At 72.7% G+C, this 112,070-nt stretch carries 105 protein-coding genes, 2 tRNA genes and 1 pseudogene (2 of these 108 running past the window's edge); 73 read left to right on the forward strand and 35 right to left on the reverse strand.

Annotated features, from left to right (window positions below; all coding sequences use genetic code 11):
* On the reverse strand, positions 1-497 hold the 5' end (the start) of the coding sequence (locus ACZDYF_RS03955; protein WP_475053668.1) for an Mrp/NBP35 family ATP-binding protein. The gene continues 697 nt to the left of window position 1, outside the view; only the first 497 of its 1,194 coding nucleotides appear in the window; it begins with the start codon at positions 495-497; the stop codon falls past the left edge of the window.
* Between the two features lie 34 nt (positions 498-531).
* On the opposite strand from ACZDYF_RS03955, the gene ACZDYF_RS03960 reads away from it, so the two are divergent.
* On the forward strand, positions 532-1,329 hold the full coding sequence (locus tag ACZDYF_RS03960; RefSeq protein WP_475053670.1) for a maleylpyruvate isomerase N-terminal domain-containing protein: 798 nt from the start codon (positions 532-534) through the stop codon (positions 1,327-1,329).
* 63 nt (positions 1,330-1,392) lie between these two features.
* Here the strand turns inward: ACZDYF_RS03960 and ACZDYF_RS03965 are convergent, their stop codons facing one another.
* Positions 1,393-2,055, reverse strand: a complete 663-nt coding sequence (locus ACZDYF_RS03965) for a DUF1003 domain-containing protein (RefSeq protein ID WP_191789391.1) — start codon at positions 2,053-2,055, stop codon at positions 1,393-1,395.
* Positions 2,048-3,370, reverse strand: coding sequence for a magnesium transporter MgtE N-terminal domain-containing protein (locus ACZDYF_RS03970; RefSeq protein ID WP_377679044.1), 1,323 nt, complete (start codon positions 3,368-3,370; stop codon positions 2,048-2,050). The genes ACZDYF_RS03965 and ACZDYF_RS03970 overlap by 8 nt, the downstream gene beginning before the upstream one ends.
* A gap of 251 nt (positions 3,371-3,621) precedes the next feature.
* On the opposite strand from ACZDYF_RS03970, the gene ACZDYF_RS03975 reads away from it, so the two are divergent.
* The 6 genes from ACZDYF_RS03975 to ACZDYF_RS04000 all read left to right on the forward strand — a co-directional run bounded on the left by ACZDYF_RS03975 (position 3,622) and on the right by ACZDYF_RS04000 (position 9,238).
* Entirely contained in the window at positions 3,622-4,521 is a 900-nt protein-coding gene (locus ACZDYF_RS03975; RefSeq protein ID WP_475053679.1) for a DeoR/GlpR family DNA-binding transcription regulator, read from the forward strand.
* A 59-nt stretch (positions 4,522-4,580) separates the two neighbouring features.
* Positions 4,581-5,477 carry an SIS domain-containing protein gene (locus ACZDYF_RS03980; RefSeq protein WP_191789388.1) on the forward strand — a complete coding sequence of 299 codons (897 nt, stop codon included), beginning with the start codon at positions 4,581-4,583 and terminating at the stop codon, positions 5,475-5,477.
* Complete coding sequence (locus ACZDYF_RS03985; RefSeq protein WP_475053685.1) at positions 5,474-6,490, forward strand: ROK family protein; 1,017 nt, start codon at positions 5,474-5,476, stop codon at positions 6,488-6,490. Before ACZDYF_RS03980 ends, ACZDYF_RS03985 begins: the two co-directional genes overlap by 4 nt.
* Positions 6,487-7,464, forward strand: coding sequence for a 1-phosphofructokinase family hexose kinase (locus ACZDYF_RS03990; RefSeq protein WP_475053690.1), 978 nt, complete (start codon positions 6,487-6,489; stop codon positions 7,462-7,464). The genes ACZDYF_RS03985 and ACZDYF_RS03990 overlap by 4 nt, the downstream gene beginning before the upstream one ends.
* Positions 7,465-8,301 (forward strand): class II fructose-bisphosphate aldolase, encoded by an 837-nt coding sequence (locus tag ACZDYF_RS03995; RefSeq protein WP_475053695.1) that lies wholly within the window; start codon positions 7,465-7,467, stop codon positions 8,299-8,301.
* A 67-nt stretch (positions 8,302-8,368) separates the two neighbouring features.
* A complete protein-coding gene (locus ACZDYF_RS04000; RefSeq protein WP_191789384.1) occupies positions 8,369-9,238 on the forward strand; it encodes a YflT domain-containing protein in 870 nt (289 codons plus the stop codon).
* A 1-nt stretch (position 9,239) separates the two neighbouring features.
* Here the strand turns inward: ACZDYF_RS04000 and ACZDYF_RS04005 are convergent, their stop codons facing one another.
* The 3 genes from ACZDYF_RS04005 to ACZDYF_RS04015 all read right to left on the reverse strand — a co-directional run bounded on the left by ACZDYF_RS04005 (position 9,240) and on the right by ACZDYF_RS04015 (position 12,163).
* Positions 9,240-10,232 (reverse strand): TetR/AcrR family transcriptional regulator, encoded by a 993-nt coding sequence (locus ACZDYF_RS04005; RefSeq protein ID WP_475053703.1) that lies wholly within the window; start codon positions 10,230-10,232, stop codon positions 9,240-9,242.
* A gap of 81 nt (positions 10,233-10,313) precedes the next feature.
* Positions 10,314-11,159, reverse strand: coding sequence for an ABC transporter permease (locus tag ACZDYF_RS04010; protein WP_475053709.1), 846 nt, complete (start codon positions 11,157-11,159; stop codon positions 10,314-10,316).
* Positions 11,156-12,163 (reverse strand): ATP-binding cassette domain-containing protein, encoded by a 1,008-nt coding sequence (locus tag ACZDYF_RS04015; RefSeq protein ID WP_475053712.1) that lies wholly within the window; start codon positions 12,161-12,163, stop codon positions 11,156-11,158. The genes ACZDYF_RS04010 and ACZDYF_RS04015 overlap by 4 nt, the downstream gene beginning before the upstream one ends.
* A 127-nt stretch (positions 12,164-12,290) precedes the next feature.
* On the opposite strand from ACZDYF_RS04015, the gene ACZDYF_RS04020 reads away from it, so the two are divergent.
* Positions 12,291-13,040, forward strand: a complete 750-nt coding sequence (locus tag ACZDYF_RS04020) for a class I SAM-dependent methyltransferase (RefSeq protein WP_475053718.1) — start codon at positions 12,291-12,293, stop codon at positions 13,038-13,040.
* Between the two features lie 129 nt (positions 13,041-13,169).
* Here ACZDYF_RS04020 and ACZDYF_RS04025 read toward each other — a convergent pair whose 3' ends face one another.
* Positions 13,170-14,711, reverse strand: a complete 1,542-nt coding sequence (locus ACZDYF_RS04025) for an aminopeptidase P family protein (RefSeq protein ID WP_400274581.1) — start codon at positions 14,709-14,711, stop codon at positions 13,170-13,172.
* A 97-nt stretch (positions 14,712-14,808) separates the two neighbouring features.
* Positions 14,809-15,714, reverse strand: coding sequence for an alpha/beta fold hydrolase (locus ACZDYF_RS04030; protein WP_475053727.1), 906 nt, complete (start codon positions 15,712-15,714; stop codon positions 14,809-14,811).
* 243 nt (positions 15,715-15,957) lie between these two features.
* Between ACZDYF_RS04030 and ACZDYF_RS04035 the strand changes: the two are divergent.
* The 7 genes and pseudogenes from ACZDYF_RS04035 to ACZDYF_RS04065 all read left to right on the forward strand — a co-directional run bounded on the left by ACZDYF_RS04035 (position 15,958) and on the right by ACZDYF_RS04065 (position 23,196).
* Positions 15,958-16,945 (forward strand): annotated as a pseudogene (locus ACZDYF_RS04035) (aldo/keto reductase).
* Between the two features lie 107 nt (positions 16,946-17,052).
* A complete protein-coding gene (locus tag ACZDYF_RS04040; protein WP_475053732.1) occupies positions 17,053-17,892 on the forward strand; it encodes a PHP domain-containing protein in 840 nt (279 codons plus the stop codon).
* Between the two features lie 19 nt (positions 17,893-17,911).
* Positions 17,912-18,538 carry a MarC family protein gene (locus ACZDYF_RS04045; RefSeq protein ID WP_191789373.1) on the forward strand — a complete coding sequence of 209 codons (627 nt, stop codon included), beginning with the start codon at positions 17,912-17,914 and terminating at the stop codon, positions 18,536-18,538.
* A gap of 207 nt (positions 18,539-18,745) precedes the next feature.
* Positions 18,746-19,687, forward strand: coding sequence for a hypothetical protein (locus tag ACZDYF_RS04050; protein ID WP_475053734.1), 942 nt, complete (start codon positions 18,746-18,748; stop codon positions 19,685-19,687).
* Between the two features lie 471 nt (positions 19,688-20,158).
* Positions 20,159-20,335 carry a DUF2283 domain-containing protein gene (locus ACZDYF_RS04055; protein WP_475053736.1) on the forward strand — a complete coding sequence of 59 codons (177 nt, stop codon included), beginning with the start codon at positions 20,159-20,161 and terminating at the stop codon, positions 20,333-20,335.
* Positions 20,336-20,929: 594 nt separating this feature from the next.
* Entirely contained in the window at positions 20,930-21,193 is a 264-nt protein-coding gene (locus ACZDYF_RS04060; RefSeq protein ID WP_475053739.1) for a hypothetical protein, read from the forward strand.
* Between the two features lie 221 nt (positions 21,194-21,414).
* Complete coding sequence (locus ACZDYF_RS04065) at positions 21,415-23,196, forward strand: beta-N-acetylhexosaminidase (RefSeq protein ID WP_475053742.1); 1,782 nt, start codon at positions 21,415-21,417, stop codon at positions 23,194-23,196.
* 12 nt (positions 23,197-23,208) lie between these two features.
* Here ACZDYF_RS04065 and ACZDYF_RS04070 read toward each other — a convergent pair whose 3' ends face one another.
* Positions 23,209-23,691, reverse strand: coding sequence for a VOC family protein (locus ACZDYF_RS04070; RefSeq protein WP_204808160.1), 483 nt, complete (start codon positions 23,689-23,691; stop codon positions 23,209-23,211).
* A gap of 117 nt (positions 23,692-23,808) precedes the next feature.
* Positions 23,809-25,527, reverse strand: coding sequence for a DEAD/DEAH box helicase (locus ACZDYF_RS04075; protein WP_475053745.1), 1,719 nt, complete (start codon positions 25,525-25,527; stop codon positions 23,809-23,811).
* A gap of 418 nt (positions 25,528-25,945) precedes the next feature.
* On the opposite strand from ACZDYF_RS04075, the gene ACZDYF_RS04080 reads away from it, so the two are divergent.
* The 6 genes from ACZDYF_RS04080 to ACZDYF_RS04105 all read left to right on the forward strand — a co-directional run bounded on the left by ACZDYF_RS04080 (position 25,946) and on the right by ACZDYF_RS04105 (position 31,387).
* On the forward strand, positions 25,946-26,683 hold the full coding sequence (locus ACZDYF_RS04080) for a ferritin-like fold-containing protein (protein WP_204808162.1): 738 nt from the start codon (positions 25,946-25,948) through the stop codon (positions 26,681-26,683).
* A 400-nt stretch (positions 26,684-27,083) separates the two neighbouring features.
* A complete protein-coding gene (locus ACZDYF_RS04085) occupies positions 27,084-27,737 on the forward strand; it encodes a PAS and ANTAR domain-containing protein (protein WP_475053748.1) in 654 nt (217 codons plus the stop codon).
* 352 nt (positions 27,738-28,089) lie between these two features.
* Positions 28,090-28,836 carry a YqjF family protein gene (locus ACZDYF_RS04090; RefSeq protein WP_475053752.1) on the forward strand — a complete coding sequence of 249 codons (747 nt, stop codon included), beginning with the start codon at positions 28,090-28,092 and terminating at the stop codon, positions 28,834-28,836.
* Positions 28,837-29,101: 265 nt separating this feature from the next.
* On the forward strand, positions 29,102-30,166 hold the full coding sequence (locus ACZDYF_RS04095; RefSeq protein ID WP_475053755.1) for an iron-containing redox enzyme family protein: 1,065 nt from the start codon (positions 29,102-29,104) through the stop codon (positions 30,164-30,166).
* The gene (locus tag ACZDYF_RS04100) at positions 30,163-31,179 is read left to right on the forward strand and encodes a glycosyltransferase family 2 protein (RefSeq protein WP_475053759.1); all 1,017 of its coding nucleotides are present in this window, start codon (positions 30,163-30,165) and stop codon (positions 31,177-31,179) included. The genes ACZDYF_RS04095 and ACZDYF_RS04100 overlap by 4 nt, the downstream gene beginning before the upstream one ends.
* Complete coding sequence (locus ACZDYF_RS04105; RefSeq protein WP_475053762.1) at positions 31,169-31,387, forward strand: CDGSH iron-sulfur domain-containing protein; 219 nt, start codon at positions 31,169-31,171, stop codon at positions 31,385-31,387. The genes ACZDYF_RS04100 and ACZDYF_RS04105 overlap by 11 nt, the downstream gene beginning before the upstream one ends.
* A 33-nt stretch (positions 31,388-31,420) precedes the next feature.
* Here the strand turns inward: ACZDYF_RS04105 and ctaD are convergent, their stop codons facing one another.
* Entirely contained in the window at positions 31,421-33,220 is a 1,800-nt protein-coding gene (gene ctaD / locus ACZDYF_RS04110; RefSeq protein ID WP_475053766.1) for an aa3-type cytochrome oxidase subunit I, read from the reverse strand.
* A gap of 814 nt (positions 33,221-34,034) precedes the next feature.
* On the opposite strand from ctaD, the gene ACZDYF_RS04115 reads away from it, so the two are divergent.
* The 4 genes from ACZDYF_RS04115 (at position 34,035) to ACZDYF_RS04130 (ending at position 36,748) form a co-directional block, all read left to right on the forward strand.
* On the forward strand, positions 34,035-34,622 hold the full coding sequence (locus ACZDYF_RS04115; RefSeq protein ID WP_475053769.1) for a hypothetical protein: 588 nt from the start codon (positions 34,035-34,037) through the stop codon (positions 34,620-34,622).
* Positions 34,606-35,085: a phage holin family protein gene (locus ACZDYF_RS04120; RefSeq protein WP_475053771.1), complete on the forward strand. Its 480-nt coding sequence runs from the start codon at positions 34,606-34,608 to the stop codon at positions 35,083-35,085. Before ACZDYF_RS04115 ends, ACZDYF_RS04120 begins: the two co-directional genes overlap by 17 nt.
* Positions 35,082-35,669 carry a DUF3618 domain-containing protein gene (locus ACZDYF_RS04125; protein WP_475053774.1) on the forward strand — a complete coding sequence of 196 codons (588 nt, stop codon included), beginning with the start codon at positions 35,082-35,084 and terminating at the stop codon, positions 35,667-35,669. The genes ACZDYF_RS04120 and ACZDYF_RS04125 overlap by 4 nt, the downstream gene beginning before the upstream one ends.
* A gap of 119 nt (positions 35,670-35,788) precedes the next feature.
* A complete protein-coding gene (locus ACZDYF_RS04130; protein ID WP_475053776.1) occupies positions 35,789-36,748 on the forward strand; it encodes a manganese catalase family protein in 960 nt (319 codons plus the stop codon).
* A gap of 291 nt (positions 36,749-37,039) precedes the next feature.
* On the opposite strand, the gene ACZDYF_RS04135 is transcribed toward ACZDYF_RS04130, so the two are convergent.
* The gene (locus ACZDYF_RS04135) at positions 37,040-37,264 is read right to left on the reverse strand and encodes a DUF3107 domain-containing protein (protein ID WP_030150741.1); all 225 of its coding nucleotides are present in this window, start codon (positions 37,262-37,264) and stop codon (positions 37,040-37,042) included.
* 136 nt (positions 37,265-37,400) lie between these two features.
* Complete coding sequence (locus ACZDYF_RS04140) at positions 37,401-38,057, reverse strand: TetR/AcrR family transcriptional regulator (RefSeq protein WP_191789368.1); 657 nt, start codon at positions 38,055-38,057, stop codon at positions 37,401-37,403.
* Positions 38,058-38,306: 249 nt separating this feature from the next.
* Here ACZDYF_RS04140 and ACZDYF_RS04145 point away from each other — a divergent pair, with 249 nt between their 5' ends.
* The 5 genes from ACZDYF_RS04145 (at position 38,307) to ACZDYF_RS04165 (ending at position 47,683) form a co-directional block, all read left to right on the forward strand.
* On the forward strand, positions 38,307-39,191 hold the full coding sequence (locus ACZDYF_RS04145; protein WP_204808167.1) for a DUF3152 domain-containing protein: 885 nt from the start codon (positions 38,307-38,309) through the stop codon (positions 39,189-39,191).
* Between the two features lie 69 nt (positions 39,192-39,260).
* Positions 39,261-42,746: an ATP-dependent helicase gene (locus tag ACZDYF_RS04150; protein WP_475054599.1), complete on the forward strand. Its 3,486-nt coding sequence runs from the start codon at positions 39,261-39,263 to the stop codon at positions 42,744-42,746.
* The gene (locus ACZDYF_RS04155) at positions 42,743-46,336 is read left to right on the forward strand and encodes a UvrD-helicase domain-containing protein (protein WP_475053779.1); all 3,594 of its coding nucleotides are present in this window, start codon (positions 42,743-42,745) and stop codon (positions 46,334-46,336) included. The genes ACZDYF_RS04150 and ACZDYF_RS04155 overlap by 4 nt, the downstream gene beginning before the upstream one ends.
* Before the next feature lie 49 nt (positions 46,337-46,385).
* A complete protein-coding gene (locus ACZDYF_RS04160) occupies positions 46,386-46,880 on the forward strand; it encodes a DUF7660 family protein (RefSeq protein ID WP_475053781.1) in 495 nt (164 codons plus the stop codon).
* Positions 46,881-47,203: 323 nt separating this feature from the next.
* On the forward strand, positions 47,204-47,683 hold the full coding sequence (locus ACZDYF_RS04165; RefSeq protein ID WP_475053787.1) for a hypothetical protein: 480 nt from the start codon (positions 47,204-47,206) through the stop codon (positions 47,681-47,683).
* A gap of 62 nt (positions 47,684-47,745) precedes the next feature.
* Here ACZDYF_RS04165 and ACZDYF_RS04170 read toward each other — a convergent pair whose 3' ends face one another.
* Positions 47,746-47,880 (reverse strand): GyrI-like domain-containing protein, encoded by a 135-nt coding sequence (locus tag ACZDYF_RS04170; RefSeq protein ID WP_475053790.1) that lies wholly within the window; start codon positions 47,878-47,880, stop codon positions 47,746-47,748.
* Positions 47,881-48,142: 262 nt separating this feature from the next.
* Here ACZDYF_RS04170 and ACZDYF_RS04175 point away from each other — a divergent pair, with 262 nt between their 5' ends.
* Positions 48,143-48,820 (forward strand): hypothetical protein, encoded by a 678-nt coding sequence (locus ACZDYF_RS04175; RefSeq protein ID WP_475053792.1) that lies wholly within the window; start codon positions 48,143-48,145, stop codon positions 48,818-48,820.
* Positions 48,821-49,007: 187 nt separating this feature from the next.
* Here the strand turns inward: ACZDYF_RS04175 and ACZDYF_RS04180 are convergent, their stop codons facing one another.
* Positions 49,008-49,931: a phosphotransferase gene (locus tag ACZDYF_RS04180; RefSeq protein ID WP_475053795.1), complete on the reverse strand. Its 924-nt coding sequence runs from the start codon at positions 49,929-49,931 to the stop codon at positions 49,008-49,010.
* Between the two features lie 109 nt (positions 49,932-50,040).
* Between ACZDYF_RS04180 and nudC the strand changes: the two genes are divergently transcribed.
* Together nudC and ACZDYF_RS04190 are read left to right on the forward strand one after the other, a co-directional pair.
* The gene (nudC, locus tag ACZDYF_RS04185) at positions 50,041-51,075 is read left to right on the forward strand and encodes an NAD(+) diphosphatase (protein ID WP_475053797.1); all 1,035 of its coding nucleotides are present in this window, start codon (positions 50,041-50,043) and stop codon (positions 51,073-51,075) included.
* A gap of 93 nt (positions 51,076-51,168) precedes the next feature.
* On the forward strand, positions 51,169-52,212 hold the full coding sequence (locus ACZDYF_RS04190) for a DUF2776 family protein (protein WP_475053799.1): 1,044 nt from the start codon (positions 51,169-51,171) through the stop codon (positions 52,210-52,212).
* Positions 52,213-52,356: 144 nt separating this feature from the next.
* Here the strand turns inward: ACZDYF_RS04190 and ACZDYF_RS04195 are convergent, their stop codons facing one another.
* Positions 52,357-52,623, reverse strand: a complete 267-nt coding sequence (locus ACZDYF_RS04195; protein WP_138825247.1) for a mycoredoxin — start codon at positions 52,621-52,623, stop codon at positions 52,357-52,359.
* 199 nt (positions 52,624-52,822) lie between these two features.
* On the opposite strand from ACZDYF_RS04195, the gene ACZDYF_RS04200 reads away from it, so the two are divergent.
* Both ACZDYF_RS04200 and ACZDYF_RS04205 read left to right on the forward strand, forming a co-directional pair.
* Complete coding sequence (locus ACZDYF_RS04200; RefSeq protein ID WP_475053802.1) at positions 52,823-54,844, forward strand: ATP-dependent DNA helicase UvrD2; 2,022 nt, start codon at positions 52,823-52,825, stop codon at positions 54,842-54,844.
* 465 nt (positions 54,845-55,309) lie between these two features.
* Positions 55,310-55,744 (forward strand): WhiB family transcriptional regulator, encoded by a 435-nt coding sequence (locus ACZDYF_RS04205; RefSeq protein WP_204808177.1) that lies wholly within the window; start codon positions 55,310-55,312, stop codon positions 55,742-55,744.
* On the opposite strand, the gene ACZDYF_RS04210 is transcribed toward ACZDYF_RS04205, so the two are convergent.
* Complete coding sequence (locus tag ACZDYF_RS04210) at positions 55,730-56,821, reverse strand: ThiF family adenylyltransferase (RefSeq protein WP_475053804.1); 1,092 nt, start codon at positions 56,819-56,821, stop codon at positions 55,730-55,732. The two genes, ACZDYF_RS04205 and ACZDYF_RS04210, sit on opposite strands and share 15 nt — an antisense overlap.
* 190 nt (positions 56,822-57,011) lie before the next feature.
* Here ACZDYF_RS04210 and ACZDYF_RS04215 point away from each other — a divergent pair, with 190 nt between their 5' ends.
* A complete protein-coding gene (locus tag ACZDYF_RS04215; RefSeq protein WP_475053807.1) occupies positions 57,012-57,737 on the forward strand; it encodes a YgjP-like metallopeptidase domain-containing protein in 726 nt (241 codons plus the stop codon).
* 15 nt (positions 57,738-57,752) lie between these two features.
* Here the strand turns inward: ACZDYF_RS04215 and ACZDYF_RS04220 are convergent, their stop codons facing one another.
* A complete protein-coding gene (locus tag ACZDYF_RS04220) occupies positions 57,753-59,240 on the reverse strand; it encodes a zinc-dependent metalloprotease (protein ID WP_475053810.1) in 1,488 nt (495 codons plus the stop codon).
* 70 nt (positions 59,241-59,310) lie between these two features.
* Here ACZDYF_RS04220 and ACZDYF_RS04225 point away from each other — a divergent pair, with 70 nt between their 5' ends.
* Positions 59,311-60,432 carry a Rossmann-fold NAD(P)-binding domain-containing protein gene (locus ACZDYF_RS04225; RefSeq protein WP_475053814.1) on the forward strand — a complete coding sequence of 374 codons (1,122 nt, stop codon included), beginning with the start codon at positions 59,311-59,313 and terminating at the stop codon, positions 60,430-60,432.
* Between the two features lie 82 nt (positions 60,433-60,514).
* Positions 60,515-61,648 (forward strand): YlbL family protein, encoded by a 1,134-nt coding sequence (locus ACZDYF_RS04230; protein WP_475053817.1) that lies wholly within the window; start codon positions 60,515-60,517, stop codon positions 61,646-61,648.
* 189 nt (positions 61,649-61,837) lie between these two features.
* Here ACZDYF_RS04230 and ACZDYF_RS04235 read toward each other — a convergent pair whose 3' ends face one another.
* Positions 61,838-62,467, reverse strand: a complete 630-nt coding sequence (locus ACZDYF_RS04235; protein ID WP_400274593.1) for a PPA1309 family protein — start codon at positions 62,465-62,467, stop codon at positions 61,838-61,840.
* Between the two features lie 227 nt (positions 62,468-62,694).
* Here ACZDYF_RS04235 and ACZDYF_RS04240 point away from each other — a divergent pair, with 227 nt between their 5' ends.
* The 4 genes from ACZDYF_RS04240 (at position 62,695) to ACZDYF_RS04255 (ending at position 67,375) form a co-directional block, all read left to right on the forward strand.
* Complete coding sequence (locus ACZDYF_RS04240) at positions 62,695-65,703, forward strand: UPF0182 family membrane protein (RefSeq protein WP_475053821.1); 3,009 nt, start codon at positions 62,695-62,697, stop codon at positions 65,701-65,703.
* Between the two features lie 196 nt (positions 65,704-65,899).
* Positions 65,900-67,000: an aldose epimerase family protein gene (locus ACZDYF_RS04245; protein WP_475053828.1), complete on the forward strand. Its 1,101-nt coding sequence runs from the start codon at positions 65,900-65,902 to the stop codon at positions 66,998-67,000.
* A gap of 61 nt (positions 67,001-67,061) precedes the next feature.
* Positions 67,062-67,135 (forward strand) — tRNA-Met (locus ACZDYF_RS04250).
* A 166-nt stretch (positions 67,136-67,301) separates the two neighbouring features.
* Positions 67,302-67,375 (forward strand) — tRNA-Met (locus ACZDYF_RS04255).
* Between the two features lie 82 nt (positions 67,376-67,457).
* On the opposite strand, the gene ACZDYF_RS04260 is transcribed toward ACZDYF_RS04255, so the two are convergent.
* Entirely contained in the window at positions 67,458-68,174 is a 717-nt protein-coding gene (locus ACZDYF_RS04260; protein ID WP_475053830.1) for an NADPH-dependent F420 reductase, read from the reverse strand.
* Between the two features lie 18 nt (positions 68,175-68,192).
* Here ACZDYF_RS04260 and ACZDYF_RS04265 point away from each other — a divergent pair, with 18 nt between their 5' ends.
* The 8 genes from ACZDYF_RS04265 (at position 68,193) to ACZDYF_RS04300 (ending at position 74,105) form a co-directional block, all read left to right on the forward strand.
* Complete coding sequence (locus tag ACZDYF_RS04265; protein ID WP_191789353.1) at positions 68,193-68,687, forward strand: MarR family winged helix-turn-helix transcriptional regulator; 495 nt, start codon at positions 68,193-68,195, stop codon at positions 68,685-68,687.
* 175 nt (positions 68,688-68,862) lie between these two features.
* Positions 68,863-69,717 (forward strand): ABC transporter substrate-binding protein, encoded by an 855-nt coding sequence (locus ACZDYF_RS04270; RefSeq protein WP_475053834.1) that lies wholly within the window; start codon positions 68,863-68,865, stop codon positions 69,715-69,717.
* A gap of 1 nt (position 69,718) precedes the next feature.
* Entirely contained in the window at positions 69,719-70,657 is a 939-nt protein-coding gene (locus tag ACZDYF_RS04275) for an amino acid ABC transporter permease (RefSeq protein ID WP_475053837.1), read from the forward strand.
* The gene (locus tag ACZDYF_RS04280; protein WP_191789350.1) at positions 70,654-71,385 is read left to right on the forward strand and encodes an amino acid ABC transporter ATP-binding protein; all 732 of its coding nucleotides are present in this window, start codon (positions 70,654-70,656) and stop codon (positions 71,383-71,385) included. The genes ACZDYF_RS04275 and ACZDYF_RS04280 overlap by 4 nt, the downstream gene beginning before the upstream one ends.
* A 92-nt stretch (positions 71,386-71,477) precedes the next feature.
* Positions 71,478-71,963 (forward strand): dsRBD fold-containing protein, encoded by a 486-nt coding sequence (locus ACZDYF_RS04285; RefSeq protein ID WP_191789349.1) that lies wholly within the window; start codon positions 71,478-71,480, stop codon positions 71,961-71,963.
* Positions 71,964-72,076: 113 nt separating this feature from the next.
* Positions 72,077-73,216, forward strand: coding sequence for a DUF2235 domain-containing protein (locus ACZDYF_RS04290; RefSeq protein ID WP_475053841.1), 1,140 nt, complete (start codon positions 72,077-72,079; stop codon positions 73,214-73,216).
* Positions 73,213-73,497, forward strand: coding sequence for an acylphosphatase (locus ACZDYF_RS04295; protein ID WP_204808194.1), 285 nt, complete (start codon positions 73,213-73,215; stop codon positions 73,495-73,497). Before ACZDYF_RS04290 ends, ACZDYF_RS04295 begins: the two co-directional genes overlap by 4 nt.
* 11 nt (positions 73,498-73,508) lie before the next feature.
* Positions 73,509-74,105: a DsbA family protein gene (locus ACZDYF_RS04300; RefSeq protein WP_191789347.1), complete on the forward strand. Its 597-nt coding sequence runs from the start codon at positions 73,509-73,511 to the stop codon at positions 74,103-74,105.
* Here the strand turns inward: ACZDYF_RS04300 and ACZDYF_RS04305 are convergent.
* On the reverse strand, positions 74,093-75,733 hold the full coding sequence (locus tag ACZDYF_RS04305; RefSeq protein ID WP_475053845.1) for an MFS transporter: 1,641 nt from the start codon (positions 75,731-75,733) through the stop codon (positions 74,093-74,095). The genes ACZDYF_RS04300 and ACZDYF_RS04305 overlap by 13 nt on opposite strands.
* A 123-nt stretch (positions 75,734-75,856) precedes the next feature.
* The gene (gene nhaA, locus ACZDYF_RS04310) at positions 75,857-77,305 is read right to left on the reverse strand and encodes a Na+/H+ antiporter NhaA (protein WP_204808196.1); all 1,449 of its coding nucleotides are present in this window, start codon (positions 77,303-77,305) and stop codon (positions 75,857-75,859) included.
* Positions 77,306-77,436: 131 nt separating this feature from the next.
* Between nhaA and ACZDYF_RS04315 the strand changes: the two genes are divergently transcribed.
* On the forward strand, positions 77,437-78,786 hold the full coding sequence (locus ACZDYF_RS04315) for a molybdopterin molybdotransferase MoeA (protein WP_475053851.1): 1,350 nt from the start codon (positions 77,437-77,439) through the stop codon (positions 78,784-78,786).
* Positions 78,787-78,815: 29 nt separating this feature from the next.
* On the forward strand, positions 78,816-79,268 hold the full coding sequence (locus ACZDYF_RS04320) for a molybdenum cofactor biosynthesis protein MoaE (RefSeq protein WP_475053854.1): 453 nt from the start codon (positions 78,816-78,818) through the stop codon (positions 79,266-79,268).
* Between the two features lie 18 nt (positions 79,269-79,286).
* On the opposite strand, the gene ACZDYF_RS04325 is transcribed toward ACZDYF_RS04320, so the two are convergent.
* The 3 genes from ACZDYF_RS04325 to ACZDYF_RS04335 form a co-directional block, all read right to left on the reverse strand.
* Positions 79,287-79,523 (reverse strand): hypothetical protein, encoded by a 237-nt coding sequence (locus ACZDYF_RS04325; protein WP_475053857.1) that lies wholly within the window; start codon positions 79,521-79,523, stop codon positions 79,287-79,289.
* Positions 79,524-79,642: 119 nt separating this feature from the next.
* Positions 79,643-80,821 (reverse strand): GTP 3',8-cyclase MoaA, encoded by a 1,179-nt coding sequence (gene moaA, locus ACZDYF_RS04330; RefSeq protein WP_475053859.1) that lies wholly within the window; start codon positions 80,819-80,821, stop codon positions 79,643-79,645.
* Positions 80,822-80,890: 69 nt separating this feature from the next.
* Complete coding sequence (locus tag ACZDYF_RS04335; RefSeq protein WP_475053861.1) at positions 80,891-81,301, reverse strand: winged helix-turn-helix transcriptional regulator; 411 nt, start codon at positions 81,299-81,301, stop codon at positions 80,891-80,893.
* Between the two features lie 127 nt (positions 81,302-81,428).
* On the opposite strand from ACZDYF_RS04335, the gene ACZDYF_RS04340 reads away from it, so the two are divergent.
* Together ACZDYF_RS04340 and ACZDYF_RS04345 are read left to right on the forward strand one after the other, a co-directional pair.
* Complete coding sequence (locus tag ACZDYF_RS04340; RefSeq protein ID WP_475053865.1) at positions 81,429-82,310, forward strand: SDR family oxidoreductase; 882 nt, start codon at positions 81,429-81,431, stop codon at positions 82,308-82,310.
* Between the two features lie 186 nt (positions 82,311-82,496).
* Complete coding sequence (locus ACZDYF_RS04345) at positions 82,497-83,465, forward strand: VOC family protein (protein ID WP_475053869.1); 969 nt, start codon at positions 82,497-82,499, stop codon at positions 83,463-83,465.
* Between the two features lie 73 nt (positions 83,466-83,538).
* Here the strand turns inward: ACZDYF_RS04345 and ACZDYF_RS04350 are convergent, their stop codons facing one another.
* The 3 genes from ACZDYF_RS04350 to ACZDYF_RS04360 form a co-directional block, all read right to left on the reverse strand.
* Positions 83,539-84,138 carry a DUF4203 domain-containing protein gene (locus ACZDYF_RS04350; protein ID WP_191789339.1) on the reverse strand — a complete coding sequence of 200 codons (600 nt, stop codon included), beginning with the start codon at positions 84,136-84,138 and terminating at the stop codon, positions 83,539-83,541.
* 24 nt (positions 84,139-84,162) lie between these two features.
* Complete coding sequence (locus tag ACZDYF_RS04355; protein ID WP_191789338.1) at positions 84,163-84,558, reverse strand: universal stress protein; 396 nt, start codon at positions 84,556-84,558, stop codon at positions 84,163-84,165.
* Positions 84,559-84,719: 161 nt separating this feature from the next.
* Positions 84,720-85,550 (reverse strand): IclR family transcriptional regulator, encoded by an 831-nt coding sequence (locus ACZDYF_RS04360; RefSeq protein WP_475053875.1) that lies wholly within the window; start codon positions 85,548-85,550, stop codon positions 84,720-84,722.
* Positions 85,551-85,623: 73 nt separating this feature from the next.
* Here ACZDYF_RS04360 and eda point away from each other — a divergent pair, with 73 nt between their 5' ends.
* From eda to ACZDYF_RS04425, 13 genes are all read left to right on the forward strand, one after another.
* Complete coding sequence (eda, locus tag ACZDYF_RS04365; protein WP_475053878.1) at positions 85,624-86,322, forward strand: bifunctional 4-hydroxy-2-oxoglutarate aldolase/2-dehydro-3-deoxy-phosphogluconate aldolase; 699 nt, start codon at positions 85,624-85,626, stop codon at positions 86,320-86,322.
* Between the two features lie 6 nt (positions 86,323-86,328).
* Positions 86,329-87,444 carry a sugar kinase gene (locus tag ACZDYF_RS04370; protein WP_475053884.1) on the forward strand — a complete coding sequence of 372 codons (1,116 nt, stop codon included), beginning with the start codon at positions 86,329-86,331 and terminating at the stop codon, positions 87,442-87,444.
* A gap of 240 nt (positions 87,445-87,684) precedes the next feature.
* A complete protein-coding gene (locus ACZDYF_RS04375; RefSeq protein WP_138825193.1) occupies positions 87,685-88,053 on the forward strand; it encodes a hypothetical protein in 369 nt (122 codons plus the stop codon).
* A gap of 109 nt (positions 88,054-88,162) precedes the next feature.
* A complete protein-coding gene (locus ACZDYF_RS04380; protein ID WP_475053888.1) occupies positions 88,163-88,366 on the forward strand; it encodes a hypothetical protein in 204 nt (67 codons plus the stop codon).
* On the forward strand, positions 88,363-88,455 hold the full coding sequence (locus tag ACZDYF_RS04385; RefSeq protein ID WP_129429396.1) for a potassium-transporting ATPase subunit F: 93 nt from the start codon (positions 88,363-88,365) through the stop codon (positions 88,453-88,455). The genes ACZDYF_RS04380 and ACZDYF_RS04385 overlap by 4 nt, the downstream gene beginning before the upstream one ends.
* An 89-nt stretch (positions 88,456-88,544) precedes the next feature.
* Positions 88,545-90,200, forward strand: coding sequence for a potassium-transporting ATPase subunit KdpA (gene kdpA, locus ACZDYF_RS04390; RefSeq protein ID WP_475054601.1), 1,656 nt, complete (start codon positions 88,545-88,547; stop codon positions 90,198-90,200).
* Between the two features lie 152 nt (positions 90,201-90,352).
* Positions 90,353-92,575 (forward strand): potassium-transporting ATPase subunit KdpB, encoded by a 2,223-nt coding sequence (gene kdpB / locus ACZDYF_RS04395; RefSeq protein ID WP_475053893.1) that lies wholly within the window; start codon positions 90,353-90,355, stop codon positions 92,573-92,575.
* A gap of 1 nt (position 92,576) precedes the next feature.
* Complete coding sequence (gene kdpC / locus ACZDYF_RS04400) at positions 92,577-93,299, forward strand: potassium-transporting ATPase subunit KdpC (protein WP_475053896.1); 723 nt, start codon at positions 92,577-92,579, stop codon at positions 93,297-93,299.
* Between the two features lie 138 nt (positions 93,300-93,437).
* Positions 93,438-96,101 carry a DUF4118 domain-containing protein gene (locus tag ACZDYF_RS04405; RefSeq protein ID WP_475054603.1) on the forward strand — a complete coding sequence of 888 codons (2,664 nt, stop codon included), beginning with the start codon at positions 93,438-93,440 and terminating at the stop codon, positions 96,099-96,101.
* Positions 96,098-96,787 (forward strand): response regulator, encoded by a 690-nt coding sequence (locus ACZDYF_RS04410; RefSeq protein ID WP_475053901.1) that lies wholly within the window; start codon positions 96,098-96,100, stop codon positions 96,785-96,787. Before ACZDYF_RS04405 ends, ACZDYF_RS04410 begins: the two co-directional genes overlap by 4 nt.
* A 111-nt stretch (positions 96,788-96,898) precedes the next feature.
* Positions 96,899-97,336, forward strand: a complete 438-nt coding sequence (locus ACZDYF_RS04415; protein WP_191796382.1) for a TFIIB-type zinc ribbon-containing protein — start codon at positions 96,899-96,901, stop codon at positions 97,334-97,336.
* Between the two features lie 106 nt (positions 97,337-97,442).
* Complete coding sequence (locus tag ACZDYF_RS04420) at positions 97,443-98,213, forward strand: SDR family NAD(P)-dependent oxidoreductase (protein WP_475053907.1); 771 nt, start codon at positions 97,443-97,445, stop codon at positions 98,211-98,213.
* A gap of 113 nt (positions 98,214-98,326) precedes the next feature.
* On the forward strand, positions 98,327-99,295 hold the full coding sequence (locus ACZDYF_RS04425) for a bile acid:sodium symporter family protein (RefSeq protein WP_475053912.1): 969 nt from the start codon (positions 98,327-98,329) through the stop codon (positions 99,293-99,295).
* A 52-nt stretch (positions 99,296-99,347) separates the two neighbouring features.
* Here ACZDYF_RS04425 and ACZDYF_RS04430 read toward each other — a convergent pair whose 3' ends face one another.
* Complete coding sequence (locus ACZDYF_RS04430; RefSeq protein WP_475053918.1) at positions 99,348-99,719, reverse strand: DoxX family protein; 372 nt, start codon at positions 99,717-99,719, stop codon at positions 99,348-99,350.
* A gap of 163 nt (positions 99,720-99,882) precedes the next feature.
* On the opposite strand from ACZDYF_RS04430, the gene ACZDYF_RS04435 reads away from it, so the two are divergent.
* On the forward strand, positions 99,883-100,320 hold the full coding sequence (locus ACZDYF_RS04435; protein ID WP_475053921.1) for a winged helix-turn-helix transcriptional regulator: 438 nt from the start codon (positions 99,883-99,885) through the stop codon (positions 100,318-100,320).
* Positions 100,321-100,438: 118 nt separating this feature from the next.
* On the forward strand, positions 100,439-100,723 hold the full coding sequence (locus ACZDYF_RS04440) for a DUF3175 domain-containing protein (protein ID WP_475053927.1): 285 nt from the start codon (positions 100,439-100,441) through the stop codon (positions 100,721-100,723).
* Between the two features lie 7 nt (positions 100,724-100,730).
* Here the strand turns inward: ACZDYF_RS04440 and ACZDYF_RS04445 are convergent, their stop codons facing one another.
* Positions 100,731-101,180: a SufE family protein gene (locus ACZDYF_RS04445; protein ID WP_475053929.1), complete on the reverse strand. Its 450-nt coding sequence runs from the start codon at positions 101,178-101,180 to the stop codon at positions 100,731-100,733.
* A gap of 206 nt (positions 101,181-101,386) precedes the next feature.
* On the opposite strand from ACZDYF_RS04445, the gene ACZDYF_RS04450 reads away from it, so the two are divergent.
* Entirely contained in the window at positions 101,387-102,715 is a 1,329-nt protein-coding gene (locus ACZDYF_RS04450) for a DUF1254 domain-containing protein (protein ID WP_475053933.1), read from the forward strand.
* Between the two features lie 106 nt (positions 102,716-102,821).
* Here ACZDYF_RS04450 and ACZDYF_RS04455 read toward each other — a convergent pair whose 3' ends face one another.
* The 3 genes from ACZDYF_RS04455 to ACZDYF_RS04465 form a co-directional block, all read right to left on the reverse strand.
* On the reverse strand, positions 102,822-103,730 hold the full coding sequence (locus ACZDYF_RS04455; protein ID WP_191789326.1) for a sulfurtransferase: 909 nt from the start codon (positions 103,728-103,730) through the stop codon (positions 102,822-102,824).
* 220 nt (positions 103,731-103,950) lie between these two features.
* Positions 103,951-104,451: a Cys-tRNA(Pro) deacylase gene (gene ybaK, locus ACZDYF_RS04460; protein ID WP_475053939.1), complete on the reverse strand. Its 501-nt coding sequence runs from the start codon at positions 104,449-104,451 to the stop codon at positions 103,951-103,953.
* Between the two features lie 15 nt (positions 104,452-104,466).
* Positions 104,467-105,195, reverse strand: a complete 729-nt coding sequence (locus tag ACZDYF_RS04465; protein WP_475053944.1) for a VIT1/CCC1 transporter family protein — start codon at positions 105,193-105,195, stop codon at positions 104,467-104,469.
* A 219-nt stretch (positions 105,196-105,414) separates the two neighbouring features.
* On the opposite strand from ACZDYF_RS04465, the gene ACZDYF_RS04470 reads away from it, so the two are divergent.
* Entirely contained in the window at positions 105,415-106,365 is a 951-nt protein-coding gene (locus ACZDYF_RS04470) for an Acg family FMN-binding oxidoreductase (protein WP_475053947.1), read from the forward strand.
* Positions 106,366-106,371: 6 nt separating this feature from the next.
* Here the strand turns inward: ACZDYF_RS04470 and ACZDYF_RS04475 are convergent, their stop codons facing one another.
* Positions 106,372-109,026: a DEAD/DEAH box helicase gene (locus ACZDYF_RS04475; protein WP_475053951.1), complete on the reverse strand. Its 2,655-nt coding sequence runs from the start codon at positions 109,024-109,026 to the stop codon at positions 106,372-106,374.
* A gap of 98 nt (positions 109,027-109,124) precedes the next feature.
* On the opposite strand from ACZDYF_RS04475, the gene ACZDYF_RS04480 reads away from it, so the two are divergent.
* Positions 109,125-109,721, forward strand: coding sequence for a YdeI/OmpD-associated family protein (locus tag ACZDYF_RS04480; protein ID WP_475053954.1), 597 nt, complete (start codon positions 109,125-109,127; stop codon positions 109,719-109,721).
* Positions 109,722-109,803: 82 nt separating this feature from the next.
* Entirely contained in the window at positions 109,804-111,255 is a 1,452-nt protein-coding gene (locus ACZDYF_RS04485) for an alanine/glycine:cation symporter family protein (RefSeq protein WP_475053957.1), read from the forward strand.
* Positions 111,256-111,316: 61 nt separating this feature from the next.
* Here ACZDYF_RS04485 and ACZDYF_RS04490 read toward each other — a convergent pair whose 3' ends face one another.
* Positions 111,317-112,070, reverse strand: partial view of a phosphotransferase gene (locus ACZDYF_RS04490; protein ID WP_475053960.1) — the 3' portion only. 56 nt of this gene lie beyond the right edge of the window; 754 of the gene's 810 nt are visible here — the last part of the coding sequence; the start codon falls outside the window, past its right edge; it ends in the stop codon at positions 111,317-111,319.

Raw genomic sequence — 112,070 nt, forward strand, 5'->3', positions numbered from 1 at the left:
CTGAGCCCGTCCGCGGCCAGGGCGACCGCGAGGTTCGCGGTCACCGAGGACTTGCCGACGCCACCCTTGCCCGACGCGATCGCGTACACCTTGGTCAGCGAGCCGGGCTTGGCGAAGGGGATCTCGGGCTCGCCCACGCCTCCGCGCAGCATGGTGCGCAGCTCGGTGCGCTGCTCGGCGCTCATGACGCCGAGGTCGACGCTCACCTCGCCCACGCCCGGCACGGTCTGCGCCGCGGCCGTGACGTCCTTGACGAGGGTCGACTTCATGGGGCAGCCCGCCACGGTCAGGTCGACGCCGACGACGACGCGCGCGCCGCCTGCCGCAGTGCCGTCCCCGGGCGCGGCGCCCTCGGCGCCCCCCGTCACCTCGACCGACCGGACCATCCCGAGCTCGGTGATGGGGCGCCGGATCTCCGGGTCCATCACCTGGGTCAGAGCCGTCCGGACGAGATCCTCGAGAACGTCGGTCGTGGGTGTTGCAGAGCCGCCAGCCATGGCCCCATCCTAAGCGGCCCGCTAGCGTTCGAGGATGGACGCCCTGGCCTCGATCGCGCGTGACTCGGCTCTCTTCCTCGACGCGGTGCGCGCCGCGCCGCCCGGGGCGCGCGTCCCGGCCTGCCCAGAGTGGGGAGTCGCGGACCTGACGTACCACCTGGCCGAGGTGCAGTCCTTCTGGAGCGCCGTCGTCGGGCCGGCAGCGGGTGAGGGCCTCGACGCCGACGACGTCGCTCCCCTCGCGCGTCCGGCGCACGACTCTGCGCTGCCCGACCTCGCCGCGACAGCCACCGCGCGCCTGCTCGCGGCCCTCGCGGGCCGCGACCCGTCCGAGCCCTGCTGGTCCTGGCACGACGCGGGGCGCACCGTGGGGTGGGTGTCCCGGCGCCAGGCCCACGAGGCCCTCGTGCACCGGGTCGACGCCGAGCAGACCGCGGGCCGCGACGTCACGGGCGCGGACCCGCAGGTAGCGGCCGACGGGGTCGACGAGGTCCTGCGCGTCCTGGTCGACGGCATCCCCGCCTGGGGGACGTTCACGCCCGACGGGAGCACGGTCTCGGTCGCGGTCGACGGGCCGGGGGAGACGCCGCGGTCGTGGGAGCTCGCGTTCGGGCGGCTCACGGGGGTCGGCCCCGAGTCGGGCACGGCGTACGACCTCGACTCGGCGCAGCTCGTGGACCTGCCCGGGTCCACGACGGCCCAGGTCTCGGGCCCGGCGTGGGCGCTGGACCTGTGGCTGTGGGGCCGGGCCGACCGGCAGGGGCTGACGGTCCACGGCGACCCGGCGCTCGTGGACCGGCTGCGCTCCGTCGCGAACGAGGGGATGCAGTAGCCACCGCCTGACCGCGCGAGGCGCTGGAGCGGGCCCGGACCGCCCAGGACCGCCCGACCCGCCCTACTGCTCGGTCGTGGTGTCCGGCCCGCGGCGTCCGGTGGTCGCGCGGCGCCCGTCGCGGTTCGCGCCGCGGCCGGACGTCGAACGTGGCAGCGGGGAGTCGAGCCCGCCCCGGCCGGACGCGCCCGTCGAGCCCGCCGAGCCTGTCGTCGAGCGGCCGACGTCGGCGGCCTCCGCGGCGCGCTCCGACTCCTTCTCGTCGAGCTCCTCGAGCAGGTTGCGGATCTCGGAGCGCACGAAGTCGCGCGTCGCGACCTCGTTGAGCGCGATGCGCAGCGCGGCCATCTCGCGCGCGAGGTACTCGGTGTCGGCGAGGTTGCGCTCGCCGCGCTGGCGGTCCTGCTCGGCGCTCACGCGGTCGCGGTCCGTCTGGCGGTTCTGCGCGAGCAGGATGAGCGGGGCCGAGTACGACGCCTGGAGCGAGAGCATGAGCGTCAGGGCCGTGAAGCCCAGGGCCGCGGAGTCGAAGCGCAGCGACTCGGGTCCCCACGTGTTGAAGCCCAGCCACAGGAGGCAGAACACGGTCATGTAGAGCAGGAACCGCGGGGTGCCCATGAACCGGGCGATGCCCTCGGAGATCTTGCCGAACGCGTCCTGCTCGACGCGGACGCGCGGCAGGAGGGTGCGGCGCGCGGCCTTGGGCGTGTCGAGGCGCTCAGCCACGGAGACCTCCTCGGCGGATCGGGAAGGCGGAGGACGCGGGGGTCTGCGTGCCGAGGCTCGACTCGTCCGCGTCGTCGTCCGTCTCGCGCCAGTCGTCGGGCAGCATGTGGTCGAGCACGTCGTCGACGCTGATGGCGCCCAGCAGGCGCTTCTCGTCGTCGAGCACGGGCAGGGCCAGCAGGTCGTACGCCGCGAGCAGGCGCGTGACGCGCCCGAGCGGCGCGTCGGGGCGCACCCACTCGATGTCGGAGTCGAGCACCGACCCGACCGACACGTGCGGGGGCTCGCGCAGGAGCTTCTGGAAGTGCACGACGCCCAGGAAGCGCCCGGTGGGCGTCTCGAGCGGGGGGCGCACGACGAACACGAGCGCGGCGAGCGCGGGCGGCAGGTCCTGCCGGCGGATCTGCGCGAGGGCCGTGGCGATCGTGGTCTCGGGTCCGAGGACCACGGGCTCGGTCGTCATGAGACCGCCCGCGGTGTCCTCGTCGTACGCGAGGAGCCGGCGCACGTCGCGTGCCTCCTCGGGTTCCATGAGCTCGAGGAGCTCGGCCGCCTGCTCCTGGGGGAGCTCGTGCAGGAGGTCGGCGGCGTCGTCTGGCTGCATGGCCTCCAGGACGTCGGCCGCACGGTCGGTGTCGAGGCCCGAGAGAATCGCGACCTGGTCGTCCTCGGGGAGCTCCTCGAGGACGTCGGCGAGGCGCTCGTTGTCGAGGGCCGTGGCGACCTCGAGGCGGCGCGTGTCGCCGAGGTCGTGCAGGACGTCGGCGAGGTCGGCGGGCTTGAGGTCGTCGTAGGCCGCGAGCAGGCGGGCGGCGCCCTGGGTCTCGGGCGTCCCGGCGAGGCCAGTGACCGCGCCGATCTCGACGACGAACGCGTCGCCGCGCCGCCGGATCCCCAGCGCGTTGGGGGACGTGTGACGGCGCACGAAGAGCTGATTGACGAGCCAGTCGCCCGTGCGCTGCTTCTCGATCGAGAGATCCTCGACCGTCGCGGACCCCGAGCCGTCGACGAACTGCACGGTCCGGTCGAGCAGCTCGCTCACCGCGAGGGTCTCCATGGCGCGCTGCTCGAAGCGGCGCATGTTGACCAGGCCGGTGCTGATGACCTGTCCCGCGTCGATGCTCGTGACGCGGGTCAGGGGCAGGAAGACGCGTCGTCGACCGGGCACCTCGACCACGAGGCCGACGGCGCGCGGGGCCCCTTTGGGGCGGAGGAGGACGACGACGTCACGCACGCGTCCGACCTGGTCACCGAGGGGGTCGAACACCGCCGTACCGGCCAGGCGCGCGACGAAGACGCGGGTAGTTGCACTCACGTCGCAAGACTACGCACCGCGCGGTGCGGTGGCGCCTCGACGGTCCGGCGACCTGGAGGAGAGGAGGTGCCGACCCTGTGCCGACCGTGTGCCGAGCGGCCCCGGCGGTGGCGGCGTGCTGGACGCCCGCCACGATGTCTGCTTGAATCTGACAGGAACGGACCTCAATCCGTCAGAATCAGTCACGCGGGTTCATCAGGTGGTCCGGCTCACAGCGCAGGCGCCGCAGCCCCCGAGGCAGGGAGAGACGCATGGCACGCCACGAAGACCCGACCGTCGGCGACGCACCAGGCGGGCTCAGCAAGTCCGTCAGGTGGGAACGCATGCTCGCGCTGCTCGCCGACCGGCAGCGGCTGTCCGTGACCGAGGTGTCCGAGCAGTTCGGCATCTCCGAGTCGACGGTGCGCCGCGACTTCGACCAGATGGCCGACCGGCGCCTCGCGCACCGCACCCACGGCGGGGTGGTCGCGGCGTCCGTCGCCTACGGCCTGCCCGGTCGCTACGGCCAGCAGGTCGACGACCGCCAGCTCGTGGCCGAGGCCGCCGCGCGGCTCGTCGCGCAGCGCCACACCGGCCAGCCCGTCGTCGGCTTCAACGGCGGGCGCACCACGACGCTCGTCGCGAAGATGCTCGGCGAGATCTCCGACCAGGCCTCCGAGCAGGCGGCTCGGCACGGCGAGCACGTCTACACGGTCGTCACGAGCGCGCTCAACATCGCGACCGACCTCGTCCTGCGTCCCCAGGTGCGGACCGTGTGCCTGGGCGGCACCGCGCGCGCGCAGTCCTACGAGCTCACCGGACCTCTCGCCGTGACGATGGCCCGGAGCCTGTGGCTCGACGTGCTCGTCGTCGGGATGGTCGGCATCGACGAGCACGCCGGGCTCACGTGCGCCGACCCCGACGAGGCCGGTGTCACGACCGCTCTGGTCGAGCACTCGCGCGCCGTGGTCGCCGTCGGGACCTCGGACAAGCTCGGGGTCCGCTCGTTCGCGCAGATCTGCGACCTGTCCGCCGTCACCACGCTCGTCACCGACGCGGGCGCGACCGAGGAGCAGCTCGCCCCCCTGCGGGACGCAGGGGTCGAGGTCGTCGTCGTCCCGACGGCACCTCCCGCCCCTCCCAGCGTCCCGTCCACGACGTCCGCACCATGACGGACTCCGGGCGTGCGCGGTCCGCGCACCCGGTGGCCCCACCAGAAGGGTTCGACACCATGAGCACCTCCCACGTCAGCACCGAGATCGCGAGCCAGCCCGAGGTCTGGCGCGAGGCGGCACGCCTCGCGGCCGAGCGCGCCGCGGTCCTCCCGCAGCCGGGCGAGCGCGTCGCGATCGTCGGCTGCGGCACGTCCTGGTTCGTCGCGCAGGCCTACGCGGCCCGCCGCGAGGAGCTGGGCCAGGGCGTCACCGACGCGTTCGCGGGCAGCGAGTACCCGGTGGGCCGCGACTACGACCGGGTCGTGGCGATCACGCGCTCCGGGACCACGACCGAGATCCTGCACCTCCTCGACGTGCTCGGCGGCAGGCAGCGCACCCTGGCGATCGTGGGTGACCCGACCTCGCCCGGTGCGGGCGCCGCGGACGACGTGGTCGTGATGCCCTTCGCCGACGAGCAGTCCGTGGTCCAGACCCGGTTCGCGACGGCCGCGCTCACGCTCCTGCGTGCCGGACTCGGAGACGACGTCGAGGCGCTCGCGGCAGCGGCCGAGGACGTCGTGGGATGGCAGGTCCCCGAGGAGGTCCTGGCCCGCACCCAGTTCACGTTCCTGGGGCGCGGCATGGCTGTGGGGCTCGCGAACGAGGCGGGGCTCAAGATGCGCGAGGCGTCGCTCGCCTGGGCCGAGGCGTACCCGGCCATGGACTACCGCCACGGTCCCATCAGCATCTCGGACGAGACGAGCGCGGTCATCCTGCTCGGCGCCGAGGTCCCGGGGCTGGTCGAGGACGTCGAGCGCACGGGAGCCCTCGTGGTCCGCTTCGACGAGGACGCGCAGCTCACGCTCGTGCGCTGCCAGCTCCTCGCGGTCGCGAACGCCGAGCGCAAGGGCCTGGACCCCGACGCCCCGCGCCACCTGACGCGCTCGATCATCCTGGAGGACGTCGCATCATGAGGCCCGGGGAGGAGCGGCCCGCCGTCCCCGCCCCGGAGCCCGCGGCGGGGACGGCGGGGCTCCGTCCGGCGGTGATCGCGCTCGACGTCGGCGGGACGGACATCAAGTCGGCGCTGGTCGCGCGTGGTGCGGGTCCGGGCGAACCCGACGAGATCCTCCTCGAGCGCGTGGCACCTACGCGCGCCGCGCAGGGGCCCGAGGCCTCGGTCGCCGCGGTCCTGGCGGCGGTCGAGGCGCTGCGTGCCGCGGTCCCGGCGGGCTACCACGTGCGGGGCGTGGGCCTCGCGGTGCCCGGCGTCGTCGACGAGGACGCCGGCGTCGTGCTGAACGCGGAGAACCTCGACTGGGTGGACCTGCCGCTTCGGCAGGTCGTCGCGGACGCGACGGGACTGCCCGTGGGGTTCGGCCACGACGTGCGTGCGGGCGGCCTCGCGGAGGCCCGTCTCGGCGCGGGCCGCGGCGAGCCCGACCACGCGTACGTGTCGGTCGGTACGGGCATCGCCGCGGCGATCGTGCTGCGCGGCGAGGTCTACGCCGGGCGCGGCTTCGCGGGCGAGCTGGGCCACGGGGGAGTGCGCGGCGGGACGCCGTGCCCCTGCGGCGGCAGCGGGTGCGCCGAGACCTACGCGTCGGCCGCGGGCATGGCGCGCAGCTACCGGGAGCGCACGGGCGCCTCTGCTCTCGAGGTGCCCGGCTCGGCCGAGGTCCTGGCCCGGGCGACGGCGGGCGACGCCGTGGCCCGCGAGGTGTGGGACCGCGCGGTCGACCGGCTCGGCGAGCTCGTCGCCGCGATGGTCCGCGTCCTGGCCCTCCCGGTCGTCGTGGTCGGCGGTGGGCTCGTGCGCGCGGGCGACGACCTCATAGTCCCCCTCGACGCCGCGGTGCGGTCCTACCTGACCATCCACCCGGCCCCGCGACTGGTCCCGGCCGTGCTGGGCTCGGCCGCCGGCACGTACGGCGCGACGGTCCTCGCGTGGGACGCGGTGGCCACGAGCGACCTGGAGCCGATGTGAGCGCCGACCAGCAGGTCCGGGTGCTGTGCCTCACGCCGAACCCGGCCTGGGACGTGACCTACGGCGTCGACCGCCTGGACCCGGGCGAGGCGCTGCGGGTCCGTTCGGTCGCGGCCCGTGCGGGCGGCAAGGGCGTCAACGTCGCCCGCGTCGTGCGGGCGCTGGGCGGCGAATCGGTCGCGGTCGCCCCCGTGGGCGGGCTCCTCGGGCCTGCGTTCGCGGCGGACCTCGAGGCCGCGGGACAGCCCGCGTCGCTCGTGTCCGTCGCGGGGGCGCTGCGGCAGGCGGTCGCGGTGGTCCCGGAGCACGCGGGGCCCGACGACGGCGGTCACCCCACGGTCCTCAACGAACCCGGGGCGCCGCTCACCGCGCAGGAGTGGGCGCTGTTCGTGCGCACCGCGGTCGAGCTCGTGGGGGACGGGACGGTCGTCACGATCTCCGGCTCGCTGCCCGCGGACACGACGCAGGACAGGTTCACCGACCTGGTGCGGTCGCTGCGCGCGGCCGGCTGCCCGGTCCACGTCGACGCCTCGGGACCGGGCCTGCTGTGGGCCGCACGGGCGGGCGCCGACCTCCTCAAGCCCAACCGGGCCGAGCTCGCGGAGGCGACCGGTGAGACCGGCCTCGCCGAGGGCGTGGCTGCGCTGCAAGGGCTGGGGGCGCGCGACGTCGTCGTGACCGACGGCGAGAAGGGCCTCGCGGCGTTCGAGCCCGGGTCCACGACCCCGGCGGCCCGCGCACGGCTCGACGTCCCCGTGCAGGGCAACCCGACGGGCGCGGGCGACGCGGCCATGGCGGCGCTCGCGGTGAGCGTCGGACGGCCCTGGGTCGAGCGACTGGCCCTGACCGTCGCCACGTCGGCCGCAGCCGTGCTGCAGCCGGTCGCGGGCGAGGTCGCCCCCGAGGACGTGCGCCGTCTCGGCGCCCGCGTCCTCACCGAGAACCTGATCGACACCAGAACCACGGAGGACTGAATGCCGCTCGTCACCGCCCACCAGCTCGTCGACCCGGCCCGCGCCGAGAGCCGCGGGGTCGGAGCCTTCAACGTGATCCAGGTCGAGCACGCCGAGGCCTTCGTCGCCGCGGCCGCCCGCGCGGGCACGGGCGTCGTCCTGCAGATCAGCCAGAACGCCGCGAAGTACCACGGCGGACTCGAGCCGATCGCCCTCGCGACGCTCGCGATCGCCCGCGCGTCGAGCGCACCCGTCGTGGTCCACCTGGACCACGCCGAGGACCGTGCCCTCGTGAGCGAGGCCGTCCGTCTGGGGTTCACCTCGATCATGTACGACGGGTCCGCGCTCGACTACGAGCAGAACGTCGAGGCCACGGCCGAGGTCGTGCGCGAGGCGCACGCCCGCGGGGTCTTCGTCGAGGCCGAGCTGGGGAAGGTCGGGGGCAAGGACGGCGTGCATGCCCCCGGGGTGCGCACCGACCCTGCGGAGGCCGTCGCGTTCGTCGCGGCGACCGGGGTCGACGCGCTCGCGGTCGCGGTCGGCTCGTCGCACGCCATGACGGACCGGACGGCGTCGCTCGACTTCGAGCGGATCGCCGAGCTGCGCGCCGCCGTCCCCGTCCCCCTGGTGCTGCACGGCTCGTCGGGGGTCGCCGACCACGACCTGACGCGCGCGGTCAAGGAGGGCATGACGAAGATCAACGTCTCGACGCACCTCAACAACACGCTCACGCAGGCGCTGCGGGCCTACCTCGACGAGCACCCGACCGTCGTCGACCCCCGCAAGTACCTGGGTGCGGGCCGCGACGCGATGCGGGACGAGGTCGTACGCCTGCTGGCCGTGCTCGACGCGGTCTGAGCACTCCGGCCGTCCCCCCAGAGCGAACCCCCTCGCCTCACGCCCACATGTACGGGAGACTGGGCAGATGAGCATGACTCGTCCCAATTCCGCGCCCAAGGTCCCGACGCCGCCGAGCGGGGAGCAGATCGCGTCCTACGCGACCTACCTCGAGGCGCAGAAGGCCGTCGACTACCTCTCCGACAACAAGTTCGCCGTCGAGTACGTGACCATCGTCGGCACCGACCTGCGCATGGTCGAGCGGGTCATGGGCCGTCTCACGTACGGGCGGGTGGCGCTCGCGGGCCTCGCGTCCGGTGCGTGGTTCGGCCTGTTCGTGGGTCTGCTGCTGTACATGTTCAACAGCGGGGGCGGGCTGATGCTCGCGGCGATCGGTCTGGGTGCGGGCTTCGGCCTGCTGTTCTCGGTCCTGTCGTACTCGCTCACGGGCGGCAAGCGTGACTTCACGTCGTCGAGCCAGATCGTCGCGTCGTCGTACTCGTTGCTGTGCCTCGCGGAGCGGGCGGGCGACGCGCGTCGCCTCCTGTCCCAGATGCCCGACGGCGCCGCGGCCGTCGCGCGTCAGGTCCCGCCGGTCGCGGGCCAGACGGGACAGCCCGCGCAGCCGGGCCACTGGGGCCAGCCGGGCCAGGCGCCCGGTCAGCACCAGGGGCAGCCCGGTCAGCCGTGGGGTGCGCAGCAGCCGCAGGCGCCCGCTCCGGTCGTGAGCCCGGTCCAGCCGACCGACGCACCGGCCCAGCCCGCACCGCCGGTCCGGACGCCCGACCCGCGCTGGACCACGCCGTCGGGGGCGCCCCGCTACGGTGCGATGCGCAGCGACGTGACACCGCCCGCCCCGGCCGACGGTGCACCTGTCGAGGGGAAGGGCGCGTCGGCCACCGACGCCCAGGCTGCGGCCGACGGCGCGACCGACGAGACGTCGTCGGGCACGCGCTAGGTCAGCGCGCCACCCGCTCGGCAGCGGACTTCGCCGCGTCGCGCTCGCGCTTGCGCGCCTCCTTGAGCCGCTTCTCGGCCTCTCGGACCGCCTTCTCCGCCTCGCGGCGCGCCTTGGACGCCTCCTTGACCTGGGGGTCGCGCGCGTAGGCCTCGGCTGCGGCGCGCTCCTGCGACGAGGGGAGGGGGGAGTCCGCGCGCTCGGCGGGCGAGCGGTCGATGTAGACCCCGATCCCGTCGAGCACGCGCTCGAGGCCGAACACGACGTCGTCGACCCCGTCGTCCTCGCTCAGGTACGCCCCCGACGCCACGACGGGGTGCAGGAACGGGAAGCGCTCGGGCGTCACGAGCTCGGAGAAGACCTCGGCGTACGCGGCACCGGTCACGTCCCGGCCGCCAGGTGTCTGCCGGGCGCCGCGCAGCTCGCGCTGGATCCGGGCCGCGCTCTGCGCGTAGCTCGTGACGAGCATGATCATCGCGAGCTTGTCCTCGTCCGTGAGCGAGGTCCCGTGCATCGCGCGCAGGCCCAGGTCCACGAAGCGCAGGTTGTTGGGCGTGAGCGGCACGCCCTGGACCGCGACGTCGAGGAACCACGGGTGGGCCTCGTAGACCGCGAGCGTCGCGAGCGCGAACTCGCGCAGGCCGCGCCGCCACGTGGGCTCGTCGCCGTCGGGGATGCGCCCCTCCATGACCGCGTCGACCTCGGCCCGGGCGCCCGAGGGGAGATCGATGTCGATCGCCTGCTCCTGCATGAGGAGCAGCAGGTCGTCCTTGCTCGTGACGTAGCGGTACAGCGACATGGTCGTGTACCCCAGGGCCGTCGCGAGCTTGCTCATCGAGAGCGCCCCGAGCCCCTCGGCGTCGGCGATCTCGATGGCCTGCTCGACGATCCGTTCGATGCTCAGCTCGCGGCGCGGGCCGCGCTGCGGGTTCTCGGCCACGCCCCACGCCAGGGCGATGGCGTGGGGCAGGCCGGGATCGGTGGTGTCCGTCATGGGTACATCATCGCGGGTCCGGTCGGGGACGTGTCGGGACGGGCCGCGGCGACCGTGTCGCTCGTCCGCTCAGGTCCGCGCTCAGTGCGCCGTCCGGCGGCGGTACAGGACCGAGGCCAGGGCGCACGAGACCGCGAACATCCCGACGAGCCACGCGATCGCGGGCACGAGGCTCCCCGCGGCCGAGGTGCCCGAGAGCAGCGCGCGCAACGTCTCGATGATGGGCGTGAACGGCTGGTGCATCGCGAAGCCGTGCAACCACGTGGGCATGGTCTCGACCGCGACGAACCCGCTCGACAGGTACGGCACGAACAGGAAGAACATGTTGAAGCTCGCTGCGGCGTCCACGCTCAGGACCAGGCCCGCGAGGCAGCTCAGCCAGGTGAACGCCAGGACCATGAGCGCGAGGTAGCCCGCGACACCCACCCAGCCGCCCAGGTCCGCGCCGGGGGTGAAGCCGAGCGCGACCGCGACGAGCAGGACGAGGGTCGCCGAGACGAGGTTGCGGACCGTGCTGGCCAGCACGTGGGCCCACAGGACCGACGGGCCGAAGATCGGCAGGGTCTTGAAGCGGTTGATCGTGCCGCTCGTCATGTCCTGCGCGACCGAGAGGGCGGCCGTCGCCGAGCCGAAGCCCAGGCACAGGACCAGGATCCCGGGCACGACGTAGTCGACGTAGCTGCCGTCGTCCTCGATCGCGCCGCCGAACACGACGACGAACACGAGCATGATCAGGACGGGCAGCATGAGGGCCGTGACCAGGCCGTCGACGCTGCGCAGCGTGCGGCGCAGCTCGCGGCCGGTCATGGCCGAGACGTCGCGCAGCGCGGCCGCGGGGGAGTGCCGGGTGCTGCGGGCGGTGCTCGCCGCCCGGCGGCCGGGGGTGGGGCGCGTGGCCCGTGCGGTCTCTGGGGCGGTGGTGCTCATCGGGTGCCTGCCTTCGTCGGTGCGGGTGCCTGCTGGTCGGCCGGGCCGGGGGCTGCGGACGGGCTCGCGGCCCGCGACGCCCGCGATCCCGTGAGGGCGAGGAAGACGTCGTCGAGCGAGGGCTTGACCACGCTGACGCCCGTCACGGGGATGCCGCGTTCGTCGGCCAGCGCGAGGACGTCACGGACCGTGCGGAGGGGGTCGGTCGTGGGCACCATGGCCGCGAGGTCCTTGGGGTCGGTCCCGGAGATCTCGAGCCCGAGGTCCTGGACGGCCGCGAGGGCGCGCGTGTCCTCGACGTCGACCCGCACGTGCTGGCCCGGGACGAGGGCCTTGAGCTCGCTCGCGGTGCCGCGGGCCACGATCCGCCCGCCGTCGAGGACTGCGATGGTGTCGGCGAGGCGGTCGGCCTCCTCGAGGTACTGGGTCGTGAGGAGGACCGTGATGCCGTCGGCGGCGAGCTCGCGGACCACGTCCCACAGCTCGGTGCGGGACTGCGGGTCGAGGCCGGTGGTCGGCTCGTCGAGGACCAGGACCTGAGGGTCCGCGACGAGGCTGATCGCCAGGTCGAGGCGGCGGCGCATGCCGCCCGAGTAGGTCTCGACGCGGCGCCGTGCGGCGTCGGTCAGGTCGAAGCGGTCGAGCAGCTCGGCCGTGCGGGCCGCCACGACGGCGCGGGGCAGGTGTGCGAGCGTGGCCATCATCGCGAGGTTCTCCTCGCCCGTCTGGAACCCGTCGACCGAGGCGTACTGGCCGGTCAGCGCGATGACCTCGCGGACCCTCGCGGCCTGGCGGACGACGTCGTGCCCCGCGATGCTCGCGGTCCCTGCGTCCGGTCGGACGAGGGTCGTGAGGATGTTGACGGCGGTGGTCTTGCCCGCGCCGTTGGGTCCGAGCAGCGCGTAGATCTCGCCGCGCCGGACGGTCAGGTCCACGCCCTGCAGGACGGCGTGGGATCCGTAGGCCTTGGTGAGGCCCCGGACGTCGATCATGGGTTCGGGCATCGCTACCTCCGTGTGCGTCGCAGACTGTGTGTACTCCCTACACTGTGTAGACCATACGCACTGTGTGTGGCGTACACAAGAGGGGAAATCTCGTGACCGCCCACGAGGCGCCCGTTAGCGTGGTCGCATGCACACCGCCACGCACCAGGCCGAGTTCCGTGAGGCCCGCCTCGTCGAGGTCTACGACGCCCAGAACACCTGGGGTCCGGACGACGACTACTTCCTCGCCCGCGCGACCGAGGGACCGGGCCCGCGCGTGCTCGACCTCGGGTGCGGCACAGGACGGCTGACCGTGGCGCTGGCGGCCGCAGGGCACCGCGTGACGGGCATCGACCCCGCCGGCGCGTCGCTCGACGCAGCCCGGCGCCGACCCGGTGCCGACGCCGTGACCTGGGTCCACGGGACGTCCTCCGACGCGCCCGCAGGCGCGTTCGACGTCGCCCTCATGACGAGCCACGTCGCCCAGTTCTTCGTCGCCGACGACGAGTGGGCGGGCGTCCTCGCGGACGTCCGCGCGGCCCTCGTCCCCGGCGGGATCCTCGTGTTCGACACCCGCGACCCTCGCGACCGTGCGTGGGAGACGTGGCACACGCCCGACGAGCGCGACCCGGTCGTCCTGAGCGACGGGCGCGTCGTCCAGACCTGGTGCGAGATCACGGGCGAGCGCGACGGCGTCGTCGACTTCACGCTCGGCTACGAGATGCCCGAGGGGGACGAGCTCTTGTCCACCGCGACGCTCCGGTTCCGCCCCGAGGGCGAGGTGCGCCGGAACGTCGAGGCGGCGGGGTTCGCCGTCGAGCAGGTCTTCGGCGGGTGGGCGTGCGAACCCGTGGGAGAAGGAGCGGGCGAGCTGCTCGTCGTGGCGCGCGCCGTCTGACCCCGCGCGCTCCGTCTGACCCGCGGGTACGACGAAGGCGGCTGCCCCGAGGAGTGCCCTCGGGGTCGCCGCCTTCGTCGTGCTGCGGTCGTGCTGGTGCGTCGTCGGCCGGGCCGCGACGCGTCGTGCTCAGTCGCGCAGCGACGCCATCCAGGCCTCGATGTCCTCGGGGCGGCGGGGGAGCGCTGCCGAGAGGTTCTCGTTGCCGTCGTGCGTGATCAGGACGTCGTCCTCGATACGGACGCCGATCCCGCGGTACTCCTCGGGGACCGTGAGGTCGTCGCTCTTGAAGTACAGGCCGGGCTCGATCGTGAAGACCATGCCGGGCTCCAGGACGCCGTCGACGTACAGGTCGCGGCGCGCCTGCGCGCAGTCGTGGACGTCGAGGCCCAGGTGGTGGCTCGTGCCGTGCACCATCCAGCGGCGGTGGAACTGGCCCTCGGGCGCGAGGGACTCCTCGGCCGTCGCGGGCAGCAGGCCCCACTCGGCGAGGCGCTCGGCGATGACCTCCATCGCAGCGGCGTGGATGTCGCGGAAGCGGGCCCCCGGGACGGCGACCGCGAAGGCCGCGTCGGCGGCGTCGAGCACCGCGGTGTAGATGCGGCGCTGGACGTCGGTGTAGGTGCCGTCGACGGGAAGGGTGCGCGTGACGTCGGCCGTGTAGAGCGAGTCGACCTCGACGCCCGCGTCGAGCAGCACGAGCTCGCCCGCGCGGACCTGGCCGTCGTTGCGGATCCAGTGCAGCGTCGTGGCGTGCTCGCCCGCGGCCGCGATGGTCTCGTACCCGACCGTGTTCCCCTCGAGGCGGGCGTGCGCGTCGAACGTCGTCTCGATGACGCGCTCGCCGCGGCGGTGCTCGGTCGCGCGGGCAAGGTTGCGCACGACCTCGGCGAAGCCCTCGATCGTCGCGTCGACGGCCTCGCGCATGTGCGCGATCTCGAGCGTGTCCTTGACGAGGCGCAGCTCCGAGGCGGCCTCGACGAGCGTGGCGTCCGCCGCGGCGTCGTCGGTCTGGCCGTTCTCGAGGCGGATGGCCTCGACCAAGGCCTCGATGTTCTCGTCGGCCCCGGTGACGACCAGCAGGACGACGTGCTCGCCCACGTCCTTGGCGAGCGCGTCGCGCAGCTCGTCGATGTGCGCGGCCTCGATGCCCGTCACGGTGGTGACGTCGTCGAGGCTCGGGCGGGCGCCGACCCAGAACTCGCCGTAGCGCGAGTCGGCGTAGAACTCCTGGGTGTCGCGCGCCGCGAGGGGGCGCACGTACAGGACGGCGTGGTGGTTCGAGCCGTCGTCGCCCGTGCCGGGCTCGACCGGGTGCAGGACGAGGACCGCGTCGGGCTCCTGGTCGGTGCCGAAGCCCGTGAGGTGCGCGAACGCCGAGTGCGGGCGGAACCGGTAGTCGGTGTCGTTCGAGCGGACCTTGAGCGGCCCGGCGGGGATCACGAGGCGCGCGCCGGGGAAGCCCGCGGAGAGCTCGGCGCGGCGGGCTGCGGTGTACGGCGCGGCGACGCCGGGCACGACGTCGCTGCTCGCGCGCGGCGCCCAGCCGCTCGTGATGAACGCCTTGAAGGCCTCGGAGTCGGGCCGGTGCGACCGGTTGTCGTTCCGGGCGGCGATCTCCTGCTCGGACTCCGCGGCTGGCGCGCTGACAGGGGTGGTGTCGTTGCTCATGGGTACCAGTCTCCCATCGGTGTCGGGGAAGGGGCGTGCGGCCCGACGGCGGCGCTCGGCCTCGGGCGCCGGCTGCGGCGGGCGGGTCGTCGCCCGGTCAGGCGGCCGCGCCGACGAGCGCCTGCTCGCGCGCGGGGGACCAACGGCTCGTGAGATCGCCGAGCGCTCGGGTCAGCGCGGCGTTGAAGGCGTCGGGGGCGTCCAGGTTCACGTCGTGGCCGGCCCGCGGCACTACCACGAGCGCGGTGCCCGGGGCCGTGTCGAGGTAGCGCTTCTCGTCGAGACGCAGGTGGTCGCGCTGCCCGTTGATGAGCCACACCGGAACCTTCGCGGCGCGCAGGTCCGCGCGCGAGGAGCGGCCCGCGAGCTCGTGCAGCACGTCGGTCACGACCTGCCACGCGGGCCGGCCGGGGAGCCGCGGGTCCGCGAACGAACCTGCACCCGTGAGCTGTGCCGTGGCTCGCGCACCGCCGGGCAGCGAGCGCCCTGCGCGCAGCACGTCCTGCACCCGCCCCAGGGCGCGGCGGGTCGCGCTGCCCGCGGCGTCCACGAGGGCGGCGGCCTCGCGGAACAGGGCGACGGGCTTGCCGCGCGGGTCGGCGCTGCACGCGCACGCCACGACGCCGGCCAGCCGCTCGGGGTGGCTCGCCGCGTACGCGAGCGATGTGTAGCCGCCGAGCGACATGCCCACCACGACGACCGGGACGTCGGCGGGGAAGGACGCGACGGCGTCGTCCAGGATCTCGAAGGCCCGCGCGAGCGTGAACCGCTCGCCGCTGCGCTCGCCGTGCCCCGGCAGGTCCACCGCGATCGCGAGGTGGCCCGCGTCGCGCACGTGGGCGAGCTGACGGCCCCAGATCGTGTTCGACGTGCGCACCCCGTGCACGAACACGACGGCGGCAGGGGTCCCCGCCGCGGACGCCTGCGCGAGGCTCGGGAGGAGGTCGATCGACGGGGCGGACGGGACGGCGGTGGCCCGGAGGACGGGCTGGCTCTTACGCATCTCTTCGGATGCTGCCAGCGCGACCTGGGAGCACTGCGAAAGCCCGGCGCTGCTCACGTGAACGTCCTGTGCGGGCCTTGGGGACGGTAGCCCCCACGGGTGCCGTGCCCGAGGAAGGTACTGCTGGACCCTGCCTGCGGCGGGTCGCCGGACGTAGCGTCGGCTGTGGGACGTCGACGAAGCGGCGCGCGTGAGGCGCCGCCCGTCGCAACCGCGACCGGCACGACATCACAGGAGGCGCACATGGAGACACGGACGCTCGGACGAGGGCTCGAGGTCTCGGCCCTCGGGCTGGGCTGCATGGGCATGAGCCAGAGCTACGGACCCAACCCGGGAGACCGCGCCGAGATGATCGCGGTGCTGCGCGGGGCGGTCGAGCGCGGTGTCACGTTCTTCGACACCGCCGAGGTGTACGGCCCGTACGTCAACGAGGAGCTCGTGGGCGAGGCACTCGAACCGCTGCGTGACCAGGTGGTCCTCGCGACGAAGTTCGGCTTCGACATCCGCGACGGGAGGTCGGTCGGTGTGGACAGCCGCCCCGAGCAGATCCGTCGCGTCGCGGACGCGTCGCTCCGGCGGCTGCGTACCGACCGGATCGACCTGTTCTACCAGCACCGCGTCGACCCGGAGGTGCCCATCGAGGAGGTCGCGGGCACGGTGGCCGAGCTCGTCGCCGAGGGCAAGGTAGCCCACTTCGGACTCTCCGAGGCCGGCGCCGGCACCATCCGCCGCGCCCACGCCGTCCATCCCGTGACCGCGCTGCAGAGCGAGTACTCGCTGTGGACCCGGGAGATTCGAGCACGAGATCCTGCCGGCCCTCGACGAGCTCGGCATCTCGCTCGTGCCGTTCAGCCCGCTCGGCAAGGGCTTCCTCACGGGCACCGTGAACGCCTCGACCGAGTTCACCCCGGGGGACGTCCGCACCCTCATCCCGCGCTTCACCGAGGAGAACCGGGCCGCGAACCAGGCGCTCGTCGACCTCGTCACCGAGGTCGCGGCAGTCCACCGGGCGACGCCCGCCCAGGTCGCCCTCGCCTGGCTGCTCGCCCAGCGCCCGGACCTCGTCCCGATCCCGGGCACCCGGAGGCTGTCCCGCATCGAGGAGAACCTCGGTGCGACCACGCTCGACCTCTCCGCGGCCGACCTCTCGTCCCTCGGGGAGGCGGCGGCCCGCCTCGGCGTCGCCGGCGCCCGCTACAACGAGGCCATGCAGAAGATGACCGGTCTCTGACCCGTGGCGCCCTCTCACCCCGCCCGGGCGAGAGGGCGCGTGCGGTGAGCGGCGCCGTCGGGCCTGCCTCGGCGGGCCGCGCCCCGCGCCCTCACTATCCTGAGACGGTGCGCATCGACCTCCACACCCACTCCACGGCGTCCGACGGGACCGATGCTCCGGCCCACGTCGTGGCGGACGCAGCCGCCGCAGGGCTCGACGTCGTCGCCCTGACCGACCACGACACGACCGCCGGCTGGGCCGACGCCGCCGAGTCCGCCCAGCAGCACGGCATCGCCCTGGTGCGTGGCGCGGAGATCTCGGCCCGCGCGGGACACGTCTCCGTGCACCTCCTGAGCTACCTGCACGACCCCACCCACCCCGACCTGCTGGCCGAGACCGAGCGGACGCGCGAGGACCGCGTCTCGCGCGCCCGGCGCATGGTCGAGCGGATCGGCGAGGACTACCCGCTCACGTGGGAAGATGTCCTGTCGCAGACGCAGGAGGGGACCACGATCGGGCGGCCGCACATCGCGGACGCCCTGGTGGCCACGGGCCACGTCAGCGACCGCTCGGCGGCATTCGCCACGATCCTGCACCCCGGCACCGGCTACTACGTGCCGCACTACGCACCCGACGTCCTGGACGCCGTGCGCGCAGTGCGCGCGGCGGGCGGCGTGCCCGTCTTCGCCCACCCGGGCGCCGACGGACGAGGACGCGTGGTGCCGGACCTGGTCATCGAGCAGATGGCCGACGCAGGACTGCTGGGGCTCGAGGTGCACCACCGCGACCACAGCACACAGCAGGTTGCCCGCCTCGAGGACATCGCCCACACCCTGGGCCTCCTCGTGACGGGTTCGAGCGACTACCACGGGGCCGGCAAACCGAACCGGCTCGGCGAGAACACGACAGCACCACGAGTGCTGGAGACGATCGAGGAGCTAGGCACGTTGGACGTGATCCGATGACGGCGCGGGCGGTGGTGTCGTGAACGACATCATGGACCTGCGCCTCTTCACCGAGGTGTTCATCACGCTGTTCGTGATCATGGACCCTCCCGGGACGGTCCCCATCTTCCTGGGACTGACCAGCGCCATGGGCGCCAAGCAACGCAACCAGGCCGCCCGGACGGCGATCCTCGTCGCGTTCGGCGTGATCGTGTCGTTCGCGGTCTTCGGCCAGCAGATCCTCAACTACATGGGCATCTCGCTCCCGGCGCTCAAGGCGTCCGGCGGCCTCCTGCTCCTGCTGGTCGCGATGGAGCTGCTGACGGGCAAGATGGAGGAGCCGACGCCGTCGGGCAACAAGGGCGTCAACGTCGCCCTGGTCCCGCTCGGCACGCCGCTCCTGGCCGGGCCCGGCGCGATCGTCGCGACCATGGTCTTCGTCCAGCGCGCCGACGGGTCCGCCGCGGACTGGGTCGCGATCGCGGCCGGCGTCGTCGCCGTGCACCTCACGCTGTTCCTGGCGATGCGCTTCGCGAACGTCATCCACCGCGTCCTGGGCGACTCGGGCACGATCCTCGTGACCCGCATCGCGGGCCTGCTGCTCGCGGCGATCGCGGTGCAGCTCGTCGCGGACGCCGTCACGGCGTTCGTGCAGATGGCGAACTAGCCGCCTCTCGTCGGCACGCCCGCGAGACCACCCGGTCTCGCGGGCGTCGTCATGCCCGACGACGTCGCTCCCCGGGGTGTGCGGGCGCTGCGGACCCGCGTGGGGGTCGTGGGGTGTCTGGGGGTAATGTCCCCTCTCACGTCGGCGAGCGCGCCGGGTCGGGGCGGGTTCGTCGGGTTGCCCGCCCGGTGGAGGGGGGACAGGAACATGGACGACGACGTCGTGGGAGCGGCTGACGAGGCGGCCGCCTGGCTCGACGCCTGGGGCGATCGGACCGACTACGAGGCGATGGGCGTCCCGGAGCTTGCGCGGGCCTATGTCGAGCACCTCGTCGACCTGAGAGGTGACCGGGCCGCGCGGCTGAGAGCCCTGGACGCCATCGGCGTGCACGACGAGGTGTTCTCACGGCTGGAGCGTGCCACGGACCCGATCGTCCTCATCGACGCGATCGTCCAGCAGGACCTGGCCGTCAAGGACGTCTACAGCATCGGCGCCGGGGTCATGGAGGACTTCCTCCAGTGGCGGCCCGAGTGCTGGGAGATGGTCGCCGACCGGTGCACCAGCAACTCGGTCTGGGCGCGGGCGGTGTCCGGCGTGTGGCTCCACGACACGATCCGAGAACAGCTGCCGCCTCGGCTCCGCGAGCTGATCCCCTCAGTGTTCGAGCCCGTGGAGGAGTCCCGCCGGAGCCGCCGAGCCCGCGAGAAGGCCGAGCGCAAGGCGCGCACCCGCAAGAGCTGGAACGGACGGACGGCGCCCCGGGGGCTTCGGGGCGCCGGGCCGGGTGCGGCCGACCTCGACCTGCTCCTTGCCGCGCTCCACCGGCTCGACTCGACCTTCGCCGACCCGTCGCCGCTCGGAGCCACGGATGACGACGCGGCGTGGGCCGATCTGCTCCTCACGACAGTGACCGACGGCCTGGGAGACGCCACGATCACGCAGAGCGCGTCAGCCGACGCTCTCGACCTCTGCGCGGAACTGCTCGACCGCACCGGATCGACACCGCTCTCGCCTGAGGCAGAGCAAGCCGTCCGAGAGGTGGCGACAGGCGTGCGCCGACTCGCGGAGCGCTCGGCGCACGCGGAGGAGGGGCCGGCCGGGTCGTCGGACAGGACACGCGAGCGGGATCCGGGGCGAGAGGGTTCATGAGGTGACGACGTGATCGGCGACGTGGTCGGTGAGTTCCTCGGCGGCCTGGTCGGAGGCTCGATCGGCGACCTGTTCGGTGACTGGCGGGGACGACGTCGGCGGGCCGAGCGCGAGCGCCGGGCCCGGGAACAGGGCAGGGTGCACGCCTCGGTCAGGGTGGTCCACGGGACGGTCCCAGGTCTCGGCCGAAGGTGGTGGACGAGGACCTGGGGTGTACGACCAGGAGCACTGACGTGTCGTGCGGTAGTCCTCGTGGTCGACGCGATCGACCCGGACCACCGTCGGCCGACCTTCCGTGAGTCGTGGGGCGCCACTCGCGGAGCGCGCATCTACGCGGCGAGGTCCGGTGTGGCCCGAGTCGAGCTCGCAGACACCGAAGGGCAGGGGGAGTGGATGCTCGACACGCTCGCGCGATTCCACCTGCGTGAAGGACGAGACATGGAGGAGACATGATCGAGATCGACCCAGAAGGTGGACGCGGCGTACATCACGCTGCAGCCCATCGCTGAAGGGGCCGCGGTGCGGCAGATCGTCGTGGAGGACGCGCGACTGTCGGGGGAAGTCGTCCTCGACCTCGACGTGGACGGGCGCCTGCTGGGAATCGAGCTCATCGGCTACCAGAGCTTGCTGGACGGCGCAGGTGACTGATCTGACGAGGCTGTCGGTCCGACCGGGCGGTCGGAGCGGAGCACACGCCGGGAAGGCGGGGCTGCCGGTTCGCCGGATGCGTCCTGTGAGACCAGTATGAACAAAATGATCGTAACGTCAGATATGTGACATAGCCTCCCCTCACTCGAACCGGCTTCCAGCCAGTGAGAGGGCCTGCCCGCAGGGGGCGTGGTCTGGGGTGGCTTCCGGGGTGTGCCGGAGCCTCGGCGTGTGGAGCACTGGCCGTGGCCTTTCTCGTGTCCTTTTCCGGAGTGCCCGGTGCGTGGCGGGCGGGTGTTGCGACCACAGCCGGGCTCGAGATCACCAGCCACACAGAGGGTGTCACCTCGGTGGTCTTCACCTCGCCTCGCTGGTCCGCGGGCAGCTGACGACGTGGTTCGGGGGTCGATCGGCGGTGACCTGGCGTCGAGATCACGGGCGACGTCACCGTGGGTGTCGCGAAGCGCGGGGACGCGATGTCCCGACCGCCCGTCGAGACGCCGGGCATCGTTGGTCCTGGCCGACTAGCGGCTGGTCACATCCGACGATTGATGACAGGAGACATGCGTGAGGTATCGCGTCTACAGCTGCTTGGTGACGGTGATCACCACCAACCGCGCCGAGGCGAACGTTCTCCCGGCCGGTGCGGCGGTGTTCACGACATCCCGCGCCGGGGCGCGCCGCCTCATGCACGCATCTGGCCTGCGCGGAAAGCCACAGGCCGGGTGGCCTTTCGAGCTGGCGATCCAGCACCCGGGCGTCGTGGTGTGGCAAACCGTGGACCAGGCGGAACGATCGCCTGACGAGTGGAACGTCGGGATCACGGTGGCGGAGTACATCGCGAGAGGGGGCATATGAAGGCGCCTTCTTCGAGGGGTTTCGCCGGGTCGAGGCGTCGCTCGCCTCCGTCCAGATCTGGGACCCGGCCTCTCGTCCGCCGGCCATCATGGGACCGATTCCACCGGATTCGTTACCTCATCGAGACGGCTGACCCACGCCGCGGAACCAGCGCACGCACCTAGGCTGGACGGCAGGGGAGGGCGTGGCCTTCTTCGATCCTGAGTTACGAAGGAGTGCTGATGAACTCGCCACGTCGCCGTCGACCGATCGCCCTCACCGCGGCGATCGTCGCCACGATCCTCACCGCGACGCTGCTCACGGCCTGCACGACCGAAGAGAGCACGGTCCCGTCGCTCGGCCTGGGACTCGTCCCCGTGCCGAGCGACGTGAGCGTCGACGGGGGCGAGGGCTTCGCCCTCACCGCGGAGTCGACGATCGCCCTGGTCACCCCCGAGGTCTGGGCGCCCGAGGTCTACGGCGTGGGCGAGGAGCTCGCCGAGTACCTGGGCGCCGCGACGGGCTTCGAGCTGCCGCTGGGCCCGGCTGTCGATGGGGCGGCGGGCGAGATCCGGCTCGAGCTCGTCCCGGATACCGAGGTCGCCTGGGACCGGGACGGCCTGCTCGACGACCCGGCGGTCGAGGCGTACGAGCTCACGGTCGACGACGACCAGGTCGTCCTGAGGGCGGCCGCGCCCCCCGGCCTGTTCCGCGGTGTCCAGACGCTGCGCCAGCTCTTCCCGCCGGAGATCGAGTCGACCACCGTCCAGGACGCCCCCGCAGGCGGCTGGACCGCCCCGGCCGTCACGATCACCGACGAGCCCCGCTTCGCCTACCGTGGCGCGATGCTCGACGTAGCCCGCCGCTTCTACCCGGTCGAGTCCGTCAAGCGCTTCATCGACCACGCCTCGACCTACAAGCTCAACGCTCTGCATCTGCACCTCACGGACGACCAGGGGTGGCGCATCGCCGTCGACGCCCTGCCCGAGCTCACCGAGATCGGCTCCACGACGCAGGAGTGGTGGGAGCCGGGCAGCGGCGAGGGCGAACGCTGGTACTACACCGCCGAGGAGTACGCGGAGATCGTCGCGTACGCGGGCGAGAAGTTCATGACGGTCGTCCCCGAGATCGACGGCCCCGGCCACACGCTCGCGGCCCAGGCGTCGCTCGGCTCGCTGACGTGCGACGGCGTCCCCACGGCGCAGTACTGGGGCCCCGAGGTCAACAACCCCGTGGTCTGCTCGAGCGAGGAGAACATGGGCAACGTCCGGGCCTTCCTCCAGACCGTCCTCGCGTCCGTCGCGGGGCAGAACCCCGGAGCGTACCTGCACCTGGGCGGCGACGAGGCCCCCAGCCCGCCCGGCTGGTACGAGAACTACGCCGAGGCCGCGAACGAGATCGCGACCGGCCACGGCAAGACCGTGATCGGCTGGCACCAGTGGGGTGCTGCCGAGGCGCTGCCGCCGGGCACGCTCATCCAGTACTGGGGCGTGGGGGAGCGGCTGCGCCCGGTCATCGGCGGGGAGGCGACGAACGCCGACCTGGTCGACGTGCAGGACGCCCTCGACCAGGGCGCGCGGCTCATCATGTCCCCGGCGGACCGCACCTACCTCGACATGAAGTACGACCAGGACACCCCGTACGGCCTGGAGTGGGCCGCGCAGATCACGCTCGAGGAGGCGTACGGCTGGGACCCCGCGACCGAGCTCACCTCGCCGGACGGGAAGAGTGTCCTGGCCGACGAGTCCGACATGGCCGGTGTCGAGGTGCTGCTGTGGTCCGACCGCTCCTACCCGGACAGCCTCATGAAGACCCCCGAGAGCCTCGACGAGTTCGTGCCCGTCGACCAGTACGCCGACTTCATGCTCTTCCCGCGACTGCCCGCGACGGCCGAGGTCGCGTGGTCCGACCAGTCCGACCGCAGCTACCCGGACTTCCGCGACCGGCTCGTCCAGGTGTCCCCACGCTGGACCGCGGCGGGCATCGGGTGGAACGAGGTCGCGGACGTCGACTGGACCCCGTGAGGCGACCCGGCCCTACCAGGCCCCGGGGTCGGGTTCCGGCGCGACGAAGGTGACCCGTCCGTCGTCGGACACCACGAGGCCCGGGTTGTGCGCGACCTCCCAGCGGAATCCGTCCGGGTCCGCGAAGTACCCCGAGTACCCACCCCACACGCGCACCTGCGCGTGCACGACGACGGAGCCTCCTGCGGCGAGCGCGCTCGCCAGGACGTCGTCCACCTCCGCGGGGGAACCGACGTTGTGCGCGAGCGCGACGGGTACGACGTGCCCCGGCGAATGCTCAGGGGAGTGGTGGGCCTCGTGGACGCCAGGACCGGCCTCTTCGAGGAGGTCGGCGCGGCGCCACAGCGAGAGCAGCAGGCCGTGGCCGACCTGGAGGAACACGACCTCGCCCGGTACCTCGTTGACCGGCTCCCAGCCCAGGCCGTCGACGTAGAAGGCGCGCGCCCGGGCGACGTCGCGCACCCCCAGGGTGATCAGACTGACGCGAGGTTCCATGGACCCACGCTAGACCCCGCCTGCGGGACGTGCCCCGACGAGGTCCCCGGACACGACGGCGGGCCGCCGCTCCGTGGAGCGACGGCCCGCCGTCAGGTCAGGCCGAGCGGTCGAGCATCACTCGGTCGGAGCCGGCGTCCCTGCCGTCCCGGCACCCGACGCGCCGCCGTGCGTGCGGCGGCGGTTGCGCTGACGACGCGGACGTGAGGGAGCGCCCTCGGCCGAGGCGCCCGCAGCCGGAGCCTCGGTGCGCGGAGCCTGAACAGCGTCGGTGGAACCCGTGGACGAGTAGCGCTGTGCACCCTCGCCGGCGCGACCACCCTCGCGGCCGCCGGAACGCGAGCCGCTGCGCTCGCTGTCGCGGCCCCCCGAACGCCCGGCGTCGCGCGAGCCCGAACGGCCCGCGTCGCGGCCTGCGTCACGGCCGCCGCGCGACGGTGCACCGCCACGCTTGCCGGTCTCGCCCAGGTCCTCGAGCTTCTCGGCGTCCAGGCCCGCGCGGGTCTGCGCGGACTTGGGCAGGCGGCCCTTGGTGCCTTCGGGGATGTTGAGGTCCGTGTACAGGTGGGGGGACGTCGAGTACGTCTCGACGGGCTCCGGGATGTTCAGGTCCAGGGCCTTGTTGATGAGCGACCAGCGGGGCACGTCGTCCCAGTCGACGAACGTGACGGCCGTGCCCTTGTTGCCCGCGCGGCCGGTACGGCCCGTGCGGTGCAGGTAGGTCTTCTCGTCCTCGGGGCACTGGTAGTTCACGACGTGCGTGACGTCGTCGACGTCGATGCCGCGGGCTGCGACGTCGGTCGCGACGAGCACGTCGATCTTGCCCGAGCGGAATGCGCGCAGCGCCTGCTCGCGGGCGCCCTGGCCCAGGTCGCCGTGGATCGCGCCCGACGCGAAGCCGCGGTCCGCGAGCTCGTCGGCCACCTTGGCGGCCGTGCGCTTGGTGCGCGCGAACACGATCGTCAGACCGCGGCCCTCGGACTGGAGGATGCGCGCGAGGACCTCGACCTTGTCGAGCGCGTGCGCGCGGTAGACGACCTGCTTGATGTTCTTGACGGTCTGGCCGCCGTCGTCCGGGTCGTTGGCCCGGATGTGCGTCGGCTGCGTCATGTAGCGGCGCGCCATCGACACGACCGCGCCCGGCATGGTCGCCGAGAACAGCATCGTGTGGCGGGCCGCGGGCGTGCGCGAGAGGAGCTTCTCGACGTCAGGCAGGAAGCCCAGGTCGAGCATCTCGTCGGCCTCGTCGAGCACGACGCAGCGAGCGCGCGTGAGGTTGAGGTGCCCCTGGTTCATGAGGTCGATCATGCGACCCGGGGTACCGACGACGACCTCGACGCCCGCGTTGAGCGTCGCGATCTGCGGCTCGTAAGCACGGCCGCCGTAGAGCTGGATGATGCGGACGCTGCGCTTGGCCGACGCGGCCTCGAGGTCGCCGGCGACCTGGACGGCGAGCTCACGCGTCGGGACGATGACGAGCGCCTGCGGCTTGCCCGGGGCGGGGAGCTGGTCGAAGCCCTCCTCGCCCGGAGCGACGACGCGGTGCAGCAGCGGCACGCCGAAGCCGAGCGTCTTGCCTGTGCCGGTCTTGGCCTGGCCGATGATGTCGTGGCCCGACATCGCGACCGGCAGCGTCATGGCCTGGATGGGGAACGGGTGGGTGATGCCGGCGTCGGCCAGCGCCTCGACGATCTCCGGGCGGACGCCGAAGTCCGCGAAGGAGACGTCCTTGGCCTGGACGCTCGACGACAGCGTGCCCTGGACGTCGTCGGCAGGGGTCTCGACTGAGGGGAGGTCGAGCTCGGTGGGCTCGACGGGAGTTTCGGTGGTGGTCACTGGTGCCTCGTGGTTCTGATGTCTGGCGCGAGGCGCCGCACGTGCGTGATCGACCCGACGGTTCGGCGGGTCCACGATGCTCCGGGAAGTCCCAGGCAGGTACGGTCTCTCGCGCCTAGTGGCCGGCAGCCGATCGTGGGTATTCGCCGCGAGGACGTCGTCGGGGGTCGTCGGCCGTGAGGCGCGAACCCCGGTTCCGCCCGCGCGCACCGACCGAGGTCGGCGTCGTGCAGTGTCGTTCGCAAGTCTTTCGGCACGGGGTGGGGCTCAGGAGCACCCACCGGGGCCGGGGATTCGGACGACCGGGCAACCGATGTACCCACCCATAGTATCGGACTGCTCCCGCTGGACCCGTCATCACCCGTGTTGTCACGTTTCATGTCGCGGCCGGTGGTGGGCGCTCGACTATTCTGGCCGGATGAGCGAGCCCCAGCACCACGACCTGTCCGACGGTACGGCCAGGCTCGCGACCGACCGCGACGTGATCGGGCTCCTGGGCCTGATCGCCTACACCGAGCTCGCGACGTTCGGACGGCTGGCGGCCGACGCGGCGAACGCGCCGACCCTCGCGCAGCGCCACCAGCTCTCGCGGCACGCGGGCAAGATGCTCGCGCGGCACGAGCGGGTCCTGGAGCGCATCGCGGACCTGGGCGGTGACCCCGAGGCCGAGATGGGAGCCTTCGACGGCATCTTCGACGACTTCGAGAGCCGCACCCCGTCGAGCACCTGGTGGGAGGGCGTCCTCAAGGGGTACGTCGGGCACGGTGTGGCCGACGACTTCTGCCGCCTCGCCGCGGACGGGCTGGACGACGAGTCGCGCGACCTGGTCCTGGAGATCCTCTCGGACGGCGTCGACTCGGAGCGCTCGGCCACCGTCATCGCCGACGCCGCTGCCGCCGACCCCGTGCTCGCGTCCCGCCTCGCACTGTGGGGACGTCGCCTCGTGGGCGAGGCCCTGGGGCTCGTGCAGACGCTGCTCTCCGAGCGTGAGGGCCTGGGCCGGCTCCTCGCGGACGGCGCGGGACACCGCACCGAGGCGGGCACGCCCGGGGCTGCCGACGTGACCGGTACCGCCGCCGACCGGCAGGCCTGGGTGTTCTCCCAGCTCACGGCGGAGCACACGCGCCGGATGGGGCGGTTGGGCCTCGCGGCCTGAGCGGGAAACCCGGCCCGGGGCGTGTCCCCCCCTCGGAATGACGTGCGGCGGCGGAGTTGAGGATCAGCCAGCTCGGGTCCTTGACCTGCGGCGGGGCCGTCCCGGGACATGACGGCGCCCGCGCACACGACGGTCGCGATCGGGCATGACGTGGCGGGCCACGAGTTCAACTGACCGCGCGAGGTGCGTGGCGGGCGCCGTTTCGTGGATCGCCGCCCCACCCCGTCATGGGCCGTGCCGCGGCGTGCAGATGCCGGCTCTTCCCCCGGAGGGGGAGGAGGGGACTTGCCACTCAAAAGCCACCTGCCCTGTCGGTGTGGGGGTTTCGAGCGTACGGTCGAGGGGCGCGACCGAGTCAGGCAGCCGGCTCACCAGTCCTTTCTCTGAGGAGCCGTTCGGTATGGCGATCGAGAATCATGCAGGGCGTGTCCCTGTGGAGCATGTCGGCAACACGGCCCTTCGACTCACCGGGCAATGGCGGTACGAGCTGGCCACCGGGCGGTGGTGGTGGTCCGAGGAGACGTACCGCATCCACGGGTTCGAGCCGCACGAAGTAGTGCCGACCACCGCACTGGTCCTGGCGCACAAGCACCCGGCGGACCGCGAACGGTTTCGCGAGGTGTTCGAGACAGCGAAGCGCTCGGGCGTCCCGTTCCACAGCGTGCACCGCATCATGGATGCCCGCGGTCACGAGCGGATCGTGACCCTGGTCGGGCAAGGTCGTCTGGACCCCGACGCCGGTGGGGTGATCGAGCTCATGGGCTATTTCGTCGACACCACCGCCCCCGTCGCCCAGCGCGCCGAGGACCTGGCTGGTCAGCACATCCGGGCCGCGGCGTCGCACCGGGGGACGATCGAGCAGGCCAAGGGCATCTTGACCGTGACCCACGGGCTGACCATCGACGAGGCCTTCCAGCTGCTGCGGGGAACCTCGAACCAGCACAACGTGCCCGTGCGTGATCTAGCGGCGCGTCTGGTGACTCTGGGGCGGATCCTGCCGGTTGACGAGCACCGCCGGGACGCCGTGGACGAGTTCCTGCGCAATCCCGCCTAGGCCCCGTCGGCGTGTTCAGCATCGAGACGCCTGCCGAGCGGGCCGAGGTCATCGGGCCGGGCGCGCCGCTGGTCGTCCGGTACAGCGGAGGCCCGGAAACCGATGCGGCCGAGATCGGCTCGGTGACGAGAGCGGGTGCACGCTACGTGGCCCACCACGCCATCTTGCCGAGGGCGATCGCCATGCCTGGGTGCTCGCCGGTGCGATCGTCGGGCATGTCCTCGACTCGCCCACTGCATCTCTCTCGACTCGCACGCGATGCGTCGAGGGGACGGAGAGCACGGTCACGCGCGGGCGGGGTGCGTGCGAGCATTCTGGAACGTGCTGTGGACGAGCATGGAAGAGGTGCGCGATGAGCGGTCCGAGGCCGCAGAACACCATCCGGTTGCCCGTGAACGCCCAGCGCTGGTCCGCACTGACGTTCCTGCACTGGCCGGTCGCGCCCGCCGTGATCCAGGAACGGTTGCCGCGCGGACTGCACGTACAGACGTACGAGGGTGCCGCGTGGATCGGGCTGACCCCCTTCTTGATGCAGGACCTGCGCGTTCCGCCGCTGCCCGCGGTCCCCGGCTGGTCGACGTTCCCCGAGGTCAACCTGCGGACCTATGTCCGTCACGACGCCGGCACCGACGGGCTGTGGTTCCTCGGCCTGTGGTCCACACGTCGAGCGATGAATGCCGCGATGCGCACCATCGGGCTGCCCTATCACCGCACCGAGGCGACCATCCGGCCTGTGGGGGGTGGGCGCCTGTCCTACGACGCCCGCCCCGCCCGCCGCGCCATACCCCTGCGGCTGCGGGCGGCCGTCCACGCCGGAGAGCCGGTCCGCGGACCGACGGAGCTGGAGGGGAGGCTGACCGGCCGGTGGAACGCCTACACGGTCCGAGCCGGGCACGTGTGGCGGGTCCCGGTGACCCATCAGCCATGGCCCTTGCGGCGGGCCAGCCTTGACCACCTCGACACGGACGTCTTCGAGGTGATGGGCCTGCCGACTCCACAGGTCGAGCCGCTCGTGCACGTCTCGCCAGGCGTCGACACCGTGATCGGGCTACCTCGACCCGCGGCCTGCGACGTCACGGCCCCCAGCGAAGCCGCCTGAGTTCGCGGGGTGCCGTCGCGAGAGCGCGCACGACCCGTGTGCGCTCGCTCCTCGTCGCGAGGGAGGGCACCGGTTCCTGTCCTGCCAGTGGTCGCGCTTTCGGTTAGCGTGAAGGCGGGGTCGAGCCGAGGCGCCGTCGAACCACCGATGCATCCGGGCGCGCCCGCTCATGAGCGGTGTGCGCGTGCCTGCACCGGATGCGCCACAGGAGAACCATGATGACCACGACCAGCGCTGACGTCTGCTGCCACCTGGGGCTTGCGTCATGACCGCCATCGAGTCGCGGGGCGTCGACAGCGGACGTCTGCACGTCCCGGCCGCGCGCGGCCCTATAGGTGAGCAGCTGATCGAGACGCTCCGCCAGCCCCCGGACGCCACGGACGCCTCGGCCTTGCGCCAGACGGTCCGCGATCGACTTCGGGTGGCAGGTGGGTACGCCACGCAGGACGAGGACCTGCAGCACACGCTCCTGTGCCTGTACGAGCTGCACTACCGAGGGCTCGTGGGCGTGGACGACCGGTGGGAGTGGCACCCAGGCCTCCTGGCTGCGCGCGGGGTGCTGGAGGACCACTTCGAGGCCGACCTCCGTGCCCGGATCACGACCCCCGAGCTCGACCGCAGCGATGCCCGGTCGGTGGCCGAGGCCTTGTTCGCCATGACCGCCGACGATGGTGGCCCGAGCCTGTCGCGCTTCGCGGCGAAGAAGGCTACCGAGGAACAGCTGCGCGAGCTTCTTGTCCTTCGGTCGGTCTACCAGCTCAAGGAGGCCGATCCGCACACCTGGGCGATCCCGCGGCTCCGCGGGGCACCGAAGGCGGCACTCGTGGAGATCCAGGCCGACGAGTACGGCGACGGCCGCCCCGAGCGTATGCACTCCGCACTCTTCGCCCAGGCGATGCGCGGCCTGGGGCTGGACGACACGTACGGTGCCTACGTCGACCTCGTCCCGGCGTCGACGCTTGCCTCGCTGAACATGATGTCGATGTTCGGGCTGCACCGTCGGCTGCGTGGGGCGATCGTCGGTCACCTCGCCGCCTTCGAGATGACCTCGTCCATCCCCAACAAGCTGTACGGCAACGGGTTCCGCCGGTTGGGGCACGGTCCCACCACCACCCGGTACTTCGACGAGCATGTCGAGGCTGACGCGGTCCACGAACAGATCGCGGGTCGTGACCTGGCCGGACGCCTCGCCGCCCAGGAACCTGCTCTCCTGCCCGACATCCTCTTCGGAGCCGCTGCCTGCCTGGCGGTCGACGGCTGGGCCGGTGGGAACACCCTGGACGCCTGGGAGCACCAGGCCTCCGCACTGCGTTCCCCGGGCCCCGCATGACCACGCCTGCCGTGCCTGCCGCCGAGGCCGTCTACCTCCTTCCTCTGCGCTGGGACCAGCCCGACACTGGTGAGCTCACCAGCTATCTGGAGCGCCTCGTCAACTGGGTCGACGTTGTCGTGATCGACGGATCACCCCCCGACGTCTTCACCGCCCACCACGCCCGATGGTCCGGCTATCTCACCCACCGGGCGCCCCGTCCGGTAGATCCCGGCGAGAACGGCGAGGCCGTGGGTGTGGTCGACGGGCTGCGCGCCACCATCGCGCCGCGGGTCGTCATCGCCGATGACGACGTGCGCTACGACCAGCCAGGCCTCGAGCGTGTGGTGCACCTGCTCGACGACGTAGACCTGGTCCGTCCACAGAACTTCTTCCGGCCCCTGCCCTGGCACGCCCGCTGGGACACCGCCCGGATGCTGATCAACCGGGCCACCGGCGGCGACTATCCCGGCACGTTGGCCCTGCGGCGCCAGGTGCTGCCCCGCGGGTACGACACGCACGTCCTGTTCGAGAACCTCGAGCTCATCCGCACTGCGCGCGCTGCAGGAGGGCGAGAACTGCGCGCCCACGACCTGTTCGTGGAACGTCACCCACCCTCGACCACCCGCTTCTTCTCGCAACGCGTCCGCCAGGCCTACGACAGCCAGGCTCAGCCCCTCCGGCTGGTGATCGAGCTCGCGCTGCTCCCGGTGATCATCTGGGCCACGCGGCGGCCACGACGCCTGGTCGCGCTGGCGGCCGCCACTGTGCTCATCGCTGAACGCGGGCGACGGAGGACCGGGAGCACCGCACGGTTCGCGTGGCTGTGCAGCGCACTTGCCCCGGCCTGGGTCGTGGAACGGGCTGCGTGCTCATGGGCGGCGCTGGCGTACCGGGCAGCTGGCGGGATCGGATATGCGGGAACACGGCTGCGGACAGCAGCCCACTCAGAGCGATGGATCCGAACGCACGTACTCGCCGGACTCACCCCCCTGGCGCCCGTCCCAGCAGGACAGGAGAGCCATGCGCGATGAGCCCACGCCGGACGGCGAGGCGCTGCTGGTCACGCTGTGCCCCGACGGGCCCCTCCTCGTTCGCGGCCGACCGACCATCGTCGATGCGGACGGCAACCCGATCGAACCCAGACGGGGCACCGTGGCCCTCTGCCGCTGCGGCGCGTCCGCGATCAAGCCGTTCTGTGACGGAACCCACAAGGTCAACGGATTCCGCTCCGACGACTAGACGCGGATGTCATCTTGCACCGCGCGTCCCGCGTCACGGATTCTCGTCGCGGACGTCGGTGGTGGTCGAGTCCTGCCCAGGCTGGGTCGTGTGGCGCCTGGCACGTGCCTGGGACACCTCTCCTCGGCGGTCTGCGTCGCCGTAGACCTGGGCGAGCGGCCCCGGATCGGGGGCGACCTCTTCCATGGCCACGACCTCGGGGTGGTGCAGGTCGAACGCCGGGGCCTCGGAGCGGATGCGGGGAAGCGACGTGAAGTTGTGCCGCGGGGGTGGGCAGGGGGTGGCCCACTCGAGGGAGCGTCCGTAGCCCCAGGGGTCGTCCACGGTGACCTTGGGCGCGTTGCGCCAGGTCGTGTAGACGTTCCAGAGGAACGGCAGGGTCGAGGCGGCGAGCAGGAAGGCACCGATGGTCGAGACCTGGTGCATCCATGTGAAGCCCTCCTCCGGCATGTAGTCCGCGTACCGGCGGGGCATACCGGCCACGCCCAGCCAGTGGTGGATCAGGAAGGTGGCGTGGAAGCCGATGAAGAGCATCCAGAAGTGGATCTTGCCGAGCTTCTCGTCGAGCATCTTGCCGGTGAACTTGGGCCACCAGAAGTAGAAGCCGGCGAACATCGCGAACACGACGGTGCCGAAGACCACGTAGTGGAAGTGCGCCACGACGAAGTAGGAGTCGGTGACGTGCCAGTCCATCGCGGGACTGGACAGGATGATCCCCGTGAGGCCACCGAAGAGGAAGGTCACGAGGAAGCCGATCGACCAGAGCATGGGCGTCTCGAACGTGAGCCTGCCCCGCCACATGGTGCCGATCCAGTTGAAGAACTTCACACCGGTCGGGACCGCGATGAGCATGGTCATGAACGCGAAGAACGGCAGCAGCACGGCGCCGGTCGCGTACATGTGGTGCGCCCACACGGTCATCGACAGCGCGGCGATCGCGATGGTCGCGAACACGATGCCTTTGTACCCGAACAGGGGCTTACGGCTGAACACCGGCAGGATCTCCGAGACGATGCCGAAGAACGGCAGCGCGATGATGTAGACCTCGGGGTGACCGAAGAACCAGAAGAGGTGCTGCCACAGCAGCGCCCCACCGTTCTCGGGGTTGTAGATCTGCGCTCCCAGGCGGCGGTCCGCCGCCAGACCGAAGAGCGCCGCCGCGAGAACCGGGAAGGCCATCAGGACCAGCAGGCTCGTGACGAGCGTGTTCCAGGTGAACACGGGCATGCGGAACATCGTCATGCCCGGAGCTCGCATCGTGACGATCGTCGTCACGAAGTTGACGGCCCCCAGGATGGTGCCGAAGCCGGCCATCGCGAGGCCCAGGACCCACAGGTCGCCCCCGGGTCCCGGGGTGAAAGTCGCTGCCGACAACGGTGCGTAGGCGAACCAGCCGAAGGATGCGGCTCCCTGAGGAGTGAGGAACCCGGCTGAGGCGATGAGCCCGCCGAACAGGAAGAGCCAGAACGAGAGCATGTTCAGTCGCGGGAACGCGACGTCGGGTGCACCGATCTGCAGCGGCATGATCGCATTGGCAAACCCAGCGAACAGAGGGGTGGCGAACAGCAGCATCATGATCGTGCCGTGCATCGTGAAGAGCTGGTTGTACTGCTCTTTGCTCTGCACGATCTGGATGCCGGGCTCGAAGAGCTCGGCACGGATCACGAGGGCCATGAGGCCACCGATGCAGAAGAAGATGAACGACGCGACCAGGTACATGTACCCGATCGTCTTGTGATCGGTCGATGTCACCCACGACACGACGGCCCGCAGTGCTGAGCGGCGGGGGGCAGGACGTGTGGGTGTGTGCCGTGCGGTTGCCGTGCTGACCATTGCCGGGACCTCCGGGCGACGTCGCGCTACATCGCGCGGCCGAGCGATCGGCTCGCTTCTTGGGCCTCATCCGACGGTAGCGCAACCTGCGGAACCACGGGTCGGCGGGTGACCACGAGGACCGGCGGAGACGACGATGCGGGCCGCCGTCCTCGAGGCTGGCCTGCCCGCGCCGCCATCGACCAAGGGTCCCGGAGCCGTACCGGGGACCGGCGCCGATGGTCGTTCAGATGGTGAGTGGCCCCAAGCAGGGCGAGCGTGAGGCATGCGAGGGCCGCGGCTCTCGACCGGTGGTGCCGGGGTCTCATGAAGCGGGAACCGGCACCACCTGCCCCCGGGACCGATCCGTGGCCCAGCTCGCCACAGCCTGTTCGCCGAGGCTGGGCCCGTCAAGCACACCTGCCGACTTGGATGAGGGGTGCGCCCCAGTGGCGAGCGGCGCCGATGAGCCTATCGTCAGGACAGGTCAAGAAAGTGGCCGCACCGGGAGCCTTGCCGACGCACCGGGCCGCCAGACCTGTTCCCGTGGTTGGTGGCCGACAAGACTCACCCCCTCACCGCATCCTTGCCGAGCTCTGTCTCGGTATCGGTCGATGAGGAGATCCCATGGGAGAAGTCCATGAGCGAGAGCCAATTCCCCAACCGGACGCCATCGGGCGTCAGCGTCCCCGCCACGCACCAGAGCACCCCCGAAGCAGAGCCACACCAGGGTGAGACGAGCCCGGGTCTCCAGGATCGGGCGAAGGACACCGCATCCCAGGCCGCGCACTCGCTCGGAGACATCGCACACGATGCTCGAGAAAAGGCGTCCGACGTGGCCGGAACAGCCACGAAGCAGGTCAGGAGCCTCGCGGACCAGGCCCGGTCCGAGCTCGACGCGCAGGCCCAGTCCCAGCAGAAGCGAGCCGCGGAGGGTCTGCGTGCGCTGAGCACCGAGCTCTCGGGCATGGCAAGCAACAGCCAGGACCCGGGGTATGCCACGGACCTCGTCCAGCAGGCCTCCCGGACGACCGATCGCGTCGCGACCTGGCTGGACGATCGAGACCCCGGCTCGGTCGTCCGGGAGGTCAAGGACTTCGCGCGCCGCCGCCCCGGGCTGTTCATCGCCCTCGCCGCGGGGGCAGGCATCCTGGTCGGCCGCCTCGCGCGGGGGATCAAGGACGCCCCGCCGTCTGAGCGGACACCGACCGAGGACACCCAGGGCCCCTCGGCAGACACTCGGGGACCCTCGACGTCCGGCACGCCGTCGGCGGCGCCGACGGACGACCTCACCGGGGCCCACAGCGCTGGCTGGGCACCCGAGGAGAGCCCCCTGAGCAACGGGACCTCGGGATCTTCACCGACCTACGCCGCATCCGAGCCTGTCGCGAAGCATGGTGAGACCGATGTCGAACGCCTCTGACCCTGGAACCTGGGCGCCGGCGCCTGACGTGCCGGGTCCTGACGGTCGGCATCGCGATGAGACCACCCCTCCTGCGGGGGCACAGGCAAGTGTCGGCGAGCTCTTCGCCGAGGTCACACGGGATATCTCGACCCTGCTGCGCCAGGAGGTCGAGCTCGCCAAGGCCGAGGCCACAGCATCGGCCCGACGGGCTGGCAAGGGCGCCGGGATGCTCGCCGGGGCAGGGGTCGCCGGCCACATGGTCCTGGTCTTCTTGTCCATCGCGTCGTGGTGGGCGCTGGGCACCCAGATCGGCAACGGATGGTCCGCACTGGTCGTGGCCGCCATCTGGGCGGTCGTCGCTGCCGTCCTCGCCCTCGTCGGCCGGTCCGAGATGAAGAAGGTCACCGGCCTTCCCGAGACCGTCGACTCCGTGAAGAAGATCCCCCATGCACTGCAAGGACACGAGGAGAAGAACTCATGAGCACCGACCCGGAACAGCTCAGGAACGAGATCGAGCAGACCCGCACCGACCTGAGCAACGACGTGGACGCGCTCGGCGACAAGGTCAACCCCACGCACATCGCCCGCCGGCAGACCGACCGCGTCCGACGCTCGTTCACCTCTGTCAAGGACAAGGTGATGGGGGCCTCTGACACGGCAGTGCACTCGACGACCGGCGCGGCGGCCTCGGTGGCCGACGGTGCCCGCGGGGCTGTCGGAACGGCCTCGGACGGCGTGTCGTCAGCGGCCTCGTCCGTGCGCGACCGGGCCGAGGGCAACCCGCTGGCCGTGGGCCTCGTGGCGTTCGGGGTGGGGCTCGTGGTCGCGAGCCTGCTGCCCTCCAGCCAGACCGAGCAACGCGCGGCCGGCCGCGTCCAGGACGCCGCCGCTCCGCTCGTCGACGATGCCAAGGAAGCAGCGAGCACCCTCGCGGAGAACCTCAAGGAGCCCGCGCAGGAGGGCGCGCACGCAGTCCAGGAAGCGGCCAAGGACGCAGCAGGTGCAGTGGCCGAGGAAGGCAAGGCGGCAGCAGCCGACGTCCGTTCAACCGCGCGCGACGACTGAGCACTCCAAGAAGTCAGGGCGCCGACGGCGCACTGCGCTCCACAAGCCCCCGAGAGGTCGATCGACCCCGTCCGGGCGCACGGTGGAGGTCCACATCGGTTTCACCGAGGAGGCACGAGATGTATCTGCACGTGCAGCGACTGATCAACGACATCGTGGCCGACGAGCCGGACCCTGCGGCGGCGAACGCGCTCCAGGAAGGGTTGGGAGGGCAGTTCGGGGAGATGCGCACGATGATGCAGTACCTCTTCCAGAGCATCAACTTCCGTGGTCCGACGGGCAAGCCCTACCGGGACCTGTTGCAGGGGATAGGGACCGAGGAGATCAGCCACGTCGAGCTGATCGGCACGACCATCGCCCGCCTGCTCGACGGTTCGCCCCGGTACAACGGGAAGAAGACCGACCCGCTGGACACACCCGGTGCCCGGGGCAAGACTCCGCTGGACCTGGCCCTGGGCGAGGGGAACATCCACCACTACCTCGTCGCCTCGCAGGGTGCCCTGCCGGTGGACGCGGCGGGCAACCCGTGGAGCGGGAGCTACGTCTACAACTCGGGGAACCTGGTGCTGGACCTGCTGTACAACCTGATGCTCGAGTCGACCGGGCGCCTGCAGAAGTGTCGGATCTACGAGATGACGGACAACAAGACGGCGCGCTCGACGATCGCGTACCTGATCGTGCGCGACCAGGCGCACGAGAACGCGTACGCCAAGGCACTGGAGACCCTGGGCGTGGACTGGGGCAAGGTCCTGCCGATCCCCAAGACGAACGCGGAGAAGTTCCCCGAGGTCAAGAAGCTCGTCGACCTGGGGCTGCAGTCCAAGCAGTACACGTTCGACCTCGAGGGTGCCTCGGAGGCCGGGCGCATCTTCCAGGGCATGTCGCCCTCCAACGACGGGACCGAGCTCGACGGGACCGAACAGGCACCCCCGGGGGTTCCCTCGACCATCGCCGTGGAGCGCCCCGAGGAGTTCTCCCCGGGGCTCGACCCCGAGCTGCTGGCCCTCATCCAGGCCACCGCAGACCTCGAGATGGCCGAAGCGGCCGACCCCCTGTTCGCCCCGACCAGCAAGGCCTAGCGCGTAGCGCCAGGCTGGCGTCGGGCGACGTCGTCGCGACGTCGCCCGACGCCAGCGGCGCAGGGCCTGCGAGCGAGCAGACTCTCAGAGGGGAGCGCGGAGCGACGTCAGTGACGTGCGGATGTGTCGGCAGTCTGGTTCCGGGTGGCCCTGCGTCCACCAGCAGCCGAGGGTGCAGTTGGTGCCGCAGCGGTGATGACGAACCACGCATCGATCGGGGACGACGAGGGCGGGGCCCCGGCTGTGCCAGCCGGGCCCCGCCCGTGTCCTGCACGCGTCGTCCGCGAGTCGTCAGAGCGAGCCGAAGCCCACCCGACGCTGCTCCTCGGTGCCGATCTCGACGTAGCCGATCGACGCCGTCGGGACGATGACGCGGCGTCCGCGCGAGTCGAGCAGCTCGAGGGCCGGACCGCCGGCCAGAGCGGCGGAGACGGCGGCGGCCACGGCCTCCGTGGTCTCCTCCGTCTCGATCACGAGCTCGCGGGCCAAGTTCTGCACACCGATGGTGACTTCCACGTGATTCTCCTTCGCGAGCGTCGCCTGCGGGTGATCCCGCCGGCCACTGGTCGACAACTCCTCCGATACTAACGAGATTCCCGGACGCCCCGGGCGCTCCCGCGCTGGTGGAGGCGGGTGAGGGGCCCGACCGGTGTCAGCGGTCGCGGCGCAGCATCCCGTGGACCCCGCGCCACGCGAGCGCGGGCACGAGCCGGGTGAGCTCCTCGCTCGTCACGTCGGTGCCGGCGCGCGCGGCCTCGCCCGCGGCGTTGCGCGCGATCGCGGTGCACGTGCGCGCGACGACGAGCGCCTCGTGCTCGGTGAGCGACGTCAGGCGGCCGAGGACGCGGGCGAACTCGCGGGCGTTGACCTCGTCGGGCTCGAGCACGCGGGCGCGGACGCCGGGGTCGCGCATGACGTCGGACTCGAACAGGAGACCCGCGGACGGGCCGGCGGTCCGCGCGTAGTCGACGTACGCCCGCACGATGGCCTCGATCACGGCGAGCCCGTCCACGGCGAGCGCGTCGACGTCGGTGGGGGAGGTGCCCGGTGGTGCGGACCGGAACGGTGCGAGGACGGTGCGGACCGAGTCCACGAGCGCCACGCCCTGCTGGTCGACGAGCGCGAGGTACAGGTCGAGCTTGGAGGGGAAGTGCCGGTAGAGGACGGGCTTGCTGACCCCGGCGCCGTCGGCGATGTCGTCCATCGTGATGTGGTGGTAGCCGTGGTCGGAGAACAGGCGTTCGGCGATCGTGAGCAGCTGCACACGCCGTTCGCCCTTGGGCATGCGTGCGCGGACGGAACCGGGCATTCTCTGCTTCTCTGCGACCCCCGACATGCCGCGATAGTACGGGCAGCGCAGAGGTGGTGCGGCGGGCGATGCGATCATGGACACGTGAATGCACCAGGAGCGCCCGTCGACGGTTGGAGGGGCCCTCTGGGGGATCGTCCGGTGGAGGGTGAAGACCCAGGTCAGGCGGCTTTTCCCGGCCCGACGGCGGCGCGCCCGTCGCGTGCTGCACGCGCCCGGGCGAGGCTCGGGAGCGCACGTCGGCGCGGGATGCGCCGCGGTCCGGCGGCAGCGTTCGTCGTGGCCGGTGTCCTGGGCGGGCTCGGGGCCGGCGTCCTCGGGGTGGGTTCGCTGATCCCCGGCGCCCCGACCGGTCCCGTGGCCCCTGCGGCCTCCGGTGCGACGGACCGCGCAGGGGGCGACGGCGTCGGGCAGGAGGGCGCGGCGCCCGAGGCGAGCGCCGGTTCCGCGGCGGGCGGTACCGCCAGCACGGACGGCGCGGCCGATGCGCGCTCGGAGGACCCCGCGAGCCGTTCGGTCCGCGACCCGCTCGTCGGCCTCGACGGTCCGGGGTCGCTGCCGCTGCCCCTCGAGCGGGTCGTCGAGGAGGGGTCGGGGCTGGTCGGCCGGGAGGTCGTGCCGGACCTCGGCGGAGCCTTGACGATCGTGCCCGCCGAGGTGCCGGCGCCCGGGGCGGGGACGGTCCGGCGTGTGCGTGTCGAGGTCGAGCAGGGGCTGCCCGTGGACGGCGAGACGTTCGCGGCCGCCGTGCTCGCGACGCTCAACGACCCGCGGGGCTGGAGCGCGGTGGACGGCGTGACGTTCGCGCGGACCGGGGGCGACGCGGACATCCGTGTGGTCCTGGCGAGCCCTGCGACGACCGACCGGCTGTGCGCGCCGCTCCAGACCGAGGGGGCTTACTCGTGCGGTGTGACCGGCGCCGCGATCCTCAACTTCTCGCGCTGGGTGAACGGCGCGACCGACTTCGGGCAGGACCTGCCGCTGTACCGGCAGTACCTGGTGAACCACGAGGTCGGGCACGTGCTGGGGCACCGGCACGTGAGCTGCCCCGCGCCGGGGGCGCTCGCGCCCGTCATGGTCCAGCAGTCGATGTCGACCGAGGGGTGCCTGCCGAACGGGTGGCCGACGCTCTAGCGGCGTTCGCGACCCTGGTCGCCGGGGCGGCCTGGCGATGTGGGTGCCTCGTGATGAGATCTTCGGGTGCTGCACCTTCCCGACCTCCGCCTCGTCCTCCCGGACGCCGCCTCCGCGGCCCCCGTCCGGCTCGACGAGACCCAGCGGGCCGCGCTCGACGCGGTGCGCACGGAGCCTGCGACGCTCGTCGTCGGGGCGCCGGGGACGGGCAAGACGACCGTGGCCATCGAGGTTGCCGCGCAGGCGCTGAGCGAGGGCGTGGACCCGGCCCGGATCCTGGTGGTCGCGGCGTCGCGGCGGTCCGCGGCCGAGGTGCGCGACCGGTTGTCGGCGCGCGCGGACCGCACCGTGAGCGCCCCGATGGTCCGCACCGCCGCCGCCGCCGCGTTCGCGGTCCTGCGGGCGCGGGCCGCGGCGACCGGCGAGCCACCGCCCACCCTCATCTCCGGTCCTGAGCAGGACCTCCTGCTCGCCGAGCTGCTCGCGGGTCACCTCGACGGCGACGGTGTGCCGCTGCGCCTGCCGGACGGCCTGCCGGAGGAGGTGCTGGCCCTGCGCGGCCTGCGCCAGGAGCTGCGCGACCTCCTGATGCGAGCGGCAGAGCGCGGACTGACGCCCGCAGACCTCGACGACCTGGGCCGGGCGCACGACCGCCCCGAGTGGCGGACCGCCGCGCAGGTCTACCAGGAGTACCTCGACGTGACGGCGCTGCGGGTCGGGACCCCGGACCTGGGCTCGCGCTACGACCCCGCGGTCGTCGTCGACGAGGCCGCCGAGGCACTGCTGGCCTGGGAGGACGAGGTCACGGGGGCACCCCGGCCCGGGTGGGACCTGGTCGTGGTCGACGACTACCAGGAGGCCACGATCGCGACGGCGCGCTTCCTGCGCGTGGTGCACGACGACGGCGCGCGCCTCGTCCTGCTCGCGGACCCGGACACCGCGGTCCAGACCTTCCGCGGTGCGAGCCCGGCCCTGGTCGGGCGGGCCGCGGCACCCGTGCGGCGGCGCGCCGCGACGGGAGAGTTCGACGCCCGCGTCGAGGTCCTCGGCACCGCCTGGCGGCAGGAGGGCGACCTGCGGGAGGTCACGCGGACCGTGACGACCCAGATCGGCACGGTCGCCGGCGCGGTCCACCGCGGGGCGGCGGCGTCGCCCGTCCCCGTCCCGGAGGATGGCCCGCCACGCGGCGCCTCGGTCGCCCTGCTGGGCAGCGGCGCCGAGGAGGCCGCGTACGTGGCCCGCGAGCTGCGCGCCGAGCACCTGCTGCACGGCACCCCCTGGGGGCGCATGGCCGTCGTCTGCCGTGCCGGGGCTCAGCTCGCGACGCTGCGCCGTGCGCTCATCGCGGCCTCGGTGCCCGTCGGCATCCTCGGCTCGGACGTGCCGCTGCGCGAGGAGCCCGCGGTCACGCCGCTGCTCGCGATCATGCGTGTCGCGGTGGGTCTGCCCCCGGCCGGGTACTCGCGGGGGCTGGACGGCGTGCGCGGCGCGGCCGGGATCGACGACGCCGTGACCCGCGACGTGGGCGACCCCGCGGAGACGCTGATCGAGCGCGAGCCCGCCGCGTCCGACGCCGCGTCGGGTTTCGACGAGCTGGACCCCGTGACGGCGGCCGCGCTCGTGACCTCGCCCGTGGGCGGCCTCGACGTGGTCGCGCTGCGGCGGCTCCGCCGGGCGTTGCGCGCCGAGGAGCTCGGCTCGGGTGGCGGACGGACGTCCGACGCCCTCCTGGTCGAGGTCCTGCTCGACGAGTCGCGCGCCGCGACGCTGCCCGCGAGCGTGCGCCGCGGAGCCGTGTCTGTGGCCCGGGTGATCGCCGCCGGACGCGAGGCCGTGCTCGCCCCCGACGCGACCGCGCAGACCGTCCTCTGGGCGATCTGGCACGCGACCGGCCTGTCGGACCGGTGGCGCGACGCAGCGCTGGGCGGGGGAGCGGTCGGCGCCCGCGCGGACCGCGACCTCGACGCCGTCCTCGCTCTCTTCCGTGCCGCGGAGACCTTCGTCGACCGCATGCCGGGTGCTCCGCCGTCGGCGTTCGTGGAGTACCTCGAGTCCCAGGACCTGCCCGCCGACTCGCTCGCGGCCCGTGCCGCGGGCACGGACTCGGTCGCCGCCCTCACGCCCGCTGGCGCGGCCGGTCGCGAGTGGGACGTCGTGGTCGTGGCCGGTGTCCAGGACGGCGTGTGGCCGGACCTGCGGCTGCGTGACTCCTTGCTCGGCTCCGAGGCGCTCGTCGAGCTCCTCGCTGGGCGCTCGCAGGACGCGCACGGCCTGGGGCCGGACGCCCGGCGCGCCGTCCTCACCGACGAGCTGCGGTCCTTCGCGGTCGCGACCTCGCGCGCGACGCGACGCCTGCTCGTGACGGCCGTGAGCGACGTCGACGAGGTCCCCTCGCCGTTCGTCGACCTCGTGTGCCCGCCCGCGGGACCTGACGGCACCGACGAGGGGCCGGGCGCGGTGCCCGGCGGCGACGACGGGGACGGGCCCGTGGGGTCCGACGAGGAGCGTGACCCGCGCCGCGTCGAGGTCGGGCAGCCGCTCGACCTGCGCGGGCTCGTCGCCTCGGCGCGCAGCCTGCTCGTCGAGGAGGTCGTGAAGGCGTCGCCCGAGGTGCCCGCACCTTCCGTGCGGTCGGCTGCCCCTGGTGGGCGGCGCGGCCGCGCGGACTCTTCGGACCCCGCGCGCGCCGACGACCTCGCGGAGCTCCTCGCCGACCTGGCGCTCGCAGGCGTCGGCGAGGCGCGCCCCGAGTCCTGGTACGGCGTCAACCCGGTCTCCAGCACCGAGCCCCTGTGGGGTCCCGAGGACACGGTCATGATCTCCCCGTCCAAGGTCGAGTCGGTGAGCAGGTGCGCGCTGCGCTGGGCCGTGGAGAGCGCAGGCGGCACGGCCCCCGACGCGACCGCGCAGTCCCTGGGCAACCTGGTGCACTCGATCGCGCAGGAGGCACCGCGCGGGACGCACTCCGAGCTCGCTGCCGAGCTGGACCGGCGCTGGCCCGAGCTCGCGCTCACGCCGGGCTGGCCCGCGACCCAGACGCGGCACAAGGCCGAGGACATGGTCGGCCGGCTCGCGGGGTACCTGCAGTCCGCGGGCGAGCCGTTGCTCGTCGAGGCGCCGTTCGAGCTCGAGATCGGCCGCGCCGTGCTGCGCGGGGTCATCGACCGGGTCGAGGACGCCGGGGACGGCGCGGTGCGCGTCGCGGACCTCAAGACGGGCAAGACCAAGCCGTCGGTCGCCGAGGCCGTGACCAACCCTCAGCTCGGTACCTATCAGCTCGCCGTGGAGGGCGGGGTCCTCGACCTGCCCGACGGCACCCGCAGCGCGGGCGCCCAGCTCGTGTTCGTGGGCGACGGCAAGGACGCCGGCCTGCGGACGCAGCCCGCGCTCGAGCCCGAGCCCGACGGGTCGAGCTGGGCGCGCGAGCTCGTGGAGGACGTCGCGGACACCATGGCCGACTCGGTGTTCACGGCCCGCGAGAACAAGCTGTGCTCGGTGTGCCCCGTGCGCCGCTCGTGCCCCCTCATGACGGAAGGCCGCCAGGTGATCGCATGAGCGCCGAGTCGCTGTTCGACGACGTCGACCTCGGGGCGGTCGGGTTCCCGGCCGGGGCTGACGGGCCGGGCGAGCGGGAGCTGCCCGAGCCGCGGTTCTCGGCCGTGCGCATCGCGGAGATGCTCGGGCGTCCGCGACCCACCGACGAGCAGGTCGCCGTGATCGAGGCGCCCCTCGCGCCGATGCTCGTGGTGGCCGGGGCGGGGTCGGGCAAGACCGAGACCATGGCCGCGCGCGTCGTGTGGCTCATCGCGAACGAGTGGGTCGCCAAGGAGGCCGTGCTCGGGCTGACCTTCACGCGCAAGGCCGCGGGCGAGCTCGCCGAACGCGTCCAGTCGCGCCTCGGGCAGCTCGACCGCGCACTGGGCAAGGACGGCGCTGCGCTGTCGATGCTGGACCGGCCAGCGATCTTGACGTACAACTCCTACGCCGCCTCGCTCGTGGGGGACCACGCGCTGCGCATCGGCATCGAGCCCGGCGCGCGGCTGCTCTCGGAGGCCAGCCAGTGGCAGCTCGCGGCGGAGGTCGTCGAGAGCTGGGCCGGAGACCTCCAGACCGACGCCGCGTTCTCGACGGTCGTGGGCGCGGTCCTGTCGTTGTCCGGGGCGCTGAGCGAGCACCTGCTGAGCCCTGACGAGGCCCGCGCGGGCATCTCGGGCATCGTCGACAAGATCCTGGCGACGCCGCTCGGCGGCAAGCGCACCGAGCACTATGCCGAGGTCAAGCGGCTCCTGGGCTCGCTCGGTGAGCGCCACCGGCTGCTCGACGTCGTCGAGACCTACCAGGAGCGCAAGCGGACGTCGGACTCGCTCGACTTCGGGGACCAGGTCGCGATCGCGGCCCGGCTCGCGCGGACCGTGCCCGCGGTGGGCGCGGGGGAGCGGGCCCGGTACGGCGTCGTGCTGCTCGACGAGTACCAGGACACGTCCTACGCACAGGTCGAGCTCCTGTGCGCGCTGTTCGGCGGGCACCCGGTGACGGCGGTCGGCGACCCGAACCAGTCGATCTACGGCTGGCGCGGCGCGAGCGCGTCGGGGCTGGCACGGTTTCCCGAGCGGTTCCGCGCGACGGGCCCCGGCAGCACGGGCGCACCGGCCGACGTGCAGTACCTCAGCACGTCCTGGCGCAACGACCGGGCCGTCCTGGCCGCGGCCAACGTCACGGCTGCGCCGTTGCGCGAGGGCGCTACGCGTGTGCCCGTGCCGCAGCTCGACGAGCGTCCCGGCGCGGGACGCGGTGTCGTGACCGGTGTGTACGCGGCGACGCTCGAGGAGGAGGCCGCGGCGGTCGCTGACTTCGTCGCCGAGCGGTGGCGTCCGCGCACGCGCCGTCAGGAACGCGTGACCGCAGCGGTGCTGTGCCGCGCGCGCTCGCAGTTCCTCGCGATGGAGGTCGCGCTGCGCGCCAAGGGGCTGCCGGTCGAGGTCGTGGGGCTGGGCGGCCTGCTCTCGACCCCGGAGGTCGTGGACCTCGTGGCGCTCCTGGAGGTCGCGCACGACCCGTCGCGCGGCGACTCGCTCATGCGTGTCCTCACGGGTCCGCGCCTCAACCTGGGCGCGGCCGACCTGCACGCGCTGAGCAGCTGGGCGGCGGACCTGGCGCGCCGGGACGCGGCGCGCCGCCCGTCTGCCGACTCCTCTCCCGCCGGCCCGCCCGACGGCGGAGCGTCCGCCGGTCCGTCGGGTGCGGGCACGTCGGGCGAGGCAGAGCTACCTGGCGTCGCCGCGGACGGGACGCTCACGGTGGTCGAGGGCGACGTCGTCGACCACCGGTCGATCGTCGACGCGCTCGACGACCTGCCCGCCCCGGGGCACCCCGCGCGGGACGGTCGCGTGCTCACCGAGGCCGGGCACGCGCGGCTCGCCGCGCTGTCCAGGGTGCTGCGCGACCTGCGCGGGCAGACGTACCTTTCGCTCCCCGAGCTCGTGACCCAGGCCGAGCGGGCGCTGGGCCTCGACATCGAGGTGACCACCGCGGCCACGCTCGCGGCCGGCGGGTACGGCGAGGAGGTCGGGGACCGCGGGCGCGCGCACCTCGACGCGTTCCGCGACGTCGCGGCGACGTTCTCGCAGTCCGCTGACCTGCCCACGCTCGGCGCCTTCCTCGCGTGGCTCGGCACGGCCGGGTCGCAGGAGCGGGGCCTCGACCTGCCCGTGCGCGAACCCGACCCGGACGCGGTGCAGATCATCACGGTGCACGCCTCGAAGGGGCTGGAGTGGGACGTCGTCGCCGTGCCGGGCATGGTCGACGGGATCTTCCCCAGCACGGCCGTGGGGGACAAGGGGCCGACCGACAGCGGCTGGTTCACCGGGCTGGGCAACCTGCCCTACCCGTTGCGCGGCGACGCCGAGGACCTGCCCGTCTTCCACTACGAGGTCGCCGAGGACGCCAAGGACCTCGACGGTCGCCGCAAGGAGTTCCTCGCGGCGAGCGGCGAGCACCAGGTCGACGAGGAGCGCCGTCTCGCCTACGTCGCGTTCACGCGCGCCCGCGCCGAGCTCCTGCTCGCCGGCTCCTGGTGGCGGGACGCGACCAAGCCGCGCACCCCGTCGCCGTTCCTCGTCGAGCTCGCCGAGGCCGGGATCATCAGCGCGGCCGACTGGGCCGGCATGCCCGAGAAGGACGAGACCAACCCGCGCGACGAACTGGTCCACGAGGCCGAGTGGCCGCGGGGGGCGCCGGGGGCCGACGGCGCCGGTGCAGGCGGGGCCGTGGCCGACGGGTCGCCCGCGCCGACCGCCGAGCCGCGTGCTCGCGCGGTCGTGCGGGCCGCCGCGGACCGGGTCCGCGACCGGATCGACGCCCGCGCGTCGCTCTCGGTCGCAGCCGGTCGCGGCGGGGACGCAGGTTCGGGTGCGATCTCGGAGGGGCAGGTGCCGCTGCTGGACGGGTCGGGCACGGACCTGCGCGAGCTCGCGCGCATCCTGCTCGAGGAGCGCGACCGCCGTGACGCCCGGAGCAGCGAGATCTCGTTCCCCGCGCACATCTCGGCGTCCGGGCTCGTGCGTCTGGCCGCGGACCGGGGCGAGTACGCGTTGCACCTGCGGCGTCCGGTGCCTGCGCAGCCCACGGTGCACGCGCGCCGCGGCACGCAGTTCCACCTGTGGGCCGAGCAGTACTTCACGTCGTCGTCGTTGCTCGACGTCGACGACCTGCCCGGTGCCGACGACGAGGACATCTCGCCGGACCTGGACCACGACGCGCTCCAGCAGACGTTCCTCGCCTCGGAGTGGGCGGGGCGCACTCCGCTCGCCGTGGAGGTCGACGTCGAGACCCCCGTGGGCGGCATCATGTTCCGCTCGCGCATCGACGCGGTCTTCCCCGAGGGCCCCGAGCACGCGGGAGGTGCGAACGACGCCGTCGTGGTCGTGGACTGGAAGACGGGCAAGGCCCCCCGCGACGCCGAGGCCCGGCGCACGCGCGAGGTCCAGCTCGCGGTCTACCGGCTCGCGTGGTCGCGCTGGTCCGGGCTGCCGGTCGAGAAGGTCAACGCGGCGTTCTACTACCTGGGCTCGGACGAGACGGTGCGCCCCGAGCGCCTGTTGGACGCGGCCGAGCTGGAGGCGCTGGTCGCGGGGCGTGGCGCATGATCGCGCCCGCCGTCTACTCACGGGGACCCTCGCCGGGCATACTTCGGACATGACCGGACACGAAGGCCTGAGGACGATCACGGTGTCGGTGAGACTACGAGACGACCTCCACGCCTGGGCCTCGTCCCAGGGTGAGGCCTCTCTCGCGAGCGTGCTCGAGTCGCTCCTCGAACGTGCCATGGAGGACGAGGACCGGCGTGGCGTCGAACATACTCAACCGCCGCCTGGCGACCAGGACCGTGGCGCAGGGCTTGCGGACGCCCGTGGACGCGCGACGGACGCCATGACCTGGCCCGACCCGACGCTCGACGCAATCCGCACCAGGCAAGACCTGGCCCGGCACCTGATCGGTCTGGCAGGAAGACTGCGCGAAGGCGACGTCGTCGCGGAGAACTCCTCCCCGGAGTCCTTGATCGAAGCAGCCGGGCGCTGGACAGGATCTATGGACGGCTTCTTCGCGAACGTGATGAAGGGACCGGTTCCGAAGGACCCCGACTGGGCCATGATCGCCGCGATCTTCCGGGCTGCGCTCGTCTACGAGTAGGACGGGGCGGCGCGTAGGACGGTGCAGCGCGCGGCCCGATGCGCAGAGACGAGAAGGTGAACAGTCGTATGGTCCACGGCATTCGATCGTGACCTCCTCCGCCGACAACCTGCCCGGAGGGCTGTCGGACCGGGCGCTTCGATTCGTGCGCGAGCTGACGTGGAGGACAGCGATGGCTGACGAGGCGATCGAACCGTGCTGGCCCGTCGGCTGGGACGCGGACCGGTCGGCCATGCTGTCGACGGCACGGCGGTTCGCCCGGCGCTACGAGGGACTATACGTCGAGGTCGAGGGCGGCCCGCTCGAGGAATCGATCCTCCTGGGTGGCGGAACACGTCCCACGGTGCGGCGCTCCCGCGAGGGGACTCCGATGCTCGATGCCGCACGCCACAGCGCAGTGCCAGATCGTCCTCTCGGAAGGCGGGCAGCTCGGGTGCTCGTGGACGGACGAGTTCCATCTCCTCTTCGACTCGGTCGAGAGCTTCGTGGAGGACTGCGCGATCTGGCGTGAGCACCTTGGGTGGTGGTACGCGGCGACGCTCAGCGACGACCCGGTGTCGATTCACCTGCTTCTCGGTCAGCGTGCGACGGAGAGGGTCCGTCTCGACAGCGGGGCCGACTGGCCGCTCGGCCGCGACGTTGCCGTCGCCTTTCATCGGTTCCTCACCGACATCGCCCCGCGCCGGACGGTCGTGCTCGCCCGTGACGAGCGGGGGGCTGTCGGGCTCTGGCGGCTGCTGCGTGCGAACGGCGTGGACGTCCCGGTGGATCCCCGGCGATTCCGCTGGAGAGTGGGCGACTGACATCATCGACGACCGCAGTCGGCGTGCGACCAGGGGCTCGCCATCGGGTCGGAGCGGGAGCCCTACTCGCCCTCGATCGGCAGCCACATCTCGGTCCTGATCTCGCCAGGCTCCATGCCTGCCGGGAGGTCGAGGTACTGCTCGACGACAGGCCGGTCCGCGAGCGCGACCCCGGCGTGCGGGACCCAGCACCCCAAGAATCACGAGTACGTCCGGGCGGGGTCGGTGCGGACGTGGCAGCCCAGGATAGTGACGGGCTCGTTGACGGGGGTCGTGCGTTCTGTAGTGTCCATGGCGCCACCGTAGATCGGTGTGGTTGTGCGATTCGTGCCATGGCGGGACATCCACCGAACGCGAGGTCGGAGGGTGCTCTCGCGCCCACATCGTGGGGCGGGGCGACGCTGCCGATGGCGCACATGTCTGGACAGACCACGGAATCGACCATGGAGGACTCAACTCATGAGCCATGACCTGGGTTTCTGGAGGCAGGAGGGGGTTCCGTCCGCGACCGGCGCTGCCCGCGTCTATGCCGCGCTCGTCGAGGGGGACATCGGGATCGTACCGAGCAGCGACGGCCCGCTGAGCGCCTTCTACGGTGAAGTGGTCGAGCGCTACCCGGACCTGACCCCGGAGACCGTCGACGAGTCGCCGTGGTCGACCCCCGTCTGGCGGACCGGCGAGGGAGTGATCTGCTCGTTCGCGCACTCACGCCACACCGAGGTCTCGGGGTTCCTGCTGGATCTTGCTTCCCGTCACGGACTGGTGGGCTTCGATCCTCAGTCTCGGAGGGCGCACTTCACGGTGGGCGACGGCACGGCGGTCCTGGAGTCGGCTGATGGTTCAGTGATCACCGGTCCGCAGGAGGAGCACATCGTGCGCGCCGTGGAAGGGCTGTCGCCGCAGGACTGGTACGTCGTTCTCGAGACGACGCCGGGACGGTACGTCCAGGCGGGCCTCGGGCTCGACGCGGGAGTCCCGGAGGGCGTCTTCGCGGTGGAGGTGCGTGACGGGAGCGACGGGTCGCACGTGCGGACCCTCGTCGAGGACGCCTCGGTGGTCCTCGCGGCGTTCCAGGGATTCGCCGCGGGGGAGCGAGGATGGCGGACGGGCCTCGACGTCACCCCGGTTCGATACTGACGGTCGAAGGGCAGCGCGCCGACGAGAAGGGCCGTTGAGAGAATGCTGAGCCAGCTGGCGTCGGACTGCCTCCGGGCTGAACGACACGCCGCGCGGACCGAGCGGTTACCCACGACGGCATCGCCGTTGGAGGCGGGGTCGGGTAGACGGCTCGCGTTGCGGGTCCCTCGGTCTGGCGACGTCGCGCCTACCCCTCGCTCTCCCCGCTCGTCACCTCGTCGAGGTCGATCAGCATGTCGACCGCGTCGTCGATCACGTCCTGGAGCCCGTGCCGCACGCCGTGCAGCAGCCAGCGGGCCAGCGCGAGCTCGCCCGCGAGCAGCGCCCGGTCGGTCAGGTGCGGGTCGGTGAGCTCGGTGCGGCGGAGTTGGTAGGCCTCCATGATCGAGTCGATCGCCTCGGGCGGGGCCGCGACGAGCAGCCATGCGAGGTCGTCGGCGGGGTCGGCGACGCGCGCCTCGGCCCAGTCGGTGATGGCGACGACGCGGCCGCGCGCGACGAGGACCTGCTCGGTGCCCAGGTCGCCGTGGACGACGACGGGCTGGTACTTCCACAGCGACACGTCCTCGAGCGCGGCCTCCCAGCGGCGCAGGAGCCGGGCGGGCACCCTGCCGGTCTTGGCGGCCTCGTCGACCTCGGCGAGGCGCCGGTCGCGGTACTCGGCGGCCGTGTAGACGGGCAGGCCCGCGTTCTCGACGACCGAGTGCGGGAGCTCGTGCACGGCGGCGAGGACGCGACCGAGGTCGGCGGCGAGCCCGGGGCCGGGGCGCAGGGTGTCGAGGTCGAGCGGCACCCCGCCGTACCGGTGGTGCACGACGGCGCGCCCGCCCTCGGGGAGCAGCGCGTAGCCCAGGACGTCGGGCACGGTGAAGGACAGGACGCCCGTCGTCACGTAGTGCCGCAGCGAGTCCAGGAGCGCGGTCTCGGCCTCGAGGGCCGCGCCGGCCGCGAGGGTCCGCGGTGCCCGGACGACCCATTCCTGTCCGCCGCTGTCGGTGACGATCGCGACGTCGTCGTCGCCTGTCGCTTCGGACGGCCGCACGGACCGGACGTCGAGGCCGGGGACGGCCGCGGTCGCGAGCGCGGCGAGGTTGAGCGGTGAGCGTGGCACGCGTCCACGGTAGTCGGTGCGGGGCGGGCGGCGTCACCCGGACCGGAACGTGTCCACCACGCGCACCTGCCGGGTGCAGCGTCGGCCCTGCGTGACCTACGGTCGACGAGTGACCGACCAGACCTCGCCCGCCGCCTCTCCCAGCGCGTTCGCCGCGCACCTCCCGCTCGCGCACTCGATGCTCGACCGGGCGGCGCACCGCCGCACCGAGGAGGGTCTGTTCGCGACGCTCCGCGCCGACCCGTCGACACGCGTGGTGCTGCTGCACCGCGGTCGGCTCGCGACCGGCCCGGACGGCCTCGCGCTCGCGACGCCGCAGGAGGTCGCGGCCGTCCCCGAGCCGCACGCGGCCTCGGGCGACCACAGCAACACGCCGCGCTGGATCTTCCTGGGCGAGGACGCGCCGTCGGGCACGTCCTTCCTGGCTCTCCTCCTGCCCGACGACGCGGACGACCTCGACCTCGACATCGAGGGCGTGGATCCCAAGGGTCCGCTGTCGGTCCTGGTGCGCGCGCACGAGTGGGCGGGGCTGCGCGAGCTCGCCTCGCGCCTGGGGCCGCGCGACACGGGCCTGGCGACCGAGGCCGTCGCGCTCGCCGCCTGGCACGCGGCCAACGAGCGCTGCCCGCGTTGCGGCGAGCCGACCGTGCCGGTCGCGGCGGGCTGGGTGCGGCGCTGCGTCGCGCAGGACGTCGAGCACTACCCGCGCACGGACCCGGCGGTCATCATGGCGGTCGTCGACCCGGGGACGGGCCCGGGTGAGGACCGGCTCCTGCTGGGTCACGCGGCCCACTGGCCCGAGGGCCGCTTCTCGACGCTCGCGGGCTACGTCGAGCCGGGCGAGGGGCTCGAGCAGGCCGTGCGGCGCGAGGTCGCCGAGGAGGTCGGCGTCACGGTCGGGGAGGTCGTCTACCGCGCGAGCCAGCCGTGGCCGTTCCCGGCCTCGCTCATGCTGGGCTTCACGGCCACGGCGCTCACGACGGACGTCCGGCCCGACGGCGAGGAGGTCACCGACGCGCGCTGGTTCACCCGCGCACAGCTCGCCCAGGCCACGCAGAGCGGGGAGGTGAGGCTGCCGAGCCGTTCGTCGATCGCGCGGGCGCTCATCGAGGACTGGTTCGGCGGCCCGCTCGCGGGGGAGTGACCTACCACGGGGGCGTCCAGAGTGGTCGACGGGCCGATCCCCGGTGCCCTGCCTACGGTGGACGCACCGGCTCGTCCACCCTGAGGAGTGAGCATGAACCCGTCGATCAGCGTTCTCTTCCGTGCGATCCCGCTCGCGATGGGGGCGGTATGCCTCGCGTTCGGGCTCTACGTCCTGTCGGGCGGTGACGACGCGAACCACTTCGTCGCCGGTCACGTCAACGTGGCCCTGACTGCGATCTGCATCGCGCTGTTCACGACCGCCGCGACGATCATCCGCCAGCTCGTCCACCGGTACGGTCGCGTCTGGGCCGTCGCGCTGCCCGTGCTCGGGTACGCGGTGGCTCTCGCGACCATGATCTGGGGCGTCACGATCATCGGCCGGGGCGACGAGCCGCAGTTCGTCGTGGCCGGGCACGTGGTGCTCGGCATCGGGTTCATCACGGGGTGCGTGAGCACCGTGGCCACGGCGTCGACCAAGTTCGTGCTCATCCAGAAGAGCGCGGCTCTTCCCGTCGGAGGCGGCGCGCCGGACGGCGCCTACCCGCGCGGGACGGGAACCCTGCTGATCGCGATCCCCGCCCTGTTCGCGGTGGCGGGTCTCGTCGTCGCGGCGACGCTCTACGCGCGCGGCGGCAACGCTGCCCTGGTCGCGGGCAACGTCGTGGTCGGGCTGTCGCTCGTCTGCTCCGCACTCGTCGCGCTCGTCGCGAGCATCGTGCGCCAGGTCCGCAACGAGTTCGGCGACGCCGAACGCTACCGCTGGGCGTGGTGGGTCGTCGCGATGGGAACCATCAACGTCGCACTGGGGCTCGTGGTGCTCTTCAGCTCGGCCGACCCGGCGCGCCTGGCCCCCGGCACCGTGCTGATCGGCCTGGGCCTCATCTGCTTCAGCATCCTGTCCAAGGTGCTGCTCCTCGCGCTCGTGTGGCGCCAGGACTTCGCGCTCGCCAACCGCATCCCCATCATCCCGGTGGCGACAGCGCTCGCGTGCCTGTTCTTCGCGGCGTTCCTCTTCGAAGCGACCATGACCGAGCCGGGCTTCTTTGTCGGCGCGCACGTCCTGGTGGGACTCGGTGCGGTCTGCTTCACGCTCTTCTCGATCGTGTCGATCCTCGAGGCGGGGACCTCGAAGTAGCCGTGCGGCCAGGCCTGGGCGCTGGAGCGGGCAGCACGAGGCGCCCGGTCCCGAGGACGGAAGAAGGCCCCGGACTCCGGTCCGGGGCCTTCTGCGCCGGCGTACCGCGCGGTGCACGCAAGGCCCGTCGGCGGCGAGGGGAGGTCAGACCGCGAGGCGCTCCTTGACCTGGGCGAGCGACGGGTTGGTCGCCGCGGTGCCGTCCGGGAAGACCACGGTGGGGACGGTCTGGTTGCCACCGTTGACCTGCTCGACGTACGCCGCGCTCTCGGGGTGCTCCTCGATGTTGACCTCGGTGTACCCGATGCCCGCTGAGTCGAGCTGGGTCTTCAGGCGACGGCAGTAGCCGCACCAGGTCGTCGAGTACATGACGATCGATCCGGCGTCGGGGGTGGTCGGGGCCGTGGCCATCGGTGCTCCTTCGTTCGCGGGGCCCGAGGCGAGTGCGCGGGCCGACAACCGGCCCAGGGTGCGAGCCCCGGGAGCTGTCGTCGTCAGGAACGCCCGCACGGGTCGGGTTGTTCCCGCTCACGTCCGACGCCTCCTACGGGGCAGCCGAACCTGTGGAGGATGGTGCCCGCTGTCGGCGGCGGCTGAGAGAATCGTCCTGATGCCGAACGAGTCAGCGGACCAGATCCTCGAAGCCCTCGACCCCGACCAGCGTGATGTCGCCCTCGCGCTGCACGGTCCCGTCTGCGTGCTCGCGGGCGCGGGCACGGGCAAGACGCGAGCCATCACGCACCGCATCGCGTACGGGGTGCGCACGGGCGTGTACACGCCCACGAGCGTCCTGGCGGTGACGTTCACGGCTCGCGCCGCGGGCGAGATGCGCACTCGCCTGCGCGAGCTCGGCGCGACGGGGGTTCAGGCCCGCACGTTCCACGCCGCGGCGCTGCGACAGCTCAGCTACTTCTGGCCCAAGGTCGTGGGCGGCGCGCCGCCGCGCATCCTCGAGTACAAGGCTCCTGTCGTCGGCGAGGCCGCGCGGCGGCTGGGGCTCGGCGTGGACCGGATCGCGGTCCGCGACCTGTCCTCGGAGGTCGAGTGGTCCAAGGTCTCGCTCGTCACGGCCGACGACTACGTCCGGGCGTGCGCGGCGATCGACCGCCCGGCGCCCGCGGGCTACGACCACCAGACCGTCGCGCGGCTCATCGCGTCCTACGAGGAGGTCAAGACGGAGCGCTCGGTCATCGACTTCGAGGACGTCCTGCTCATGCTGGGCGACATGCTCTCGTCGCAGGGGGCCATGGCCGACGAGGTGCGCCGCCAGTACCGCCACTTCGTGGTCGACGAGTACCAGGACGTGTCGCCGCTCCAGCAGTTCGTGCTCGACCAGTGGCTGGGCGGGCGCAAGGAGCTGTGCGTGGTCGGCGACCCGTCGCAGACCATCTACTCGTTCACGGGCGCCACGCCCCACCACCTGCTCACGTTCCCGACGAAGTACCCGGGGGCCCAGGTCGTCAAGCTCGTGCGGGACTACCGGTCCACGCCCCAGGTCGTGACGCTCGCGAACCAGCTCCTGGCACGCGCGGGGCGCCGCGGGGGAGCCCACCAGGCGCTCGAGCTCGTCGCGCAGCGACCGTCCGGCCCACCGGTCGCGTACGTCGCGTACGACGACGACGAGGCCGAGGCCAAGGGCATCGCCGCGCAGATCGGCCGTCTCCTGGCGGCGGGCACGCGTGCGAGCGAGATCGCGATCCTCTACCGCACCAACGCCCAGTCGGAGGGTTTCGAGCAAGCGCTCGCGGACGCGGGCATCGCCTACCTCGTGCGGGGAGGCGAACGCTTCTTCCAGCGCAAGGAGGTCCGTGACGCGATCGTGCTCCTGCGCGGCGCGGCCCGGTCCGCGGACCCGCAGGTCCCCATGCCGGAGACGGTCCGGGACGTCCTGGTCACGGCGGGCTGGGCGAACGAACCGCCGTCGGCGCGTGGTGCCGCGCGCGAGCGGTGGGAGTCCATGCAGGCCCTGGTCGCCCTGGCCGACGACGTCGCACGCGTCGCGCCGCAGGACGCGCCTCCCACGGTGGTCTCGTTCGTCGCGGAGCTCGACGAGCGCGCCTCGGCCCAGCATGCGCCCACGGTCGAGGGGGTCACGCTCGCGTCGCTGCACGCGGCGAAGGGGCTGGAGTGGGACGCGGTCTTCCTCGCGGGCATGAGCGAGGGCCTCATGCCCATCTCGCTCGCGGAGACGGACGAGGCGGTCGCCGAGGAGCGCCGCCTGCTGTACGTGGGCATCACCCGTGCACGGGAGCACCTGCAGGTGTCGTTCGGGCGGTCGCGCAACCCGGGCGGGCGTGCGTCGCGTCGTCGGACGCGCTTCCTCGACGGGCTCTGGCCCGACGAGGAGCATGCGCGTGCTCCTCGTCGCAGCCGCGCGAACCAGAACAAGGTCCGTCTCACGGGCGAGTACGACCAGGCGTTGTTCGAGCAGCTGCGCGAGTGGCGGATGTCCGTCGCGCAGGAGACGGACAAGCCGGCGTTCACGATCCTCGTCGACGGCACGCTCGCGGCGATCGCCGAGACCAGGCCGACCTCGGTGCCGGACCTGGCGAGGATCAACGGGATCGGCCCGGCCAAGATCGAGAAGTACGGCGCGACGCTGCTGGACATCGTGGCGCGTTCGGCAGGCTGATTCTCGCCGTGATCGCGGGGTTCCTCAGGGCTCGCGAAAACTCGTCGAAAGAAGTTCGTTAATTAAGTTGTGCGTCCTTCCGAGGGCGGCATATGGTTCAGGAGTCCTTGTAGGAGAGACGCGCGCCGAGAGGCGGGCGTTCGACGGAGATGGGAGGTGGGCTTGGTGAAGCAGATCCTGACAGCGAACCCGACACATGTGTCGGCCGATCCGATCAACCGCGCACGGCGCGGCGGATCCCTCGTCATCCGCCCCGTTCCCGACTCCGCACTGAGGACGTCGCCGGTCTAGTCACCGACGCACCCTTCTCAGGCCGCGGAGTCCACCTGGACCCGCGGCCTTCGTGTTTCTCCGAATGCGATCGTCTTCCCGGTCAGCCGTCCACCATCCCCGGACGGCACGACCACCTGCGGGTCCTGTGACAAAGAAGTTCACACGCAGATCAGGACATCACTGGAGGACATCGTGCGGCTCACCGCGCTGCTCGACAACATCACTGCCCAGGGCGGATCCGGCCCTTGGACTCCCCACCAACCCCTCACCACCCCTCTCGGTTCCTCGGACGCGGCCGAGTTCGACCGGCTCCTCGCCGGTCTGCTGCCCTGCCGCACGAACGACCCCGAGCTCTGGTTCGCCGAGCAGTCGACGCAGGTCGAGCAGGCCAAGGCCCTGTGCCAGGCGTGCCCGCTCGTCGCCGGTTGCCTGGCAGGCGCGATCGACCGCCAGGAGCCGTGGGGCGTCTGGGGCGGCGAGGTCTTCGTCGACGGAGCCGTCGTCGCCCGCAAGCGTGGGCGTGGCCGGCCGAGCAAGGCCGAGGTCCTCGCCCGCCAGGCGGAGGAGGCGGCTCACGCCGCCGCCCGTGAGTCGGAGGACTCCGTCTCCGCGTCATCGGCGGCCTGACATGGCTGCCGCGACCGTCAGGTCCGAGCACCCGCACCGCGGGTGGTTCACCACCTCGCGCAGCCTCGGCACGGCATCGGGAACAGCGATCTCGATGCAGGCCGAGGCTGCGCGGGGCGTCAGCCCGTCGAGGTGCGCGAGCACCTGGCTCGCGGCGATCGCCGCGCCGACGGCTGCCAGCGTGGTCTCCTCGACGTCGAGGACCTCCCGCTGAGGATCCCGTAGCTGGTCGACGAGCTGCGGCCACTGCGGGTCGAGGTCGGCGCGATGCCCCTCGACGCACCGGACGCACGGCGTCCTTCCCGGTCGGACGAACGGTCCGACCACCACGTCCGCCTCCCGCACCACGACCGGTAGGTGCGGAGTCCCGTCGCCCGTGAGCCGCCCGTACCGTTCAGGGCGCAGCACGCGATGCTCGACGACCACCGCGACGTCCGGTCGGCCTGCGTGCGGCGCGACCCAGCGTGACGCCTCGACGAGGCGGCTGCGCACCTCGGGGGCGAGGTCGGTCAGGATCCGCGCGGCGGCTTCTCCGCGCGGTCGGCCGACGTCCCGGGTCCGATAGCCGCCGAGCCCGACGTCGGTCGCCTGGACCGGCGCGGCGTCGTCGAGCAGGAGCGTGCCCACCCCTGCGGTGGCGAGCACGACCGCGACCCCGAGGCCCAGCCGGCCCAGGCCCTCGACGCCGACGCTCGCCTGTGCCCGGCGCGCGAGCGTTGCCCGCCCGCTGCCGTCCGGTCGCAACAGCGCGAGGGTCGGGGCGTCCGCCCCACCGTGCGCGGGGGCCACGACCTCGCGGGAGGCCGCGTCGGGCACCCCGACGACGAGGAACGCCTCGTGCAGGTGACGCACGATCACGCGTTGCCGCTCGGGGTCCACGCCGTACCGGGCGGGTGGCGCGTGCAGGAGGGGGCGCCCCGACCGGTGATGGTCGAGGAGCCAGGCTGCCTCCTGGTCGCCGAGCCCGCTCAGGAGCACGCTCCATCGTTCGTCCGTGCCGTACTGGAGCGTCCCGGGCTCGCGCCGGAGCACGACGGTCCCGGGGCGCAGCCGGACGGGAAAGGTGGCGTCGTCCATGTGCCCTCCTCGACTGGTGTGCCGGTCGCACCAGTCTGGGGTGGCGGGGACGCTCGTCACGGTTCTCCACAGGGCGGTCGGTCCTCCTCGCCAAGACTTGACCTGTTCTCGACGATTCTGCGCATACATGGAGGGGAACCCTCGGCGTGGTCTATGGCATATGTCACGCGGACCCACTACGGTCTGTGCCGTGGCCTACGAAGCCGAGCCGGGCGCCGCGAAGAGCGCCGAGACGTACGTCGAGGTACGCCGGAGCCGTCGACGCAAGAGCACGGTCAGCGCCTACCGCGACGGGGACCGCACGATCGTGTCGATCCCCGCACGCTTCACGCGTGCCCAGGAACGGGAGTGGGTCCAGCGCATGCTGGACCGGCTCGCCGACAAGGAACGCCGACGCAGGCCCTCCGACGAGGAGCTCGTGGCCCGTGCGACCGAGCTGTCCGCCAAGTACCTCGACGGCCGGGCGCACCCCACGAGCGTGCGCTGGTCGAGCAACCAGGGGCGTCGCTGGGGGTCCTGCACCCTGATCGACGGCAGCATCCGGATCTCGACGCGGGTCCAGGGTATGCCCGGGTGGGTTCTGGACTACGTGCTGCTGCACGAGCTCGCCCACCTGTTGCACGCAGGGCACGGGCCGGGGTTCTGGGCGCTGCTCGAGTCGTACCCCCGGACGGAGCGGGCCAAGGGATTCCTCGACGGGGTGTCCTACAGCCGCGACGGCGGGCGGCCCGAAGGTCCTGAAGCGCCCGACGACGCCCAGGAGTCGCCGCCCCACGTCGAGATCGAGGCTCATCCGGCGCCCCAGGCGTCGCCGGAGGGAGATGCCGGCGATGCCGTCGCGGACCCCACGCCCGACCGGCACGCGGTGCCGGCCAGGGGTGAGGTGCAGGGCCCCGAGACGGAGCCCGCCCGCTAGCCGCGGGGCGGACCGTCAGTCGCGAGGAGAGCCGTCCGGCTCGGTCTCGGTGTCGTCCGACGGGCCCGAGCCCCGGGAGTCCTCGGCCTCGCTGAAGATGTCGGCCAGCGCCTTGTCGAGGTCGCTCTGCTCCTCCTGGACCTCGGTACGCCGTGTCTGGTAGCCGGCCGGGTCGTCGAGGTCGAGCGGGCTGGGCAGCAGGTCGGGGTGGTCCCACACCCCGTCCCGTGCGTCGGCTCCGCCCTGGGCGGCGATGAGAGCCCACAGGGTCGCGGCGTCGCGGGACCGGCGCGGCCGCAGCTCCAGGCCCACCAGGGTCGAGAAGATCTGCTCGGCCGGTCCGCCCGCCGCACGCCGACGGCGGAGCATCTCGCGCAGGGGGACGGCGTGCGGGAGGTGGGGGAGCGCGGCCTGTGCGCTGACCTCGTCGACCCAGCCCTCGACCAGGGCGAGCGCGGTCTCGAGGCGCAGCAGGGTGGCCTTCTGCTCGTCGGTGTTCTGCAGACCGAACACACCGCCGGACAGGGCGCGCTGGAGCGCGCCGGTGTCCGTGACGTCGATGTCGGACAGCTGGGACTCGAGCGCGTCCAGGTCGATCGTGATCCCGCGCGCGTACGCCTCGACGAGGCCGAGCAGGTGCGCGCGGAGCCAGCTCACGTGCGTGAAGAGGCGGGCGTGCGCGGCTTCGCGCAGGGCGAGGAAGAGGCGGACCTCCTCGACCGGGGCGTCGAGGCCCTCGGCGAACGCGGCGACGTTGGTGGGCAGGAGGGCCGTCGCGGGCTCGTCGAGGAGCGGCAGGCCGATGTCCGTGACGCCGAAGACCTCGCGGGACATGGTCCCCGTGGCCTGGCCGATCTGCATGCCGAACACCGCGGAGCCCAGCCTGCGCATCATCTGCGCGGGGTCGAAGTCCATCCCGAGCGCTCCGGCGGGGAGCCCGGGGATGCCGAGGCCGGCGTCGGGGCCGTCGATCCCGCCCGGGAGCTGGTCACGCAGCACGGTCGAGAGCGCGTCCGCGACCGAGGAGGCCACGGGCGCCGCGAGCGCGTTCCAGGCGGGGAGAGTCTTCTCGACCCACTCCGAGCGGCTCCACGCGTAGCGCTTGCCACCGGCGGGCGGCAGGTCCGTGACGGCGTCGAGCCACAGCTCGGCCACCGACAGGGCCTCGGTCGCCGAGCGGACGTGCGCGGGCGTGAGCGAGGGGTCGCCCTCGGCTACCGCGACCTGGCGGGCGATGTCGTGCGCGACGTCCGTGTTGACCGGGCCGTTGCCCGAGCTCGCGAGGAGGCGCTGCACCTGGGCCAGGACGTGCTTCATGGTGGCAGGATCGTTGCTGAGGCCGCTGCCGGCAGCCAGGGCGGCCGGGTCGAGGCCGCGGGCACGCAGCTCGCGCAGGGCCTCGTCGGCGTCCGCGCCGAACATGGAACGCAGGAGCTCTTCCCACTGCGCGTCGGGCTGGTCGCCCGCGCCGGAGGCGAACTCGTCGGGCGGTTGGCTGCTCATCGGGGTCTCCTCGGGATAGCGTCAGGAATCACCGTAACCACATTCGCGGACGGACAAGGGGGGTCGAGGCATGTCGGAGGGCCCGGTTCGCTCACGGCGCAGCGCGGACCCCGCTCCCGCGCCGGGCGAGGACGACGAGCACGACGCACCCCGAGAGCGGGCCGACGACGCGACCGTCGTCGTGGGCGAGGGGCGGGTCGCCGCGCTCCTGCGTGCCGCGCTCGGTGGTCGCGGGCCCGAGATCGCGCCGGTCGAGGCCAACGACCTGTCCGCCCCGTGGGTCGAGGGGGCGCGGACGCTCGTGGTCGTGGCGCCCGCCGGGGAGTTCGGCATCAAGGTCGTCAAGGGAGAGACACGACGGACGCACCTTGTCGAGCAGGCGCAGCGTGCCGCGCGGGCCGCGGCGCGGCACGGGGTCGAGCAGGTCGTCGCGGTCACGTCGGCGACCGTGCACGGCGCGGGCGCCGACCGCCCCGTGATCGAGGACGACGACCCGGTCTCGGCCGACGCGGCGGGCTTCGTCGCGGACCTCGTGGCGTTCGAGGACGCCCTGGTCGAGACGCTCGTCGACGCCGCCGGCGAGCCCCGCGCCGCCGGGACCTCGGACGTGCGTCTCGCGGTCCTGCGGCCCGCGATGGTCGTCGGCCCCGGTGTCGACACGATCCTGACCCGCCACTTCGAGGCCCCTCGGCTCCTGACCGTCAAGGGCAGCGACCGCCCGTGGCAGCTCCTGCACACCGACGACCTGGTCGCGGCCGTCCGGGTGGTCATGGCACGTGGCCTGACCGGGACGTTCACGGCCGGGGCGCTCACGGACGGCGCGCCCGACGTCGTGACCCCCGCCGAGCTCGTCGAGCGCACGGGGCTCGCGAACGTGACCTTGCCCGCCGCGACCGCGTTCGGCGCGGCGGAACGCCTGCACCGGGTGGGCGTGCTGCCCTCTCCGGCGAGCGACCTGGCCTACGTGGTGCACCCGTGGACCGTCGCGGCCCGCGGACTGCACGAGGCCGGCTGGGAGCCCACCTGGTCGAGCGCCGAGGGCGTGGACGTCCTCATGGAGGAGGTCCGCGGGCGGATCGCGCTCGTCGGGCGCCGGGTCGGTGGTCGGGACGCGGCCGCGCTCGGGGCGGCTGGGGCTGCGGTCGCGCTCCTGGGCACCGCCGCGATCTGGCGTCAGGCCCGACGGCGGTGAGTCGCGGCGCCGTCGGACAGGCGCAAGGTTCCTTCCGGCGGACCGCCAGCGAACGTCCAGGATTCTCGGGGATGATAGCGACGTGACAGATCCGTTCTCCCGCGAACCGCACGAGCCCGCAGGCGCTGCCGACCCGTTCGGCCCCGCACCCGACGAGGACTACACGCCCCCGCCCGTGACGCGCCGTTCGCTCACGCTCGGCATCTCCGTGCTGGCCACGACCCTCCTGGTCGCGGGCCTGGCCGTCATGCCCGCGCCGTACGTCGTGCGTTCGCCGGGACCCACGCAGGACACCCTCGGTGCACAGAACGACCAGGACCTCATCCAGATCGAGGGCGCCGAGACGTACGACTCGACCGGCGAGCTGCTGCTCACCACGGTGTCGGTCGCGGGCGGGCCGGGCTACCCGGCGAACCTCGTCCAGGTCGTCGAGGGCTGGGCCTCGACGTCGCGCTCGGTGCGCCCCGTCGAGGAGACGTTCCCGCGCGACGTGACCAAGGAGCAGAGCGAGCAGGAGAGCCAGCAGGAGATGCTCTCCTCGCAGGAGACGGCGACCGTCGCGGCGCTGACCGAGCTGGGCTACGAGGTGCCCGCGACCCTCACGATCCAGGGCGCCGCGAAGGACACCGGCGCGGAGGGGGTCGTCGAGACCGGGGACGTCATCACGACCGTGAACGGCAAGGGCGTCGTGACGTACCAGGACCTCATCGACGAGCTCGCGACCGTGACGCCGGGTGACGACGTCGTGCTCGGGGTCGAGCGTGGCGGCGAGAGCAAGGACCTGACGATCACCACGCAGGAGGCCGACGGCAAGGCGATCCTCGGGGTCTTCATCGACCCGGCCTTCGACCTCCCGGTCGACGTCTCGATCCAGATCGAGGACATCGGGGGCCCCAGCGCGGGGACCATGTTCGCGCTCGGGATCATCGACCGGCTCACGCCCGAGGACGAGGCGAACGGCACCGTGATCGCCGGGACCGGCACCATGAGCGTCGAGGGGAACGTGGGGCCCATCGGTGGCATCCAGCAGAAGCTCTACGGTGCCCAGCGTGACGGTGCCACGTGGTTCCTCGCCCCCGAGTCGAACTGCGACGAGGTCGTGGGCAACGTGCCCGAGGGGCTGAACGTGGTCAAGGTCTCGACGCTCGAGGAGGCACGCGACGCGATGGTCGCGATCGGCGCGGGCGAGGGCGAGGGCCTGCCGACGTGCTCGTGACGCGGCGGTCGCCGGTCCGGCGGGGTCCGTCAGGGCGCTGAGCCAGACCGCGGCGCGACCGCCGGACGCCCACCGCGCGACCGCTGGACGACCCGAAGGGCCGGACGACCACGTCGTCCGGCCCCTCGGGCTTCTCCCTCGTGCACGCTCCGCGCTCTGCACGCGCTCTGGCGAACCGGCGCCGGGCGGCTACTCGAACGTCGCGCGCAGCCCCTCGATCAGGCCGGGCACCAGGTCGGGGCCGAACGCGACGTCGTCGCCGTCGTCGTTGGCGCGAGTGCGGACCGCGCACCACGGGGTCCCGTCACGCAGGACGCCGACCGCGAGGCGCACGTCCTGGCGGTCGGGGTGCGACGACAGGTAGGCGAGGGCCGCGGCCGGGTCGGTGGGCAGGCCCTCCTCGGCAGACGGGGGCAGGATGACGCGCTCGGCGACGATCGCGGCGCCGTCGACCGTGTCGGGCCACGAGATGCCGGCGAGCAGGTCCTCGAGCGTCTCGACGTCGGGCAGGCCCTCCTGCTCGACCGAGACCAGGTGGTCCGGGATGCCGCGCGCCGCGGTCACGACCTCGGGCGGGAGGCGGTCGGCCAGGCCCGGGTCGGCGGCCATCGCGTCGGCCGTGCGGACGAGCGCGAACACGCGCGGGGGAGCGTCCCAGCCGTCGGCGGCGACGTGCGCCTCGACGTCGCGCACGGCGTCGGCGAGCGCGAGCTGCGCGAGGGGGACGATGGGGGCGGGGGCGTCGTCGGGGACGCCGTCGGCGGATCGGGAAGTGCTCGGGGCGGGCTGGTCGGGCGCGGGGGAGGTCGTGTCTGCCATGGCCCCAGCATCGCAGGCCCGACGGCGTCGGCGCAGTCGACGGGTCGCGGCCAGGTACGTGTGGGAACCTGGAACCGCTGTGGGCCGTTGACGAGATGGACGGCCTGTGGCCTGACCCTGTCGAGACCGTGGACCGCCTGTGAATCCGGTGGTCGTGGGCCCGGCGCGGACAGGTACCGACGCCTGACGACCTGACGCTCGACCGAACGCAAAGAGGTAAGCCCACCGTGTCATTCGCCGCAGCGCCACGACGCCCTTCGGGGTCCGAGGCCGGCTCCCGCAGACGTCGTAGCCCGCTCGGCATAGCCGTTGCCGTCGTGGCTGCCCTCGTCCTCCTGCTGTTCCTGCTCGCGCAGTTCTGGACCGAGGTCCTCTGGTTCACCCAGCTGGGCTTCGAAGGCGTCCTGTGGACCGAGTGGGGTACCCGTGCGGCGCTGTTCGTCGGCGGCTTCCTCGTGATGGGCGGACTCGTCTTCCTGTCGCTGTCGCTCGCGTACAGGTCACGCCCCATCTACGCGCCCTCGACGCCCGAGCAGGCCACGCTCGACCAGTACCGCGAGGCGATCGAGCCGCTGCGCAAGGTCGTGACGATCGCGGGCCCGGCGCTCATCGGGTTCTTCGCCGGTGCGGCGGCGTCCTCGCAGTGGAGCACGGTGCTCCTGGCGCTCAACTCGGTGCCGTTCGGCACCAAGGACCCGCAGTGGGGCCTGGACATCTCGTTCTTCGTCTTCACGCTTCCCGTGCTGCGCTTCACGGTGGGCTTCCTCATGGCTGCGGTCATCATCGCCGGCATCGGCGCCCTGGCGACCCACTACCTGTACGGCGGGGTCCGCATCGGTGGCGGCGCGGGCAGCGGCCCGCGCACGACCAAGGCCGCGCGTGTGCAGCTCTCGGTCACGGCCGCGGTCCTCATGCTGCTCATCGGTGCGAACTACTGGCTCGACCGCTACTCGTTGCTGACCACGACGGGTGACAAGTTCGACGGCGCCTCGTACGCCGACGTCAACGCCGTCATCCCGTCCAAGGCGATCCTGACGGGTGTCGCGATCCTCGTCGCGCTGCTGTTCGTGGCGACCGCGGTCCGCGGCAACTGGCGCCTGCCCGCGATCGGTGTGGGGCTCATGGTCGTGTCCGCGATCGCGATCGGCGGGATCTACCCGGCGGTCGTCCAGCGCTTCCAGGTCAACCCGAACGCGCAGGAGTTCGAGGCCGAGTACATCCAGCGGAACATCGACGCGACCAAGACCGCGTTCGGGCTCGACGGGGTCGAGGCGTCCAACTACGACGCGAAGACCCAGGCCGAGGCCGGCGCGCTGCGCGCCGACGCCGACACCACGGCGTCCATCCGCCTGCTCGACCCGCAGATCGTCAGCCCGACGTTCCGTCAGCTCCAGCAGAACAAGCAGTACTACAACTTCCAGGAGACCCTCTCGGTCGACCGGTACATGATCGACGGCCAGAGCCGCGACACCGTGATCGCGGTCCGCGAGCTCAACCTCGAGGGCCTCGGTGCGAGCCAGCGCAACTGGGTCAACGACCACACGGTGTACACGCACGGGTACGGCGTCGTGGCCGCGTACGGCAACCAGATCGGCCCGGGCGGCCAGCCCGCGTTCTACGAGGGCGACATCCCGTCGGTGGGCTCGCTGCCCGAGTACGAGCCGCGCATCTACTTCAGCCCGGACTCGACCCAGTACTCGATCGTCGGCGCCCCCGAGGGCACCAAGCCCTGGGAGTTCGACTACCCGGACGACGAGGCGGGCGGCCAGGTCAACAACACGTTCGGTGCCGAGGACGGGGCCGTCGCTGGCCCCAGCGTCGGCTCGTTCGGCAACAAGCTGCTCTACGCCCTGAAGTTCGGCTCCGAGCAGATCCTCTTCTCCGACCGCGTGACGGCCGACTCGCAGATCCTGTACGACCGGTCGCCCCGCGACCGTGTCGCCAAGGTCGCGCCGTACCTGACGCTCGACGGCAAGGTCTACCCGGCCGTCGTGGACGGCCGGGTCAAGTGGATCGTCGACGGGTACACCACGACGAACTCCTACCCGTACTCGGCGTCGCGCCCGCTCGACGAGGCGACGCAGGACACCCTGACGGTCAACTCGCAGTCGGTCGCGGCGCTCGCGCCCCAGCAGGTCAACTACATCCGCAACTCGGTCAAGGCCACGGTCGACGCCTACGACGGTTCGGTCGACCTCTACGCGTGGGACACCGAGGACCCCATCCTCCAGGCGTGGGACAACGTGTTCCCGACGTCGCTCAAGCCGATCTCCGAGATCAGCGGCGACCTCATGAGCCACCTGCGCTACCCCGAGGACATGTTCAAGGTCCAGCGTGCGCTGCTCACGAGCTACCACGTCGACGACGCCCGCGAGTTCTTCTCCGGTCAGGACTTCTGGAACGTCCCGCGCGACCCCACCGTGCGCGGCACCGGCACCAAGCCCTACCAGCCGCCGTACTATCTGACGCTGCAGATGCCCGGTCAGGAGAACCCCGCGTTCTCCCTCATGACGACGTTCATCCCGGGCGGTAACTCCGACCGAGAGATCCTCACCGGGTTCCTCGCGGTCGATGCGGAGGCGGGGAGCACGGCCGGGGTGAAGGCCGAGTCGTACGGAAAGCTCAGGCTCCTGGAGCTGCCACGCAACGCCACGGTCCCCGGACCGGGGCAGGTGCAGAACACGTTCGACTCGGACCCCACGGTGTCCAACGAGCTGAACATCCTCAGCCGCGGCAACTCGACCGTGATCCACGGCAACCTGCTCACGCTCCCCGTGGGCGGCGGTCTGCTCTACGTGCAGCCCGTGTACGTGCAGGCGTCCGAGGGCACCAAGTTCCCGCTGCTGCGCAAGGTTCTGGTCAGCTTCGGTGACCAGGTCGGGTTCGCGGACACGCTCGACGAGGCCCTCAACCAGGTCTTCGGCGGCGAGTCCGGGGCCTCGGCCGGTGACGCGGGTGGGGAGGTCGCCCCGGTCATCCCGACCGACGGCGAGACGCCGCCGCCCACGGACGGCACCGACACCGGGACGGGCACCACGCCGCCCGTCACGGAGAACCCCGAGGCGCGTGCGCAGCTCGACCAGGCTCTCCAGGCCGCCAGCCAGGCGATCAAGGACGGTCAGGCCGCCCTCGCAGAGGGTGACTTCGCCGCCTACGGCGAGTCGCAGGAACGCCTGCAGTCCGCGCTCGAGTCGGCGATCGCCGCCGAGGAGTCGTTGGGCACCGAGACGCCGTGACGCACGAGGGGCGGTCGCCCGTCGGGTGACCGCCGACTCGACCGGGCTGACGACGGACGCCGCTCCTGACCTGAGGGTCGGGGGCGGCGTCCGTCGTCCGTGCCGAGGGTGAGAGACGCGCTCGCCGGGGTCGCTGCGCGCGCCCACCACGACGACGGCTTGTCATTTCTGGTACATCAGACGAGCATGGGGCCTCATGACCAGTGCAACCGTTTGCAGCAACGCTTACATCGTCGAGGGAACGCTCGGCGCACTGCCGACGGTCGCGCTCGTCCACCCCTCCGGAGCCGAGCTCGTCGTCGCGCTGCGCGGCGCGACGGTCCTCGCGTGGCGGGCCCCCTGGAACCGGTCGTCCGCGGAGCCGCACGACGTCGTCGACCTCCTCGACGGGTACGCGACCGAGCGGGCCCTTCTCGCCCAGGACGCGACCCGGTCCGGCCTGATGTTCCCGTTCGCGAACCGCATCGCGGGCGGCACCTACGTGTTCGACGGCGTCACGCACCACGTCCCGCCCGTCGCCCCGGGGGAGACCCAGACCATGCACGGGTTCGCGCGCGTGCTCGACTGGGAGGTCGTGCCAGAGGGCGAGGGGGCCCTGCGTAGCACCGACGGCGTCGACGGCGCAGGTGCCCTCGACGGCACGAGCGGCCCAGGCGACGCGACCGAGGCGGGGCCTGTGGCCCTGACCCTCGCGACCGAGATCCGGGGCGCCGACCTCGCCGGGTACCCGTTCGACCTCGAGACCCGGATCCGCTTCGAGCTGACCGAGCGCACGCTCGACGTGACGTGGACCTACCGCAACCTCGGGCGGGACGCGGCGCCCGTCACGGCCGGCTGGCACCCGTACTTCCGCATCCCCGGCCACGACACGATCGACGGCCTGGAGCTGGACGTGCCCGCCCGTGCGACGGTTGCGACCGACGCGACGCTTCTTCCGCTCCACGGCGACGCGGCCCGGGTGGTGCGTGACGCCGTCGGGCCGGTTGCTCTTGCCGGGACCTGTCTCGACACCGCGTTCACCGATCTCGTGACCGACGCGGACGGGCGTGCGAGGACGCGCGTCCTCGACCCGTCGACCGGCGCGGGCCTCGAGCTGTGGCAGGAGCGCGGCAACATGCACGTGTACACGGGCGACGGGCTGGACGAGCGGGCGCGGGCGTCGATCGCGCTCGAACCCGTCGAGAGCCTGACGAACGCGTTCAACCGCGAGGACTGCGAGCAGGACGTCCGGCTCGCGCCGGGGGAGGAGCGCGTGTTCCGCTTCGGGGTCGGGATCGTCGCCCCGCGCCGCTCCTGATCGGTGCCGCGGTGCCCGATTTGGCGCCCCGGCCCCTGTCCCGTAAGGTGGTGTTTACCGACGCGGGGTGGAGCAGCTCGGTAGCTCGCTGGGCTCATAACCCAGAGGTCGCAGGTTCAAATCCTGCCCCCGCTACAAAGGAAGGCCCGGTTCAGCAGGAATGCTGGACCGGGCCTTCGTCATTCCCGGGATGACCCGTGGAGAATGAACGCCGGACCCATGCGCCGTCCGCGTGTGACGTGCCCGACAGGTGCCCTGGTCACGGCAGGGGCGAAAGGTCGCGTAGAGTGGTGTTCACCGACGCGGGGTGGAGCAGCTCGGTAGCTCGCTGGGCTCATAACCCAGAGGTCGCAGGTTCAAATCCTGCCCCCGCTACAAAGGAAGGCCCGGTCCAGCAGACATGCTGGACCGGGCCTTCGTCATTCCCGGGGTCTCGCCCAGGGTGCAGGGCGCCGCGTCAGTCGGCGAGCGTGAAGCCGGTCGTCCACTGGGTCGCGCCGGAGCCGGCGAGCGTCATCTGGACGAACCCGAGGGCTTCGAGCTCGCGGGCGCGCTTGAGCGACCCGGCGTCGACTCCCTTGAGGCCGCCTGCGCGGACGAGGTCGACGAGCGTGGCCTTGGCGTCGTTGTCGTCGCCCGCGACGAGCACGGTGGTCGACTGGTCGGCGACCTTGCCGCTCGCGAGGGTCGAGGCGAAGTTCGTGTTGAACGCCTTGACGACCGTGGCGGTCGGGGCGAGCGCGGCGATCTGGGCGGCGGCCGAGGAGTCGGCGGGCACGACGAGCGAGTCGAACGTCGCGAAGTCGACGGGGTTGGTCGGGTCGACGAGGACCTTGCCGTCGAGCCGGCCGGCGTACTGCGCGAGGATCTTGGGCACGGCGGGGTAGGGGAGCGCGAGGACCACGAGGTCGCCCGTGATCTCGTCACCCACGACGCCCGAGGTGAACGAGTCGCCCGAGCCGAGTGCTGCGGCCTTCTCGGCGTCGCGCGCCAGGACCTGGACCTGTGCGCCGGCGTCGAGTCCGATGCGTGCCACGCCTGCTGCGATGTTCCCTGCGCCGATGATCGTGATGCTGGTCATGAAGTCCTCCGGGGCTGCGACGCCGATACCGGACCGGCGTGATTGGTTGTTGATACAACTAACGTAGACCCGCTTAGTTGTCGTGTCAACCATTGCCGGTAGACTGGTCCCATGACCGACGACGTGCGATGGCTCTCCCCCCGCGAGCTGCGGACCTGGATGCGCCTCCAGGCCGTCTCCGAGCTCCTCCCCGGCGTGCTCGACGCCCAGCTCCAGCGCGACGCGCAGCTCACCCACTTCGAGTACCTCGTGCTCGCGATGCTCTCCGAGGCGCCCGACCACACGCTGCGCATGACGGACCTCGCGCTCAAGACCAACGCGACCCTGCCGCGCCTGTCGCACGTGGTGAAGCGTCTCGAGGGTCGCGGCTACGTCGAGCGCTCGCCCTGCCCCGAGGACCGCCGGGCCACGCTCGCGGTCCTGACCGACGCCGGGTGGGACAAGGTCGTCGCGACGGCCCCCGGCCACGTCGGCACGGTCCGCGAGCACATCATCGACCGCCTCACCCCGGAGCAGGTCGACCAGCTCGACCAGATCGCGCGCTCGATCCTCGAGTCGCTCGACACCGAGGGGCGGCTCGACGCGCTCCACCTCCCCGAGGACTGAGTCGACGCAGGGGCGGCGCGACGGTGTGACGCGACCCACCGTCTCACCGCGCGCCACGCCCCTGTCTCACCGCATGGGACCGGCGTAGAGTCGTCCTCCGGTGAGTCCCGGCAGCGCGCGTCACCCGCGGCCGTCCGGAGCCGCCTCGTCACCCTCCTGACCCTGGAAGGTCCTCATGCGCCGCCTGAACGCCGTGCTGCCCGTCGCAGCCGTCTCGACCGCCCTGCTCCTCGCGGGCTGCTCCGCCGACGACTCCTCGAACGACGCCGGTTCGGCCGGCTCGACGCCCACGTGCGAGCCGGGCGCGCTGCCCACGCACACCGACGGCAAGTTGACCGTCGCCGCGGGCGAGGCGTACTCGCCCTGGTACATCGGCGAGCACGACAGCGGCGAGGGCTTCGAGTCCGCGCTCGTCTACGAGGTCGCCGACCGGCTCGGCTACGCCGAGGACGACGTCGAGTGGGAGCTCGTGACGTTCGAGCAGATCGTCAGCCCCAGCATCAAGGAGTTCGACTTCGCCGCGTGGCAGACGTCCATCTCGGACGAGCGCCGCAAGGCCGTCGACTTCTCGAGCCCCTACCTCACGACCCGCCAGGGCGTGATCGTGCAGGAGGCCGGCCCGTACGCCTCGGCCACGACGCTCGACGAACTCAAGGACCTGCGGATCGGCGTCACGGCCGCCCAGACGAGCCTCACGCTCGCGAAGGCCGCGTTCGGCGACGACGCGAACATCGTCCCGTTCAACGGTGCGGGCGACGGCATGACGGCCCTGCAGTCGGGCACGATCGACGTCATGGTCATGGACGTCGACCAGGGCGTCGCGGCCTCGACCGAGTACTTCCCCGAGTCCGTGGTCATCGGCACCCTGCCGGACCAGGGCACGGTCGAGCAGTACGGCCTGGTCCTGGACCTGGGCTCCGTGCTCACGGACTGCGTCTCGGCCGCGGTCGACTCGCTCGAGGAGGACGGCACGCTCGCCGAGCTGCGCACCACGTGGCTCAAGTCGGACGACATCCCCGAGCTGGGCTGAGGTGAGCGGGGGCGCTCCGGGCGTCGCACCGCCCGAGGACAGCAAGCCCGACGGCGGCGCTCACCACGCGAGCGCGGGCTGGACCCCGTCTGCGCGCGCGGTGGCGAGGGACTCCTACCGGCGTGCGCGGCGCCGTCGGGCAGCGTGGGTGTCCACGCTCTCGACCGTGGTCGTGGTCGCGGTCCTGTACGTCGTGGTGACCACGGCCCCCGGGTGGGAGCGCACGCGCGACGCGTTCTTCTCCCCGGCCAGCGCGTGGGACTCGCTGCCCGCGATCGCCGAGGGGCTGTGGCTCAACCTGCGGGTGTGGGTCGTGGCGTCGGTCGTCGGGATGGTGCTCGGCATGGCGCTCGCCGTGATCCGCACGAGCCGCGTCCCGGCGCTGTTCCCGCTGCGCGCGTTCGCGGTCGCGTACGTCGACGTGTTCCGCGGCGTGCCGCTGCTGCTGGTCCTGCTGCTCGTCGGGTTCGGGCTGCCGGCGCTGCGCCTCGAGTGGTTGCCGACGTCGGGGGCGTTCCTCGGTGCGCTCGCGATCATCCTCACGTACACCGCGTACCTCGCCGAGGTGTTCCGGGCCGGGATCGAGTCGGTGCACCCCTCCCAGGTCTCGGCCGCGCGCTCGCTCGGGCTGACCCGCGCGCAGACGACCCGCAAGGTCGTGCTGCCGCAGGCCGTGCGCCACGTGACCGCGCCGCTCGCGAGCAACCTCGTCTCGCTCCAGAAGGACTCGGGGCTCATCTCGATCCTGGGCGCCGTGGACGCGATCCGGGCCGCGCAGATCGCGGCGTCGGGCAGCTACAACTTCACGCCCTACGTGGTGGCGGGTGTCCTCTTCCTGCTCGTCTCGATCCCGCTCACGCGCGTCGTCGACGTGTACTCGGCCCGCCAGGGCTGGCGCGGGTCGCTCGCGACCGTGAGCGGGGCGGGGGCCATCCGATGAGCCACCTGCTGTCCCTGCGCGGGATCCGCAAGACGTACGGCGAGCGCCTCGTGCTCGACGAGATCGACCTCGACGTCGACGAGCACCGCTGCGTCGTGCTCGTCGGGGCGTCGGGCTCGGGCAAGTCGACGCTGCTGCGCGTCGTGAACCTCCTGGAGGAGATCGACGACGGCGAGATCCTGCTCGACGGGCAGGACGTCGCCGACCCGCGTCTCGACGCGAACGTCGTCCGGGCGCGCATGGGCCTGGTGTTCCAGTCCTACAACCTCTTCCCGCACATGAAGGTCATGGACAACGTGACCCTCGCCCCGCGCCTCGTGCACAAGCGGGGTCGCGCCGAGGCCGAGGCCGCGGCCGAGGCCATGCTGCGCCGGGTCGGCCTCGCGCACCGCATGACGGCCTACCCCGACCAGCTCAGCGGGGGAGAGCAGCAGCGGGCCGCGATCGCGCGGGCGCTCGTGTCCTCGCCCGAGCTCCTGCTGCTCGACGAGGTCACCTCGGCGCTCGACCCCGAGCTCGTGGGCGAGGTCCTCGACCTGCTCGCGGACCTGCGTGCCGAGGGCGTGACGATGCTCGTCGCGACCCACGAGATGGGCTTCGCGCGCGAGGTCGCCGACGAGGTCTGCTTCCTGCACCAGGGGCGCGTGCACGAGCGCGGCACGCCCGAGCAGGTCCTCGGCGACCCGCAGCGCGAGCGGACCCGGGAGTTCCTGCGCCGGCTGCGCTGACCGCGACTGGGCCGGCCACGGGGACGCCGCCCTTCCGTGCGGGCCGCGCGGCGCGCATCATGGAAGCAGGTTCCTCAGCGGGGAGGCGCGACATGTTGGCAGCGGTCGGAGACAGGATCATCCGGGCCTCGGGGGTCGTCGGCGGCGCGGTCCGCGACGGCATGGTCGTCGAGGTCCAGCACGAGGACGGCTCGCCGCCCTACCTGGTCGAGTGGGCCGACACGGGTGAACGGACGCTCGTCTACCCGGGGCCCGACACCATGGTCCGCGCCCCCGTCGAGGGCGCCGAGGCGCACGAGGTCGTCGTCCCGGTGCACGCGAAGTCCTGGCACGTCCAGGTGAGCCTCGTCGAGAGCGAGGGGCGCACGACGGCGGAGGCCATCCTGGTCGGCGACGTCCCGTCCGAGCTCCACGCCGTGGGCAGGGCCCGCAAGGACCCCGGTGACACGGAGATCGAGGCGATCGGCGACCACGTCGCGGCGGCCCGCGCGCTGCGCGCGCTCGCGGACCGGTTGCTCGGCATCGCGGAGACGGAGATCGAGGGCTCGACGGGCGTGCCCGCGCACGTGCACCACTGAGCGTGGGCTGCGGGGCTCTTCGTCCGCGCCCGTGGCGACGCATCAACAGGGGCCGCTGCGCGCTCCCTCCAGGTAGGCCCGCCGACGGCGACGGGAGGGTTCGAGGAGGAGCCATGAAGCGCCTGGTGCTCTGCTGCGACGGCACGTGGAACTCGCCGGTCCGTGCGAGCGTGTCGAACATCGAGAAGATCGCCCGGTCGGTCCACACGGGGATCGGGCCCGACGGGGTCCAGCAGATGGTGTTCTCGGTCGAGGGCGTCGGCGCCCGGGGCTACCGGGTCGACGCGCTGCTGGGCGGGGCGTTCGGCTACGGGCTCAGTCGCAACGTCGTCGCGGGCTACCGGGACCTCGCGCTCAACTACGAGCCCGACGACGAGGTCTACGTGTTCGGGTTCAGCCGCGGCGCGTACACCGCGCGCAGCGTGGCCGGGATGATCGCGAGCGTCGGCCTGCTCACGGCGGACGCGCTCGCCGACCGCGGCGCGGGCAACCTGCTGGCGGACGCCGAGTCGCTGTATCGCGACCACTCGCCCGGCAGGCGTGCCCGGGTCTCGCAGTTCCGCGAGAAGCACTGCTACCCCCAGGTGCCCATCACGTTCCTCGGGGTCTTCGACACCGTGGGGGCGTTGGGCGTGCCAGGGATCACCCGCCGCAGGAGCCGGTTCCACGACGTGCGCCTGTCGAGCATGGTGCAGTGCGCGCGTCAGGCACTGGCCATCGACGAACGGCGGCTCACGTTCGAGCCGTGCCTGTGGGACGTCCCGGCCGACGACGACCGGCCGGGCGGCGTCAAGCAGGTCTGGTTCCCGGGAGCGCACAGCGACGTGGGCGGTGGGAACGCCTCGCCCGGGCTGTCCGACGTCGCGCTCCTGTGGATGATGGGCGAGGCCGCGGCGTGCGGGCTCACGTTCTACCCCGACCGGGTCCTCGCCCAGCTCGGCGACGACACCGAGCTCGTCGGCAGCTTCACGCCGCGGATGGCCTACCGCCTGCTCAACACGGCCAAGCGGTGGAAGCGCCGGCCACGGTTCAGGGGGACACGACGCCTGCTCGCCGGCGTGCCTCTCGACGAGGGGTACGTCGACGACGTGCGGCTCTCCGACCTCGCCCTCGCGCTCAGCGCCGACCCCACGTCCACCTACGCGGAGCACGCCGTGAACATCGCCTGGTGGAAGGACGCGGCGGGCAGCGACCTCGCCGTCGAGCCCGTCCCGACGCTCACGGACGTCCCCCGGCGGCTCGTGCTGACGTGACCGGCGCAGGCAGGGCAGGCGACGACCGGCCGCGGGACGGCCGCCGGGAGACCACGCTGCGCGTCGTCGTGCACGGGCATGTCCAGGGCGTCGGCTTCCGGTGGGCGACGACCCGCCAGGCCGCCGCGCTGGGGCTGGCGTGCGACGCGCAGAACCTCCCCGACGGGACCGTGCTCGTGACGGCGCGCGGCGAGGCCGCTGCCGTCGCGACGCTGCGGGACTGGCTCCGCGGCGGCCGGACGCCCGGAGAGGTGGCGCGCATCGACGAGGACCCGGTGTGATGCTGGGGGACATGACCTCGCCCGCAGAACGTCCTGATCCGACGACCCGCCCCGGAGCCGCGCTCGTGCCGCCCGACGCCCACGTCTTCGGCGCCCTCGACGCCCTCGTGACGATCGTCGAGTTCGGCGACTTCGAGTGCCCGTACTGCCACGACGCGGCCCCCGTCCTGCGGACGGTCGTCGAGGAGTCGGGCGGCCAGGTCCGGCTCGTCTTCCGTCACTTCCCGCTGTTCGAGGTCCACCCGTACGCGCTCACGGCGGCGCTCGCGGCCGAGGCGGCCGGGGCGCAGGGACGGTTCTGGGAGATGCACGACCTCCTGTTCGCGCACCAGGACAGGCTCGACGACGTCGGGCTCGCGCACTGGGCGCAGAAGCTGGGGCTGGACGGTGCGAGCGTCGTCGGTGACGCCGCGCAGCAGCACGGTGACGCCGTCGAGCGCGACTACCTGGCCGGGACGGCGCTCGGTGTGCGGGGGACCCCCACGCTGTACGTCGAGGGCGTGCGGTACCGGGGCCGGGTGACCGAGGACGGCGTCCGGTCGGCCGTGGCCGCCGCGCTCGCGGACGCGGGACGGGCGGCGGGGCCGGCGACCGGTCAGGGCGCCTGAGCCGAGGGGGCGTCCGAGTCCTTCCTCGGGGCTGCCGGACCGCCCACGGGCGCGGTCGGTATCAGTCGCGCGAAGAACAGCGCCGTCAGCGCCACGAGGGCGAGCACCGCGAGGCTCGCCCGCAGGCCCGTGATGCGGGCGGCCTCGTTCTCCTCGGTCAGGGCGGCGATCTCCTCGGGCGGGAGCCCTGCGCTCGTGAGCGCCTCCTCGACCTGCGCGTCGGAGATGAACGGGACGCCGCCCGCGAGCTCGACCTGTGCCGTCGCGGCGATCTCGGCCCGCACCGCGGGGTTGTCGCCGACCCCGGTGAGGAAGGTCGCCGTGAGTCCCGCGATGAGGACCGAGCCTGCGAGCGCGGTCCCGAGCGACGCGCCCAGGTTGGTCAGGGTGTTCTGCAACCCGCCGACGTCGCCGCTCTCCTCGTCGGGCACGGCCGAGACGGTCACGGCCCCGAGCTGCGAGGCCAGCGCCCCGACGCCGAGCCCCGCGAGGGCGAGCGGGACCGTGACGACCTCGGGCCCGGCACCGACCTCGAGCCCGGCGAGCAGGCTCACGATGCCCGCGAGCAGCGCGGCCACGCCCCACCGCACGACCGTGCGGGGCGAGGCGCGCGGGAAGAAGCGCGGTATCCCCACCGCCGCGAGCAGGAGCGTCACGGACAGGGGCAGGAGGCGGATGCCGGTGTCGAGCGCGGAGAGCCCGAGGGCGACCGACAGGTACAGGGGGACCGTGAAGAACAGCCCCGCCTGGAGCATGAACTGGAAGAAGAACATCGTCAGCCCGCCGTTGAGCTGTGCGTTGCGCAGCATCTCGGGCCGCACGAGCGGTTCCTTGCCCGCGGCGACGACGCGGTGCTCCCACGCGAAGAACAGCCGCACGACCAGCATCCCGGCCAGGATCAGCCAGATGGTCGGTGACAGGCCGAGCCACGACGGCCCGCCCGGCCGGGTCTGGACCCAGCCCCACTCGCCCGAGCGCAGGACGCCGAACACCGCGATACCGAGGCCGACCGCGGACAGAGCCGCGCCGACCAGGTCGAGCCGGAACCGCGGCCCGAGCGGCGCGTCGGCGATCCGGCGCGTGAGCAGCAGGATCACCGCGACGATCACGACCTCGCCGACGAACACGTAGCGCCACGTCCAGTACGTCGTGACGAGCCCGCCCACGAGCGGCCCTGCGGCCACCGCGATGGCGCCCGCGGACGCGACCAGCCCGTAGGCGCGCGGCCGGTCGGGGGCCGCGAAGTTCGAGGCGACGAGCGCGACGATCGCGGGCATGATGAGCGCCGCGCCGATCCCCTCGAGCACCGACCAGCCGAGGATCAGCACCCCGAGGTTCGGCGCGAGGGCGGTCGTGAAGGAACCGCACGCGTAGATGATGCACCCGAGCACGAATGCCCGACGGCGCCCGATCAGCCCGCCGACCTTGCCGCCCGGGATCATGAGCGTGGCCATGACGAGCGTGTAGAGCGTGATGGCGGTCTGGATGCCCGTGACCGTGGTGCCCACGTCCTGCGCGACCTGCGCGATCGACACGTTCATGACCGAGCTGTCGAGCGTCATGACGAACTGGCCCGAGGCGAGCGTCAGCAGGACGACGCCCGTGGCGCGCTCAGCGGTTCGAGCCACGGTCTGCTCCGGTGCTGCACGAGCCCATGGTCGCCCCCGGTCGTCTGCGTCGCGGCGGCGGGTCGGCCCGCCGTGAGTCTCAGTGTGTCGCCCGGGGGGCGGACGGGCCACCGCACGACCTGCCTACTCCTCGGCGTCCTCGACCGCCTCGGGCGCGCGCCACGGCCGCGGGGGCAGCCCGGGCGGCGGTCCCGTGGACTCGGGCGAGCACAGGGGGAGCCGCTCGCCCAGGATGCGCAGCGTCACGGACCCGGCGACGGCCGCGACCAGCGACCCCGCGAGGATCCCGATCTTGGCCTGCTCGACGAGTGCCTCGTCGTCGAACGCGAGCTCGGCGATGAACAGGGAGATGGTGAACCCGATGCCTGCGAGCATCGCGCCGCCCAGCAGGTGCGAGTAGCGCACCCGGCCGGGCAGGTCGCCCAGGTTCAGCCGCAGGGCCAGGGCCGAGGCGCCGAAGATCCCGACGGCGTTGCCCACCACGAGCGCGACCGCGACGCCGATCGTCAGCCGCGACGTCATCGCGGCCGACAGCGACTCGGCGTCGAGCTGCACGCCCGCGTTCGCCAGGCCGAAGACGGGCACGACGACGTAGGCGCTCCACGGGTGCAGGACACGCTGGAGCCGGTCGCTCGCGGGCACTGCCGCGCGTGCGGCGAGCTCGGTCAGGTGCTCGCGCTCCGCCGTCGTCTCCTCGCGCAGACGCTGGGCGTACCCCGGGACGTCGTCGACCTGGTCGGGACGGGCCCGGCGGGAGGGGACGAGCAGCCCGACCAGGACGCCCGCGAGCGTCGCGTGCACGCCCGAGGAGTAGACGGCGAGCCACAGCGCGACGCCCACGCCCACGTAGGGCGCGAGGCGCCAGACGCCGAGCCAGCGCAGCACGAGCATGCCTGCGACGAGGACCCCCGCGATCGCGAGACCGGGCAGCCACACGCCGTCGTTGTAGAAGACGGCCATGACCGTGATGGCGCCGATGTCGTCGACGACCGCGAGCGTCAGCAGGAACAGCCGGAGCCGGTCGGGGCAGCGCGGGCCGAACAGCGCGAGGACCCCCACGAGGAACGCCGTGTCGGTCGACATGACGACGCCCCAGCCGTGCTGCGCGTCGGTGCCCGCGTTGAACGCCAGGTAGACGAGCGCGGGCACCAGGAGCCCGCCCAGGGCACCGAGCGCCGGGACCGCGACCGTCCGCCGGTTGCGCAGCTCACCGCTCGTGACCTCGCGGTTGATCTCGAGGCCGATCACGAGGAAGAAGACCGCCATCGCGGCGTCGTTGACCCAGTGGTGCAGGTCCATGTCGAGCGACCAGCCGCCCAGGTGGATTCCGGCCGTCGTGGCCCACAGGTCGTCGTACGACGCGGACCAGGGCGAGTTCGCCCACACGAGCGCGACCACGGTCGCGGCGAGCAGCAGCGCCGCGCCGCCCGCCTCGGTCGCGAGGAACTGCCGGACCGCGGGCGCGACCGGTCTCACGGGGAAGCGCAGCGGTGGCCCCGGCCGTTGCTCGAGCGTCGGGAGGAGCGGACGCCCGCCGGGCTGCGCCGGCGGGACCGGGGGAGTGGACGTCACCGCTCCAAGGTCGCAGCGCGCGGCGCACGACGCAACCGTCGGACGGGCGCGCCCGCGGCCCGCGGATCGTGACAGGCTGGGACCCGTGGCCGCCGGGCGGGCGGCCCGCCCGGTCGTGGTGAGGAGCAGACGTGACGGCAGAGCAGGCAGCGTGGACCGGAGAGGCGAGAAGCGGCCCGACGGCGCCGCCCACCGCCGTGCCGCCCGCACCCGGGGCGCGGCACCAGCAGGCCGCGGGTGCCCGCCGCGTGAGCGTCGAGCAGCACCGCCGCGAGGTCGAGGCGCTGCTCCGACCGGCGCTCGCGGCTCGGGGCGTCGAGCGCGTGGCGCTGGTCGACGCGCTCGACCGGGTGCTCGCGGCGGACCTGTCCGCCCCCGTCGACCAGCCTGCGTTCCGCAGCTCGCAGATGGACGGCTACGCGGTGCGGTCCGCGGACGTCGACGGTGCCTCGGGAGCCTCGCCCGTCGTGCTGCCCGTCGTGGCCGAGATCCCCGCGGGTCCCGGCACGCCGGCGGTCCTCGCCCCGGGGACGGCGGCCCGGATCATGACCGGTGCCGTCGTGCCGGAGGGGAGCGACGCCGTCGTGCCCGTGGAGGACACCGACGCGGAGCGGTTCGGCGCGCACACGACCGAGACCCCGCGCGGGTCCGTCGGGACGGACGTCGGGGTGCTGGCGTCGCGCGGCCCGGGCGAGTTCGTGCGAGACGTCGGGACGGACGTGCGCGGCGGAGACCGGGTGCTCGCCGCGGGCACGCTGCTCGCGCCGCAGCACCTGGCCGCCGCGGCGTCGTGCGGCGTGGGCGTGCTCGAGGTCCGGGCGCGGGTGCGCGTCGCGGTCGTCTCGACCGGCACCGAGGTCGTCGAGCCGGGCGAGGCCGCCGCGACCGGCCAGGTGTACGACGCGAACCTGCCCGGGCTCGCGGCCGCCGCCCGACGCGCCGGGGCCGACGTCGTGCTCACGGGACGCACCGGGGACGACCCGCGCGAGCTGGCCGCTCTCCTGGCACGGGCCGCCGAGGTGGCGGACCTGGTCCTCACGTCGGGCGGCGTGAGCCAGGGCGCCTACGAGGTCGTCAAGGACACCCTGGGGGACGGCGTGACGTTCCGGTCGGTCGCGATGCAGCCTGGCGGCCCGCAGGGGTTCGGGACCCACCACGGGACCCCGATCCTCACCTTCCCCGGCAACCCCGTGAGCGCCCAGGTCTCGTTCGCGGTCTTCGCGCGTCCCGTCCTCGAGCGCGCGGCGGGGCTCCCCGACCGGGAGGACGAGACGCGCACCGTGGCAGCGGCGATCGACTCCCCGGCGGCCAAGCAGCAGATGCTGCGAGGACGGACGGTGCCCGGTGGCGCGGTCGAGGTCGTCGGCGGCGCGGGGTCGCACCTCGTGGCGACCATGGCGGCCGCCGACGTGCTGATCGAGGTGCCCGAGGGCGTGGTCCGGGTCGAGGAGGGCGAGAGCGTGCGAGTGGTACGGCTGTGAGCGGTGCTCCGAGAGCAGAGGACGAGACGATGACGGCCGACGACCAGCAGCGCCCGACCACCCCGGGCGACGTGTCGCGCGTGACGAGCGACGTGCTCGACGACGCCGTGGTGCGGTCCGTGGAAGGTGCGGTGTCCTCGCGCGAGTACGGCGCCGTCGTGACCTTCCGCGGTGTCGTGCGCGACGTCGACGGCGGGCGCGACGTCACGGGCCTCGACTACGAGGCGCACCCCGACGCGACCGAGGTGCTCCGGCGCTGCTGCGCGGCGGTGTCCGACGAGACGGGACTGCGCGTCGCGGCCGTGCACCGCTACGGCGTGCTGACGATCGGGGACGTGGCGCTCGTCGCGAGCGTCGCCTCGGGGCACCGGGCCGAGGCGTTCGCGGCGTGCTCGCTCCTCGTCGAGCGCATCAAGGCCGAGGTGCCGATCTGGAAGCGGCAGCACTTCACCGACGGCGACTCGGAGTGGGTCGGGCTCTAGCGGTGGCCGGGCCCAGGGTCAGTCGCGCGGGTTGTCCTTGAGGAGACCGAACCCGATGCCGACGAGCGCCCCCAGGATCAGACCGGGCCCGGCGAGCAGGGACGTGCCCACCGTGACGCCGATCAGGGTGCCGAGGACGGTGCTCGGGCCCGCCGTCAGACGGCTCGGACCCGGCCGGTGGACGGGGAGCGAGTCGGCTCGTGGAGCGGGCTCGTCGGAGGTACGGCTGTCGCGAGGAAGGTCGAGGAGGGCCACCCCTCCATGGTAGGTCTCGGGGTGCTTCCAGGCGCGGGATCCTGCGGCTCGTGCGCCTGCACGGAGGATGATCTTGGACACGTCGCCCGGGCTCGGTGCAGAACGTGTCAGCAGCTCCGTCAGCCCCCGATCGCGCCCATGCTGCGCTCGGTGCGTGCGAAGGCCTCGGGATCGTCTGCCGGGCCGCCGACCGCGCGGGTGTCGGGGGCGCCACGGTCGAGGCCGTGCGCGAACGGCTTGGCCCACATGGCACCCTGCCAGGCGGCGACGATCGCGGCGTCGGTGGCTGCGTCGTCGGGTCGGTCGTCGGCCCCGGTGCCGGGGACCTTGCCGGGTGAGCCGCCGGGTGAGCCGCCGGGCGAGCCGGACCGCAGCAGCGCGCGCAGGTCCACCTCCTCGTTCCCGAACAGGCACGAGCGCACGGTGCCCTCCGCGGTCAGGCGCGTGCGGTCGCAGTCACCGCAGAACGAGCGCGTGACCGACGCGATGATCCCGACGGTCGCGGGTCCGCCGTCGACGGCCCACTCCTCGGCCGGGGCCGACGGGTCCTCGCGCCCCACCGGGGTCAGGGCGAAGCGCTCACCCAGGACGTCGAGCAGCCGCTCGGCCGAGACGAGCTGGTCGCGGGCCCAGTTCTGGTCGGCGTCGAGGGGCATCTGCTCGATGAAGCGCAGGCGGCACCCGTGCTCGACGGCCCACGCGAGCAGGTCGGTCGCGCCCGCGAGGGTCTCGGGCATGAGGACCGCGTTGAGCTTGACGGGGGACAGGCCTGCGTCGAGCGCGGCCCGGATGCCCGCGAGCACCTGCGGGAGCCGGTCGCGGCGCGTGAGCTCGGCGAAGTGCGTGCGGTCGACCGTGTCGAGCGAGACGTTGACGCGGTCGAGCCCGGCCTCGACGAGCTCGCCGACGCGCTTGTCGAGGCCGATCGCGTTCGTCGTCATCGAGATCCGGACGCCGGGGGCCGCCGCGCGCGTGCGCCGGACGATCTCGGCGAGGTCGGGGCGCATGAGGGGCTCGCCGCCCGTGAAGCGCACGTCGCGGATCCCGAGCCGGTAGCCGATCCCGACGAGCCGTCCGATCTCGCTCGGCGTCAGCAGGTCGTCGCGGGGGATCGCGGGGAGTCCCTCGGCGGGCATGCAGTAGGTGCAGCGCAGCGAGCACTTCTCCGTGACGGACACGCGCAGGTCGTGGGCGACGCGCCCGTAGCGGTCGACGAGCGCCTCGGTGTCCGGGCGCCCCAGGGTGCTCGGCGCCCCGGTCGGGCGCACGCGCGGGAGCCCGAGGGCGACGGCGGTCATGCTCGCGAGTCTACGCAGCGGTGGGCGCCGGGGCGGGGGCTGCCCAGCGCGACGGGCGCACGGCCGCGGTCAGCGCGCGACCCGGGCGTCGTACGCCTCCTGGGCGGCGGCGACCTGGGGGACCGCCGCTTCGAGCACGTCCAGGAGGCCGACGAGCTTGTCGGCCACGACCTGCCCGAGCTCGGTGAGCGAGTACTCGACGTGCGGGGGGATGGTCGCGCGGACCTCGCGCACGACCAGTCCGTCGCGCTCGAGCCCCTGGAGCGTCTGGGCGAGCATCTTCTCGCTCACGCCGTCGATGCGTCGGCGCAGGGCGTTGAAGCGGACGGCCCCGTCTCGCAGGCCCGCGACGGTCAGGACGCCCCAACGGCCCGTCACAGTCTCGAGCGCGTGGCGGGACGTGCAGCCGCGCTGGAACACGTCGGCGATCATCTCGTCGGACGGTCCCGTGGTGTCGAGGGCGGCGTGGAGGTCGGTCACGAGGCCAGCCTAGCGCGCAGGCCGATCGTGAGCGCTGTGACTTAGAACGCACTGCTGAATGGATTGCACTGACGAAAAGTTAGTGCCAGGCTGTCGCGGTACCCACCACCCCCTCAGGAGGACCCCCATGATCGCCGTCACCGCCGCCACCGGACACCTCGGACACCTCGTCGTCGACTCGCTGCTCGAGCGCGGTGTCACCCCCGAGCGGATCGTCGCCGCCGTCCGCACCCCGGCCAAGGCCGCCGACCTCGCCGAGCGCGGCGTCGTCGTCCGCGAGGCCGACTACTCGCGCCCCGAGACCTTGACGACGGCGCTCGACGGGGTCGACGTGCTTCTGCTGGTCTCCGGCTCCGAGGTCGGGCAGCGTGTCCAGCAGCACGCCAACGTGGTCGAGGCCGCCAAGGCCGCAGGTGTCCGCCACCTCGTCTACACGAGCGCACCGCGGGCCACGACGTCTGCGCTGGTCCTCGCTCCCGAGCACAAGGCCACCGAGGAGATCATCGCGGCCTCGGGGATGCCCGCCACGATCCTGCGCAACGGCTGGTACACCGAGAACTACCTCGGAGCGGTCGAGCAGGCGCGCGAGACCGGAGTGGTGCTCGGCAGCGTCGGCGAGGGGCTCGTCGCCTCGGCGAGCCGCAAGGACTACGCCGAGGCAGCGGCCGTCGTCCTCGCGGCGGCCGACGCCGACCCGGCCTTCGAGGGAGGCGTCCACGAGCTCTCGGGCGACGTCGCGTGGGACCACCCGTTCCTCGCCGCGACCATCGGTGAGATCGTCGGTCGCGAGGTCGTCTACCAGGACGTGACCCCCGAGGTGCACACCCAGGCGCTGCTCGACGCGGGCCTCGACGAGGGGACCGCGGGCTTCGTGGTCGCGCTCGACGGCAACACGCGTGACGGTCTGCTCGCGGCGACGTCGGACGAGCTGTCGCGGCTCATCGGTCGCCCGACGACGCCGCTCGCCGAGGGGCTGCGGGCTGCGGTGGGCGTGACGTCGGCCGCGTGACGACTGACTCCCGCTGAGTGCGTGGTTGTGCTGCGACACGCCCGGCATGTCGCAGCACAACCACGCACTCGCCGGCACTCGCCGCCGACCGGCAGGTGCCGGGAACACCTCAGGCTTCCTTTTGGTTGAAGCATCAACTATTCTGGGACCCAAGAGGTCGGGACCCGGCCCTGGACGGAGGACACCATGACTGACCGCACGACGAGCCTTCCCGGCGCCGACGCCACCGGCTTCGCGACCAAGGACCTGCTCTCGGCCGACACCTCGATGGACGCCGTGACGCTGCACGTCGCCGACCTCGACCTGATGACCCGCTACTACCGCGACGCGCTCTCCCTGGCCGTGCTGACGCCGTCGGACGCCCTGCTCGCGTCGATCCCCGGCGCCGGGACCGGCTCGCGCGACGAGACCGTCGTCCTCGGACGCGGCGCGACGCCGCTCGTGGTCCTGCGCCGCGGCAAGGACCTGCCGCGCGCACGCCGCGGCGAGGCGGGCCTGTTCCACACGGCCCTGCTGTTCGACGACGCTCCCGCGCTCGCCGCGGCCGTCGCCTCGGTCGCGCGCACCGCGCCCAGCACGTTCGTCGGCAGCGGCGACCACCTGGTCTCCGAGGCGTTCTACTTCACCGACCCCGAGGGCAACGGCGTCGAGCTCTACCACGACCGCCCGCGCGAGACCTGGACCTGGCAGGACGGCCAGGTCGCGATGGACACGCTCTACATCGACCCCAACGCGTTCATGCAGCAGCACCTCACGGACGCGGGGCTCGAGCGCGCCCTCTCGACCGACGTCGTCGGGCCGGACGACACCGTGGTGGGACACGTGCACCTCCAGGTGGGCGACATCCCCACGGCCCGTGAGTTCTACGTCGACACGCTGGGCTTCGAGGCCACGGCCTCGCTGCCCGGCGCGCTCTTCGTCTCGGCGGGCGGGTACCACCACCACATGGCCATGAACACGTGGAACAGCCAGGGGGCCGGTCCGCGTGCCTCGACGCTGGGCCTGGGTCAGGTGGCCATCTCGGTGCCTTCCGAGGACGACGTCACGGCGCTGGCCGACCGCCTGTCCCGGCGCGGGATCCAGATGCGTCACGACGGCGCGACGCTGCGCTTCGACGACCCGTGGAAGAACCTCATCGAGGTCGCGGTGCGCTAGCCCGCCCGGCCTCGACCGCTGAGTGCGGAGTACTTGTCGTCAGCAGGCCGTCTCGACAGCAGCTGCTCCGCACTCAGCGCTTCGAGGGCTGCTCGTCGCGGTCGATGCCCAGGCGCTTGGCGAACAGCCGTCGCTGGACGAGCCAGCCGGCGAGCGCCAGCGCGGCCCACGCGAGGAACGACACGACCTGCTCCCAGCCCGGTGACGGGTCGCGCAGGAATCCCAGGGGGTCGGGGGCCACGCGCGCGAGGCCGCCGAGCACGATGCCCGCACCGCCGATCGTCGTGAGCCACAGCAGCGCCCGTCGCCGGTACCTGTCCGCGAGGAAGCCGCAGGCCGCCGCGACCGCGATGACGATGATCGCCGCGAGGACCCAGTTCCCCGAGTCGCCCGAGACCGTGCCGTAGAGCTTGGCGCCGATCACGGCGCCGGTCACGATCCCGATGAAGAACGCCGCGAGCTTGAACACGAACGCGACCGCGATCCACGCGACGAGCGCCCCCAGGACCCCGACCAGCAGCGCGGTCGACTGGCTCGCGCCGAACAGGTCGCCGAGCATCCAGCCGAGGCCGAACCCTGACGCGATGACCGCGAGGTGGACCGAGCCGACGCCCAGGAAGCACAGGAGCAGGCCGACGGCGACGATGACGAGACCAGCGACGACCGGGTCCATGGGGACCTCCTGGCGTGAGGTGGGCTAGTGCTTGGCTTTGATGACGAGCACGGGGGCGTGGGCGTCGAGCAGGACGCGCTGGGTGGTGCTGCCGAGGAGGAACTTGCCGACGGGGGAGCGCTTGCGCGAGCCGATCACGACGAGGCTCGCGGCGAGGCGCTCGGCCTCGTCGAGGATCGCGACGGGCGGGTCCACGCGGGCCTCGCGGTAGGTGACGGTCGCGGCCGGGGTGCCGGGGGGCAGGGCGTCGAGGAGGTGGGCGAGGTCCGGCGGGAGCGGCGGGTCGTCCTGCGGCGGTCCCTCGAGGGGGGTGAGCACGAAGACGGCGAGGGGAAGTGCTCGGCGGAGCGCCTCGGCGGCTCCGGCTCGCAGTGCCGCCTCACCCTGTGGCGAGTCGTTGTAGGCCACAAGTACGGTCATCGCCGCGGTGCTCCTCGTTCGTCGTGCCCGGGTCGACGGGCAGATCGCGTGTGCTCTGAACTCTCTCACACCGCACGGGGCCGCGCAGCGAACGCAGGAGCGCGTCGTGGGGCGCGGTGCCCGACGACGCCGCCCGCCGTCGGCGTACCGGCGCGACCGGGTCAGGGGCCCGGGTTCGCGAGGTCGGCGGGCAGGCTCAGCGAGGCGGGGAGCAGGGGGCGGGCGACGGTGTCGATCGTCCGGGCGAGCTCGACGTGCCGGCTCGCGTCCATGCGGTCCGCCGGGGCGGTCACCGACAGTGCCGCGACGGCCTGCCCGGCGCGCAGGAGGGGGACCGCGAGGCAGCTGATGCCGGGTTCGTTCTCCTCGGTCTCGGTCGCGTAGCCGCGCTCACGGGTCTCGCCCAGAGTGGCCCACAGCGCGTCGTCGGTCACGGGGCTCGCGTCGCCCGCCGCGGCGGTGTACCAGCCCATCGCGGACCGGTCGGTCGCGCGGAACGCGAGCAGGGCGCGGCCGAGCGCGGTGGTGGCGGCGGGGCGGCGGCGTCCGATCGCGGACCACACGCGGACGGCTCGCGCGGGCTCGACCTTGTCGAGGTAGACGATCTCCGGCCCGGACAGCACACCCAGGTGGATGAGCTCGCCCGACGCCTCGCACACCGCGGTGAGCGCCGGGGTCAGCAGGGCGGGCAGGTGCTCCTCGCCGAGGAAGACGTTCCCGAGCGCGGTCGCGGCGGGTCCGAGGCGGTAGCTGCCCGTCGCGGGGTCCTGCTCGGCGTAGCCGCGGTAGCGCAGTGCGGCGAGGGTGCGGTGCAGCGAGGTCTTGTTCAGGCCGAGGTCCGTCGCGAGGGTGCCCAGCGGGGTGCCGTGCGGTCCGGCGACCGCGAGGCGCTCGAGCGCGAGCAGCGCCTTGTCGACCGAGCCGAGGGGGCTGGTGGCCGGTGCGGGCCCGGCCTCGGGAGCGTCCGTCTCGGCGGGCGGCCGGACTACCACGGGCTGGGGCCGTTCGCGTAGAGTGATTTCGCATTCCAGAACATCCGTTCACTATAACGAAACGCGAGGCCCCATGTCACCCGCAGCGCCCCCGACCGACCTCCACGAGCTCTTCGCCAGGGTCCGGGTCGTCCCCGTGGTCGTCGTGGAGGACGAGGCCCAGGCGCTCGCCCTCGGCGCCGCCCTGCTCGACGGCGGCCTGCCCATCGCCGAGATCACCTTCCGCACCGCCGGTGCGCGCGCCGCGATCGCCGCCGTCACGCGCGAGCTCCCTGAGCTCGTGACCGGTGCCGGGACCGTCATCAACGCCGAGCAGGTCGACCAGGCCGTCGACGCCGGCGCCCGCTTCGTCGTCTCGCCCGGCCTGAGCGCCGACGTCGTGCGCCGCGCCCAGCACCACGGCCTGCCGATCTTCCCGGGGGTCGCGACGCCGTCGGACATCATGGCCGCCCTCGCCCTGGGGCTCGACGTCGTGAAGTTCTTCCCCGCCGGGATCAACGGTGGTGTGCCCGCGATCAGGGCCCTGTCCGCGCCTTTCCCCGGCCTGCGCTTCGTCCCCACGGGCGGCGTGAGCGCCTCCAACGCGACCGAGTACCTCGCGATGCCCTCGGTCCTCGCGGTGGGCGGCTCGTGGATGGTCGAGAAGGCCCTCGTCGAGGCGGGCGACTTCGCCGAGGTCACGCGCCGCTCCGCACAGGCCGTCGCGCTCGCGGCGTCTGCGGTGCCCGCAGCCCCCGCCGCCGGTCCCGCCTCCGCTGCCGCAGGAAAGTGAGCTGACATGACCGACACGACACAGGCCCCCCTGGACCTCCGCCCGGCCGCGGACTGCACCTACGACGTCGTCTCCCTCGGCGAGGTCATGCTCCGCCTCGACCCGGGCGAGCGACGCATCAAGACCACGCGCTCGTTCGACGCCTGGGAGGGCGGCGGCGAGTACAACGTCGCGCGCGGCCTGCGCCGCTGCTTCGGCCTGCGTGGCGCGATCGTCACGGCGCTCGCGGACAACGAGGTCGGTCGGCTGGTCGAGGACCTCATGCTCACGGGCGGCCTCGACACGAGCTACGTCCAGTGGGTGCCCTACGACGGGATCGGCCGCACGGTCCGCAACGGCCTCAACTTCACCGAGCGTGGCTTCGGCGTGCGCGGCGCCGTGGGCGTGAGCGACCGCGGCAACACCGCGATCGCGCAGATGCAGCCCGACGACGTCGACTGGGACGAGCTGTTCGGGCGCGGCGTGCGCTGGCTCCACACGGGCGGCATCTTCGCTGCGCTCTCCGAGTCGTCGGCGGACGTCGCCGAGGCCGCGATGAAGGCCGCGCGCAAGCACGGCACGATCGTGTCCTACGACCTCAACTACCGGCCGTCGCTGTGGCAGGGCATCGGTGGCCCGGCGCGTGCCCAGGAGGTCAACCGTCACCTCGCGCAGTACGTCGACGTCATGATCGGCAACGAGGAGGACTTCACCGCGAGCCTCGGGTTCGAGATCGAGGGCGTCGACGAGAACCTGACCGACCTCGACACCGCAGCGTTCCGGGCCATGATCGAGACCGCGGCGGCCGCCTACCCGAACTTCCAGGTCATCGGCACGACGCTGCGCGCCGTGCATTCCGCGACCCGCAACGACTGGGGCGCCATCGCGTGGTCCCGCGTCCAGGGGTTCGCCGAGGCCACGCACCGCGCGGACCTCGAGATCCTCGACCGCGTGGGCGGCGGCGACTCGTTCGCCTCGGGCCTCGCGTACGGGCTCATGGAGCTCGGCTCGATCCAGGAGGCCGTCGAGTACGGCGCCGCGCACGGTGCCATCGCGATGACCACGCCGGGCGACACGTCGACGGCGTCGCTCGCCGAGGTCCGCAAGCTCGCCTCGGGCGGGAGCGCGCGCGTCCAGCGCTGAGTCGCCCGCCGAGATGCGGCGAACGGGGGTCCAGAGACGTTCCGGACCCCCGTTCGGCGCATCTCGGCACGGCTCGCGACCGGCAGTCGTCCGCCCTCCGCCCGGTCCGCACCTCCTGACGGCGCGCCGGGCGGCATCCCGCGCGCAGGCCACACGTCGCGGCTAGGGTGGACGAGGACGGACAGATCGGACACAGCCCGTCGGCAGCCCCCGCGGCCCGACGAGTGCGAGGAGGCACACGTGGTGCAGCGTGGTGAGGTCCCGCTGGGCCGCCTCCCACGGCGCACCGTCGACGCGCCGGCCGACATCGCCCGGGCCGTCGAGCACGCACGCATCCTGCGCGGAGCGGGCGATCCCACGGGTGCTGCCCGCGTCCTCGACCGAGCCTTCGACGCCGAGGGCGTGCGGACCCGGACCGTGTCCGAGCGCCTGCGCTTCCGGGCCCTCGTCCTGCGGGCGGACCTCGCGCTCCAGCTGCACGACGACGTCGCGGCCGCCCGGTTCCTCGCCGGCGCCGAGTCGCTGCCCCTGCTCGCGGACGCCCTCGCAGCGCTCGACGACGACCTGCACCTCGCCGAGGAGCTGCGCGAGCGGCTCGACGCCGACTGACCCGCCCCGCGCCCGCCGCCGTCAGGGTTGCGTCAACACCCGCCCGAGCCCCGTCAAGAACCCGTCAACGCCGACCTCCCGGCACCCGCCCAGGCCCTAGACCTGAGGTGTGCGCAGGAGCTGCGCACCGGCACCGCGCCTGCGCGTCGACCCCGGGCAACCGCCCGCGGCGACCGCAGCCGCCCGCCGCACGACGTTCGAAGGCAGAGCTCAGATGGCCGACCTGGCCTACATCCTGCTGACCGTGGTGTTCTTCACCGCCGTCGGCCTCGTGGCACGCCGCCACGGCTCCTCCGGGGGGTCCTCGTCATGACGGTCCTCGACTGGGTCGGGCTCGGCACCGTCGTGGTGCTCCTCGGCTACCTGTTCGTCGCCCTGCTCCGCAGCGACAAGGTCCGGTGAGCGCGGCCGTGCTGACCCAGACCACCGTGACGGCCCAGGCCGCCGTCCTGACCCAGACGGCCACGCAGTCGGCGACACAGACGCCCAGCGTGTGGCTCGCCGTCGGGCAGGTCGTCCTGCTGCTCCTCGCGCTCGCCGCGGTCCACGCCCCGCTCGGCGCCTACATGGCGCGCGTCTTCACCTCGCCCCGGCACCTGCGGGTCGAACGGGCCGGGTACCGGATCATGCGCGTCGACCCCGACGCCGAGCAGAGGTGGAGCACCTACCTGCTCTCGCTCCTCGGCTTCTCGATGGCCTCGCTCCTGGTCCTGTACGGGCTCGCGCGCCTCCAGGCGCACCTGCCGATGAACCTCGGGTTCTCGGCGTTCGACCCGGCCGGCGCCTGGAACACCGCGGTCTCGTTCGTGGCCAACACGAACTGGCAGTGGTACTCGGGCGAGGCCGCCGCAGGACACCTGCTCCAGATGGCCGGGCTCGCCGTGCAGAACTTCGTGTCCGCAGCCGTCGGGATCTCGGTCGCGGTCGCCCTGATCCGCGGCTTCATGCGCTCCGGCACCGACGGGCGCGTCGGCAACTTCTGGTCCGACCTGACCCGCACGTGCGTGCGCATCCTGCTGCCCCTGGCGTTCGTCGGCGCGCTCGTGCTGCTCGCCACCGGTGTCATCCAGAACTTCGACGCGCACACCGCGATCGACACGGTCGCGGGCGGCACGCAGCACGTGCTCGGCGGCCCCGTCGCGTCGCAGGAGGTCATCAAGGAGCTCGGCACCAACGGCGGCGGGTTCTTCAACGCCAACTCGGCGCACCCCCTCGAGAACCCCAGCCCCTTCTCCAACCTCTTCGAGATCTTCCTCATCCTCGTCATCCCCTTCACGCTGCCCCGCACGTTCGGCCTCATGGTCGGCGACAAGCGCCAGGGCTGGGCGATCCTCGGGGCCATGGGTGCGCTGTGGTTCGTCGCCGTCGCACTCATCACGTGGGCCGAGATGGCCGGGCCCGGAGCCGCGCCCCTCGCCGCGGGCGGGGCGATGGAGGGCAAGGAGACCCGTTTCGGCCTCGCCGCGAGCGCCCTGTTCGCCGCGTCCACCACGGGCACCTCGACCGGCGCCGTCAACGCCATGCACGACTCCCTGACCGCCCCGGGCGGCGGCGTCACGATGTTCACCATGATGCTCGGCGAGATCGCGCCGGGCGGCGTGGGCTCGGGCCTGTACGGGATGCTCATGCTCGCGATCGTCGCGGTCTTCGTCTCGGGGCTCATGGTCGGGCGCACGCCCGAGTACCTCGGCAAGAAGATCGGCCGCCAGGAGATCACGCTCGTCGCGCTCTACATCCTCACGGTCCCGTTCCTCGTGCTCGTCGGCACGGCCCTCGCGATCGCGCTGCCCGCCGGACAGGCAGGCATCCAGGAGGCCGGACCGCACGGGCTCTCCGAGGTCCTGTACGCGTTCACGTCGGCGGCCAACAACAACGGTTCGGCGTTCGGCGGCCTCACGTCCGGCACGCCCTTCTACAACACGGCCCTCGGCATCGCGATGCTCGCCGGCCGCTTCATCCCCATGGCCCTCGTCCTGGCCCTCGCCGGACGCTTCGCCTCCCAGAAGACGGTCCCCGCCACCGCGGGCACCCTCCCGACGCACCAGCCGCTCTTCGTGGGCGTCCTGGGGACCGTCGCCCTGGTCGTCGTCGGGCTCACCTTCGTCCCCGTGCTGTCGCTCGGTCCCATCGTGGAGTCGCTCTCATGAATCGTTCTTCTCGCTCTGTCGCTCCCTCGGGGCGTGTCCCCGCGGGGGGTGGGACGGGTCTTCCAGAGGACCTCGTTCCTCGGTCCTCCGCCAGACCCGCCACGACCCGTCCCACCCCCCGCGGGGACGCGCCTGCTGGGGTGTCCGATGCGGTGTTGCTTCCTGTCGCCGGGGGCCCAGCAGGTGCTGTCAGTGATGGTGAGGCTGGTTCGTCGGCGTCTGCTGGCTCGGCTGGCAGCTCCGGCGGCCGCAAGGCCGGGCCTGGGCGGGGGGCGTCGCTCTCGTGGCCGCAGGTCCGGGCCGCGCTGCCCGGTGCGTTCCGCAAGCTCGACCCGCGCGAGCTGTACACGTCGCCCGTGCTGTTCGTCGTCGAGCTCGGGGCCGTGGCCACGACGCTGCTGGCCGCGTTCGAGCCCAGCGTGTTCGCGTGGGCCATCGCGGTGTGGCTGTGGGCGACCGTACTGTTCGCGACGCTCGCCGAGTCGATCGCGGAGAGCCGCGGCAAGGCGCAGGCGTCGAGCCTGCGCGCGACCCAGCAGCAGACGACCGCACGGCGCGTCATGGCTCCGTCCGACACCCTGGCGTCGGGCACGGGCCTCGCTGCCCTCCCGACGGCGGAGGTTCCCTCCTCGACGCTGGGCGTCGGGGACGTGGTGGTTGTCCGGGCGGGCGAGATCGTCCCCGGTGACGGCGACGTGATCGAGGGTGTCGCGTCGGTCGACGAGTCCGCGATCACGGGCGAGTCCGCCCCCGTGATCCGCGAGTCGGGCGGCGACCGGTCGGCGGTCACGGGCGGGACCGTCGTCCTGTCCGACACGATCGTCGTGCGGATCACGGCCCCTGCGGGTCACACGTTCGTCGATCGCATGATCGCGCTCGTCGAGGGGTCGGAGCGCCAGCGCACGCCCAACGAGATCGCGCTCAACATCCTGCTGACCTCGCTCACGATCATCTTCCTGCTGGCCGTCGTGACGCTCCAGCCGTTCGCGGTGTACTCGGGGTCCAAGCAGTCGATGATCGTCCTGATCTCCCTGCTCGTGTGCCTCATCCCCACGACCATCGGGGCGCTGCTGTCCGCGATCGGCATCGCGGGCATGGACCGGCTCGTCCAGCGCAACGTGCTCGCGATGTCGGGACGTGCGGTCGAGGCCGCGGGAGACGTGGACGTCCTGCTGCTCGACAAGACCGGCACCATCACGTACGGCAACCGTCAGGCGGCCGACCTCCTGACGGTCGGCGGTGTCACGACGGCGCAGCTCGCCGAGGCTGCCCGGCTCTCCTCGCTCGCGGACGAGACGCCCGAGGGCAAGAGCATCGTGGTGCTCGTGCGCGAGCGGTTCGGGCTGGGTGACGCGCACGTCGACCAGCCGGAGGCCATCGCGGGCGCCGAGATGGTGCCCTTCACCGCGCAGACGCGCATGAGCGGGATCGACCTGGCGCTGCCCGACGGGCGCGTTCGCCGCATCCGCAAGGGTGCCGGCAGCGCGGTCCAGCGCTGGGTGCACTCGACCGGGGCCGCGAGCGGCGGGCCCGGTGACGAGGTTGCCGAACAGCTCGCGGCCCACGTCGACGCCGTGAGCTCCTCGGGCGGTACGCCGCTCGTCGTGGCCGAGCAGGTCGGCGAGGGACCCGCGCGCGTGCTGGGCGTCGTCCACCTCAAGGACGTCGTCAAGGCGGGCATGCGCGAACGGTTCGACGAGCTGCGCGCCATGGGCATCCGCACCGTCATGGTCACGGGCGACAACGCCGTGACCGCGCGGGCGATCGCCGCCGAAGCGGGCGTCGACGACGTCCTGGCCGAGGCGACGCCCGAGGACAAGCTCGCGCTCATCCGGCGCGAGCAGGCCGGCGGGCGGCTCGTCGCCATGGCGGGCGACGGCACCAACGACGCCCCCGCCCTGGCGCAGGCCGACGTGGGCGTCGCGATGAACACCGGGACCACCGCCGCCAAGGAGGCGGGCAACATGGTGGACCTCGACTCCGACCCGACCAAGCTCATCGAGATCGTCGAGATCGGCAAGCAGCTCCTCATCACGCGCGGGGCCCTGACGACCTTCTCGATCGCGAACGACATCGCGAAGTACTTCGCGATCCTGCCCGCGATGTTCATGGTCGTGTTCCCGCAGCTCGCGGTGCTCAACGTCATGCGCCTGTCGAGCCCCGAGTCGGCCATCCTGTCGGCCGTGGTGTTCAACGCGCTCATCATCCTGGTGCTCATCCCGCTCTCGCTCAAGGGCGTGCGGTACCGGCCCTCGTCGGCGTCGGCGATGCTGCGCCGCAACCTCCTGGTCTACGGCGTGGGCGGCCTCGTCGCCCCGTTCGTCGGGATCAAGCTCATCGACCTCGTGATCTCCCTCATCCCCGGGATTGGCTGACATGCCTGGAACTCTCTCGACCCCTGCGGGCGTCCCCGGACGCCCCGCCCCCCTCGCGCGCCCCTCGGCCTCGGCCGGTGCCGCCTCACTGTTCCGGCAGACGCTCGCGGGCCTGCGCGTCCTGATCGTCCTCACGCTGCTCCTCGGCGTGGCGTACCCCCTCGTGGTGTGGGGCGTCGGGCAGCTCGCCCTGCCGTGGCAGGCGAACGGCTCGCTCGTGCGCAGCGACGGCACGCACGCCACGTCGATCACCGACACCGGTGCGGAGGGGGCCCCCGTCGTCGGGTCCGCGCTGATCGGGCAGGACTTCGCGGAGGCCGACGACGCCGAGCGCTGGTTCCACGGGCGGCCCTCGGCCGCGGGCGACGGGTACGACACGCTCGCCTCGGCGGGTACCAACCTCGGGCCGCTCAACCCGGAGCTCGTCGCCTCGATCGACGAGCGCCGCGCGGCGCTCGCGGACCTCAACGGCGTGGACCCCGCGTCGCTGCCGGCCGACGCGCTCACGGCCTCGGCGTCGGGCCTCGACCCGCAGATCAGCCCCGCGTACGCGGCGCTGCAGGTCGAGCGCGTGGCCGAGGCGAGGGGCATCGACGAGGCCGTGGTCGCGGACCTCGTGGCACAGCACACCGCGGGCCGGGACCTCGGCGTCCTGGGCGAACCGCGCGTCAACGTGCTCGAGCTCAACCTCGCGCTCGAGAACTCGGAGAAGATGAACCCATGACGACGAGCGCGAGGCCCTCCGCCGTGGACCGGACGGCGCGGGTGCCCCGTGCCTGAGACGCGCGGCGGACAGGAGGCCGCAGGGTCCGGGAGCCCCCAGGAGGGGCGCCCGGACCCGGGCGCGTCCCCGGCAGAGACCATCCAGCGGCCCGACGGCGCCACTCGCCGCCCCGGGCTGCTCACCGTGTACCTCGGAGCGGCCCCGGGCGTGGGCAAGACGTACGCGATGCTCGGCGAGGCGCAACGGCGGCGAGCACGCGGCACGGACGTGGTCGTGGGGCTCGTCGAGACCCACGGGCGTGCCGCCACGATCACGCAGATCGGGGACCTCGAGGTGGTGCCGCGTCGCGTCGTGAGCCACCGCGACGTCGAGCTGACCGAGCTCGACGTGGACGCCGTGATCGCCCGCGCGCCCCAGGTGGCGCTGGTCGACGAGCTCGCGCACACCAACGCGCCCGGCTCGCGGCACCTCAAGCGCTGGCAGGACGTGCAGGACCTCCTGGCCGCGGGCATCGACGTCGTGACCACGGTCAACGTGCAGCACCTCGAGTCGCTCACCGGAGACGTCGAGGCCATCACGGGCGTGCGCCAGCGCGAGACCGTGCCCGACCAGGTCGTGCGCGACGCCGACCAGATCCAGCTCGTCGACCTCTCGCCCCAGGCGCTGCGCCGCCGTCTCGCGCACGGCAACGTGTACCGGGCCGAGCAGATCGACGCCTCGCTGTCGTCGTACTTCCGCACGGGCAACCTCACGGCCCTGCGCGAGCTCGCGCTCCTGTGGCTCGCCGACCGCGTCGACGACGCCCTGACCCGCTACCGGGCCGACCACGCGATCGTCGGCACGTGGCCCGCGCGCGAGCGCATCGTGGTCGCCGTGACGGGAGGTCCCGAGGGCGAGACGCTGCTGCGCCGAGGGGCCCGCATCGCCCAGCGTGCCGCGGGCTCCGAGCTCGTCGCGGTGCACGTGCTCGCGACCGACGGGCTGCCCAGCGCCCCGCCGGCGGCCATCGCGGCGTCGCGTGAGCTCGTCGAGTCGCTCGGCGGGACGTTCCACACGGTCGTGGGGGAGGACGTCGCGTCGGCCGTCGTCGACTTCGCGCAAGGCGTCAACGCGACCATGATCGTCGTGGGCGTCTCTCGGCACTCGCGCTGGCGCGAGGCGCTGCTGGGCTCGTCGAGCACGGAGATCGCGCGCCTGGCCGGGACGATCGACGTCCACCTCGTGACGCACGAGAAGGCCCGCACGGGCAGGCTCCTGCGGGGGCGCTGGTCGGCGCTGTCCCGGCGGCGCAGGGCCGCCGGGTGGGCACTGGCCTTCGTCGTCCCCGCCGTCCTCACCGGGATCTTCTGGCTGCTGCGCGACGACGTGTCGCTCTCGACCGAGCTCATGCTGTTCCTCGCCGGGTCGGTGGGCGTGGCGCTCGTGGGCGGGCTCTGGCCCGCCGTCGCCGCGGCCGTCGTGTCGTTCCTGTGCCTCAACTGGTTCTTCACCCCCCCGACGGGGTTCCTCACGGTCCAGGACCCGGAGAACCTCCTGGCGCTGCTGGTGTTCGTGCTCGTCGCGGCCGCCGTCGCCTCGGTCGTGGACCTCGCGGCCCGGCGGACCGTGCAGGCGTACCGGGCGAGGGCCGAGGCCTCGACCCTCGCCGCGCTCTCGCGGTCCGTCCTCTCGGGCGAGGACACCGCGCAGGCGATCGTCACGCGGCTCGCCGAGACGTTCGGCCTGTCACGGGTCGAGCTCGAGTCGCGTGCGGGGGAGCGCAGCCCCTGGCGGACGGTCGCGACCACGGGCCGCGCCGCGGGCGACGCGCCGGCCGCCGACGGTGACGGGCGCACCGGGGCGCGCTCCGCCGTCGGGCACCTGGACGACGCCGAGCGGACAGAGCTGCGCGTCGACGACTCGCACCGGCTGTCGCTGTGGGGGCGGGCGCTGCCCGCGAGCGACCGGCAGGTCCTCGAGGCCTTCGCTGCCCAGGCAGGGCTCGTCCTGGAGTACCGGCGGCTGCGTGAGCAGGCCGCCCAGGCCGCCGTCCTCGAGGAGGCCGACGCGACCCGCACCGCGCTGCTCGCGGCCGTCTCGCACGACCTTCGTACCCCGCTCGCCTCGATCCGCACGGCTGTCGACGGGCTGGCCTCCCCGGACGTCGACCTCGACGCCGAGGACACCGAGACCCTGACCCGGACCATCCAGGACTCGACGGGGCGGCTCGAGAAGCTCATCGACAACCTGCTGGACCTCTCCCGGCTCCAGACGGGCAGCGTGCGGCCTGTCCTGCGTGCGGCGTCGGTCGACGAGGTCGTGCCTCTCGCGGTCGAGCCCTACGGGCCGGGCGCCGTCCGTCTCGACGTGCCCGACGACCTGCCCCTCGTGCGCACCGACCCCGGGCTGCTCGAGCGTGCGGTCGCGAACCTCACGTCGAACGCCGTGCGACACAGCCCACCCGGCGAGCCCGTACGGATCACGGCGTCGGCCGGCCCGCGCGAGATCGAGCTGCGCATCGTCGACACGGGTCGTGGCCTGTCCGACGAGTCCAAGGTCCGCATGTTCGAGCCCTTCCAGCGTCTCGGCGACACGACCGGCGAGGGGCTGGGACTGGGCCTGGCCGTCGCGGACGGGCTCGCGCGGGCCGTGGGCGCGACCATCACGCCCGAGGACACGCCGGGCGGCGGGCTGACCATGGTGGTCACCGTGCCGCGCGACGCACGGGAGGATGACGCCGTGAGCACTGACAGCGGTGGCATGACAGGCATGACAGGCACGAAAGGTACGACGGACGACGAGAAGGGCGAGGTGCGCGGATGAGCGTCGACGGCAACAGGGTGCTGGTCGTCGACGACGACACCGGGCTCGTGCGCGCCCTCGCCATCAACCTGCGCGCGCACGGGTGGGACGTGACCGTGGCCACGACCGGTGCCGAGGCGCTCGACGCGGCAGCGAGCGCCCGCCCCGACGTGATCCTGCTCGACCTGGGCCTGCCGGACCTCTCGGGCCTCGAGGTCATCGAGGGCGTCCGCGGATGGAGCGCCGTGCCCATCGTGGTGCTCTCGGCCCGCCAGCTCGGCGACGACAAGGTCGACGCGCTCGACGCGGGCGCGGACGACTACGTGACGAAGCCGTTCGCGATGAACGAGCTGCTCGCGCGGCTGCGGGCCGCGGTGCGCCGCGCCCAGCCGGCCGAGGCGTCCGAGCCCGTCGTGGAGGCGGGCGACCTGCGGATCGACCTGGCCCGGCGCCGCGTGCTGCGCGGTGGGCAGGAGGTGCGCCTCAGCCCGACCGAGTGGTCGCTGCTCGAGGTCCTGGTGCGCCACCGGGGCCGCATGGTCGGGCGGATCCAGCTCCTGCACGACGTGTGGGGGCCCGCGTACTCGGCCGAGACCAACTACCTGCGCGTGTACACCGCGCAGCTGCGGCGAAAGCTCGAGGACGACCCCGCGAACCCGCGGCACATCATCACCCAGCCGGGCATGGGCTACCTCTTCGAGGTCTGACCCGCCCGTCGTACCCTGTGGCACGGTCCCGCCGCCCGGCCTGTCCGGGCGCGCGGGAACCACCGCCGCGCGCCGACCGTTGAGCGTTCGACCCGACGAAGGAGACCCGTCATGCTGTGCCCTCTCGACCAGACCGTGCTCGTGATGTCCGACCGCAAGGGCGTGGAGATCGACTACTGCCCCACGTGCCGCGGCGTGTGGCTCGACCGGGGTGAGCTCGACAAGATCATCGACCGCAGCCTCGAGGCCGAGATCGCTGCCGAGGCCGGTGGCCCCGCCGCGGCCGCCGCGCCGCACGGTGCGCCCCGCGCCGCGACACCGCCGCCCGTGCAGTACCCGCCGACGCAGCAGCTCCCGGTCCCGCCGCAAGCGCCCTACGGGTACGCCGACGACCGTCGCCGCGACGACTACCGGGGTGACGACCGTCGCCGTGACGAGTACCGCGGGGACGACCGCTACCGCGGCTCCGACCAGTACCGCAGCGACGACCCGCGCTACCGCAAGCGCAAGAAGAAGGAGTCCTGGCTCGAGGACCTGTTCGACTTCTGAGCCGCCGCGGCGCCGGCCCCCAGGCGGGGTCGGCGCCGTCGTCGTACCTCCGGGCCGCGGTCGCACGCCAGGCCTGCCCCTCACCTCGCTCTTGATCGGAAGACCCATGCCCGTCCTGGACTCGTTCTCGCTCGCCGGCCGCACGGCCCTGATCACGGGCGGGAGCCGGGGCATCGGCCGTGGCCTCGCCCAGGCCCTGGGCGAGGCGGGCGCGCTCGTCGCGCTGACCGCGACCACGCTCGAGGCCGCGGGGTCCGCGGCCGACGAGCTGCGCGCGCTGGGGCTCGACGCGCACGGCTACGAGCTCGACGTGACGGACCGCGAGCAGGTGGACGACGTCGTCGCGCAGGTCGGGCGCGAGGGCGGCGGGGTGGACGTGCTCGTCAACAACGCGGGGATCTCGATCGGGGGCGCGGCCCTGGAGATCGAGGACGACGTGTGGCACCGCACGCTCGCGACGAACCTCGACGGCGTCTGGTACTGCTCGCGGGCCGTGGCCCGACAGATGGTCGCGGACGGGCGGGGCGGGGCGATCGTCAACGTCGGCTCGATGTCCGCGCAGATCGTGAACCGCCCCCGCTGGCAGCCCGCGTACCTGGCGTCGAAGGCTGCGGTGCACCAGCTCACCAAGGGGCTGGCGGCAGAGTGGGCGCCGCACGGGATCCGGGTCAACGCGATCGCGCCCGGGTACATCCTCACCGAGGCGTCGCCGGTCGACCAGCCGGAGTACTACGACGACTGCGTGGCGCCCGCGGCGATGAAGCGGTGGGGGACGCCGGCCGAGCTGGGGCCGGTCGTGGTCATGCTCGCGAGCGAGGCGTCGAGCTTCATGACGGGGGCCGTCGTGACGGTCGACGGCGGGTACACGCTGTTCTGACCTGCTGACGTGCTCCCGTGTCAGGACGAGCGTGGCCTCCAGGGCTCGCCCGTTCTGCCACGTGCTGGTCCGGCGGGGCCCGCCGCGCCGGGCGGCACCTAGACTCGGGTCCCGTGCGCCAGGTTCTCAAGCAGTGGGTCGACCCGTTCATCGTGGCGCTGGTCGCGACCATGGTCCTGGGCCTCGTGGTGCCCGTCCCGGCGGATGTCCAGCGGGTCGTGGACACGGTCGCGGACGTCGCGGTCGCGGTGCTGTTCCTGGTCTACGGGATGCGTCTGTCGACGACCGAGGTCTGGGCCGGGCTGAGGAACGTCCGTCTCCAGGGCGGCATCCTCGCCTCGACGTACGTGGTCTTCCCCCTCGTCGGGCTCGGGGTCTCGTGGGCCGTGACGCCCGTGGTCGGGGCGCCGCTCGCGGCGGGGATCCTGTTCCTGTCGCTGCTGCCCTCGACCGTCCAGTCGTCGGTCGCGTTCACGTCGGTCGCGCGCGGGAACATCGCGGGCGCGATCTGCGGTGCGACAGTCTCGAACGTCGTGGGCATGGTCGTGACGCCGCTGCTGGTCCTGTGGTTCATGTCGTCGAGCGGCGCGACGGGAGGCTTGAGCGGCCTGCGAGACGTCCTGCTGCACCTGCTCGCCCCGTTCGTCGTGGGCCAGCTCCTGCAGCCGTTCGTGGGCCGGTGGGTCCGGGCCAGGCGGTGGCTCACGCTGTCCGTGGACCGCGGCACGATCCTGATCGTGGTCTTCGGCGCGGTCGCCGCCGCGACGAGCGCGGGCGTGTGGGCGGGGATCTCGGGGTGGACGATCCTCGCGCTCGTCGGGATCAGCGCGGTGATCCTCGCGGTCATGCTCGCGGTGACGTGGTGGGGCGGGGCGGGGCTGCGGCTCGACGTCGAGGACCGCATCGCGCTGCTCATGTGCGGCTCCAAGAAGAGCCTGGCGACGGGGCTTCCCATGGCCGCGGTGCTCTTCCCGGTCGCGGTCGCGGGCACGATCGCCGTCCCGGTCATCGTCTTCCACCAGCTCCAGCTCATCGTGTGCGCGGTCCTGGCGCGCCGGTTGGCGCTGCGCGACGAGGGCTGAGGGGCCCTCGCCGCGGGGTGCGCGACGAGGGCGCCCGGGGTGCCAGACGCCGTCACTCGCCCCAGCCGGCGAAGCGCCCCACGGCGACGAACAGCGCGAGCAGCAGCAGGACGGTGTTGACCGGCACGGACTGCTTCTCGCCGAGGCGGACGTGCAGCGGGATGGCGCCGAGCTGCGTGATCGCCAGGCCGACCGCCGCGATCGGGGTCAGGATCGGCGCGACGCCGGTCACGAGCGGCAGGATCAGGCCGACGGCGCCGAGGATCTCGAGCGCCCCGAGCACCCGGACCGCCGTCAGGCGCTCCGGCGTGACCCAGCGCATCTGCTCCATCAGCTTGCCGGCGGGGGTCGTGAGCTTCATGAAGCCCGCGCCGGCGAAGGCGACGGCGAGCAGACCTGCGGCGATCCAGAGGGCGATGTTCATGGGTTTTCCTTCGATGTCGTGGCGCGAGGTGCGCCGAAGAGGCCTGGGCCGGTAACTGTCCGTAGGGTCGGTCACCTTTTGTGCCGGAGGACATCATGGGTAACCTGAGGGAGCCCTACAAAAGGCACACCGGTGTTCCGGTGGGTCCAGGAACGGAGGTCTCATGTCCGCCACGGCCAGCGGCGCCCACGGGTCGCCCGCTCCCGACGCCCTGCACGTGCCCGTCCCCGACGGTGGCGGCTGCGGTGCCGACCACGCGAGCAGCGAGGTCCGGCGCGTCCTGGACCGGGTCGGGGACAAGTGGAGCGCACTCATCCTCGGCACGCTCTCGAGCGGCCCGTTGCGCTTCACGGAGCTGCTGCACGGCATCAGCGGGATCTCCCAGCGCATGCTCACGCTCAACCTGCGCCAGCTCGAACGCGACGGACTCGTCAGCCGCACGGTCCACGCGGTCGTCCCGCCGCGCGTCGACTACGAGCTCACCGCCCTGGGTCGCACGTTGCTGCCGCCGGTCCTGGCCCTCGTGGACTGGGCCATGGAGAACACCGACGAGATCCAGGGGCACCGCGAGCGCTTCGACGCGCAGGCCGGTCGCGGCTGACCCCAGCACGCCGCCCTGCCTTGCTGCCGTCCGGCACGACCGCCGTCGACCACGCGCGCCGGGTCGGTCCGGGCGCTTCGACGTGCGAGCGGGACCCCCAGGTACCTAGCGTCGGAGCATGACCCCCGACGACACGGAACGATGGTCCCAGGACGTGACCGAGCACAGCGATGCGCTCGACCTCGAGGAGGGGGTCTTCGCGGGCGACGACCCGGCGGAGATCGCTGCGTCGCTCAAACGGTCGGCCGAGCACAGCTCTCGACGCAAGGGCACGCCCTTCCAGTCCGCGATGTCGATGCTGACGTTCTACGTGAACCGGGCGGGGGACAACCTCCCGACCGAGCGGCGAGAGATCCTCGAGCAGGCCAAGGTCGAGCTGCGCAAGGCGTTCGGCCGAGACTGAGGGTTTCTCAGACCGCCGCGACCTGCTCGCGGATCTGCCGCTTGGCGCGCAGCAGGATGCCCGTCATGCCGTTGAGCCGCAGAGGGCTCACCGCGTTCGTCAGCCCGATCATGAACGGGTAGTCGTCGGGCACGGCGAGCGCCTGCTCGGGCGTCAGCCCGTCGAGCCCCTGCGCCAGGATCGAGGCGAAGCCGCGCGTGGTGGGAGCCTCGGCCGGAGCGGTCGCGTACAGGTGGACCCCGTCCGCCTCGACCTCGGCGAACGCCCGCACGGGCGACTGGCACTCCTCGACGCGCTCGAGCAGCCCGGGGGCGTTCTGGTAGCGCGCGGGCAGGTCCGGGAGCTCGCGCGAGAACTCGAGGAGGAGCTGGAGGCGGTCGCGCTCGCCGAGCGCGAGGAAGTCGTCGCGGATCTCGGTGAGGACCGGGGGCAGGGCGGTCGCGGCGTCGTCGGTCATCCGTCGATCTTCCCACCCGCGGCGCGCCGGGGCAGCGCCGGACCGCCCAGCGGACGGGCCCGCCGTCGGGCGGTGCCCGGGAGACCGGGGACAGGCCGCGAGGCCCGCCCGGGCCCGGGACTCCGTGCTCGACGCGCACCGCACGCTCCTCCTGGATACGTTGAGCCACGAGTGCGCCGACGCACGGCGCCGACGGACGGAGCGTCATGGGAACCCTGTCGAACGACCTGCGCACGCTGAGCCACGAGGCGTACGTCTACCTGTACCCGCTGGTCACCATGGACCTCAGCCGGCGTCAGGCCACGAACCTGCCAGCGGGCGTCCGGCCCGGGTTCGGGCCGCCCAACGAGTTCCACCACCTGCGGGAGTTCCCGCCCGCGGACTTCCGGGCCGTGGTCCGCCCCAACTTCGACACGCTGTACGCGAACCTGTGGCTCGACCTGACCGACGGCCCCGTGCTGCTCCACGTGCCCGACACCGACGACCGCTACTACATGCTGCCCCTGCTGGACATGTGGACCGAGGTCTTCGCGACGATCGGCAAGCGGACCACGGGGACGGGCGCGGGGGACTACCTGATCGTCGGACCGGACTACGAGGGCGACCTCACGGAGTTCTACGACGACCTCCCGGAGGACGCCGCGCTGATCGTCGCGCCGACCCCGCAGGTGTGGGTCATCGGGCGCATCCAGACCAACGGCGTCGCGGACTACCCCGCGGTCCACGCGGTGCAGGACGGCCTGTCGGTGGTGGAGCTGGGGGAGCGCCCGCCGTTCGAGATCGACCCGACCGCGGACACGCGGACCGAGCCGCTGCGCCTGGTCGACTCCCTCGGCGCGGTCGACTTCTTCACCTACGCGACCAGGCTCCTCGACACGAACCCGCCGCACCTGACCGACTTCTCGGTGCTCGCGCGCATCGGTGCGCTGGGCATCGTCCCGGGCGAGGACTTCGACCCCGGGCAGTTCGACGACGCCGAGATCGCCGAGATCGAGGCCGGGGCGGCGAGCGCCCGCGCGCTGCTGGACACGTCACGCGCGACGCTCGGGACCCTGGCCAACGGGTGGATGCTCTACCGCGACACCATGGGCGTCTTCGGGAACTCCTACCTCAAGCGGGCCGTCGTCACGCTCGTCGGGCTGGGGGCAAACCCCGTCGAGGACGCGATCTACCCGCTCCTCGCGACCGACGCGGACGGCCAGGCCCTGGACGGGGACCACGACTACGTGCTGCACTTCGACGCGGACCAGCTCCCGCCCGCCGCGGCCTTCTGGTCCGTCACGATGTACGACGCGGAGGGCTTCCAGGTGGCGAACGCTCTCGACCGGTTCGCGATCGGCGACCGCGACGACCTGCGGTACGGCGAGGACGGGTCGCTCGACCTCTACCTGCAGCACGAGAGCCCGGGCGCGGACCGCGAGCCCAACTGGCTCCCCGCGCCGCGCGGTCCGCTAGGCGTGACGATGCGGCTCTACGCCCCGCTCCCGGAGGCGCTCGACGGGCGCTGGGTCCCGCCGGTCGTGCGCAGGGTCTGAGTCGCCGGAACCTCCGCGCCGTGCCGCGGGCGGACGACGGATGCCCGACGGCGGTGGGCCGGGTACGTGACCCGGCCCACCGCCGTCGGGCATCAGCGGGTGGACGTCAGACGCGCGCTGGGACCTCGCCCGGCTCGGCTCCCTTGACGATCGGGACGCGGACCGCGTTGCCCCACTCGGTCCACGAGCCGTCGTAGTTGCGGACCTTGTCGAAGCCCAGCAGATACGTCAGCGCGAACCAGGTGTGGCTCGAGCGCTCACCGATGCGGCAGTACGTGATGACGTCGTCGTCGGTCGACAGGCCCAGGCCGCCCTCCTGGTAGATCGCCTCGAGCTCCTCGCGCGACTTGTACGTGCCGTCGGCTGCGACCGCGGTCGCCCACGGGACGTTGCGCGCCGTGGGGATGTGGCCCCCGCGCAGCACGCCCTCCTCGGGGTAGTCCGGGATGTGCAGGCGCTCGCCCGTGAACTCCTGGGGCGAACGGATGTCGACGAGCGGGCCGTTGCCGAGGTGCGCGAGCACGTCCTCCTTGAAGGCGCGGATCGTCTCGTCGTCCCGCTCGACCACGGGGTACTCGACGGGCTCCGGGGTGGGGACGTCGGTCGTCGTCTCGCGGCCCTCCGCGATCCACTTGCCACGTCCGCCGTCGAGGAGGCGGACGTCCTCGTGACCGAACAGCGTGAAGACCCACGCCGAGTACGCGGCCCACCAGTTGTTCTTGTCGCCGTACAGGACGACCGTGGTGTCGCGCGAGATGCCCTTGGACCCGAGGAGCTGGGCGAAGCCCTTGCCGTCGAGGTAGTCGCGCAGGTCGGGGTCGTTGAGGTCGGTGTGCCAGTCGACCTTGACCGCGCCCGGGATGTGCCCGGTCTCGTAGAGCAGCACGTCCTCGTCGGACTCGACCACGACCACGTTCTCGTCGTGCAGGTGCTCGGCGAGCCAGTCCGTGGAGACGAGGCGGTCCGGGTGGGCGTAGGCGGCGATCTTCTCGGTCGTGTCGAGGGGAGCGGACATGGTGTCCTCCTGAGGGCTCGTGGGACTGGCAGAGGCGGGTCGCGGGGATGCGGGCAGGACGGCGCAGGCGGGGTCGAGCGGAGCGTGCCGGCGCGGTGGGTACCGCTCGGGCACGCTCGCCACTCTAGGAACGGGGTCCACGGACCGGAAGGCCCGTCGCGCATGCTGAGACAGTGTTACCCGCTGGTCCGTAGCGGCCGCGGAGCCGTCGCAGGAGACGTCAGTCTCGCGAGATCGGCGCCGTCACCGCGCCCGTGAGCGAGACCAGGTCGGCGGGCGCCAGCCCCACGTCGAGACCGCGGCGCCCGCCCGAGACGTACACCGCGTCGAACGCGAGGGCCGACTCGTCGACCACGGTGCGCGGCCGCTGACGCTGGCCGAGCGGTGAGATGCCGCCCACCACGTACCCGGTCGCGCGCTCGGCTGCGGCCTGCTCGGCCATCGCCGCCTTCTTGCCGCCCGCCGCGTGCGCGAGGGCCTTGAGGTCGAGCTTGCGGTCCACGGGCACGACACCCACCACGAGCGTCCCGTCGACCGAGGTCACCAGGGTCTTGAACACCTGCTCGGCCGGGATGCCGATCGCCGCGGCGGCCTCGAGCCCGTAGCTCAGGTCGGAGGACGGGTCGTGCTCGTAGGGGTGCACGGTGTGCGGCACACCAGCCTTCTCGAGCGCGACGAGCGCGGGGGTGCCGGCGTGGGGCGACTTCTGCTTCTTTGCCACGAGACGATTGTGCCCCTAGACGTTGACGTCGACGAGCGACCCGATGCCGTACGTGACCGCCATGGCGATCGCACCGCCCAGGACCGTGCGGATCGTCGCACGCCGGGTCGGCGCCTGCCCCAGCCGTGCGCTGCCCCAGCCGGTGAGGACCAGCGCGAGGACGACCGCGACGAACGTGACCGGGATCCGTGCGGGGGTCGGCGCGAGCAGGATCGCCGCCATGGGCAGCAGGCCGCCCACGGTGAACGACACGATCGAGGCGACCGCTGCCTCCCACGGTGACGTCAGGTCGTCGGGGTCGATGTTCAGCTCGGCGTCCGCGTGGGCCGCGAGCGGGTCGTTCGCCGTGAGCTGGACCGCGACCTCGTGCGCGAGCTCGGGCGTGAGCCCCTTTGCCCGGTAGATCCCCGCGAGCTCGGCGAGCTCCTCGTCGGGCATGGTCGCGAGCTCCTGGCGCTCCTTGGCGAGCATGGCCTCCTCGGTGTCGCGCTGCGTGCTCACCGAGACGTACTCGCCCGCGGCCATCGACAGCGCCCCCGCGAGCAGCGCCGCGGCGCCCGCGGTCGCGATGACCGGGATCGACGTGCTGGTCGCGGCGACGCCCACGACCACGCCCGCGGTCGACACGATGCCGTCGTTCGCGCCGAGGACCCCGGCGCGGAGGCGGTTGAGCCGTGCACCGGTCCCCTCGCTGCGGTGCTGCTCGCCCTCGTGCGGAGTCGTGTGCGGTCCCGGTGTGCTCATGAGGCCACCGTAGGACGGGGGAGCGGGCCTGTCGTGGCGGGCCGGAGTACGCCACGACGGATCTCGCCTTCTGGTCGGCCGGGCCTGTGACCTGCACCTCGGCCCCGCCGGGACCTTTGGCACTGGCCGACCCGGGCACCTCCTGGGACGCTCGGAGTGGCAGAGGTGACCGCCGGCAGGGGATGCGTCAGGGGCGCATCGGAAGCAGGGAGAACGCACATGAGCATCGACGACCCCAGAATCGAACGGATCCTCGCGGCCGCGTCCCGCGCTCCCAGCGTGCACAACACCCAGCCGTGGTCCGTCCACGTGCACGGCACGACGCTCGACGTGCGCGCCGACGACTCGCGCCGCCTGACCCACGCGGACCCCGCAGGCCGGGAGATGTTCATCAGCTGCGGGGCGTTCCTGGCGAACCTGCGGGTCGCGGCCCGCCGCGAGTCCTTCCGTCCGGTGCTCTCGCTGGTCCCGGACGACGGCGACCCCGCGCTCGTCGCGCGCGTCGACCTGGTCCCCGGTGTCCTGCCCGACGCCGACGAGCTCGACCTCGCGGTCGCGATCGACCGGCGCTCGACGTCCCGCGTCCCGTTCGAGGACCAGCCGCTCGACGCCGACGTCGTCGACGACCTCGACAGGGCGGCCACCTCCGAGGGCGCGCGCCTCGTGAGCCTCGCGCCGCAGGCTCCTGAGCGGACCGTCCTGCTGGACCTCGTCCGGCGGGCCGAAGAGGCCGCCAGCAAGGACCACACCGGTCGCGTCGAGCAGGCGCGCTGGGTCACGAACGACCCCGACCGCCCCGACGGGATCCCCGTCTCTGCGCTCGGCCCCGCGAGCGACGACGCCCTGGCACCCGTGCGCCACTTCGGTGGGGACTCCACGAGCGACCGGGCCGCGTTCGAGCACCGTTCGACGCTCGCGGTCCTCACGACTCCGGGTGACACCGTGCAGGACTGGCTCGCGGCCGGGCAGGCGCTCGAACGCGTCCTGCTGACCGCGACCACGTACTTCGTGCACGCCTCGTTCGCGACCACCGTCCTCGAGAACCCCGCCACGCGGGCCGAGCTCACCGCGGCGCTCGACGCGGGCGTCCCGCAGATGGTCATGCGGCTGGGCTACAGCGCGACGTCCCCCCGCACGCCCCGCCGCCCGGCCGACGACGTGCTGCGGTAGGCCGCGTCAGATCGTCCCGACCGCCACGACGCTCAGCACCACGGCGCCTGCCTCGTCGCTCGCCGCGAGGTCGACGACGGCGCTGATCGCCCAGTCGTGGTCGCCGGCCGGGTCGTCGAGCACCTGGCGGACGAACCACGTGCCGGGCTCGACGCGCTCGCCGTCGGGGCGCACGCCGTTCTCGACGATCTGCACGAGGGCCGACGAGCGCGCCGCGGCGTCCACGCCGATCGCGTCGTTGCCGTGCAGCTCGAACATCGGGTCGAGGGCGTCGGCCCACGCGTCGCCGTCCCAGCCGCTCGCCTTGTCGAGGGCCTCGAGCGCGTCGTAGTTCTCGCGCGCCGCGAGCTCGACCCGACGGAACAGTGCGTTGCGGACCAGGACGCGGAACGAGCGCGCGTTGCCCGTGACGGGACGGGCCGGGGCCTCGGCGCCCGTGCCGGACAGCGGGCCGTCGCCGACCTCGTCGTCCGCATCGTCGTCGACAGGGTTGGCCAGGCGCTCCCACTCGTCGAGCAGCGACGAGTCGGTACCGCGCACCAGCTCGCCCAGCCACTCGGTGATGTCCTGGACCTCCTCGGTGCGGTGCTCCTCGGAGATCGTCTGGCGCATCGAGCGGTACGCGTCGGCGAGGTAGCGCAGCACCACGCCCTCGGTACGGTCCAGGCCGTACACCGAGACGAACTCGGCGAACGTCATGGCCCGCTCGACCATGTCGCGCACGACCGACTTGGGCGAGAGCTCGGCGTCCGAGACCCACGGGTTCGAGTGCTTGTACGTCACGAACGCAGGCTCGAGCAGGTCCGCGAGCGGCTTGGGCCACGTGATGGTCTCGAGCAGCGCCATGCGCTCCTCGTACTCGTACCCCTCGGCCTTCATGGCCGCCACCGCCTCGCCGCGGGCCCGGTGCTGCTGCGCGACGAGCACCTGGCGCGGGTCGGACAGCGTCGCCTCCAGGACCGAGACGACGTCGAGCGCGTGCGTGGGGGACTCGACGTCGAGCAGGTCGAGGGCCGCGAGGGCGAACGGCGACAACGGCTGGTTGAGCGCGAACTCGCGCGGCAGGTCGACCGTGAGGCGCACGGTGGGGCGCTGCCCGCTCGGGTACGTCGGGTCGGGGACGCGTACGCGCTCGACGATGCCCGCGACCCGCAGCGAGCGGTAGATGCGGAACACCTGGCGCACGTGACGCTCGCGCTGGGCCTCGGTGTCGTGGTTGGCCGTGAGCAGGTGCTTCATCGCCTGGACTGGATCGACGCCGCGGTCACCGCGCGCGAGCACGTTGAGCACCATGGCGTGGTTGACCGTGAAGTGGCTGGTCAGGGCCTCGGGGTCGGCGTCGCGCAGGCGCTCGAACGTCGCGTCGGTCCAGTTGACCGCACCGGCAGGAGCCTTCTTGCGCACGATCTTCTTGAGCTTCTTGGGGTCGTCCCCGGCCTTGGCGAGCAGCTTGCGGTTCTCGATCACGTGCTCGGGGGCCATGACGAGGACCTCGCCGAGCGTGTCGTAGCCCGCGCGCCCGGCGCGGCCCGCGATCTGGTGGAACTCGCGCGCCGTGAGGTGGCGCATGCGCTCGCCGTCGAACTTCACGAGGCTCGTCATGAGGACCGTGCGGATGGGGACGTTGATGCCCACGCCCAGGGTGTCGGTGCCGCACACGACCTTGAGCAGCCCCGCCTGGGTCAGGCGCTCGACCACGCGCCGGTACTTGGGCAGCATGCCCGCGTGGTGCACGCCCACGCCGTGGCGCAGGAACTTGCTGAGCGTCCTGCCGAACCCCGACGTGAAGCGGAAGTCGCCCAGCTCGGCCGCGATCGCGTCCTTCTCCGAACGGCTCGCGACGTTGATGCTCAGCAGGGCCTGGGCGCGGTCGACCGCGTCCTTCTGCGTGAAGTGCACGACGTAGACGGGCGCGCGGTGCGTCGTGACGAGCTCCTCGATCACCTCGCCCAGCGGCTCGGCGACGTAGGCGAACGTGAGCGGCACGGGGCGCTCGGCGCTCGTGACCTCGGCGACGGGACGTCCCGTGCGCGACTCGAGGTCCTCGGTGAACGTCGAGGTGTCGCCGAGCGTCGCGGACATCAGCACGAACTGCGCCTGGGGCAGCTCGAGGAGCGGGACCTGCCAGGCCCAGCCGCGCTGCGGGTCCGCGTAGTAGTGGAACTCGTCCATGACGACCTGCGCGACGTCCGCGTCCGCGCCGTCGCGCAGCGCGATGTTCGCGAGGATCTCCGCGGTGCAGCAGATGATGGGCGCGGTCGGGTTGACCGACGAGTCCCCCGTCATCATGCCCACGTTCGCGGAGCCGAACACCGCGACGAGCGCGAAGAACTTCTCGCTCACGAGCGCCTTGAGCGGGGCCGTGTAGTAGCTGCGACCGGGGGCGCCGGAGCGGTGCGCGGCGAGGGCCGCGTAGTGCGCGCCGACCGCCACGAGCGACTTCCCCGAGCCCGTGGGCGTGGCCAGGATGACGTGCGCGCCCGAGAAGATCTCGATGACGGCCTCGTCCTGGTGCGCGTAGAGGTCGATCCCCGTCTCGGTGGCCCACTCGGTGAACCCTTCGTAGAGGGCGTCAGGGTCCGGGGTGCCCGAGCCGTCCGGTGCCGGCAGGTGACGGACCAGGCCGGGCTCGGGACGGGTGGTGGGGGTCGTGGTGCTCATCGTGGCCATTGTCGCAGAGGCCTTGTCCCCCGGGGGATCGCGCGCCTCGGGTGCCCTCGTCGCGCGCACCTGCGGCTGCCCCGTGGAAGTCTGGGCGCATGGTGACCGACCGGCGCGCGGACGCGCCCCGCTTCCACCCCGAGACCGTGGCCGAGTGGCGCGCGTGGCTCGCCGAGCACCACGACGACGAGGTCCCCGGGGTCTGGGTCGTGCAGTGGCGGCGGGCGAGCGGCCGTTCGCCGATCGACTACGACGCGCTCATCGAGGAGGCGTTGAGCTTCGGGTGGATCGACGGGACCGTGCAGACGATCGACGACGAGCGCTCCATGATGTGGCTCACACGGCGGCGGCCGGGGAGCCGCTGGACGCGCCTGAGCAAGGAACGGGTCGCGCGCGCCGAGGCGGACGGCAGGATGACCGACGCGGGTCGGGCGGTGATCGACGCTGCCCGCGCCGACGGCTCGTGGACGAGGTACGACGACGCCGAGGCGCTCGTCGTCCCCGACGACCTGGCCTCGGCGTTCGCTGCCGCGCCGCCCGCTCGTGAGCACTGGGACGCCTTCCCGCCGGGCGTGCGTCGGCTGATCCTGGGATGGATCGCCGACGCCAAGCGGGCCTCGACGCGCGCGGCCCGGATCGCCGCGACGGCCGAAAAGGCGCAGCGCGGGGAGCGCGCGCACTCCCAGCCCCGCTGAGAGGGCCGTCGCGACAAGGACCACCGCGAGAGGTTAGCGTCCTGGCGACGGCTGCCCCGCCGTCGGGCTGGAGGAATGAAGCATGGACGTCTTGCAAGAGGCGCTGATCGACCCGGTGAGCAACGCCCTGTACTCGTACGTCCTGATCTACGTCCTCATCGGCGCGGGCGTCTACTTCACGGTCCGCACGCGCGCCGTCCAGGTGCGGCTCTTCGGGCTCATGTTCCGGCTCGTGGGCGGCTCGACCGGCTCGGCCGAGGGCGGCATCTCGTCCTTCCAGGCGTTCTGCGTGGGGCTCGCGTCCCGCGTGGGGACGGGCAACATCGCGGGCGTCGCGATCGCGCTGACGCTCGGCGGCCCGGGGGCCATCTTCTGGATGTGGTGCGTCGCGCTCATCGGGATGGCGACCGCGTTCGTCGAGGCGACGCTCGGCCAGATCTTCAAGGTCCGCGCCGACGACGGCTCCTACCGCGGCGGCCCCGCGTACTACATCCAGCGCGGCCTGGGCTCGCGGCGGTGGGGGATCGTGTTCGCGATCCTGCTGATCTTCGCGTTCGGCTTCGCGTTCAACATGGTGCAGGCCAACACCATCAGCGAGGCGCTCGACAACGGCCACGCGGTCTCGCCCGGCTGGACCGCGGTGCTCCTCATGGTCCTCGCAGCCCCCGTGCTGTTCGGCGGGGTCAAGCGCGTCGCGAAGGTCGCGGGGATCGTGCTGCCGATCATGGCGGGCGTCTACGTCCTGCTCGCGGCGACCATCATCCTCATGAACCTCGGCGCCGTGCCGGGCGTGGTCCGGCAGATCGTCGAGGGCGCGTTCGGGCTCGACCAGGCCGTCGCGGGCACCGCGGGCGGCATCCTCGCCGCGCTGCTCAACGGGGTCAAGCGCGGCCTGTTCTCGAACGAGGCGGGCATGGGCAGCGCCCCGAACGCCGCCGCGACCGCGACGGTCTCGCACCCCGCCAAGCAGGGGCTCATCCAGTCGCTCGGGGTGTTCGTCGACACGATCGTGGTGTGCTCGGCCACGGCCTTCATCATCCTCATGGCCGGGCCCGAGGTCTTCGACCCGGGAACCACGACCGACGCCGCCGGGGCCTCGCTCACGCAGGAGGCCGTCGCGGCCCAGCTCGGGACGTGGACCGTGTGGCCCATGACGATCCTCGTGTTCGTCTTCGCGTTCTCCTCGGTGCTCGGCAACTACTCGTACGCCGAGGTCAACCTGACGTTCCTCGGTATCCGCGCCAAGGCGCTCACGGCGCTGCGCACGCTCGTGCTCGCGGCGATCGGGATCGGCTCGCTCATCGAGCTCGAGGCGGTGTGGGCCGTCGCGGACGTCGCGATGGCACTCATGGCGCTCGTGAACCTCGTCGCGATCGTGCTGCTGGGACGCTGGGCGTTCGGTGCGCTCAAGGACTTCGAGCGTGGTCGCAAGGACGGGACGGACGCCCGGTTCGTCGGGACCGGGAACCCGGACCTGCCCGGGGACGTCCCGGGCGACGTGTGGGCACCGGTCCCGCAGGACTCGACGGCGTAGCCCGGGCCGCGCTCTGCGCCGAGGTGTGCCGGGGCGGAGGTGTGCCGGGGCGGGACGGCCGTCAGCCCAGGTCCCAGAGCAGGCGGTAGTAGGCGATCCGTTCCTTGTCGGGCTCGATGCCGTAGGACTCGTACACGATCCCGTCGTAGCCGGGTCCGTGGTTCCACTCGGTGCTCCACGCCGCGACCGCGAGGTCCGCCCAGCGGTCCGCGACCCCGAGCGACCCGAGGTCGACGTGCGCCGCGAACGTGCCGTCGGCGGCCAGCAGGGTGTTGGGTGCGCACGCGTCGCCGTGGCACACGACCAACCGGTCCACGGGGGGTGCGAGGTCGAGCAGGGGGCGCGCCTCGGCGACCGAGAGCTGCGCGTGCTCGGGGAACCAGTCGGCCGGGCCTTCGCCGTCGGCGATCCGCTCGTCGGCGCGCGCGATGCGCTGCTCGACGCTCCACGTGAACGGGCAGTCCTCGACCGGCAGCGCGTCGTGCAGGACGCGCAGACCGTGACCGATCGCCGCCGCGGCCGTCGCGGGCTCGGCGATCCAGCGCGGGTCGACGGCCGACGCCGCGTCGATCGCCTCGGTCACGAGCCAAGCGCCGATCTCGTCCTGCCCGGCGTCGAGCACCCGTGGCACGGTGGCGAAGCGGGAGGCCCACGCGAGCCGCTCGGCCTCGGCGAGCAGGTCGATCTCCGGCGTCCCGGCCGCGACCCACTTGACGTAGCGGTCGGCGCCCCAGCGGAACGTGAGCCCGCCCAGGTCGTTGACCCACACGGGGACCAGGTCCCCGCCCCCCGCGGCGTCGACGAGCGAGCGGACG

Source organism: Oerskovia sp. PE-21s, assembly GCF_056158145.1.

Excerpts from the sequence above, each read along its gene's own strand:
- ACZDYF_RS03960 (WP_475053670.1), top strand. The coding sequence starts at position 532 with ATGGACGCCCTGGCCTCGATCGCGCGTGACTCGGCTCTCTTCCTCGAC.
- ACZDYF_RS03975 (WP_475053679.1), top strand. The coding sequence starts at position 3,622 with ATGGCACGCCACGAAGACCCGACCGTCGGCGACGCACCAGGCGGGCTC.
- ACZDYF_RS03980 (WP_191789388.1), top strand. The coding sequence starts at position 4,581 with ATGAGCACCTCCCACGTCAGCACCGAGATCGCGAGCCAGCCCGAGGTC.
- ACZDYF_RS03985 (WP_475053685.1), top strand. The coding sequence starts at position 5,474 with ATGAGGCCCGGGGAGGAGCGGCCCGCCGTCCCCGCCCCGGAGCCCGCG.
- ACZDYF_RS03995 (WP_475053695.1), top strand. The coding sequence starts at position 7,465 with ATGCCGCTCGTCACCGCCCACCAGCTCGTCGACCCGGCCCGCGCCGAG.
- ACZDYF_RS04000 (WP_191789384.1), top strand. The coding sequence starts at position 8,369 with ATGAGCATGACTCGTCCCAATTCCGCGCCCAAGGTCCCGACGCCGCCG.
- ACZDYF_RS04005 (WP_475053703.1), bottom strand. The coding sequence starts at position 10,232 with ATGACGGACACCACCGATCCCGGCCTGCCCCACGCCATCGCCCTGGCG.
- ACZDYF_RS04010 (WP_475053709.1), bottom strand. The coding sequence starts at position 11,159 with ATGAGCACCACCGCCCCAGAGACCGCACGGGCCACGCGCCCCACCCCC.
- ACZDYF_RS04015 (WP_475053712.1), bottom strand. The coding sequence starts at position 12,163 with ATGCCCGAACCCATGATCGACGTCCGGGGCCTCACCAAGGCCTACGGA.
- ACZDYF_RS04020 (WP_475053718.1), top strand. The coding sequence starts at position 12,291 with ATGCACACCGCCACGCACCAGGCCGAGTTCCGTGAGGCCCGCCTCGTC.
- ACZDYF_RS04025 (WP_400274581.1), bottom strand. The coding sequence starts at position 14,711 with ATGAGCAACGACACCACCCCTGTCAGCGCGCCAGCCGCGGAGTCCGAG.
- ACZDYF_RS04030 (WP_475053727.1), bottom strand. The coding sequence starts at position 15,714 with ATGCGTAAGAGCCAGCCCGTCCTCCGGGCCACCGCCGTCCCGTCCGCC.
- ACZDYF_RS04050 (WP_475053734.1), top strand. The coding sequence starts at position 18,746 with ATGGACGACGACGTCGTGGGAGCGGCTGACGAGGCGGCCGCCTGGCTC.
- ACZDYF_RS04065 (WP_475053742.1), top strand. The coding sequence starts at position 21,415 with ATGAACTCGCCACGTCGCCGTCGACCGATCGCCCTCACCGCGGCGATC.
- ACZDYF_RS04070 (WP_204808160.1), bottom strand. The coding sequence starts at position 23,691 with ATGGAACCTCGCGTCAGTCTGATCACCCTGGGGGTGCGCGACGTCGCC.
- ACZDYF_RS04080 (WP_204808162.1), top strand. The coding sequence starts at position 25,946 with ATGAGCGAGCCCCAGCACCACGACCTGTCCGACGGTACGGCCAGGCTC.
- ACZDYF_RS04085 (WP_475053748.1), top strand. The coding sequence starts at position 27,084 with ATGGCGATCGAGAATCATGCAGGGCGTGTCCCTGTGGAGCATGTCGGC.
- ACZDYF_RS04090 (WP_475053752.1), top strand. The coding sequence starts at position 28,090 with ATGAGCGGTCCGAGGCCGCAGAACACCATCCGGTTGCCCGTGAACGCC.
- ACZDYF_RS04095 (WP_475053755.1), top strand. The coding sequence starts at position 29,102 with ATGACCGCCATCGAGTCGCGGGGCGTCGACAGCGGACGTCTGCACGTC.
- ACZDYF_RS04100 (WP_475053759.1), top strand. The coding sequence starts at position 30,163 with ATGACCACGCCTGCCGTGCCTGCCGCCGAGGCCGTCTACCTCCTTCCT.
- ACZDYF_RS04105 (WP_475053762.1), top strand. The coding sequence starts at position 31,169 with ATGCGCGATGAGCCCACGCCGGACGGCGAGGCGCTGCTGGTCACGCTG.
- ctaD (WP_475053766.1), bottom strand. The coding sequence starts at position 33,220 with ATGGTCAGCACGGCAACCGCACGGCACACACCCACACGTCCTGCCCCC.
- ACZDYF_RS04120 (WP_475053771.1), top strand. The coding sequence starts at position 34,606 with ATGTCGAACGCCTCTGACCCTGGAACCTGGGCGCCGGCGCCTGACGTG.
- ACZDYF_RS04125 (WP_475053774.1), top strand. The coding sequence starts at position 35,082 with ATGAGCACCGACCCGGAACAGCTCAGGAACGAGATCGAGCAGACCCGC.
- ACZDYF_RS04130 (WP_475053776.1), top strand. The coding sequence starts at position 35,789 with ATGTATCTGCACGTGCAGCGACTGATCAACGACATCGTGGCCGACGAG.
- ACZDYF_RS04140 (WP_191789368.1), bottom strand. The coding sequence starts at position 38,057 with ATGCCCGGTTCCGTCCGCGCACGCATGCCCAAGGGCGAACGGCGTGTG.
- ACZDYF_RS04145 (WP_204808167.1), top strand. The coding sequence starts at position 38,307 with ATGCGCCGCGGTCCGGCGGCAGCGTTCGTCGTGGCCGGTGTCCTGGGC.
- ACZDYF_RS04155 (WP_475053779.1), top strand. The coding sequence starts at position 42,743 with ATGAGCGCCGAGTCGCTGTTCGACGACGTCGACCTCGGGGCGGTCGGG.
- ACZDYF_RS04160 (WP_475053781.1), top strand. The coding sequence starts at position 46,386 with ATGACCGGACACGAAGGCCTGAGGACGATCACGGTGTCGGTGAGACTA.
- ACZDYF_RS04175 (WP_475053792.1), top strand. The coding sequence starts at position 48,143 with ATGAGCCATGACCTGGGTTTCTGGAGGCAGGAGGGGGTTCCGTCCGCG.
- ACZDYF_RS04190 (WP_475053799.1), top strand. The coding sequence starts at position 51,169 with ATGAACCCGTCGATCAGCGTTCTCTTCCGTGCGATCCCGCTCGCGATG.
- ACZDYF_RS04195 (WP_138825247.1), bottom strand. The coding sequence starts at position 52,623 with ATGGCCACGGCCCCGACCACCCCCGACGCCGGATCGATCGTCATGTAC.
- ACZDYF_RS04200 (WP_475053802.1), top strand. The coding sequence starts at position 52,823 with ATGCCGAACGAGTCAGCGGACCAGATCCTCGAAGCCCTCGACCCCGAC.
- ACZDYF_RS04210 (WP_475053804.1), bottom strand. The coding sequence starts at position 56,821 with ATGGACGACGCCACCTTTCCCGTCCGGCTGCGCCCCGGGACCGTCGTG.
- ACZDYF_RS04220 (WP_475053810.1), bottom strand. The coding sequence starts at position 59,240 with ATGAGCAGCCAACCGCCCGACGAGTTCGCCTCCGGCGCGGGCGACCAG.
- ACZDYF_RS04225 (WP_475053814.1), top strand. The coding sequence starts at position 59,311 with ATGTCGGAGGGCCCGGTTCGCTCACGGCGCAGCGCGGACCCCGCTCCC.
- ACZDYF_RS04235 (WP_400274593.1), bottom strand. The coding sequence starts at position 62,467 with ATGGCAGACACGACCTCCCCCGCGCCCGACCAGCCCGCCCCGAGCACT.
- ACZDYF_RS04245 (WP_475053828.1), top strand. The coding sequence starts at position 65,900 with ATGACCAGTGCAACCGTTTGCAGCAACGCTTACATCGTCGAGGGAACG.
- ACZDYF_RS04260 (WP_475053830.1), bottom strand. The coding sequence starts at position 68,174 with ATGGTTGACACGACAACTAAGCGGGTCTACGTTAGTTGTATCAACAAC.
- ACZDYF_RS04265 (WP_191789353.1), top strand. The coding sequence starts at position 68,193 with ATGACCGACGACGTGCGATGGCTCTCCCCCCGCGAGCTGCGGACCTGG.
- ACZDYF_RS04270 (WP_475053834.1), top strand. The coding sequence starts at position 68,863 with ATGCGCCGCCTGAACGCCGTGCTGCCCGTCGCAGCCGTCTCGACCGCC.
- ACZDYF_RS04280 (WP_191789350.1), top strand. The coding sequence starts at position 70,654 with ATGAGCCACCTGCTGTCCCTGCGCGGGATCCGCAAGACGTACGGCGAG.
- ACZDYF_RS04285 (WP_191789349.1), top strand. The coding sequence starts at position 71,478 with ATGTTGGCAGCGGTCGGAGACAGGATCATCCGGGCCTCGGGGGTCGTC.
- ACZDYF_RS04290 (WP_475053841.1), top strand. The coding sequence starts at position 72,077 with ATGAAGCGCCTGGTGCTCTGCTGCGACGGCACGTGGAACTCGCCGGTC.
- ACZDYF_RS04300 (WP_191789347.1), top strand. The coding sequence starts at position 73,509 with ATGACCTCGCCCGCAGAACGTCCTGATCCGACGACCCGCCCCGGAGCC.
- ACZDYF_RS04320 (WP_475053854.1), top strand. The coding sequence starts at position 78,816 with ATGACGGCCGACGACCAGCAGCGCCCGACCACCCCGGGCGACGTGTCG.
- moaA (WP_475053859.1), bottom strand. The coding sequence starts at position 80,821 with ATGACCGCCGTCGCCCTCGGGCTCCCGCGCGTGCGCCCGACCGGGGCG.
- ACZDYF_RS04340 (WP_475053865.1), top strand. The coding sequence starts at position 81,429 with ATGATCGCCGTCACCGCCGCCACCGGACACCTCGGACACCTCGTCGTC.
- ACZDYF_RS04345 (WP_475053869.1), top strand. The coding sequence starts at position 82,497 with ATGACTGACCGCACGACGAGCCTTCCCGGCGCCGACGCCACCGGCTTC.
- ACZDYF_RS04350 (WP_191789339.1), bottom strand. The coding sequence starts at position 84,138 with ATGGACCCGGTCGTCGCTGGTCTCGTCATCGTCGCCGTCGGCCTGCTC.
- ACZDYF_RS04355 (WP_191789338.1), bottom strand. The coding sequence starts at position 84,558 with ATGACCGTACTTGTGGCCTACAACGACTCGCCACAGGGTGAGGCGGCA.
- eda (WP_475053878.1), top strand. The coding sequence starts at position 85,624 with ATGTCACCCGCAGCGCCCCCGACCGACCTCCACGAGCTCTTCGCCAGG.
- ACZDYF_RS04370 (WP_475053884.1), top strand. The coding sequence starts at position 86,329 with ATGACCGACACGACACAGGCCCCCCTGGACCTCCGCCCGGCCGCGGAC.
- ACZDYF_RS04385 (WP_129429396.1), top strand. The coding sequence starts at position 88,363 with ATGACGGTCCTCGACTGGGTCGGGCTCGGCACCGTCGTGGTGCTCCTC.
- kdpC (WP_475053896.1), top strand. The coding sequence starts at position 92,577 with ATGCCTGGAACTCTCTCGACCCCTGCGGGCGTCCCCGGACGCCCCGCC.
- ACZDYF_RS04410 (WP_475053901.1), top strand. The coding sequence starts at position 96,098 with ATGAGCGTCGACGGCAACAGGGTGCTGGTCGTCGACGACGACACCGGG.
- ACZDYF_RS04415 (WP_191796382.1), top strand. The coding sequence starts at position 96,899 with ATGCTGTGCCCTCTCGACCAGACCGTGCTCGTGATGTCCGACCGCAAG.
- ACZDYF_RS04420 (WP_475053907.1), top strand. The coding sequence starts at position 97,443 with ATGCCCGTCCTGGACTCGTTCTCGCTCGCCGGCCGCACGGCCCTGATC.
- ACZDYF_RS04430 (WP_475053918.1), bottom strand. The coding sequence starts at position 99,719 with ATGAACATCGCCCTCTGGATCGCCGCAGGTCTGCTCGCCGTCGCCTTC.
- ACZDYF_RS04435 (WP_475053921.1), top strand. The coding sequence starts at position 99,883 with ATGTCCGCCACGGCCAGCGGCGCCCACGGGTCGCCCGCTCCCGACGCC.
- ACZDYF_RS04440 (WP_475053927.1), top strand. The coding sequence starts at position 100,439 with ATGACCCCCGACGACACGGAACGATGGTCCCAGGACGTGACCGAGCAC.
- ACZDYF_RS04445 (WP_475053929.1), bottom strand. The coding sequence starts at position 101,180 with ATGACCGACGACGCCGCGACCGCCCTGCCCCCGGTCCTCACCGAGATC.
- ACZDYF_RS04450 (WP_475053933.1), top strand. The coding sequence starts at position 101,387 with ATGGGAACCCTGTCGAACGACCTGCGCACGCTGAGCCACGAGGCGTAC.
- ACZDYF_RS04455 (WP_191789326.1), bottom strand. The coding sequence starts at position 103,730 with ATGTCCGCTCCCCTCGACACGACCGAGAAGATCGCCGCCTACGCCCAC.
- ACZDYF_RS04465 (WP_475053944.1), bottom strand. The coding sequence starts at position 105,195 with ATGAGCACACCGGGACCGCACACGACTCCGCACGAGGGCGAGCAGCAC.
- ACZDYF_RS04470 (WP_475053947.1), top strand. The coding sequence starts at position 105,415 with ATGAGCATCGACGACCCCAGAATCGAACGGATCCTCGCGGCCGCGTCC.
- ACZDYF_RS04475 (WP_475053951.1), bottom strand. The coding sequence starts at position 109,026 with ATGAGCACCACGACCCCCACCACCCGTCCCGAGCCCGGCCTGGTCCGT.
- ACZDYF_RS04480 (WP_475053954.1), top strand. The coding sequence starts at position 109,125 with ATGGTGACCGACCGGCGCGCGGACGCGCCCCGCTTCCACCCCGAGACC.
- ACZDYF_RS04485 (WP_475053957.1), top strand. The coding sequence starts at position 109,804 with ATGGACGTCTTGCAAGAGGCGCTGATCGACCCGGTGAGCAACGCCCTG.